93 protein-coding genes, 2 pseudogenes and 2 CRISPR repeat arrays (1 of these 97 running past the window's edge) are annotated in these 115,343 nt (G+C 47.6%); of the genes and pseudogenes, 35 read left to right on the top strand and 60 right to left on the bottom strand.

Features of this window, described 5'->3' with window-relative positions; all coding sequences use genetic code 11:
* A protein-coding gene (locus GWK48_RS10375) for a hypothetical protein (RefSeq protein ID WP_174632054.1) crosses the window boundary here: on the bottom strand, positions 1 to 418 show its 5' portion. 260 nt of this gene lie to the left of the window's left edge; only the first 418 of its 678 coding nucleotides appear in the window; the start codon lies at positions 416 to 418; the stop codon falls past the left edge of the window.
* A 436-nt stretch (positions 419 to 854) separates the two neighbouring features.
* Positions 855 to 1,673 carry an RAMP superfamily CRISPR-associated protein gene (locus tag GWK48_RS10370; RefSeq protein ID WP_174632052.1) on the bottom strand — a complete coding sequence of 273 codons (819 nt, stop codon included), beginning with the start codon at positions 1,671 to 1,673 and terminating at the stop codon, positions 855 to 857.
* 83 nt (positions 1,674 to 1,756) lie between these two features.
* Here GWK48_RS10370 and GWK48_RS10365 point away from each other — a divergent pair, with 83 nt between their 5' ends.
* Positions 1,757 to 2,047, top strand: a complete 291-nt coding sequence (locus GWK48_RS10365; protein WP_174632050.1) for a hypothetical protein — start codon at positions 1,757 to 1,759, stop codon at positions 2,045 to 2,047.
* A gap of 514 nt (positions 2,048 to 2,561) precedes the next feature.
* Positions 2,562 to 3,098: a hypothetical protein gene (locus tag GWK48_RS10360; protein WP_246263808.1), complete on the top strand. Its 537-nt coding sequence runs from the start codon at positions 2,562 to 2,564 to the stop codon at positions 3,096 to 3,098.
* Positions 3,099 to 3,857: 759 nt separating this feature from the next.
* On the opposite strand, the gene GWK48_RS10355 is transcribed toward GWK48_RS10360, so the two are convergent.
* Positions 3,858 to 4,157, bottom strand: a complete 300-nt coding sequence (locus GWK48_RS10355; RefSeq protein WP_217451752.1) for a hypothetical protein — start codon at positions 4,155 to 4,157, stop codon at positions 3,858 to 3,860.
* 1,034 nt (positions 4,158 to 5,191) lie between these two features.
* On the opposite strand from GWK48_RS10355, the gene GWK48_RS10350 reads away from it, so the two are divergent.
* Positions 5,192 to 5,359, top strand: a complete 168-nt coding sequence (locus tag GWK48_RS10350) for a hypothetical protein (protein ID WP_174632046.1) — start codon at positions 5,192 to 5,194, stop codon at positions 5,357 to 5,359.
* Between the two features lie 205 nt (positions 5,360 to 5,564).
* A CRISPR array of direct repeats spans positions 5,565 to 15,714; the repeat unit is 24 nt; unit sequence CTTTCAACTCTATGGAAGATCAAC.
* 714 nt (positions 15,715 to 16,428) lie between these two features.
* Positions 16,429 to 17,127 carry a CRISPR-associated CARF protein Csa3 gene (gene csa3, locus GWK48_RS10345; protein WP_174632044.1) on the top strand — a complete coding sequence of 233 codons (699 nt, stop codon included), beginning with the start codon at positions 16,429 to 16,431 and terminating at the stop codon, positions 17,125 to 17,127.
* Between the two features lie 1,275 nt (positions 17,128 to 18,402).
* Here csa3 (GWK48_RS10345) and GWK48_RS10340 read toward each other — a convergent pair.
* From GWK48_RS10340 to csa3 (GWK48_RS10265), 16 genes are all read right to left on the bottom strand, one after another.
* Complete coding sequence (locus GWK48_RS10340) at positions 18,403 to 18,795, bottom strand: PIN domain-containing protein (RefSeq protein WP_174632042.1); 393 nt, start codon at positions 18,793 to 18,795, stop codon at positions 18,403 to 18,405.
* Positions 18,773 to 19,006 (bottom strand): AbrB/MazE/SpoVT family DNA-binding domain-containing protein, encoded by a 234-nt coding sequence (locus GWK48_RS10335; RefSeq protein WP_174632040.1) that lies wholly within the window; start codon positions 19,004 to 19,006, stop codon positions 18,773 to 18,775. The genes GWK48_RS10340 and GWK48_RS10335 overlap by 23 nt, the downstream gene beginning before the upstream one ends.
* Before the next feature lie 775 nt (positions 19,007 to 19,781).
* On the bottom strand, positions 19,782 to 21,923 hold the full coding sequence (locus GWK48_RS10330) for a serine/threonine-protein kinase (protein ID WP_174632038.1): 2,142 nt from the start codon (positions 21,921 to 21,923) through the stop codon (positions 19,782 to 19,784).
* Between the two features lie 973 nt (positions 21,924 to 22,896).
* A complete protein-coding gene (cas4, locus tag GWK48_RS10325; RefSeq protein WP_174632036.1) occupies positions 22,897 to 23,427 on the bottom strand; it encodes a CRISPR-associated protein Cas4 in 531 nt (176 codons plus the stop codon).
* A 120-nt stretch (positions 23,428 to 23,547) separates the two neighbouring features.
* Positions 23,548 to 23,823, bottom strand: coding sequence for a CRISPR-associated endonuclease Cas2 (cas2, locus tag GWK48_RS10320; RefSeq protein WP_174632034.1), 276 nt, complete (start codon positions 23,821 to 23,823; stop codon positions 23,548 to 23,550).
* Between the two features lie 10 nt (positions 23,824 to 23,833).
* Positions 23,834 to 24,748 carry a CRISPR-associated endonuclease Cas1 gene (cas1, locus tag GWK48_RS10315; RefSeq protein ID WP_174632032.1) on the bottom strand — a complete coding sequence of 305 codons (915 nt, stop codon included), beginning with the start codon at positions 24,746 to 24,748 and terminating at the stop codon, positions 23,834 to 23,836.
* A gap of 474 nt (positions 24,749 to 25,222) precedes the next feature.
* The gene (gene cas4a / locus GWK48_RS10310; protein WP_174632030.1) at positions 25,223 to 26,044 is read right to left on the bottom strand and encodes a type I-A CRISPR-associated protein Cas4/Csa1; all 822 of its coding nucleotides are present in this window, start codon (positions 26,042 to 26,044) and stop codon (positions 25,223 to 25,225) included.
* 588 nt (positions 26,045 to 26,632) lie between these two features.
* A CRISPR array of direct repeats spans positions 26,633 to 33,877; the repeat unit is 24 nt; unit sequence GTTGATCTTCCATAGAGTTGAAAG.
* A gap of 533 nt (positions 33,878 to 34,410) precedes the next feature.
* Complete coding sequence (locus tag GWK48_RS10305; RefSeq protein WP_174632029.1) at positions 34,411 to 35,652, bottom strand: PIN domain-containing protein; 1,242 nt, start codon at positions 35,650 to 35,652, stop codon at positions 34,411 to 34,413.
* A gap of 482 nt (positions 35,653 to 36,134) precedes the next feature.
* Positions 36,135 to 36,431 (bottom strand): hypothetical protein, encoded by a 297-nt coding sequence (locus tag GWK48_RS10300; protein WP_174632027.1) that lies wholly within the window; start codon positions 36,429 to 36,431, stop codon positions 36,135 to 36,137.
* Positions 36,432 to 36,467: 36 nt separating this feature from the next.
* On the bottom strand, positions 36,468 to 37,481 hold the full coding sequence (gene csaX, locus GWK48_RS10295) for a type I-A CRISPR-associated protein CsaX (protein ID WP_246263951.1): 1,014 nt from the start codon (positions 37,479 to 37,481) through the stop codon (positions 36,468 to 36,470).
* A gap of 2 nt (positions 37,482 to 37,483) precedes the next feature.
* Positions 37,484 to 38,218, bottom strand: coding sequence for a CRISPR-associated endonuclease Cas3'' (locus tag GWK48_RS10290; protein ID WP_174632023.1), 735 nt, complete (start codon positions 38,216 to 38,218; stop codon positions 37,484 to 37,486).
* Positions 38,215 to 39,693, bottom strand: coding sequence for a CRISPR-associated helicase Cas3' (gene cas3 / locus GWK48_RS10285; protein WP_246263807.1), 1,479 nt, complete (start codon positions 39,691 to 39,693; stop codon positions 38,215 to 38,217). The genes GWK48_RS10290 and cas3 overlap by 4 nt, the downstream gene beginning before the upstream one ends.
* Entirely contained in the window at positions 39,671 to 40,390 is a 720-nt protein-coding gene (gene cas5a, locus GWK48_RS10280) for a type I-A CRISPR-associated protein Cas5a (protein WP_174632021.1), read from the bottom strand. The genes cas3 and cas5a overlap by 23 nt, the downstream gene beginning before the upstream one ends.
* A gap of 13 nt (positions 40,391 to 40,403) precedes the next feature.
* Entirely contained in the window at positions 40,404 to 41,360 is a 957-nt protein-coding gene (gene cas7a / locus GWK48_RS10275; protein ID WP_174632019.1) for a type I-A CRISPR-associated protein Cas7/Csa2, read from the bottom strand.
* Between the two features lie 4 nt (positions 41,361 to 41,364).
* A complete protein-coding gene (gene csa5, locus GWK48_RS10270; protein ID WP_174632751.1) occupies positions 41,365 to 41,760 on the bottom strand; it encodes a type I-A CRISPR-associated protein Csa5 in 396 nt (131 codons plus the stop codon).
* A 97-nt stretch (positions 41,761 to 41,857) separates the two neighbouring features.
* Entirely contained in the window at positions 41,858 to 42,493 is a 636-nt protein-coding gene (gene csa3, locus GWK48_RS10265) for a CRISPR-associated CARF protein Csa3 (protein ID WP_246263805.1), read from the bottom strand.
* Between the two features lie 80 nt (positions 42,494 to 42,573).
* On the opposite strand from csa3 (GWK48_RS10265), the gene cas6 reads away from it, so the two are divergent.
* The 4 genes from cas6 (at position 42,574) to GWK48_RS10245 (ending at position 46,343) form a co-directional block, all read left to right on the top strand.
* A complete protein-coding gene (gene cas6 / locus GWK48_RS10260) occupies positions 42,574 to 43,419 on the top strand; it encodes a CRISPR system precrRNA processing endoribonuclease RAMP protein Cas6 (protein ID WP_174632017.1) in 846 nt (281 codons plus the stop codon).
* Positions 43,420 to 43,577: 158 nt separating this feature from the next.
* Positions 43,578 to 43,742 (top strand): hypothetical protein, encoded by a 165-nt coding sequence (locus GWK48_RS10255; RefSeq protein ID WP_174632015.1) that lies wholly within the window; start codon positions 43,578 to 43,580, stop codon positions 43,740 to 43,742.
* Between the two features lie 4 nt (positions 43,743 to 43,746).
* Positions 43,747 to 44,748, top strand: a complete 1,002-nt coding sequence (locus tag GWK48_RS10250) for a DNA double-strand break repair nuclease NurA (RefSeq protein ID WP_174632013.1) — start codon at positions 43,747 to 43,749, stop codon at positions 44,746 to 44,748.
* On the top strand, positions 44,748 to 46,343 hold the full coding sequence (locus GWK48_RS10245) for an ATP-binding protein (protein WP_174632011.1): 1,596 nt from the start codon (positions 44,748 to 44,750) through the stop codon (positions 46,341 to 46,343). The genes GWK48_RS10250 and GWK48_RS10245 overlap by 1 nt, the downstream gene beginning before the upstream one ends.
* Before the next feature lie 181 nt (positions 46,344 to 46,524).
* Here the strand turns inward: GWK48_RS10245 and GWK48_RS10240 are convergent, their stop codons facing one another.
* Positions 46,525 to 47,655 (bottom strand): MFS transporter, encoded by a 1,131-nt coding sequence (locus tag GWK48_RS10240; RefSeq protein ID WP_174632008.1) that lies wholly within the window; start codon positions 47,653 to 47,655, stop codon positions 46,525 to 46,527.
* A 980-nt stretch (positions 47,656 to 48,635) separates the two neighbouring features.
* Entirely contained in the window at positions 48,636 to 49,415 is a 780-nt protein-coding gene (locus GWK48_RS10235) for a ParA family protein (RefSeq protein ID WP_174632007.1), read from the bottom strand.
* Positions 49,416 to 49,811: 396 nt separating this feature from the next.
* On the opposite strand from GWK48_RS10235, the gene GWK48_RS10230 reads away from it, so the two are divergent.
* Complete coding sequence (locus GWK48_RS10230; RefSeq protein WP_174632005.1) at positions 49,812 to 50,606, top strand: hypothetical protein; 795 nt, start codon at positions 49,812 to 49,814, stop codon at positions 50,604 to 50,606.
* A 107-nt stretch (positions 50,607 to 50,713) separates the two neighbouring features.
* Here the strand turns inward: GWK48_RS10230 and GWK48_RS10225 are convergent, their stop codons facing one another.
* The 9 genes and pseudogenes from GWK48_RS10225 to GWK48_RS10185 all read right to left on the bottom strand — a co-directional run bounded on the left by GWK48_RS10225 (position 50,714) and on the right by GWK48_RS10185 (position 56,616).
* A complete protein-coding gene (locus GWK48_RS10225; RefSeq protein ID WP_174632003.1) occupies positions 50,714 to 51,100 on the bottom strand; it encodes a hypothetical protein in 387 nt (128 codons plus the stop codon).
* A gap of 735 nt (positions 51,101 to 51,835) precedes the next feature.
* The gene (locus GWK48_RS10220; RefSeq protein ID WP_246263804.1) at positions 51,836 to 52,117 is read right to left on the bottom strand and encodes a hypothetical protein; all 282 of its coding nucleotides are present in this window, start codon (positions 52,115 to 52,117) and stop codon (positions 51,836 to 51,838) included.
* Positions 52,118 to 52,159: 42 nt separating this feature from the next.
* Positions 52,160 to 52,900, bottom strand: coding sequence for a plastocyanin/azurin family copper-binding protein (locus GWK48_RS10215; protein ID WP_174632001.1), 741 nt, complete (start codon positions 52,898 to 52,900; stop codon positions 52,160 to 52,162).
* 368 nt (positions 52,901 to 53,268) lie between these two features.
* Positions 53,269 to 53,418 (bottom strand): annotated as a pseudogene (locus tag GWK48_RS10210) (sulfurtransferase); the annotation flags it as partial.
* A 61-nt stretch (positions 53,419 to 53,479) separates the two neighbouring features.
* Positions 53,480 to 53,551: pseudogene (locus GWK48_RS11790) on the bottom strand (IS200/IS605 family accessory protein TnpB-related protein); the annotation flags it as partial.
* A 63-nt stretch (positions 53,552 to 53,614) separates the two neighbouring features.
* Positions 53,615 to 53,830 carry a hypothetical protein gene (locus GWK48_RS10200; protein WP_174632000.1) on the bottom strand — a complete coding sequence of 72 codons (216 nt, stop codon included), beginning with the start codon at positions 53,828 to 53,830 and terminating at the stop codon, positions 53,615 to 53,617.
* Positions 53,831 to 53,872: 42 nt separating this feature from the next.
* Positions 53,873 to 54,022, bottom strand: a complete 150-nt coding sequence (locus GWK48_RS10195) for a hypothetical protein (protein ID WP_174631998.1) — start codon at positions 54,020 to 54,022, stop codon at positions 53,873 to 53,875.
* Positions 54,023 to 54,238: 216 nt separating this feature from the next.
* The gene (locus GWK48_RS10190) at positions 54,239 to 55,903 is read right to left on the bottom strand and encodes a thiamine pyrophosphate-binding protein (RefSeq protein WP_174631996.1); all 1,665 of its coding nucleotides are present in this window, start codon (positions 55,901 to 55,903) and stop codon (positions 54,239 to 54,241) included.
* Positions 55,904 to 56,325: 422 nt separating this feature from the next.
* Positions 56,326 to 56,616: a transposase gene (locus GWK48_RS10185; RefSeq protein WP_217451751.1), complete on the bottom strand. Its 291-nt coding sequence runs from the start codon at positions 56,614 to 56,616 to the stop codon at positions 56,326 to 56,328.
* A 1,428-nt stretch (positions 56,617 to 58,044) separates the two neighbouring features.
* Between GWK48_RS10185 and GWK48_RS10180 the strand changes: the two genes are divergently transcribed.
* Positions 58,045 to 58,656 carry a DUF981 family protein gene (locus GWK48_RS10180; protein WP_174631992.1) on the top strand — a complete coding sequence of 204 codons (612 nt, stop codon included), beginning with the start codon at positions 58,045 to 58,047 and terminating at the stop codon, positions 58,654 to 58,656.
* A gap of 36 nt (positions 58,657 to 58,692) precedes the next feature.
* Here the strand turns inward: GWK48_RS10180 and GWK48_RS10175 are convergent, their stop codons facing one another.
* The 4 genes from GWK48_RS10175 to GWK48_RS10160 form a co-directional block, all read right to left on the bottom strand.
* On the bottom strand, positions 58,693 to 59,385 hold the full coding sequence (locus tag GWK48_RS10175; RefSeq protein WP_174631990.1) for a class I SAM-dependent methyltransferase: 693 nt from the start codon (positions 59,383 to 59,385) through the stop codon (positions 58,693 to 58,695).
* A gap of 336 nt (positions 59,386 to 59,721) precedes the next feature.
* Positions 59,722 to 60,990 (bottom strand): radical SAM protein, encoded by a 1,269-nt coding sequence (locus GWK48_RS10170; RefSeq protein WP_174631988.1) that lies wholly within the window; start codon positions 60,988 to 60,990, stop codon positions 59,722 to 59,724.
* Between the two features lie 396 nt (positions 60,991 to 61,386).
* The gene (locus tag GWK48_RS10165) at positions 61,387 to 61,773 is read right to left on the bottom strand and encodes a hypothetical protein (RefSeq protein WP_174631986.1); all 387 of its coding nucleotides are present in this window, start codon (positions 61,771 to 61,773) and stop codon (positions 61,387 to 61,389) included.
* A gap of 41 nt (positions 61,774 to 61,814) precedes the next feature.
* Complete coding sequence (locus GWK48_RS10160; protein WP_343044012.1) at positions 61,815 to 63,284, bottom strand: tetratricopeptide repeat protein; 1,470 nt, start codon at positions 63,282 to 63,284, stop codon at positions 61,815 to 61,817.
* Between the two features lie 29 nt (positions 63,285 to 63,313).
* Between GWK48_RS10160 and GWK48_RS11375 the strand changes: the two genes are divergently transcribed.
* Entirely contained in the window at positions 63,314 to 63,472 is a 159-nt protein-coding gene (locus tag GWK48_RS11375) for a hypothetical protein (RefSeq protein ID WP_217451750.1), read from the top strand.
* A gap of 264 nt (positions 63,473 to 63,736) precedes the next feature.
* On the opposite strand, the gene GWK48_RS10155 is transcribed toward GWK48_RS11375, so the two are convergent.
* Together GWK48_RS10155 and GWK48_RS10150 are read right to left on the bottom strand one after the other, a co-directional pair.
* Entirely contained in the window at positions 63,737 to 64,930 is a 1,194-nt protein-coding gene (locus GWK48_RS10155) for an ATP-binding protein (protein ID WP_174631982.1), read from the bottom strand.
* 641 nt (positions 64,931 to 65,571) lie between these two features.
* Positions 65,572 to 66,147 (bottom strand): DUF3800 domain-containing protein, encoded by a 576-nt coding sequence (locus GWK48_RS10150; protein WP_174631980.1) that lies wholly within the window; start codon positions 66,145 to 66,147, stop codon positions 65,572 to 65,574.
* Between the two features lie 397 nt (positions 66,148 to 66,544).
* On the opposite strand from GWK48_RS10150, the gene GWK48_RS11370 reads away from it, so the two are divergent.
* Positions 66,545 to 66,709 (top strand): hypothetical protein, encoded by a 165-nt coding sequence (locus GWK48_RS11370; RefSeq protein ID WP_217451749.1) that lies wholly within the window; start codon positions 66,545 to 66,547, stop codon positions 66,707 to 66,709.
* Positions 66,710 to 66,839: 130 nt separating this feature from the next.
* On the opposite strand, the gene GWK48_RS10145 is transcribed toward GWK48_RS11370, so the two are convergent.
* The 4 genes from GWK48_RS10145 to GWK48_RS10130 form a co-directional block, all read right to left on the bottom strand.
* Positions 66,840 to 67,229: a CBS domain-containing protein gene (locus GWK48_RS10145; RefSeq protein ID WP_174631978.1), complete on the bottom strand. Its 390-nt coding sequence runs from the start codon at positions 67,227 to 67,229 to the stop codon at positions 66,840 to 66,842.
* A 349-nt stretch (positions 67,230 to 67,578) separates the two neighbouring features.
* Positions 67,579 to 67,725, bottom strand: coding sequence for a hypothetical protein (locus GWK48_RS10140; protein ID WP_174631976.1), 147 nt, complete (start codon positions 67,723 to 67,725; stop codon positions 67,579 to 67,581).
* A gap of 30 nt (positions 67,726 to 67,755) precedes the next feature.
* Positions 67,756 to 67,944 carry a hypothetical protein gene (locus GWK48_RS10135; RefSeq protein WP_174631974.1) on the bottom strand — a complete coding sequence of 63 codons (189 nt, stop codon included), beginning with the start codon at positions 67,942 to 67,944 and terminating at the stop codon, positions 67,756 to 67,758.
* 274 nt (positions 67,945 to 68,218) lie between these two features.
* Positions 68,219 to 69,796, bottom strand: a complete 1,578-nt coding sequence (locus GWK48_RS10130; RefSeq protein ID WP_174631972.1) for an APC family permease — start codon at positions 69,794 to 69,796, stop codon at positions 68,219 to 68,221.
* A 355-nt stretch (positions 69,797 to 70,151) separates the two neighbouring features.
* Between GWK48_RS10130 and GWK48_RS10125 the strand changes: the two genes are divergently transcribed.
* From GWK48_RS10125 to GWK48_RS10110, 4 genes are all read left to right on the top strand, one after another.
* Positions 70,152 to 71,276, top strand: coding sequence for an arginine deiminase family protein (locus tag GWK48_RS10125; protein WP_174631970.1), 1,125 nt, complete (start codon positions 70,152 to 70,154; stop codon positions 71,274 to 71,276).
* 295 nt (positions 71,277 to 71,571) lie between these two features.
* Complete coding sequence (locus GWK48_RS10120; RefSeq protein WP_174631968.1) at positions 71,572 to 72,486, top strand: metallophosphoesterase family protein; 915 nt, start codon at positions 71,572 to 71,574, stop codon at positions 72,484 to 72,486.
* A gap of 483 nt (positions 72,487 to 72,969) precedes the next feature.
* Positions 72,970 to 74,073: an aminotransferase-like domain-containing protein gene (locus GWK48_RS10115; RefSeq protein WP_174631966.1), complete on the top strand. Its 1,104-nt coding sequence runs from the start codon at positions 72,970 to 72,972 to the stop codon at positions 74,071 to 74,073.
* Positions 74,074 to 74,375: 302 nt separating this feature from the next.
* Positions 74,376 to 75,341 carry a metallophosphoesterase family protein gene (locus GWK48_RS10110; protein ID WP_174631964.1) on the top strand — a complete coding sequence of 322 codons (966 nt, stop codon included), beginning with the start codon at positions 74,376 to 74,378 and terminating at the stop codon, positions 75,339 to 75,341.
* A gap of 432 nt (positions 75,342 to 75,773) precedes the next feature.
* Here the strand turns inward: GWK48_RS10110 and GWK48_RS10105 are convergent, their stop codons facing one another.
* Positions 75,774 to 75,971: a hypothetical protein gene (locus GWK48_RS10105; RefSeq protein ID WP_174631962.1), complete on the bottom strand. Its 198-nt coding sequence runs from the start codon at positions 75,969 to 75,971 to the stop codon at positions 75,774 to 75,776.
* A gap of 457 nt (positions 75,972 to 76,428) precedes the next feature.
* Between GWK48_RS10105 and GWK48_RS10100 the strand changes: the two genes are divergently transcribed.
* Complete coding sequence (locus GWK48_RS10100; RefSeq protein WP_174631960.1) at positions 76,429 to 77,502, top strand: hypothetical protein; 1,074 nt, start codon at positions 76,429 to 76,431, stop codon at positions 77,500 to 77,502.
* A gap of 280 nt (positions 77,503 to 77,782) precedes the next feature.
* Here GWK48_RS10100 and GWK48_RS10095 read toward each other — a convergent pair whose 3' ends face one another.
* A complete protein-coding gene (locus GWK48_RS10095) occupies positions 77,783 to 78,367 on the bottom strand; it encodes a thiaminase II/PqqC family protein (protein WP_174631959.1) in 585 nt (194 codons plus the stop codon).
* 1,225 nt (positions 78,368 to 79,592) lie between these two features.
* On the opposite strand from GWK48_RS10095, the gene GWK48_RS10090 reads away from it, so the two are divergent.
* Positions 79,593 to 80,423, top strand: a complete 831-nt coding sequence (locus tag GWK48_RS10090; protein ID WP_174631957.1) for a coiled-coil domain-containing protein — start codon at positions 79,593 to 79,595, stop codon at positions 80,421 to 80,423.
* 105 nt (positions 80,424 to 80,528) lie between these two features.
* On the opposite strand, the gene GWK48_RS10085 is transcribed toward GWK48_RS10090, so the two are convergent.
* The 8 genes from GWK48_RS10085 to GWK48_RS10050 form a co-directional block, all read right to left on the bottom strand.
* A complete protein-coding gene (locus GWK48_RS10085; protein WP_174631955.1) occupies positions 80,529 to 81,677 on the bottom strand; it encodes an RNA-guided endonuclease TnpB family protein in 1,149 nt (382 codons plus the stop codon).
* Positions 81,678 to 81,929: 252 nt separating this feature from the next.
* Positions 81,930 to 82,538, bottom strand: a complete 609-nt coding sequence (locus tag GWK48_RS10080) for an urease accessory protein UreD (RefSeq protein WP_174631954.1) — start codon at positions 82,536 to 82,538, stop codon at positions 81,930 to 81,932.
* A complete protein-coding gene (gene ureG, locus GWK48_RS10075) occupies positions 82,516 to 83,139 on the bottom strand; it encodes an urease accessory protein UreG (RefSeq protein WP_174631952.1) in 624 nt (207 codons plus the stop codon). The genes GWK48_RS10080 and ureG overlap by 23 nt, the downstream gene beginning before the upstream one ends.
* Positions 83,136 to 83,732, bottom strand: coding sequence for an urease accessory protein UreF (locus GWK48_RS10070; RefSeq protein ID WP_174631950.1), 597 nt, complete (start codon positions 83,730 to 83,732; stop codon positions 83,136 to 83,138). Before GWK48_RS10070 ends, ureG begins: the two co-directional genes overlap by 4 nt.
* Positions 83,719 to 84,156: an urease accessory protein UreE gene (locus GWK48_RS10065; RefSeq protein ID WP_174631948.1), complete on the bottom strand. Its 438-nt coding sequence runs from the start codon at positions 84,154 to 84,156 to the stop codon at positions 83,719 to 83,721. Before GWK48_RS10065 ends, GWK48_RS10070 begins: the two co-directional genes overlap by 14 nt.
* 10 nt (positions 84,157 to 84,166) lie before the next feature.
* On the bottom strand, positions 84,167 to 85,837 hold the full coding sequence (gene ureC, locus GWK48_RS10060) for an urease subunit alpha (RefSeq protein ID WP_174631947.1): 1,671 nt from the start codon (positions 85,835 to 85,837) through the stop codon (positions 84,167 to 84,169).
* The gene (locus GWK48_RS10055; protein ID WP_174631945.1) at positions 85,834 to 86,484 is read right to left on the bottom strand and encodes an urease subunit gamma; all 651 of its coding nucleotides are present in this window, start codon (positions 86,482 to 86,484) and stop codon (positions 85,834 to 85,836) included. Before GWK48_RS10055 ends, ureC begins: the two co-directional genes overlap by 4 nt.
* A gap of 427 nt (positions 86,485 to 86,911) precedes the next feature.
* Positions 86,912 to 87,361: a hypothetical protein gene (locus GWK48_RS10050; RefSeq protein ID WP_174631943.1), complete on the bottom strand. Its 450-nt coding sequence runs from the start codon at positions 87,359 to 87,361 to the stop codon at positions 86,912 to 86,914.
* A gap of 272 nt (positions 87,362 to 87,633) precedes the next feature.
* Here GWK48_RS10050 and crn1 point away from each other — a divergent pair, with 272 nt between their 5' ends.
* The 4 genes from crn1 to thiC all read left to right on the top strand — a co-directional run bounded on the left by crn1 (position 87,634) and on the right by thiC (position 92,573).
* A complete protein-coding gene (crn1, locus tag GWK48_RS10045; protein ID WP_174631941.1) occupies positions 87,634 to 88,188 on the top strand; it encodes a CRISPR-associated ring nuclease Crn1 in 555 nt (184 codons plus the stop codon).
* A 195-nt stretch (positions 88,189 to 88,383) separates the two neighbouring features.
* Complete coding sequence (uvsE, locus tag GWK48_RS10040; RefSeq protein ID WP_174631940.1) at positions 88,384 to 89,256, top strand: UV DNA damage repair endonuclease UvsE; 873 nt, start codon at positions 88,384 to 88,386, stop codon at positions 89,254 to 89,256.
* A gap of 341 nt (positions 89,257 to 89,597) precedes the next feature.
* Complete coding sequence (locus GWK48_RS10035; RefSeq protein ID WP_174631938.1) at positions 89,598 to 91,031, top strand: MFS transporter; 1,434 nt, start codon at positions 89,598 to 89,600, stop codon at positions 91,029 to 91,031.
* Between the two features lie 237 nt (positions 91,032 to 91,268).
* Positions 91,269 to 92,573 (top strand): phosphomethylpyrimidine synthase ThiC, encoded by a 1,305-nt coding sequence (gene thiC, locus GWK48_RS10030; RefSeq protein WP_174631936.1) that lies wholly within the window; start codon positions 91,269 to 91,271, stop codon positions 92,571 to 92,573.
* Between the two features lie 324 nt (positions 92,574 to 92,897).
* Here thiC and GWK48_RS10025 read toward each other — a convergent pair whose 3' ends face one another.
* Positions 92,898 to 95,264: a plasma-membrane proton-efflux P-type ATPase gene (locus GWK48_RS10025; protein ID WP_174632746.1), complete on the bottom strand. Its 2,367-nt coding sequence runs from the start codon at positions 95,262 to 95,264 to the stop codon at positions 92,898 to 92,900.
* A 142-nt stretch (positions 95,265 to 95,406) separates the two neighbouring features.
* Between GWK48_RS10025 and GWK48_RS10020 the strand changes: the two genes are divergently transcribed.
* Both GWK48_RS10020 and GWK48_RS10015 read left to right on the top strand, forming a co-directional pair.
* Positions 95,407 to 95,721: a Rieske (2Fe-2S) protein gene (locus GWK48_RS10020; RefSeq protein WP_174631934.1), complete on the top strand. Its 315-nt coding sequence runs from the start codon at positions 95,407 to 95,409 to the stop codon at positions 95,719 to 95,721.
* 137 nt (positions 95,722 to 95,858) lie between these two features.
* Positions 95,859 to 96,236 carry a cupin domain-containing protein gene (locus GWK48_RS10015; RefSeq protein ID WP_174631932.1) on the top strand — a complete coding sequence of 126 codons (378 nt, stop codon included), beginning with the start codon at positions 95,859 to 95,861 and terminating at the stop codon, positions 96,234 to 96,236.
* Between the two features lie 71 nt (positions 96,237 to 96,307).
* On the opposite strand, the gene GWK48_RS10010 is transcribed toward GWK48_RS10015, so the two are convergent.
* Positions 96,308 to 97,120 (bottom strand): cation diffusion facilitator family transporter, encoded by an 813-nt coding sequence (locus GWK48_RS10010; RefSeq protein WP_174631930.1) that lies wholly within the window; start codon positions 97,118 to 97,120, stop codon positions 96,308 to 96,310.
* A gap of 157 nt (positions 97,121 to 97,277) precedes the next feature.
* On the bottom strand, positions 97,278 to 97,421 hold the full coding sequence (locus GWK48_RS10005) for a hypothetical protein (protein ID WP_174631928.1): 144 nt from the start codon (positions 97,419 to 97,421) through the stop codon (positions 97,278 to 97,280).
* A 326-nt stretch (positions 97,422 to 97,747) separates the two neighbouring features.
* Between GWK48_RS10005 and GWK48_RS10000 the strand changes: the two genes are divergently transcribed.
* Both GWK48_RS10000 and GWK48_RS09995 read left to right on the top strand, forming a co-directional pair.
* Entirely contained in the window at positions 97,748 to 99,445 is a 1,698-nt protein-coding gene (locus GWK48_RS10000) for an AAA family ATPase (RefSeq protein WP_174631927.1), read from the top strand.
* Positions 99,446 to 99,679: 234 nt separating this feature from the next.
* The gene (locus tag GWK48_RS09995; RefSeq protein ID WP_174631925.1) at positions 99,680 to 100,855 is read left to right on the top strand and encodes a hypothetical protein; all 1,176 of its coding nucleotides are present in this window, start codon (positions 99,680 to 99,682) and stop codon (positions 100,853 to 100,855) included.
* 35 nt (positions 100,856 to 100,890) lie between these two features.
* Here GWK48_RS09995 and GWK48_RS09990 read toward each other — a convergent pair whose 3' ends face one another.
* Complete coding sequence (locus GWK48_RS09990) at positions 100,891 to 101,136, bottom strand: hypothetical protein (RefSeq protein WP_174631923.1); 246 nt, start codon at positions 101,134 to 101,136, stop codon at positions 100,891 to 100,893.
* 193 nt (positions 101,137 to 101,329) lie between these two features.
* A complete protein-coding gene (locus GWK48_RS09985; protein ID WP_174631921.1) occupies positions 101,330 to 102,169 on the bottom strand; it encodes a DMT family transporter in 840 nt (279 codons plus the stop codon).
* A gap of 513 nt (positions 102,170 to 102,682) precedes the next feature.
* Here GWK48_RS09985 and GWK48_RS09980 point away from each other — a divergent pair.
* Positions 102,683 to 103,489, top strand: coding sequence for a hypothetical protein (locus GWK48_RS09980; RefSeq protein ID WP_174631919.1), 807 nt, complete (start codon positions 102,683 to 102,685; stop codon positions 103,487 to 103,489).
* A gap of 238 nt (positions 103,490 to 103,727) precedes the next feature.
* Here GWK48_RS09980 and GWK48_RS09975 read toward each other — a convergent pair whose 3' ends face one another.
* Complete coding sequence (locus GWK48_RS09975) at positions 103,728 to 104,534, bottom strand: Lrp/AsnC family transcriptional regulator (RefSeq protein ID WP_174631917.1); 807 nt, start codon at positions 104,532 to 104,534, stop codon at positions 103,728 to 103,730.
* Between the two features lie 98 nt (positions 104,535 to 104,632).
* On the opposite strand from GWK48_RS09975, the gene GWK48_RS09970 reads away from it, so the two are divergent.
* From GWK48_RS09970 to GWK48_RS09960, 3 genes are all read left to right on the top strand, one after another.
* Positions 104,633 to 105,766, top strand: a complete 1,134-nt coding sequence (locus tag GWK48_RS09970) for an MFS transporter (protein ID WP_174631915.1) — start codon at positions 104,633 to 104,635, stop codon at positions 105,764 to 105,766.
* A 191-nt stretch (positions 105,767 to 105,957) separates the two neighbouring features.
* On the top strand, positions 105,958 to 106,644 hold the full coding sequence (locus GWK48_RS09965) for a hypothetical protein (RefSeq protein ID WP_174631913.1): 687 nt from the start codon (positions 105,958 to 105,960) through the stop codon (positions 106,642 to 106,644).
* 85 nt (positions 106,645 to 106,729) lie between these two features.
* Complete coding sequence (locus tag GWK48_RS09960; protein WP_174631894.1) at positions 106,730 to 107,164, top strand: hemerythrin domain-containing protein; 435 nt, start codon at positions 106,730 to 106,732, stop codon at positions 107,162 to 107,164.
* A 413-nt stretch (positions 107,165 to 107,577) separates the two neighbouring features.
* Here GWK48_RS09960 and GWK48_RS09955 read toward each other — a convergent pair whose 3' ends face one another.
* Both GWK48_RS09955 and GWK48_RS09950 read right to left on the bottom strand, forming a co-directional pair.
* On the bottom strand, positions 107,578 to 108,981 hold the full coding sequence (locus GWK48_RS09955) for a phytoene desaturase family protein (RefSeq protein WP_174631893.1): 1,404 nt from the start codon (positions 108,979 to 108,981) through the stop codon (positions 107,578 to 107,580).
* Positions 108,978 to 109,451 (bottom strand): sterol desaturase family protein, encoded by a 474-nt coding sequence (locus GWK48_RS09950; protein WP_174631891.1) that lies wholly within the window; start codon positions 109,449 to 109,451, stop codon positions 108,978 to 108,980. Before GWK48_RS09950 ends, GWK48_RS09955 begins: the two co-directional genes overlap by 4 nt.
* A gap of 123 nt (positions 109,452 to 109,574) precedes the next feature.
* Between GWK48_RS09950 and GWK48_RS09945 the strand changes: the two genes are divergently transcribed.
* From GWK48_RS09945 to GWK48_RS09935, 3 genes are read left to right on the top strand one after another with little or no spacing between them, the layout of a single operon-like run.
* Complete coding sequence (locus GWK48_RS09945) at positions 109,575 to 110,423, top strand: phytoene/squalene synthase family protein (RefSeq protein WP_174631889.1); 849 nt, start codon at positions 109,575 to 109,577, stop codon at positions 110,421 to 110,423.
* A complete protein-coding gene (locus GWK48_RS09940; protein WP_174631887.1) occupies positions 110,393 to 111,091 on the top strand; it encodes a lycopene cyclase domain-containing protein in 699 nt (232 codons plus the stop codon). Before GWK48_RS09945 ends, GWK48_RS09940 begins: the two co-directional genes overlap by 31 nt.
* Entirely contained in the window at positions 111,076 to 111,960 is an 885-nt protein-coding gene (locus tag GWK48_RS09935; protein ID WP_246263802.1) for a hypothetical protein, read from the top strand. Before GWK48_RS09940 ends, GWK48_RS09935 begins: the two co-directional genes overlap by 16 nt.
* A 65-nt stretch (positions 111,961 to 112,025) precedes the next feature.
* On the opposite strand, the gene GWK48_RS09930 is transcribed toward GWK48_RS09935, so the two are convergent.
* Entirely contained in the window at positions 112,026 to 113,180 is a 1,155-nt protein-coding gene (locus tag GWK48_RS09930; RefSeq protein ID WP_174631885.1) for a radical SAM protein, read from the bottom strand.
* Positions 113,181 to 113,418: 238 nt separating this feature from the next.
* Between GWK48_RS09930 and GWK48_RS09925 the strand changes: the two genes are divergently transcribed.
* Both GWK48_RS09925 and GWK48_RS09920 read left to right on the top strand, forming a co-directional pair.
* A complete protein-coding gene (locus GWK48_RS09925; protein ID WP_174631883.1) occupies positions 113,419 to 114,231 on the top strand; it encodes a DUF1028 domain-containing protein in 813 nt (270 codons plus the stop codon).
* A 295-nt stretch (positions 114,232 to 114,526) separates the two neighbouring features.
* The gene (locus GWK48_RS09920; protein ID WP_174631881.1) at positions 114,527 to 114,799 is read left to right on the top strand and encodes a hypothetical protein; all 273 of its coding nucleotides are present in this window, start codon (positions 114,527 to 114,529) and stop codon (positions 114,797 to 114,799) included.
* Positions 114,800 to 114,921: 122 nt separating this feature from the next.
* Here GWK48_RS09920 and GWK48_RS09915 read toward each other — a convergent pair whose 3' ends face one another.
* Complete coding sequence (locus GWK48_RS09915) at positions 114,922 to 115,320, bottom strand: acyl-CoA thioesterase (protein ID WP_174631879.1); 399 nt, start codon at positions 115,318 to 115,320, stop codon at positions 114,922 to 114,924.
* Positions 115,321 to 115,343 lie beyond the last annotated feature (23 nt).

Genomic DNA, 115,343 nt, shown 5'->3' with positions numbered 1-115,343 from the left:
CACCTATAGGTATTTCATAGATACTAGGCTGGCGTTCACTCGTTCCTTGACTCTGTTGTTGCAGTTTTTGCACCCTCACTACTATACCTCTCACAAAATGACAAGGATCAAAAGTTTGTGCTAATATTATATTATTCTGATTAATATCGACAGCTACTGAAAATAGTGTATAGATATTATATATTTTGTTTACCGATATGTTTCTTCCATTTGTTTTTAGTTCAATTTGAGTAGATATATCATCATTACGCTCTAACAGTTCTCGGTTATTTAGGTTCAGGTAATCATATTTATTTCTATTATCTCGTGAGTCAACATAGACTATTTTATTTATATTATTCTCCGTATCTATTTTAATAGAATATTTATCTAAAATCGGTAGAAAAATATACATTTCGTTAGAATTTGGAGCACTCATATACTTAATCTAGCTTTAGTAATATATAAGCTTTAATTTACACTTAGTATACAACTTATAAAAAATATCTTATTGGTCCTCATAGGCCATGGACTAAAAACGCTCGTGTATCACCTTAATCTATCGTTACATAAACATTCGTCTCTATATCACGTCTAATTTTATACATGTATGGATATTTATAACACTTTCTAATCCCTTATTCATGCTTTCCCATTCTTCGTTATATTTTCGTATAGAATCTCCTGGGGATCATGTACCGCGAATTGAAGTATATTAATGACGAATAAATTTATAACGCAAAATTGTCTCGATCCTGGGAACAATAGCAGGTGTTAAATCACTGTGATCGCTCTTACTGTTTAATAAAGTCTAGATCTTCATAGGGATCCTTCATAAGGATCCGGTTTTCTGTTAGAATTGATAAAAAACAAAGCTATACATTGTTTCTTTGTTCAGAAATTTCCACCTCAATTTTACCGTAACCTTTATTCTTTTTCTGTCCTAGAGCCATATATTTACTTATATAACTGGACAGACAATCTAATAAATTCTTTACAAAAGTATAAACATCATCATTAATCTCCATTTCTTTTAACAGATTTCTTATCAACATTGCTTGGACCGGAGTATAACTTATTATTATATCACCTCTAAAAGTAATATTTCCCGGAATATACTTTATTTCTCTTTCTCTACAGTGTACTCCAGATGAATCGCTATGAGCATCCTTAAAACTTAAAACAGATTTCAGCCCAGTGGTGCCAAATAACCTACATGCCAAGCATAAATCTTGGCTTCGTGCAGGAAGTCTATCTAGAATTTCATTTGATTTGAAGCACGAGATTTTCCTGCACTCTCCGTTATCCTTGCATATTTTTTTAAAATACTCTATACAAGGTAGCGATGAATTTTTATCATTCTTAGTAATATTTTCCATTTTCGTTCTATTCGGCAGATAGTGCATTTTATCCAACGCGAACCTAAATAGACCTTTAATAGAACTTCCAGGTATAGAAATAATTAATTTACCATCGCTTCCAATCTCCCTAAGAACAATTCTATAATGTTTAGAAAACTCATCTCGTAGAGTGGCGGACTGAAAGTATTCGTAAAGTTCAGTTACATAATTATCTCGACTTACTAGGATCAACGGCTCTATTATTGCTTTAGACGTACTTATTTCTTCATAATTCAAACTCGTTTTTATAGTTAACTTAACCCGATGGATTTGCTTAAATGGGATTTGCTCCAAGCTAAGATGAATTGTTAAGAGAGGTATATAAATCATGATGATATATAGAAAAATTTATTTGGACCGAGTTCAGATTTAAAATAATGAAGTCTTATCTGGATTTTCTAAGAGAGGTTGAGAATTCCAAAGATATTGACGAACTTGTCTTCGACAAGGAAAGAGACAAGAATAAGTTAAAGTTACTTTACCTAGTTAATGTAAACACAATAAACCAGCCTGATAATATTTATGTTTCTGCAAATAAAATATCTAGCGAAATAAATATGCCGGATGGCATTCACGATATCGTATGTAAAAGCTCTAAAAATGGATTACTTCATGCACCCGCTGTACTGATAGGTTATATGGAATTTAAAAGAAAAACGAATGGGTAAAGTAAAGAAAATAATTTGTATATTCAGTCATTTTGTTTATGCTCATGGTGTAGATAAGTTTCTACAGTTTTTCATTTGAACTTGTTCCAAATAAATATAACTGACCGTTCAACTTAAAATTCTACCTTGTGCACGCCCTTATACTTTAAAAGACTTTTAATGTTATAGAAACTGGGTATTGACCATAGGTTACAATGAAAGCTATACGTTACAGTGCTTAAAAAATGAGGTAAATACTCGCACGGCGAGGATGAAGAGTATTAAATAAATTTCATCTGTACGCAGAAACTAAAAAGCAGAAGCTTAACTTGTGACTTAGAATTAACAATGTTTAAAAAGGTATTACAAGTAACTACAGTGACGTTAACGGTGCTTCAAAAGTAATGAAACTAGGTAAAAAGGAAATCGTTAACGTATTGAGAAAACTATTTCTTCCTCGTATCGTCAAACGAGGTAGTAAAGGGGAAAACTTTAGACTTAACGGAACCCTTTGGGGCTGGAGGAGGTCAGTCGGTTGACCGTAAGGTTCTCTTACCCTTACGTATTGGACTTGAGAGATATCATTGGTACGGTACAGAGCAATGGCTACACTGTCCCACTCCAAAACTTACCCACCCCTGTCCCAGGGTCTGTCCTAATAGGCAATTTCACGGGGGTCAAGGACAATGTAGTCCTAGAGTTTAACAACAGTTCAGGAGTCATGAGCTTCTCAGCCCCTTCTCTGGACCACGTCGTTAAAGCAGTCGACGACTTCAAGGAGATAACTAAAGAGTTTAGACTAGGGGAAATCGACTTCGTTGAGCTGAGCTCAGAGACCTTGTTGAGGGGCAGACTGAAGCTGGACTGTAAGGTACTCGGTAAGGAGTTAAGCGGTTTTGATGTGACCGACGAGAACTCGTCTATAAGGGTGCTCCCGTACCCCGCGTTAAGGGACGCTTACGTCTTGATCGTCACGTACAAATATAGGAGGATTGAGGAGACGGGGAGGTTTTTGGGAGAGGTCAAGGGAGTGATAGGGTCACTCAAAGGTCTTATGGCCCTAAAAGTCTGACGGGGCTGACGGTCAATGAGACCGTCGTTCTAGTTCTCTGGCCTGCTCCACTCTCTATGGGCTAGTATTCCTTCCCTTTCTAATCTGAGCTCTGACTTAACAGATGAGGCGTTAAACTACCTTCAGTCCTTAGGATTAACACTTTCAAGGGCGTCCGGTAGACAGTAGAGCTAAAGAAAAGGGATACGCTATCCAGGGCACGTGAAAACCGTCAAGACGTAGCTCTGTAGGCTAAGGTTTAACAGGACAGCAAGGGAGAGGGTAAGAGGAAAGCCCACACCACGAGAGACCGTAGTTAGACAGGTCTCTGAACCCCTCCGCGTCATGGAAACCCTCAAGAATAGGTTAGAGGTGGACCACCCAGGGAAGGGCGGGCTAAACAGGTTACGGACGTAGTGCACGGGTCATAAGTGCAACTAGATCTAGCCCTCGGTCTGCGTCAACACTGCCTTGAGCTTTAACCCTCACCATACACAGGTCTGACTTGCCTTCCAAGGACGTCCTGTAGCCATTACTAGGGTAAATAAGACCCTTTATACTACATTTTGAGGATTGGTAAGCTATCCCATAATCTCTATCAGTTCAGCTTACCTACATAACTTAAACCCTAGCTAGGATCCCCCTTAGACCATCATAGAAGGATAATGTATTTCCAATCCCCCTTTCCATCCCCAATATAAAGTCCTTAACAAAGGGTCTAATTTTCCTCCCATTAAAACGCTCAACGCACACCACTCTCACCGGTAAAGGGACTTACGGTTAACCACCCCTTCCCCTCTCCGTTACCCATTCCCACCTAGTGTAGCCCTTACAAAAACTAGTTACGCCACTGTATAGCCAAAATACCTTAATCCCTATCCTCAACGGATAAAGCCCTGTAGTTTGACCACTGCAGACATATTTCCTCAAAGCGTCTAATTCAACGTCAGTTATCACTCCAAATCCACTAACCTTAGCTCCTCTTCGAATATGAGAGATCAGTATATCACTCTCTCTATCCCCGAGGTAAGCTTGAACGTACTTATTAATCACTCGAGCGTTGACACCCTTATTCCTCACGCTCCTACACATATAACCGATCTCCCCTCCAAAGGAGGCTAAACAGTCCACGATCTGTTTTCAACTCCATCCAATGGGTCTGGGTTACCCCGTAAATGGGGCTGAGTAGGATGAAGGAAAACCCACTCGACTCACGTGTCAAGGGTTGAAAATTAATATCAAGTTACATGAGACCGACGAAACCCAAACCCCCATATTGGCGAGGTCCCTGAAATTATACGGTTAGGGTTTAGCTATCCAGACCTTATGGATTATGGGGTACTTACAGGGCTTAGTGTCACTTAACCCCTTATCCTTGCAATAGTGTCCCTGAGGAGCCGCGAGCCACTTAGGAGGGTAAGTTGAACCACTGTCTCAGTGTATGGTGGGTCTCATTCTACGTCCCTTCAACCTTTTTGGTCTGTCATCTCTTAACTAAGGGGTGAGAGGCTTTCCCCCACCTTTTAAACATACTGAGCAGAGGGCCATGTTGGTTCTCATAAATGTAGCCCTAGCGGTCCTCCCTCTAACTCCCCCTCAAGAACAGGGGGTAGAGATGTGCGTTCAAGTCCCATCCGTCTCGGCCTAAAGTGCGGGAGGGTTCTCGCCCTGTGACCAGAAAAAGTCCATTTAGGATCCTCCCCGTATAGGACCGGGCCCTCGACGTAAATCTGTAGCCCATGACTGAGCAATACCACTCCCAGCGCCTATTTACGGTCATTCGCGGTCCAAGAGGAGGTGGCCCTTGTCGGTCTGCCTCCATTCCAGACCCTTTCAATCCGTCTGACGACTTTACCCCGTCACTCCAGGCCCAACTTTCCACAGTTTCCCTCTTCTCCCTGACCCTAGTGGCTTAGGGGACCACACCCACTATGACCGCGGGAGATATCAAGAAGGAGAACTCAAAGCAAACCTGGATGTATGAAGACGGACACTGGCGTATTTCCGAGTGTGAACTCCATTACGGGCTGCCCGTACGGGCTTATGAGTGACCCAGCCACTATGGGCCCCACATTGTCCCGGATGGGCCTCATTTCCGCGTTTGCTCCTGCACTGTGACCGTCCTTTCCCTTGAACTCGAGGCAAGGAGGAGGGTAATCCCGGTCACGTTCATCCAATATGAAGAGCACTACAGGGTGGTGAGGAGTACTGTCATGGGGACTACAGTTAAAAGTAGGAAGGAGTGGAAGATGATCGACAGGGCAGAAGGAGGTTGGACCTGAGTGTGACAACTTTGTTTCCAACCTTCATTGCCAAGTACCTAAGCAGTGACTGGAGGATCAACCTGCGTTTCGTTCACCGGTATTCCCACCAGTACTAGTCGTTTTTCAACTCTATGGAAGATCAACCTCCTGTTCTTTTTTAAACCTCTCCTCAAACAGATCAACTACGTTGACTTCCTCTGATAAACCCTACAAAGTGATGTTTCTTTCAACTCTATGGAAGATCAACGCTCATTAGAATAGTAGAGTTTCCTATTAGGTAATTTGTATAACTTTCAACTCTATGGAAGATCAACAGTAGCTCTGGTAGCAGTATAACTATACAAACGTTCAATGTCTTTCAACTCTATGGAAGATCAACGAAAAAGCCTCCTCAGTATGTTATTTTCAAGTTTACGGAGAAGCTTTCAACTCTATGGAAGATCAACCACCACTAACAAGTTTAGAGAGCTCTCAGAACCATTAATGCTTTCAACTCTATGGAAGATCAACTGCTGTATGGCTGTTGCATAGTGTGCCTGCAGATAAAATCTTTCAACTCTATGGAAGATCAACCTTGTAGAGGGTGTTACGTACAGTGTAGATCAGCTTGTGCTTTCAACTCTATGGAAGATCAACAAGGACTAAATAGACTGGTCATTCAAATAAATGCGATACCAGACTTTCAACTCTATGGAAGATCAACTGGATCTTCATTGGCAGGCACAATACCCTCTTCCAGTCCCTTTCAACTCTATGGAAGATCAACAGAAAATGGAGAATGGGCTCTCTGGGCACCTGCCATTAAACTTTCAACTCTATGGAAGATCAACGGAGGTTCATCGGCATCAATCACAGTCGGGAGTGGAGGAAGCTTTCAACTCTATGGAAGATCAACTGGGCTCATACCGCGTTGTATCATACTCCTCTTGAAAGCTTTCAACTCTATGGAAGATCAACAAAGCAAGTAGTACGATCGCAAACATATTCCATCCCATCTCTTTCAACTCTATGGAAGATCAACGTGATGTTAACATGCAGGGCACCTGCCATTAAACTTTCAACTCTATGGAAGATCAACGGAGGTTCATCGGCATCAATCACAGTCGGGAGTGGAGGAAGCTTTCAACTCTATGGAAGATCAACGGGTTAATATCTACCTAAGGTTGTGGTCTATCTTTCAAGTAAACTTTCAACTCTATGGAAGATCAACTTAGAAGCAGTATTTTCTACAGTAGTTTCAGATATATCAAGCTTTCAACTCTATGGAAGATCAACCTGGATGACTTTCTGAAAAGCATGGAGAGAAGAATCAGAAAGCCTTTCAACTCTATGGAAGATCAACATGACTTTCTTAAGAATGTAGAGAGAAGATTAAAGAGACCTTTCAACTCTATGGAAGATCAACCTACTTCATGACAAATACGTAGTACACTACATACATTCGCTTTCAACTCTATGGAAGATCAACGATTATAGAAGACCACCCTATCCTCCAGTCTATTCGGGCCTTTCAACTCTATGGAAGATCAACCTAAGGAAGACTGGATGGACAATAATTGTAATGAAAAACTTTCAACTCTATGGAAGATCAACCACTCGTGTAAGGTGTTTACCCCCACCTCAGGGGTTTGTCTTTCAACTCTATGGAAGATCAACGTGGGTCGGACTGTTGCTGATATTGATTGGAGCTTATATCTTTCAACTCTATGGAAGATCAACTCCCGGTGAATAACGTAATTATCACTAGTCCTTTAGACGCTAACTTTCAACTCTATGGAAGATCAACATCGGAAACATTACAGAGACAGCAAATGGAGGAGCTGGCTTTCAACTCTATGGAAGATCAACAGGATTTTTATGACATTGGTTTTGATAAAATAAAAAACTTTCAACTCTATGGAAGATCAACTGGATCAAATAGTGCATCTATTACGTTATTCGCTGTTGTATCCTTTCAACTCTATGGAAGATCAACTCGTGGTTGAGGAAACTGCAGCTGGTGGGACAGCAGCAGGCTTTCAACTCTATGGAAGATCAACAGAGGACATCCGCATTACTTACGGTATCACATTCGTGGACTTTCAACTCTATGGAAGATCAACTACTTCAACTCTATAAGACAGACAAGAATTAAAAGGAAACTTTCAACTCTATGGAAGATCAACAGAGTTTGAATAAGTCAGGGTTAATAGATGAGGTGGAGTTCTTTCAACTCTATGGAAGATCAACTACATCACCAAGGATCCGTTTAACAAGGACGTGGACATACCGCTTTCAACTCTATGGAAGATCAACAAGGGCTTGTACAGGCTGAAGGGCATCGTAGAAAACGAGGACTTTCAACTCTATGGAAGATCAACACTAGGAACAGGACTAGGAAGGTAAAGTGATATGAGAAATCTTTCAACTCTATGGAAGATCAACTTAGGACATTTGAGAGAGGAGTTGGTAAAAGTTGAAACTTGCTTTCAACTCTATGGAAGATCAACAGTTCAGTAACGATTGGTAACATAACACAAACCGCGAACTTTCAACTCTATGGAAGATCAACAGTTATGATAGCCTTCACGTTAAACTTGTTCTTGAACTTTCAACTCTATGGAAGATCAACTTTTCATGCAGAAGATTATTATAATACCAGTTTTAATAGACCTTTCAACTCTATGGAAGATCAACAACTTGTCGAATATTTCCATGACGTTAGCGAAACCCAAGCTTTCAACTCTATGGAAGATCAACTGGTCTCTTGACAGAGAGACTTGAAGAACATCACCCTAAACTTTCAACTCTATGGAAGATCAACAAATGGGACGTATAATTTCTATGAGTGGGTGAACTGGCAGAACTTTCAACTCTATGGAAGATCAACTAAAAATCTTTCCGTGGTGAAAGAGATGTATTGGGATGCTTTCAACTCTATGGAAGATCAACCGAGGGGGCAGAAGTTGGGCCATGGAGTGGGGGCTACTCTTTCAACTCTATGGAAGATCAACCCAACAGATCAATGAACTCAGGATTCCCCCAACAGAGGCTCTTTCAACTCTATGGAAGATCAACATCTCTTTCTCATCCTTTTAAGTCTTTTAGCCAAGATAACTTTCAACTCTATGGAAGATCAACACCTGGGTCGCGTTGGGCATGTCAACGAGCCAGGCAATCTTTCAACTCTATGGAAGATCAACGTGGTGCTCATGCCCCCACTGGCCTCCACGATCTGTGTCATGTTCTTTCAACTCTATGGAAGATCAACGAATTGCATATACAGGTAATACAAATACATGGTATGGTTTCAACTTTCAACTCTATGGAAGATCAACATCCTCTCTAGTGCGCTCCATCACTTGCGCATCAGACGCTCTTTCAACTCTATGGAAGATCAACGGTATTCTTGTGGACGTTGGAAAGAGAGCCTGAGGCGTTCTTTCAACTCTATGGAAGATCAACACGTTACCGTCCGTTGCATATTGCCTCAAATTGGTAACCACTTTCAACTCTATGGAAGATCAACGGATTTCATCAGCGTCCATCTGCATTCGCCTCCTTATAATAGCTTTCAACTCTATGGAAGATCAACTGGAGCTTGGGTGTCCGTAGTTACTCCCTCACGGGCTTCTTTCAACTCTATGGAAGATCAACTTAGATGATGCCCGTTATAATGCTCCAGCCGAAGGTCAAACTTTCAACTCTATGGAAGATCAACGATCCTTGTCGATGGAAAGAGCTGACAGGACTTTTCGAGGCTTTCAACTCTATGGAAGATCAACGCTTCTAGGCGATCAGAAAGCAAAACAAGCATTGATAAGCTTTCAACTCTATGGAAGATCAACATTACAATAGGTTCAACGACTATTTCCGCAGGTGGCGGTAGCTTTCAACTCTATGGAAGATCAACCTTCGGTCTCATCGCTCTACCATCTTGTCCTTCACCTTTCTTTCAACTCTATGGAAGATCAACCAATTCGTTACCAGACTTTGTTAAATATGCACTTACTATATCTTTCAACTCTATGGAAGATCAACAAACTCTTCAGATTCAGAAAGATAAGGCAGGTAAAAAGACTTTCAACTCTATGGAAGATCAACAGTGATAGATTTTTGTTAAATACAGAAGTTCCTGAGACAGCTTTCAACTCTATGGAAGATCAACTTGGTTTGGTTGTGATACATTATTATATGAACTATAACCTTTCAACTCTATGGAAGATCAACGTGGCATCTCTGCCCTCTTCTTCTTCTCTGTTCCTTCACCCTTTCAACTCTATGGAAGATCAACGAGTGGGACGAGGAGGAAGAAGACCCAGAAGCTGTCGAGGCTTTCAACTCTATGGAAGATCAACACAATGGTATGGCAGACTGGACACATTTACTTAACTCAATGCTTTCAACTCTATGGAAGATCAACCTTGTACATTGAGACCTCGTAGTAGATCCAGATGCCTGCTTTCAACTCTATGGAAGATCAACGCTGGAACCTCTCTGAATACAAATAAATGGACTAATCAAGCTTTCAACTCTATGGAAGATCAACTTAACATTTTGAACTAGAATTTGTGTTCCTGCTGAAATCTTTCAACTCTATGGAAGATCAACGGAATAAAGAGGACTTACGTGTTAAAGGACGACGAGGAAGTCCTTTCAACTCTATGGAAGATCAACGCTGGGCAGATCCCAGCTGTAGCAGTTAAGGCGACGGGGGTCTTTCAACTCTATGGAAGATCAACTAGGTGCCTAGTTCTCTGTAATATTTTTGGGTTTTATCTGTCTTTCAACTCTATGGAAGATCAACTTCTTTTTCTCTCTTGTCACGTAGAAGAAATCCGTCAGCTTTCAACTCTATGGAAGATCAACCTTCTCTTTAGAGGTGAGCCTCGACCTCTTGATGAGGGGTCTTTCAACTCTATGGAAGATCAACTGAGATCTATCGATGTTAGATTTACCATCTTCCCTGCCAGCTCTTTCAACTCTATGGAAGATCAACGATACTAATGCGCGGTTTGAGCAATGTTTGAAGGAGGTAGCTTTCAACTCTATGGAAGATCAACTGCTGCTAGGGACGATCGCGGGCGCCTTTATCCTCAGTTTCTTTCAACTCTATGGAAGATCAACGAGGAGCAGGAGGTACCAGCATAATGTTTGGAGCAGGACTCTTTCAACTCTATGGAAGATCAACTGGTCGACTGAAGACGTGTTCAGATATCTAAAAGACGAGCTTTCAACTCTATGGAAGATCAACAGGGCAAAATTGCTGAATTCTTTGATTGGTGTACACAAAAAAGCTTTCAACTCTATGGAAGATCAACGGGACCAGTACTTAGCCTTGAAGTCTATTTCGGTCATTGCTCTTTCAACTCTATGGAAGATCAACACCTCTTATCCCTACATATGCAATCTGAGACCAAGGGAACTTTCAACTCTATGGAAGATCAACTTTAATGACTAGAGAAAAGATAAAACGAAAATTACATTTAATTACTTTCAACTCTATGGAAGATCAACGGAAGATTAAACTTTGCTCTTATATAATCGAGCTTATTGAACTTTCAACTCTATGGAAGATCAACCTGAGGAGGAGCAGAGGGAGGCGGTCGAAAATAAGGTAACTTTCAACTCTATGGAAGATCAACACGTGCAGCAAAGCGCTTTTCTCAGGAAGATAGTGACTTTCAACTCTATGGAAGATCAACTGATAAAGAGGGACAGCTACGGCGTCATCGAGATATCTGCCTTTCAACTCTATGGAAGATCAACCCCAGATAGCAATGCTGGTTGCAGGGTACCTGAACAATCCTTTCAACTCTATGGAAGATCAACCGTAAGTATCATAGAATCATTTATCATTTTGCAATATAACTTTCAACTCTATGGAAGATCAACTCCCAAGTACGTAGCGTATTGTACTAATGTAGATAGGTCTTTCAACTCTATGGAAGATCAACTCCTCATATGCCTCCCTCACCACCTCGGCGAGGGCTTTTACTTTCAACTCTATGGAAGATCAACCTACGCTACATCTTATCGAAGCTTTCTGACGAAGAGAAACTTTCAACTCTATGGAAGATCAACTTTATATATTACCTTATAATAAACATGGATCTTATATCTTTCAACTCTATGGAAGATCAACATGATGTTAGGGTTGTAGCAGTAGGTTGACCACTAGTCAGCTTTCAACTCTATGGAAGATCAACATGCCAAAACTTATTGGGAATTTGAATGGCGCCGATTTCATCTTTCAACTCTATGGAAGATCAACTTTGATTTGTAGCGAAGATTATACAGTATGCATAGCGGAACTTTCAACTCTATGGAAGATCAACAGGATCCCGGGCGATCAACAGTAATAAGAGTCTCTTCTCCTTTCAACTCTATGGAAGATCAACTCGGGATTTATTGAGTAGCTATATCTTCGAGCAAACGGGTCTTTCAACTCTATGGAAGATCAACCAACGGGGAATTTTTGCTTTTCAAGTACGATGAGTTGCTCTTTCAACTCTATGGAAGATCAACTAAGAAATACATGAGCGGACTAGGAAACGGATTACTAGAACTTTCAACTCTATGGAAGATCAACTGGATCAAGTACTATACCTGTAACGTTATTCGCAGTTGTATCCTTTCAACTCTATGGAAGATCAACAAGCCGTGTTGCCGATGATGGAGGATCCACAACGCTCTATCTTTCAACTCTATGGAAGATCAACGTTAAAAACGCAATTTTCTTGTGCTTGTGCCATATTATCTGTCCTTTCAACTCTATGGAAGATCAACAAATGGTCAAAACGGAGGAACGGGTTGCGGCGGTGGTGGCTTTCAACTCTATGGAAGATCAACGTGGTGAACAAAACGGCACGAGTGGAGGGGAAGGACAGCTAGGCTTTCAACTCTATGGAAGATCAACGATGTGGTGAGAATAATGTTGAAGGATCCGAAAAGTAAAATCTTTCAACTCTATGGAAGATCAACTAGAAAAGTGCTGAGAACTGTGCAATGTCAGGTGAATAGTACTTTCAACTCTATGGAAGATCAACTTCTTCTATTTATGCAAAAACTTCTTGATTGTAAAGCAATCTTTCAACTCTATGGAAGATCAACACTTACTGGATGAGGATGGGGTCTTTCTCGGCTTCAGCGACTCCTTTCAACTCTATGGAAGATCAACGTGATTTTTTCTCTCTCGTTATACTCAGTCCTGGATAAGACCTTTCAACTCTATGGAAGATCAACCGCAAAATTACAGCAGGACGGCTATCTCGGCGTAGAGAAAGCTTTCAACTCTATGGAAGATCAACACTGTTGCCCCTCCTCCACCACCACCACGAGCTTTCTTGAACTTTCAACTCTATGGAAGATCAACGGAAACGAGGTCGGAGGTAATTTAACAAACGTAGTTTCAACGACAGCTTTCAACTCTATGGAAGATCAACTTGGTCAAAGTTTATACTTAATCCTGTACAACTTTTTGAGTCTTTCAACTCTATGGAAGATCAACAAGTTGCAATTAGCAAAGTTTTTAAGGATACCGTATGAAACTTTCAACTCTATGGAAGATCAACCAACTAGATGGTGAGAATCTTGGAATTTGGACAATTAGAGGCTTTCAACTCTATGGAAGATCAACACAGATATTTTTTGTATTCCTGATAGAGTAACTTTTAAGACTTTCAACTCTATGGAAGATCAACGGCTTATGGCTGACTACTTTTACGTGAGGTACATGGAGTTCCTTTCAACTCTATGGAAGATCAACCTAAATCGCACTAATAAATTTATCATCAACTTAACCATGACTTTCAACTCTATGGAAGATCAACATTATTCGATTTGGTGACAATTGAGTACAACAGTGAGGGAACTTTCAACTCTATGGAAGATCAACGATATACTTCCCTGTCTGCCCCAACACCTTACTATATTCACTTTCAACTCTATGGAAGATCAACTATCGCAGAGTTGGCTATCAAGAGGGAACAAGCGCTGCAGCTTTCAACTCTATGGAAGATCAACTCGACCTGGAAGCTATGGGTTTCGTGAAGATCAATGAAGAGCTTTCAACTCTATGGAAGATCAACAATTATTCAAGACCTCAGGAGGTGAATGGTGATGAGGAAAACTTTCAACTCTATGGAAGATCAACACCTAAGTTGAGTATCGGGCAGGGCTTTCTCTTCTTGCTCTTTCAACTCTATGGAAGATCAACTTCGCCTGTAGAAGGTAGTGAGTACTATTACCTCACTTTCAACTCTATGGAAGATCAACCCAGAACTCTGGAGTGACCTCAGGTCGCTCATGAGGAGGGAGCTTTCAACTCTATGGAAGATCAACAAGAGATCAAGAAGCTATTAGACCAGATCGAGGAGGAGGTCTTTCAACTCTATGGAAGATCAACGTCCCCCGTTTCCACCACCTTGGTTACAAGACCTGGGTCTCTTTCAACTCTATGGAAGATCAACTGGGGAATCAATTTATCATCTACAACATATCCAGGGAATAGCTTTCAACTCTATGGAAGATCAACCACTCTTTTCATGACCCAAATAAGCATGACTTGGAACATACTTTCAACTCTATGGAAGATCAACTAGGTAACGCGACAGGGTTAATCGTGAGGGGTGCGTCAATCTTTCAACTCTATGGAAGATCAACTGTAATAGTATTGCAAAGCCATGTTTCACTTCACTTTACTTTCAACTCTATGGAAGATCAACGAAGGTAGCAAAACTGAGGTTGATGATCTGCTAGAGAAGAAAACTTTCAACTCTATGGAAGATCAACACTTAGGAAAGACCTCCCTTCTAATCGCTGGAGTATGCGGGGTCTTTCAACTCTATGGAAGATCAACGCGCACTATCGCTACAACGACCCCATGGGCAACGGCCTAGCTTTCAACTCTATGGAAGATCAACAAATGAACAGATGACCCTGACTGAGATAGCTGAACGTATCTTTCAACTCTATGGAAGATCAACACGAAAGAAATAGTTTTCTAAACGTTCTACAAAAGTGTAGAACTTTCAACTCTATGGAAGATCAACAACATCCTGTAGGAAGGAGGGAAATATCCCCTTCCCTTAACTTTCAACTCTATGGAAGATCAACTCATGTGAGAGAGGCTCTACTCAAGTGGGGATTCTCCACCTTTCAACTCTATGGAAGATCAACCCAAAGCGAAAAAGAAGCTGTTCATCACGACCCACAACGAACTTTCAACTCTATGGAAGATCAACTTGTTGGTGGAGTTTAAGGACAAGATCGAGTTTATGATGCTTTCAACTCTATGGAAGATCAACGATGGGGTAAGTGAGTACTACGTCGTCCCTAGTAAGTATCTTTCAACTCTATGGAAGATCAACGTTTCCCCGAGGGGGAAATGTTGAATTGATCGTAGAAGGGGCTTTCAACTCTATGGAAGATCAACAAGTATAATGACGTTAAGAGAGAACAAGAGTGCGTTGGTCTTTCAACTCTATGGAAGATCAACAGTCGTTAGTTCATGTGTGGCTAGCCTATCAGTTGCCGATCTTTCAACTCTATGGAAGATCAACAGGTCGAACAACCTCGACTTAGCGATGTCCCTTATCTTGCTTTCAACTCTATGGAAGATCAACTGGGCTCATAGAGCCTGAAAACAAGCGTCCACGTCGCATCTTTCAACTCTATGGAAGATCAACTACCTGCCTCTCGCAAATAAGTACGATGTCCTAATAAGGACTTTCAACTCTATGGAAGATCAACTGTAAATTGTGTTTATACCTGTAACGATGCTCTGTCCAACTTTCAACTCTATGGAAGATCAACTCGTATACTGAATTACTAGTCTAGCTTGCAGACAGCCCGGTACTTTCAACTCTATGGAAGATCAACAAACAGAAGAAGACACACACTCGAAAGCGCGCGGGACCCGCTTTCAACTCTATGGAAGATCAACTTAGATTCTAACAGACGTATAAGTCCAACCGTGCAATTCTTTCAACTCTATGGAAGATCAACTAAACTGGTCCCTCTCACCCGCCTGCCTTATGTTGATGCCTTTCAACTCTATGGAAGATCAACAAGCATAACTGCTCATCCTCTGCTGTTTTAGCTTTAATGAAGTTCTTTCAACTCTATGGAAGATCAACATACAGAATCATACATGTTACCATAAAACTCTAATACTACCTTTCAACTCTATGGAAGATCAACCTTTCTTTCCCTCTTCATTACTAAAAATATACTCAATCTTCTTTCAACTCTATGGAAGATCAACAGACGCTCGCTGAACAGCTCAACTGCGTTGCCTACGGGACTCTTTCAACTCTATGGAAGATCAACTCTATGATGTAGTGAAGACTAAGGATGGAGAAATATATCTTTCAACTCTATGGAAGATCAACTGAATGTTTATATACCTCCTGATTATCTTATACACTTTATCCATAATAAATTTTTCCTTATTTCATATCTTGCCAATAGACGTCAAGCGAACAAACTACAGAGACATACTTACCTAGCTCAACTACGTCCCGCTCCTATTTTCTCGGCTTCCTGGTCCCCAAGGAAAAGGAGGTCTGTGTTGCCCCCATTTGTCAAGGTCCTGCCCTGGGCCTTCTTGGCACAGTCCGTGATTAACGTGCTCCCACTGAAACACTATGAGGGGGAGCTAGCTAGGTTCTCAGTCCCTAATTAACGTCTCTCGTGCTGGAGTCAGAGGTCTTCACGTCACGGGATCCGACTGAACTTCTAAGGAATCTGCAGGACTCGTGCTGGAGTCAGAGGTCTTCTTCAGACACGCGAACATCTCCTTAGTCCTTGAGTAACGTATCTCTGTCTCTTCTCTAGACTACGACACCTTACTAACTACCTTGAGGAATCCGTGATTAACGTATCTCTTTCTCAACCCCATCCCTGGTCCCAGCCCTACCCGTTTGTCTCCACCGCTTCTCAACTAAAGTTGGGAATACAACGTTATTTTAATGTAGAGAATGGAAGACCCCTGAAAGGTGGGCCCAACCTTGTCCACCTCAGACGTTCCTCCACGGGAATAGTTAGGGACATGCCAACACCTTTTTCAACAAAAAGTTTATATCTCCAGTCCCTATAATTCAGGCATGACCGAAAGTAAGACCTACCTCAGCACTATGGGCTTCCACGAGTCGTTCATGCTAAGGCTCCTCGCTAGGACTAACGCCTCTAAGGAAGACGAGCTGGTCATAGTAGTGCCTAGGCCCGTTGTAGGTGGGGTAGCCGACGCAATAGAGGGCTTGAGGGCTACGTGCTACCGCATGCGCTACCCAGAGCCCAAAGTTGAGGAGATAGAGGTCGGGGACTTCCCCAAGACCCTTTCCCAGGTCGCCATGATAGTGGGCAGGAGCAAGGGGTTCGTGTACACCAACCTCAGCCTAGGACTGCGCCTGATGGACACAGTGATACTGCTCTCACTTATATCCACGAGGAGGCCCTTCGTCGCGTATTTCTTCAACGAGACCGGGGAGGGGAGCGAGGTCGTGGTCAGGGGGGAGGAGGTCTACAGCCTACTCGAGGACTACACCGCTGAGGACATGAGGTTGCTCATGACTGTGGGGAAGGGCGAAGGGGTCGCCCTCAGCGACCTGGCTAAGGGGCTGGGGAAGAGCGAGAAGACGGTGGTGAACAGGGTGTCAGAGCTCAAGAAGAGGGGCCTCCTGAACTTGAGGGGGAAGGACAGGGGGGTGGAGCTGACGGAGCTCGGTAGGGCCCTGTTAGTCGTCAAGTTGGGAGGGGAATACAAAAAGCCTGGGGGAAGTCCCGGAGGGGAAGGGAAGGGGTAGGGCTGTCAGTGGGTCGCCTCGCTGGGTGTGCGTGCCTGCGCGTGAGACCTCTAGGGGCATCCATCTACACCCGGGGACGTTGTGGAAACCCCTAGCTTGGAGGAAACCTAGTATTTCTGGACTAGATAGCGAGGTGGTACTCGAAATACAGTTAAGTTTTAGACTTACCGCCTTACCCACTAGACACGACCGTGGTATGGGGTGGAGAGGAGGGGTACACCAATACGGGGTCACGTCGTACTCCTCTCACCGCATCGTATGGAGGACTTCCTAGTTAACTGGCGCCGTTGAATGCAAGCTCTACGAGTAGGTCATAAAGGTGTCTCTAGTTGTGGAGTACGACACCCCTACTCTACTCTCTTCACGAGGTCGTAGTTGCGAGGAAGCCTAGGGAGTCGTCGACTGCCCTTTAGGTCATAAGCTCCACAGGACGTTAATGTAGCTTCAAACACAATGAAATTATGAATGGAACTGGGGACCAGGAGAGGTGTGGTCAAGTTAAAAACCTGTTTCCTACCTCGTCTCCTCTAACGGAGTAACTCCGTAAAGGGGAAAACGCCTCAGACCTCAGCGGGACCCTCGCAGGGCGGGGAGGAGGTGAGACAACTCCATCCAAATTTTTAGATGATGCCAGATGTGGGTATGCGTCACAAAAGGCTGGGATATGGACAGCCCAAGATGTGCGGGTTCCCCCCGCTTAGACGGTACCCTCTGTATGGTCTAGTTACCACGCTAATGGGAGGAGGGTGGAGTCGAAAATTCACTTGACTCCGGAGCCCAAACATAAGTATCAAGTTATGTGAAATCCTAGGAACCCAGAACCCCAGAGCTGACGAAAACTCCTATAGTCTACGCTGGACACGTGACGATACGGACTGGCGATATCTGGTCCCTCCTATATTGTTGATCTCCTCAGTCTTTAGTCTGTAGCCAGTCGCGTCTTACCTGTTAAAGACCCCGCGATAAAAATACTGGTCCGTTCCTAAACGACTACCTTACACTTTACGTAAGTGCTTCTACCCCACAGCTCTGGGCCCACTACCTCTTACGTTGTAAGCTTAAGCTACTGAACAGGAGATAAAAGTCTCAAGCCCGACTTGCTCCTCTTTGGTGAGACTACTGTTCGTGCTGTAGACGTGCCTCCACCTCAGAGCGTTTTAACCAATTGATAGGGAGGAGGGTGAAATTTGAGGCTAGTGTTTGGGGTCAAAGTTGAGCCAGTACTAACACATATGGAGTACTTAACCTCAGTAGTACGCTCCTTTAGGGTCAGTCCTATACGCTGGTTATACCGTATTTCTTGGCTAGACTGGAGAGCCTCTTATCAAAGGTAGCGAGTGGTAATCTTTTAAGTATAGCGTGGGCGAGTATAACCACGTCGTTGTATCTAGAGAGTGATAGCCTCTCTCTGGTCATTATCTCAAATGTCTTCCTTATTACTTCATAATCATCACAGACGACCTCAGCCTTTGGGTCCTCTAAGTAGGCAGATACGTGTTCTAAGTCCTCAATGTTGTTAGCCCTCAAGAACCATACCAGTTCGTGGATAACTATAGAGGGTATTACCCAAGTATCTGCCGTGTCTAGTAGCTCCTCAGCCTCCCTGTGGAACTGTGAGTCCTCTATGAGGTCAAAAATGATAACGTTAGTGTCCACTAAGACTTTCATGCATACCTCTCTCTACGCTCTCCTCTATATACTCCAAGGTTACGGGTCTATTGAGCCTTATCCTAGGTCTCTTAGACTTGACCTTCTTTATCACTATCCTATCGCCCTCGACGTAGACCTCTAAGATGTCTCCCTCTTTTATCCCTAAAGCCTCCCTTACAGTAGAGGGGATAGTCATCTGGTAGTTCCTAGTTACCTTGACCCTCTCCATATTCTACTATTTAATTTACTAATATATAAATGCTACTAGTAATAAGTCGTGCAAGCCACAACGGTGAACTGTAAAACTCTTCAACCAATCTCTGCGCGAGAATAATGCGATGCAGACCCCACTTAACGCTGATAAAATAAAAAGGACGGCTTACCTAGACTAAGTGTGCTAAAGGGCCCTTCTATTTCCTCTTAATGTCAGAAGGAGCAACAGAGGGCAGTAACCCTTTAAACCTCGGCAAGACCCTTTAGGGCAGGGACCTGGGGGCCTTAACCCCCCTCTCATTCTTCTACTTAAGGGAGAGGGGTCGAAGAGGGTGATCAGGTCTCACTAATTTTAAGACGTGGTTTCTCTACTTTTCTCTTTTTAATTTTCACCACGCCATCTGTAGTATAATGAAGAAATGATTTTTTCGGTCACGGTCCGCTATCATGCTAAGCAAAGATGTCGACCTAGAATATATCAATTCTTTTTCAGGTACATGGACTTTTACGGGGCCTGAGTCCTTGGATACTATAGACTTGTGTGAGAGGTTCATGAGGTAACTCCCTTTCTCTTCGCTGGCTATGCTTACTTATAAACTAGTTCAGCAACTCTTGTCCAAGCGTGAGCTTATTCCTCTAACAGTTCTCTGTCTAGAAAGAAAGTCTTTCGTCATTTTCTGATTTATTTCATCTCCCACGTCACCGGCTCCGTAAGGTCGTTGAGCGTCATTTATTTTGTAGAAGTCGTCATGTACCTAATATGAAATTAGTTAATCACTCCATAAAAGTATTTAAAGTAGGCTTATGATATAGCCCATCCTAGGCCTCTTATTAGGGTCTGGGTCAGTGGCGAGCAAAATGACCTCTCTTAAATTATCTGGGTAACTAGAGAGAGATGTCCTCAACTCACCGTTATAATATCTCGCGTACTTCTCCTCAGCCTCCCTCAAGATACTCAAGAAACTGCTCCCCTTTCTCGCATAGTCATCTACAGCATCGTCCATCAACTTGACCAGCTCTTGAGGGTTAAAATACCTCCTAGTCAACGCAGTGTAAAGGGAGGCCCCAAAAGAGTACACGTCCATCGACGGGTCAGCCTTACCGAGGACCATAGCCTTGACTTGGTCAACAGGGCAGTACTGAGCAGTGTACTGCGTTACCCTCTCCCCAGCCCTCCTAGCGGAGCCCAAGTCCCCTAACTTGACCTCAGCGTGACCTTTAACCAGACTGTCGTAGACCTCCTCACCGGTCCCACCCAAAGGCCTACTAAAGAAAATGTTTTGAGGTTTTACGTCCAAGTGGACGTAACCACTCTTGTGGAGGTAGTCCAGGGCCTTACCCACCTTCAGGAACACGGTCCTAAGGACATCGACCCAACGGGTGGAGAAGAACACCGTATCCTCGTTGACTAGAGTACTTAAACTCCCACCGCCCATGTACTCCATCACAATAGCAGGGGGGTTAGACAAATAATACGCGACCTCACCCCTCTCGACCCTTTTCAACAAGTTCATGTCAAGGAACATACCAAATATCCTAACAACGTTACCATGCTCTGACAACCTCTGTAAGTTTGAGGACTCCTTATAAATGTCCTGGAAGGTCAGGCTACTTACCTTCGTAGCTTGCGTAGGCGAATAAGAGAGTATGGGTACCTTTATCGCGTACTGCTCATCACCAGTCTTAGCTAACAGGACGTAAGAAGTCCCGCCCACCCCTAAAACCCTCTCGATAGTATAGCCATAGACCTCCTTCCCGACCCACAGGTTAGGGTCCCACCTGTCGAGAGTAGGCATGGTAGAACCAGGTTTAGGCTGAGGAGATGCAGGAGGATTGCCTCTTTGGATTACTGAGTGCTTGACCAGTATTTCCTCGGCCTTATCCCTTCTGCTGTCGCTTAAGTTAGTATTATAATAAATGAACTTGGCTAACCTTAACGCGTTTTCCACGCTGGTCTTGTCCAAGGACTCTAGAAGGCTGACTACACTCTTGGGGACTCTTCGAGCCTCGACTATGCAGTCGACTACACTAGAATCTTTTAATTTTCCAAAGTCTAGAGTGTAGTTGTCCATCACCCATATTGCCCCCCTACACTCTCCATCGTTGACCAGTTGGTCCAATATGTCCTCTATTGCGAACCCGTCAGCCTGCAACTCAGAGATGTACATCCTAGCCTCAGCGCTATCCCCATTACGCAGCGCTCCAACCAGAGCGTCATAGTCGTTATAGTTTTGGGTCGTGCTAGGTGGGACGTACTGCTGCGCCCCGGACGAGTGCGTCTGAGCCCCGTTAAACGCGTCAGAGATCAGCCAACCGAAGCCTAATATATTCAATAAGGAAAAGAAGGGGAAGGAGACCAGTATAGCCTTGACCTTGTTCTCTCTGTAGAGCTCAGTACCTGCTATGACTTGCCCGACAACGAAAAGTAAAGCTTCAGACATTGAAAAAAGCGAATAAAAGGGAGGGTCAGAGGAGATTCTCGAGGTGATGAACGCTTGTATAATACTATTGCTTATTAACGAAATTGATGATATAAGGACTCCCTTAGACCTCCTATAAAAGTAAGCAAATATCCCCCCAGAGATCAGGTTGACTAACCCTCCTCCGAAGAGTAGAGTACCTCCTCCTGGGACGTGTGGCAATCCTAAAATAGCTAGGTTTAATACGCTCACTGGGTTTTCGAACACAGCGTAGACAATTAGGCTGAGCTTAACAACCCCATTACTGTCAACTACAGTACTAGAATATATGATCGGGCTATTTTTACTGTTCACGACGCTAAGGACGCTGTTGAAAAGGTCACCCCTAGTCAAACCGTTAGCTATTGCTGGTAAAAGGCCCGAAACAAGGTAATAGAGGGTAGTAAAGATGAAACTGAACACTGCTATGAAAGCTACAAGTCTTTTTCCCTTGTCACTTGAACTGCTTGACATCTCAATTTTTTGTGAATAACATTTAAAAAGAGTTTCGGTCACCAATAGAAATGGCGTTAAAAAGGGTTTCGGAGAAGTAAAGATTCATTAAATAATACAAATTCGGGCAGGCCCCGTCTGGATCCGACATTAAAATCGTAATAACTACTTGACGGAGGTCTAAACATGTTAGTACCATCTGTACTTAGCCTTGGACGTTTGGCTTCCCTCACTTTTATCTACACTTGTGGGTTAGAGGGCTAGTGAAAATGGACGGTGAGGGATGGGGTGCTGGCTTAAGGTCCCCACCGACCTCGACTGTTTTGCGTAAAGCTAGGATAAGAGGTCTAGATCGCTTATCTTTACCTCACTACTCACCTTATCGTTGTACTAAACATGGCAGTGGAGTTGGGGTGAACGGTTCCAAGTATTTTCATCGTCCTAGTTGTGATTATGAGGTTGGGTGTCCCTTAAGTTGTTCAGTATAGCCCTCTGGGCTCCTCGACAAATGGGACAGGTGGGGATGGGGGTCATGAATTTTACTAGAATAGGCTACCACTCTTCCATTTAGAGGAGGTGGAAAGGGTCTAGTCGTCACGTCTGGGTATTTCACACTATCTGAAATGTGGGGTAGGCCCTCAAACAACCCTGAAACTAAAGTGGAAAGGGCAGGTCTATTACAACGTAATCTATATGTGTGGTCAAGGACTGTGAAAGTTGGAAGTAACTACCTTAAAGTCCTAAAACGGTTAATTTTTAAAAAAAAAAAGCTAAAGTCTTACAAATTATATTAAACGCAAACCGCTACCTTGAAAGCTTTACGTAGTTAGATAAAGAGGCATGTCTCCCTTGGGAGGGTATTAGGGACACCGACTGGCCATGACGTCAACCCTAGAGACTAAGCAGACCAGAGCAAGCTTCTCGGGGAGGCGTATTAAGGTATTAACATGTACTGACCTCCAGCGGCTTCACCCTAGCTCCACCACGAAGCCCTTCAATAATATGGTGTGGACAGGCACACCCTCTTGTACTGACACACTTCACACAACCTCTTGGAGGGGTACACTACGGGGGGCTTGTCAAGAGACAGTTCTTCCCTTATCTTCTTGGTCAAGTCCCTCACGTAACCCAAGTGGTTCTCGTTGACCTCGATCCTTAGCCTCTCCTCACCGTTCATCAGTAGCACTGCTTCCCTTATTTTATACCCGTTCCTGTTGGCTAGGTACGCGTAAGCCAAGAGCTGGAGCCTGAAGTGGCCCACCTTACCCCTCGTGAACCTCTTGAACTCGTAGACCCTGTCCTCAGTTATGGCGTCGACAACTCCCACCAACGCCGTGGCAGGGTCCCACAGGAGGACCTCGTACTTCGCCCCCTCCAACCTAGGTACCTCTCCCTCCTTCCCCATGGCCACGCTGTAGGTGATCGGCTCCCTCCACCCTAGCCTCCTCCTGATCCACGGGATAGCCTTGCAGAGGTAGAAGTCCTTTAGGTCAGTCACGGTGACATTGACGCCAGGTCCCTCCACGGTCTATTTCACCTCCGTAAGGGAATTCCACGCCTCATGAAGGTCAAGGTGGGGACAACTCCCACCGGGTGGACCGGGTGAGTGGGGTCTCCCACTGGTCCAGATCCCTCGCACGCCACCCTATACCACCGTCGCGGGGCCGTCATTCCGTCCCCCTTCATCCCCTATGACCACCCTCATCTCCCAGTTCCTCGGGTCCAGCGGAACTAGGTGCACCACGTCAGTCTGGTCCACCTCCCTCCTTATCAGCCTGATCAGGTCCTTCACCCTCTGGCTGTCCACCTCCCCCTTAAAGGCGCTCCTCTGTATCCTGGACATTCCGTACCTCTTCAGGGAGTTCGCCAACCTTGTCCTCTTCCCGTTATCGCTCACGTCGTATATGACCAAGAGCATCAATACCTTCACCCTAGAGCTTCGCCCTGAAGCCCCTGTAGCCCCTCCTCTCTCTGAGGGCGCTGGCTAACCTCACGGCGTGGGACTTAATTGCCTGGTTCAAGGTCTTAGTGTGGTCGTCGTGTTTCTCCTTGACCTTCTCCTCAAGCGCGTTTATTACCAGGCTCGCTAGCTTCGCCCTACTCTCCCCGTCCAGCAGGCCCTTGGTCAGTGACACCCTGAAACCCTGCCTGAACGCCTTCACTAGGGAGAAGTCTATGAGGGGCTTGAACATCTCTGAAAAGTCGTAGACAAGGCTCTCGTTACCCGACCTCTCCTTGTGGACGAAGCCTAGGTAGGGGTCCAGGCCCACGAGGGTCAGGTACCTCATGACCCTGTTGTATAGGATGGCGTAGGAGTAGTTAAGGGAGACGTTGAACTGGTCCTGGGAGTCGTGGTCCCTTCCCTGGAACTTCAAGTCCCTGGGGACTACGGTGGCCAGATCCTGCCAGTATAGCCTCGCGGCTGTCGCCTCGTTGTACTGGTCGAGAACCTTGTGGGAAGTCCTGTAGCCCTGTCTCGACCAGTGGAGTAGGTGGGACGCCTGGTTCTCTACCTTGGCTGAGATGATCTCCCTCCCGTACTCCTCCCCTCTTCCCTGGACCACGGCCTCGTACTGGGACCTCCTGGTGTCCACGGTCATGGTAGTTGAGCTGGACATGACCTTACCCCACACGTCCTCCCTGGAGTTCATGAAAAAGATGTCGATGGCGTGGGTCAGGGCCAACTGTATTGCCCTCGCTGAGATGGTCGCTGTGGATATGAGCAGGATCTCGTCTACCTCCGCGGGGGAGACCTCGAACTTGGAGTTGTCCTTCCCCTTGACCAGGAAGAGCCCCTTGTTCACCGTGACGTAGGAGCCGTGCTGAGAGACCACGAGGACCTTCAACTGGAAACACCCTCCTCTGACCTAGGGCACGTCCCTCTTTTGGGGTCTAGAGGTGAGCGGAGCTGCCCGTCCACGGTCCCCAGTCGTGCAGGGGTAACACCTACTTGATAGCCCTGTGAAGAACGGGGAGGCCTTATCCACCCCCTGGAGGCCCCGTTTAACCCGTGAGGGCCCAGGGTCATGCAGCCTTGACTTCTTAGGAATTTTTGCAGCCCTCCAAGGACATCCTGAAAGTACCGAGTCGTGCAGCGGTGAGCGATAGCCCTGGGGGAGTGCCGAGAGAGGCCGTTGTAGGTCGGATATGCGTGGGTGAGTACCAGATCCAGGAGAGGAAGGGACGCGTCAGGCCCTGGACACGTTGACATATCCGGCCAGGTCAGCTCCACTTTCTCAAGCGGAAAGGGTACGTCACCCCCTAAGCCCGACCAAGGGCCTCGAATCTTAAACCCGTGAGACGTTGACCTCACCTCACCATCACTTCTTACAGTAAGAGTAAAAAGGGCACCCTGTGGAGCAACTACTGGAGAGCCCGGGGTCCTTCTCCTCGATGACCATCTCTATGACCTCGTCCCTGGCGTCCAGGAACTCCTTCCTTAAGTCCGTGGAGATGTAATACACCTCCGTCCTGATGTCTGGGAACCTGTTGTTGAGCCCGTTCACGTAGATGAGAGCGCCGAAGTCGATGGGTAGCTCTAGGGCGCTCTCGAGGGCGAGGGCGTACCCCGAGAGGGCTAACCTGTGGAAGTCCTGTGGATTCCCGACCTTGATCTCCACCACCATGGACAGCTGGGCTACAGCGTCAGCCGAAAGCCACCTGCTCAGCCCTAAGGGGGACCCGTCCACCCTGAACTCGGAGATCATGGGTATGAACTCGGAGGAGTCGGAAGCGTCGGAAAGGAGGAAGAAGGAGAACGCCTTCTTGACCTTCTCGCAGTAGGGGGATGAGCAGTTCCCGTACCTCCTCCTCCCGACGACCTCTAGGACCTCGTAAGGGGGTAGCCCTTGGGCCAAGAGCCGGGAGATGTCCCTGGAGGAAGAGGCGATAATCTCGTGGACCTGTTGTCCCAGGGAGAGCAGGGGTGTCTGCTCACCCTTTACCTTTATGACCTTCCTGAGGTAGACGTCCCTCTTAGTCTCGCAGTACCGGTAGGCGACGTCCCCTATGGACAGGGACAGGTAGCTCCTGGGCTTAACTGGCGGGGTGTGGTAGTTCCAGCCCCTCAGGTCCTCGTCCACCGGGTCTGAGGCCCTGTAGGAGTGTAACCTTCGGAGCTGTCGAGTTATCTGAGACCTCATGTGTTTGTATAATACAGTGTTGTCTTTAAACTTGGACTAGGCGGACCGTGAAGTTTTCCCAGGTCTAATTAGGAGGAGGTGTTGACAGCGTCCCTACAATCTCAGTGGGAGAAGGGCGACGTTAAGGTAGAGGGGGTCCACGTGAGCGACAGAGACTATTCTATATGTAGGAAAGACGTAAGTTTCCCGGTTTTTGTCGGGAAGAGTTGGGACCCTAGGGGATGGAGGCGGGGATCAAGGGTGAGATGAGGTAAGGTTAACACGTGAGATTGAAAGCTCGCGGGTATATCTTTCATGGAAAGGGACGGGCAAATCGCCTTCTACCGCTTAATCAAGGACCTGTTCAGGGAAAGGTCGACCAGGCATTTTTCCGTGCTCCTCGTCATAACTGCTGGATAAAGGGCTAACTCGTCTCTACTTACCTTCAAGTAACAGATACGTTCTAAAAACATTCTTCAATGAGATCAGCCACTGCTTACGGAAATGATAAGACTGATAGGTATTCCAGTAAAAATTCGTCAGTGAGTTGAGGAAAAAGCTTATTATTAGGGAGTAAATTGAAGTAAATTAAGGATATATAAATGTTCAGTTGATCTTCCATAGAGTTGAAAGATGTTTTTTTCTAAGTTAATCCTTTTCCTTCCACTCCGACGTTGATCTTCCATAGAGTTGAAAGATTACAGCAAATTCAGCATATAGAACGTTAGTCGAGTTAGGTTGATCTTCCATAGAGTTGAAAGAAAGAAGGGAGGAAGGAGGTGGCCAGGGTGTTCTTGGAAGTATGTTGATCTTCCATAGAGTTGAAAGCCATACACTCCTGCGGAGTGTAGGAAGTCGAGTACATCCCTTGTTGATCTTCCATAGAGTTGAAAGACCCCCTTCTCGGTGTAACTTCTCTTATCTCTCTTAAGTTGATCTTCCATAGAGTTGAAAGGTTCAGTCTCGTGATTGCAGGCGTGTTGGCGGCGATAAGGTTGATCTTCCATAGAGTTGAAAGTTATCTTTGCCCTTCCAGTCCTCATATCCGCCGTTCTTCTGTTGATCTTCCATAGAGTTGAAAGATGTTTCATTGCATAACGATCGAGCAGCTCCACTAGCTCGTTGATCTTCCATAGAGTTGAAAGATTGGAAAGTGAAGAAAGAGCTTCATGATGCGGTGGTAGTGTTGATCTTCCATAGAGTTGAAAGATAACTTGCTTTCCCCCCTTCCATCCTTTTCTCGACCCCAGTTGATCTTCCATAGAGTTGAAAGAGCTCCAAGCAGACGCGTTGATAAAGTATGCTTTTGACCCACGTGTTGATCTTCCATAGAGTTGAAAGTTTTCTCCTATGTCTGAAGAGCAACGCCAAGAGCTAGAGAAGTTGATCTTCCATAGAGTTGAAAGTACCAAGTCTTACAGAGACCACTCAAGATATTTAACTGGGTTGATCTTCCATAGAGTTGAAAGTCTTTTTCTCTAGTAAGTCATCAACCTCAGTTTTTGATCCGTTGATCTTCCATAGAGTTGAAAGCGAGGAGGATGCTCCAGCGTATATTAAGGAGGTAGGGGTCATGTTGATCTTCCATAGAGTTGAAAGATTTCTATTTATTACATTAATGATAAGAGATAAATAGAAGTTGATCTTCCATAGAGTTGAAAGCTCACTACGAAGTACGCCAACTATGTGAAGAAGGTGATAGAGGTTGATCTTCCATAGAGTTGAAAGGACCTACGCTCTGCGCTGGTAGGGTCTTTGTCAGCTCGTTCTGTTGATCTTCCATAGAGTTGAAAGCAGCAATGATCTCACCCTTTACTTGGCTTCTGAACTTTTCGTTGATCTTCCATAGAGTTGAAAGTTTTTCAACCACCTAATATTAGCTAGTATTAGCAAGTAGTTGATCTTCCATAGAGTTGAAAGTCTTCTTAATCTAATCTTTCCCATGGCCTAGCTCCTCCCCGTTGATCTTCCATAGAGTTGAAAGGTATTCCTAGACCGGGGATTACAGGTATAATGGCAGTCCTGTTGATCTTCCATAGAGTTGAAAGAGCAGACAATACGTAAGCCTCATGACGCTCACCCCTAAAGTTGATCTTCCATAGAGTTGAAAGATAGAGCAAGCATATATAATGAGAATTTACGACAGTAAGGTTGATCTTCCATAGAGTTGAAAGTTCGCAGGGGTTATCGGTATATGCGCCGAGATGGTATTTGTTGATCTTCCATAGAGTTGAAAGGACATATCCCCTTAGACGCTTTCCCAGAAGGGCCCATTTGGTTGATCTTCCATAGAGTTGAAAGTTCTAGGATAATGCAATAATTTAATCTCTGGAAATTCATCTTGTTGATCTTCCATAGAGTTGAAAGATAAAGACTCCATAGATACGCTCTTTATTCGTTTTGAGCAGTTGATCTTCCATAGAGTTGAAAGTGGTAACCGTGGGGCTGTGGGTAACCTTCAATTATGTGTTGATCTTCCATAGAGTTGAAAGCTTTACGGCGTCGTGTAGTCTCTTGTTGGGTATATTCAGTTGATCTTCCATAGAGTTGAAAGAAAAAGCAGAAAGAGAGAAAGGGAAAAAAGGGTTATTCTTCGTTGATCTTCCATAGAGTTGAAAGCTTGGGATTGAAAATGTTGTTCCAACAAAATAGGCACTGCGTTGATCTTCCATAGAGTTGAAAGATCATCTCATCGTGACCCCAACCGCAACGAATTGGGGTATGTTGATCTTCCATAGAGTTGAAAGTCGTCAACTTAGCTTTAGTTACGTCTAAGAATAACTCAAAGTTGATCTTCCATAGAGTTGAAAGTTACAGAGGAAAGATTCGGAAGAGTTTGCACACAGCCCTTAGTTGATCTTCCATAGAGTTGAAAGAACCTTTCTCACGAAACGGCGTTTTGTGGGCCCGGCCAGGGTTGATCTTCCATAGAGTTGAAAGTGTAGAGACCGGCGACCCCCTGACCGTTGTGGGTGCCTTGGTTGATCTTCCATAGAGTTGAAAGTTCCTCATACGCGGAAGAAAGAGGGAGGATTAAAAAAGGGGTTGATCTTCCATAGAGTTGAAAGGTTATCCACGAGGAGCTTGAGCCTGCTTAAGATACTCAAGTTGATCTTCCATAGAGTTGAAAGATTAGAGATACGTCTTGTTGGGTAAACGGAGAAGTAGTTGTTGATCTTCCATAGAGTTGAAAGAAGGAATAGATATGCGTAATTTCTTTCGTAGGCGTCAGACTCGTTGATCTTCCATAGAGTTGAAAGTAATAGTTGTCGATATTAATCAACGGGTACTTATTACTCGGTTGATCTTCCATAGAGTTGAAAGGAAAAACCCAGACCCGACTTTCCGAGACCTTTACAACATCGTGTTGATCTTCCATAGAGTTGAAAGCTCGAGACTCAACAAGAGAGGCCTTATCTACAGACGTTGGCGTTGATCTTCCATAGAGTTGAAAGCTCTGAAGTCCCCTTTCCCCTCTTCCTCTTCAGGCTCCCTTGAGTTGATCTTCCATAGAGTTGAAAGAGGAAGCCTGAAGACAAGCTAGTCCCCGTTCAAGCGAACATTGTTGATCTTCCATAGAGTTGAAAGATGTCAAGGATACTGATGACGAGACCATTATACGCGTGAAGTCGTTGATCTTCCATAGAGTTGAAAGTCAAACCTTACCCGTCAAATTTGCCACAGGCGGCCTACTGGTTGATCTTCCATAGAGTTGAAAGGTATGGTTATGAGTCAGCTGAAGAGTTACAACAAGCGGTTGATCTTCCATAGAGTTGAAAGGGAGCTAATCAAAATGCTGTTCCTGCATTTCCTCCAGTTAGTTGATCTTCCATAGAGTTGAAAGGTGCATCTTACCGTAAAGATGTGAAGTGGGTCAACACGAGTTGATCTTCCATAGAGTTGAAAGGTCTGGCCCACTTTTGGATCCGATCCATTCATTCAGCTCGTTGATCTTCCATAGAGTTGAAAGTGAGACTTTAACGTTCAACTGTACTAGGGCGACGTTTACACGTTGATCTTCCATAGAGTTGAAAGATACATCTGCCTCAACAGGACTTGTAGAATATATCGTACGTTGATCTTCCATAGAGTTGAAAGTTAATTCCTCAATCTTAGAACCAAGCGAACTCTCATTCATGTTGATCTTCCATAGAGTTGAAAGAGATAGACGACAACGGCAACGTTACTTTTTATGAGGTTGATCTTCCATAGAGTTGAAAGTAATTTTTGCTTCGTGATTCTCCATGTACACGTTGACCTTACTGAGTTGATCTTCCATAGAGTTGAAAGCCACCACCACCAAAGTCAACTAGGGCGCAGTTGCTGCAGGAAGCGTTGATCTTCCATAGAGTTGAAAGTTTAGCGCATTTATGATATGTGCGTTTGAAACGTTGGAAGGTTGATCTTCCATAGAGTTGAAAGAGTGTTATTCGTGAGTAACTCCCTGGACAGCCCAAAGAGTTGATCTTCCATAGAGTTGAAAGTCAGCAGCACGGAGTTGACGAGCACTAGCAAGCCGGACGTAGTTGATCTTCCATAGAGTTGAAAGACTATGAACACAACCGTATCAGCGTACGAACGTAATGCTGTTGATCTTCCATAGAGTTGAAAGCCTGCGACTTGATACACCAAAGCAAAAATCATTACTAGAGTTGATCTTCCATAGAGTTGAAAGGTATCCATCGATTGTCCTAGAAGTTCGTAATCCTCGTATTTCGTTGATCTTCCATAGAGTTGAAAGTAGTGGATCCCGAAAGGTGAGTAAGAGAGAGTGTTATAGTTGATCTTCCATAGAGTTGAAAGGACGACAACCCGAGAACATACCCCCCCGCGTGACCCGCAAGTTGATCTTCCATAGAGTTGAAAGTGGTTATTACGTTGTTCCTAGCGACCACGCCCACTACATCTGGTTGATCTTCCATAGAGTTGAAAGTCTCGTTAGCTTGTTGACTGACGTTAAGGCAATTACAGGTGTTGATCTTCCATAGAGTTGAAAGGTGATATCAGCTAGCTCGTTATTCAGCACGTCGCAATTAGTTGATCTTCCATAGAGTTGAAAGTGTTAATGTTATTCTGCGATCCAGCCACGCCTCTGGGTGGTGTTGATCTTCCATAGAGTTGAAAGCTCGAAGATCTGATGATATAGTCTATCTCTTCATCTGAGGTTGATCTTCCATAGAGTTGAAAGTTCGTTACTCCATTCATAGAACCTAAGAGAACTGAACCATTGTTGATCTTCCATAGAGTTGAAAGAAATAAAGAACGTGAGATGCCAAATATTCATAGATGATGAGTTGATCTTCCATAGAGTTGAAAGCAATAGCTCTGCTATCTTATGAGCTCAGCTCAGGTTCAGTTGATCTTCCATAGAGTTGAAAGATTTATCGCTCCGAAGTAGTTTATCTGAATCGGGTTTCCCGTTGATCTTCCATAGAGTTGAAAGTCCCTTTACCTTCGATGCAAGTATCTCAGGCTTGTCAACCATGTTGATCTTCCATAGAGTTGAAAGAAAAACGCTACATGCCCGGTATCAGCGTCCTATTCGATAGTTGATCTTCCATAGAGTTGAAAGGATTAACAAACTCAAGAGTATCATAGTGATAAACATATTCAAGTTGATCTTCCATAGAGTTGAAAGATACGTACGCTTGTCAAAGTCAAACACCCCGTCACCGTACGTTGATCTTCCATAGAGTTGAAAGATTATCATTAATGAACTTTAGCACTTCTTCCCTATAACTGTTGATCTTCCATAGAGTTGAAAGATCAGGTCAGGCGTGTAGCCCTCAATTGCGAGGGCTTGCGCGTTGATCTTCCATAGAGTTGAAAGATTAATAGGAATGCGTCTATGATTGGCCACAGCCATGAGAAGGTTGATCTTCCATAGAGTTGAAAGCGTAAAAAAGGAGGGGAGGGGGTATAGGATCCTTGAGGGGTTGATCTTCCATAGAGTTGAAAGCTTGTGCGGCGTCGGTTGTGCTCCCTTTCACCATTTTTCTCACGTTGATCTTCCATAGAGTTGAAAGTTTTGACGCCCTCGCTCAACGGGCCATTTCGCATCTCAGTTGATCTTCCATAGAGTTGAAAGTTTCGACCCTGGCCCGCGGCACTGTCTCATTACTTATGGTTGATCTTCCATAGAGTTGAAAGTGTTCTCACCTATAAGCTAATTAATCCCTTTTTCCAGAGGTTGATCTTCCATAGAGTTGAAAGTCGCAAACGGGGTCACGTATGAAGTGCCGGTTTCGCATGTTGATCTTCCATAGAGTTGAAAGACCACGAACGCGGGCTTGTTCCCCCCGGGCAGGGGGTTTTGTTGATCTTCCATAGAGTTGAAAGCAACATCCAGTTCTAAATACTGTTCAACACTATACTCAAGTTGATCTTCCATAGAGTTGAAAGATCCCTTTCCTTTTGAGGTTCATACCTCACCTTTATCAGTGTTGATCTTCCATAGAGTTGAAAGCAAAATCCCCAACAATAGTCATCCCTACCAACCTTCCATTAGTTGATCTTCCATAGAGTTGAAAGTATCAACTTAATGACCTCCCATACAAGGACGAAATTAAGTTGATCTTCCATAGAGTTGAAAGACAACTACAGGGAGTACAACAACCACAGAACGGGATGAGGTTGATCTTCCATAGAGTTGAAAGACCCCCTCACATTTTCGCTTTCAATTCCGCCAGCCACGTTGATCTTCCATAGAGTTGAAAGATAAATATGTATGGCCTCGTTGAATACGTAGAAGATAAGTTGATCTTCCATAGAGTTGAAAGGCGAGTACAAACAGAGAGTGAAGATATTCTCGATAAAGGTAGTTGATCTTCCATAGAGTTGAAAGGTACCCCTTCCTTCACAAACCTTTTATCTCCATCTGTCGTTGATCTTCCATAGAGTTGAAAGGTGTTATAAGACTCATTAAAGCAGTTTGACCTAGTCTTGTTGATCTTCCATAGAGTTGAAAGATTTAACTCCATTAACCTAGGAGCCTGTTGAACCTCTTCGTTGATCTTCCATAGAGTTGAAAGAGATAAGATCCTGGTGAAGAGTGCTAGGTTGGAAGCGGAGTTGATCTTCCATAGAGTTGAAAGGTAGCCTGCTTGAGTTGAATAGTTGTAAACTAGAATTGTTGATCTTCCATAGAGTTGAAAGACCACTATCAGCGTACTGTTGCAACTTCAATAGTAATGTGGTTGATCTTCCATAGAGTTGAAAGCTAAGAAGGTTCTGTACCTGACTCTGTAGCTGTTGAGCCTGTTGATCTTCCATAGAGTTGAAAGTATTACCTCAAGCTTTACGGTGACCTTAACGTCACCGACCTGTTGATCTTCCATAGAGTTGAAAGCTATACAGCACCACTTCCGTTTTTGTATCGCCAGAATATATGTTGATCTTCCATAGAGTTGAAAGCTGTAAGCTGCACTTGTATCCTCGTTGTCACGTAGCCCGTCGTTGATCTTCCATAGAGTTGAAAGTTGGCACAAAGGGCGAATTAGGTAGCAGCTTTCCATACGGGTTGATCTTCCATAGAGCCGAAAGCGTTCTGTTCAGTGAGCGGAAGTGAGAAAAAGTCAGAGTTGATCTTCCATGGAGTGGAAAGACGGTATTTCCACCTCCAATTTCTCCACCGCCGAGTGCAAGTTGATCTTCCATAGAGATGAAAGTTCATATGAGGGTTTCCCCTTAGGATTTTGTGAAGAGTTGATCTTCCATAGAGATGAAAGCTTTTGCTACCTCTTTTTCTTTAAGAATGAAATTGACAAGGTTGATCTTCCACAGAGTTGAAATCTTTCGAAACTGCATAGAAAGGCCTCCCCACGGAGGTCAGTTGATCTTCCATAGAGTGGAAAGAAGGACTAGAGACGTCTCAGAGGGCTCACTCAGAAATAGTAAGTGGGTCGCCGATCCGACTATTTCTTTTAACGTCTCATCATCGTTCTTGAGCGCTTAAAAACCTCATAATGGGGGCCTTGACTTCGGAGATACACTTTCAATGCAGTGCACATGCGTCGGGAGTACCTAGACTTACAGGCAGAGGTGCAGGAGAAAGCTTTGAATGCAGTACACATGCGTCCGGTTGGCAGGGAAGCAGGCAAAACGCCGAGAGCCGTGTACCTGGGCCTAGACGCCCCTCTAAACATCTTAAGCATGAGAGAGATTGAGAGTTCACTTGTAGGCACTTCCGTTACCTACGCGTCACGAGAGCGACCCTAAGGTCGTGCGGTCATGGACCTGTTGGTAGTTATCTGCCCCCGGCCACCCCTTACATGAGGGGCGTAAGCCCGGACCAGTGAGGGCTTCACATGAAGGACAAGGCCCGTCCAGCAGCCCCTATCCCCTGACCCATGGACAGTCCCTGGACTCCAGCAGCCCCTTTACCTCCTCTACTCCCGTATGAACTTCTCGGCCATCTCTATGGCCCATGCATACCTGAGTTGGTCGTAGACCTCGACTTCGTCCCCTGCCCTCACCTGCTTCTTCAACCTGGCAACGGTTCTGTCCTCGACCAGGACTTCCACGTCCTTGCCAAAGAGGGACAGACACTGGAGGAACTCCCCCACACCTTCTGGGCTCCCCCTAACGACCTTGTTCAAGAACACGACGTCGATCCCCTTGGCCTGGGCTGACCTGGTCACCCCCGCGTCACCGGTGATTAGGACCACGTGGGGTAGGGTACCCTTGAGGGACGTGACCTCGTTGAGGAGCGGGATATCACCGCTACCCTTAGACTGTGAAGTGTAAGGGGGCGCGTGGAGAGATAGGAAGGAGTAAGAGGCCAACTGGAATAGCTTGAGGGACGGATCGTTCTTCTGCGTCGTGTTGGTGTGGCTCTCTATCTCGTTGTACACCGACCTACTGGGCAGGAGCCTCCTTCCGAACTCCCTGCTCCAAGTGATCTCCCCTAACCTCCTCCCCAGGTTCACGTAGGCGTTGGTGTCTGCGATAAAGAAGGTGTTCTGGTCCACCTTCCTCCTCACCTCAGCCTCCTCCTTGAAGATGAGCAGACCGGACCTGATAGCGCAGGTCTTCACGTCGTCCGTCTCCATTGCGTATTCGGGCAGTTCCTGCAGGGAGAGTTCGTCCCCTCCGATACTGACCTTCACCTCCCCCAGTAGGGAGTATACGTTGAGGAGGGCCCTGAGCCCGTCTTGGGACAGGGTGAAGGAGGTCCTGCCCCCCTTGTTTACCTTAGGCGGGGAGAAGGGGATCTCCTTCCCTCCCCTGACGTCAACGACCTTGATCTCGTTAAAGGGGACGTAACCGAATACCCTGTACCCCTGTCCCTCGTTCTTAAGGTAGACGTACCTGACCTCGTTCGCCCTGGAGTAGGCGTAGACCGAGACGGCCATGTACTTCCTACCTGGGGTGACATCAGCCACGTCCACGTCCAGCGTGGAGACCTTCTGCCTCCACTTCTCTACGCCCTCCCCGATAACTTCCTGCCTTACAGGGATTTCCACGTCTGAGAACAGGCTGAGGATGTCCCCGAGCTTGGTCAGGTCTTTAGTGCCCTGCGATTCGGAGAGCACTACGACTTCACTAGGGATGGTCCCTGTGAAGACCTCGGAGAGCAACGCGTTTGTTGTGGTCACGAGCTTGTCCGACCCGAGTACGGCTAACTTCATAGGGTACATAGACGATCAGGCTTTAAAAGTCTTACAGATCAGGGTTCGCTAGGTCTTGGGTCCTGAAAGGAGGGGGGAGATCAGGCTGTGGCCCTCCTTGGGGTCTTGGCGCCCATACCTCCGCTCGCGTGCCCAGCTCTAAGCCTTGCGCTTACCCGTCCTGGGTGAGCATCCTGGTCGAGGTAGACTACAGACCGTCGCGAGTGGAACCCCTCATTACCTTGGCTCTCACAAGGAAGTAGAAGAGGTCTTGGTACCTAGGTCGCTCCCGAGACGTGTGATAATCGACGGCAGAGGTTTACGTTAGTCGCCCAGATAGACCAGACGTGGACCCAACCCCTCAGACTACACCCAGCCGTCTCTGTCACCAGGTCAGCCCAGGTGACGTCATGTCCTTGGACCTGGTCGTTAGGGGTCTAGACAGCAGTTCTCAGTGCATTACCAGAGTTAACCCTGGACCTGTCCGACCAGACCTACTAGCTCTACTCCTCCAGCAGGTTCGAGAACAGTTTGTAGAGGAAACGGTTGTTCATTACCATCATTGCCTTAAAGCAGCAGTACTCAGTCGTCAGGGTCTTCACCAGAGTCCCGAGGTCGCGCTCCTCCACAACTGCTCCCTTGGTCAGGCTAATTGGGAACAGGGACAGGTATATGAACACGTCTGAGCCGTCCCTCTTAGACCTTGCCCTGTAGCAGAGGGACAAGGTGTCCTTTACCAGCTCCCTGGATATGCCCACGTACACTTTCCTGAAGGTTATACTACCCTTTAGCTCTCCCAAGACTTACCACCTCCTTCTTTAAAGTTACCCAAAAAATCAGACTTCTGCTACCTTGTTTGCTATGGATGAAGCTGACTTGTAATAGTCTAAGCACTCCTTCTTTTTATCATCGTCACTATTTCTCCAGCTCATGTACTCCCTGTTGGCGAAGTAGGTCAGTTCGACCTCCCTCCTACTGCCAGTCAATACTTCGAACAGGAGGTTGGAGAACCTTACGCTGAAGCCTCCCTTATCGCACTCCCATGGGTCTGGGCTTAACGCTCTACGGGCGATTATCTCAGCGGTCTTGTGGACATCACTGAACTTCTTGTGTTTGACTAACCTCTCCACGCTCACTATCTGCCCGCTGGTCACTCTGGCAGGGCTCTGCCCCCCTGGCTCAGACATGAAGTAGAGCATGACCTGGTCAACTATTGCCTTTGACTCCAGCATCTTCGAGGCCAACCATATGGAGAGGGCAGTCGCAGGTTCGGTACCCGGTATCATCCCGTTGCCCAGGCTCTTCAACAATGAGGGGATGGTGCTGAACTTCCTGTCTATGTCGATGGGGAACGCGTAGACCCCCACGTACTCCCTATTTGCGACGGGGGCCCTCCCCAGTCGGCTCAGGACCCAACCGGCTACGCTCAGCATGACGTAGGTGGGGGACACCTCGATACCAGTCTTCCTCCCTCCGTAGAACCCAGGGGTCCTTGCGTACTCGTAGAACTCGGGTTTAAGCATGGAGAGAGAGCTCACCTCCTCACAGCTGGGCTGGGGGGAGAGGGAGTTCGCTACCTTCTCTAGGGCCGTGGAGACTGGAGTACCTTCGGGTATATTGAAGCACTTGAGGGACGCTGAAAAGGACCTCTTGTCGTTTCCGCTCCTGGGGAAGTCGAACTTGCCTGCCCCTTCCCTGGCCTTAGCAACTTCAGAGGCGGTAAGGAGGGCGTCCCTGAGCTCCCTCTCGTCGAACTCGACTGAGTCCAGGGTCCTCCTAGCGTTACTCGTGAGGGAGGCAAGGGTGATCACGAAATTGTCCCCAAATATGTCGTAGAGAGGTACTGTCACGGTCAACTCGACTTCACCTCCGTTTCAATGGCAGTGATGAACCTGCTCTTGGACTTGTAGGACTGGTCCTTTTTCCTTTGGGAGGAGCTGTCCAGGTTGTCCCCTACAATGATAGGGGTCAGCAGGAGCACGTAGTACTTTAACTCCAACTTTGAACTGGCGAAACTGCTGAGCTGGCTCACCATGTCCTGGACCTCATACTTTTCGTAGTCCCTCACCTCGTAGGTGGTCATGAACGGGTTCCTCACTTTGGTCTGGTCGATAACCTGGGACAGGAAGGCCGAGCCGTACCTCCCCAGCTTCAGGTGTCCAGGTTTAACCTTGCTTTCGTTCAAGTTGTGTAGTCCCCTTATGGCGTTTAGGTGGTTTAGAACGGACATGACGGACATCACCTTGAGGAACTCATCCTCCCATCGGTTGTACCAGAGGAAGAGCGCACCCCCTACCTCGTGGTACACGAAGGAGGTCTTTTCTCCCTTGGCCCTGCAGGCGTCGTCAAACTGTACTTGGTACTCCTCGGCTGCTTTACCGATGTCGTGGAAGGCTGTCAGGAACTTGACCAGTTCCTTTACCTGCTGAGGATCCAAGTCCAGGTTGCTGCCTAGCTTCCTGAGGTAATGGTTCAGTTTCCTGTGCAGGACCGTGAAGTAATGGTCGTCAAAGAACGTGAGCATTTGGTCCACGCTCCCCTTCGCGTGGGAGGTCAACTCCTGTTCGTGGAAAGCGCACGGCTTCATATTATCCCACCCACCTCTGGGTCGTAACCCTTGATCACGACACCCTCTATCCCGTTCTTCAAGAGCTCAACGGGGAGGCACTGGGAGTGTGGTTGAAAGTCCTCTTCGTCCCCTTCGTAGGGGACAACTTTCCCAGGGAGTAGACGCCTGGCCTCGTACTCGGTGAGGGGTATGGCCTGCTGCGCGTCTCTAGTACGTGGGGGGAAGCCTGGGATCAGGGAGACCTCCCTGGTCAGGGAGCACATCTCCATCATGAGGTCAGATGCCGTTCTAGCGCTGAACATGACGTTCGAGTCTATAATCTCTAGGGATTTCTCAAGGGCCATGTCCCTCTCGACACCCCTCTTCAACACGGAGAGTATGGCCGGGTCTATCCCCCTCCTCTCCGCCTCTCTCATGGTCCTCTCCACCTCCTCCTTGTCGTACACTTTCCCGCTGAAGGGGAAGATCTTAACGACCCCATCTCCTCCGTACCTGGCTACCCTACCTGCCCTCTGTAAAAGGGAGTCTGCGGGACAGGCCTCAGTGATGAGGACGTCAAAGGACACGTCAATCCCAGCCTCCACGACCTGGGTGGTCACGGCTACGTCATACTCACTCTTGTCCGCGCTCATCTTCTGCAGCTCCTCCACCTTCTTCTTCCTGTCCTGGGTGTTGAACTTACTGTGTATCAGGAGGGGTCTGTGACCTCTCCGCTTCAGCTCCACGTACGCTTTAATGGCCCCTTCCCTCGTGTTGAAGACCATCAGGTTCTTCTTCCCCTTCTCCACAGCCTCGACAGGGTCAGACACGAACTCCGTTCTCAAGCGCCTGTCCACGTGGAAGTCGGTAGCATGGACGTGTTTGAAACCCATAGCCAGGAGCTCGTCCTTCATCTGTGTAGTTAACGTAGCCGTCATGATCACCACGGGCACCATGGCGTTCTTCAACGCCCTTATGGCGCTGAGGGTGGAGCTGAGGGCCCTTCCCTCCTCGGCGAACAGGTGGAACTCGTCGAAGATCACCACTGAAGAGTATATCATACCCCTGGGCACCTCAAAGTGTGAACCGTTGCCCTTTATCACCCTCTTGAACTCGTCCACTGGGACCTTAAACAGGTTGAGGATGAAAGAGTCCAAAGTGGTCACGTTCACCTTCTTCAGGTAGTACGGCGCGTCGTGGTAGTCCATGTCTTGTGCCCCGACGCTCTTGATCCCCAGCTTGTTCTTCTCATCACGTAATTTACTGTACAGGTCCTGGACTATGCCCCTGAAGGGGAGGACGTGGATCACTCGGTCAAACAGTTGGTTCCCCTTGGAGGAGGCAACTCCCAGGACCTTGGTAAGGGTAGTCTTCCCGTACCCAGTCGGTGCAGTGAACACCACATCACTACCGTTCTCCAGGAGGGCTAGGGTGTCCTCTATCCCCTGCCTCGGGGAATATTTCAGCTCCTTGTTTACCTCCCAGTAGTAGTCAAGCAACGACGACGTACTCACCACCGACCTCGTAGGCTTTCCTACTGTTCACCGTCACCTCGATGGACTTCATGGGGAACCTCTGGAGCGGGACGGCGTACCTTACGCGCTTCCCTTCCTTACCGTACTCAAAGCCCCCCTCCCAGAACTCGGCGTACACGAGTTTCGGCGTGTGGGACTCCTCCACGGCTGCTGTTGCAGGGAAATAGTACTTAGTGCTCACCTTACCGCTCACCGCCTTAGCCTCCCCAGTCTCCACTTCCTCCACGCTCACCAGGCCCTCCTTGGACCCTAACCTCATGATCGACCAGCCCATGTCCTCCAACTCCTTCTTAGTGAACTTATTAGTCACGAATACTGAGACTATTTCCCCTGCGGGGGAGAGAACCTTTCCCGTGGGAACTATGTTGAACCAGTACGTCCTATCCTCCCTCCTTTCCGGTCTCTGGAAGAGGAGGACAACGTTCCTCACAACGTCCTCGCTGTAGCTCGCCACGGTGTCGTCCGAGAACCTAGCGAAGGCCAGGACGTCCTCAAATTCGCTCGCTGGCGACCTACCTCCCACAGTGTCCACCCCCCTATACTTAGAGAAGGAGAGGGCTCCCTTGAGTGTTGAAGGGGGAGGGAGGAAGAAGGACGGCTTGGCCTTGGCGGCCAAGGGGACGCTGACGGAAAAACCCCAGTGTAGCTTTAACCTGACCTTGGCGTAATACTCCAATTCGTGCACCCTGTTACTTCGCTAGTTTGAGGAGCTCAGTTATCAGGTCCTCAGGGTAGCTCAGTACCTTGGCATTCCCTGCGTCAAGGCCCTCGTTGTTCACCGCCATGACCACGTAGTTCTGGGAGCCACGTAGGGACGCTGTCCTGCTTATCCTCTCTGCGGTGTCCTTGATGTAGTTGGGGGAGTGTCCGGGCTCTGGCATGAACGGGAACTCTGACATTGTGACCACAGCAGACTGCAGCTTCGCTGATGGGAGGAACCTGGACCTCTTTCCTCCGAAGCTGACGTTCATTATCACGGAGAGCGCCTTTATAGCAGCCTCTACCCTGGACTTCCTCTGCTGGGCTAGCGTGCTCTCCCCTTGGACCTGGTTCCCAGCGTTTGACGGGGTAGCGATAGTCTTCTCGTCTAGGGCGAAACTCACAGTGTAAAGTGCTGAACCCATCTCAACGTTGAATATGGCGTGCTGTTGAGTGGACTGGGAGTAGCGTACGTGGAACTGGGCCTCTAGCTGCGAGGGGATCTCCTCCCCTTGGAGTGTCGGTATCATGTACCCTACGTAGAACCTGGAGGACCTCCTGACGGGGTTCTTACCCGCGAACAGGAAGCCACCCACGTCTGCTACAACGTCAGTTAACATGACGTCGACCTCAAACCTCCTAGCGTCGTTGGCGTCCTTTGGCGGGGTCACGCCTGCAAGGAAATCGTCGCTTGCGAACTTGACGAACTCTCCAGACAGGGACAGGTTTGTGACTGGTAGATTCCCAGCCTTTGCTAACTGCGCCAGTTCAAACTGGTAGGTGTGGGCTATGGACTCCCCTGAGATCGCGGGAACGTACCTCATCACGTAACCGTTACTCGTCCTGAACACGACTGGGACGCTCCTGTGCCTCACTAGGTTGCCCACAGACTCGACCCCGTTGAGGGCCTCAACGTTGATAAGTAACCTAACGCTTCCTGCTATCATGGTCTCACCCTTGCTTGTTAACGGCTGCCATAGCTAGGGCCCCCACTTTCCTAGCTAGGTATATGTCCTTCTCCACGTAGTTCAAGAACTTCTCCACGTCTTGTTCGCTCGGTAAATAGCCGAAGACCTTGCCCTTTACGTTCTTGCCTTTATCACTCGTCTCGACCACAGAAATCCAAGGACCTGAGTGCTCTCCCTGTTCCCTCGTCTCCATGATTTCTCCACGGTCCTTGCCGACCTTCACTATCCTCTCGGCATCGTAGATGGACCTCAACACGGACTCTTTATTCAGGGCGTTAGCCATCCTGTCCGTGAAAGTGGGCGTATCGGCGTAAATGGTGGCAACCGCGAGCAGGTTTGCCACCCTCCTAAGAACAAGCTCTTTGTCTTCTTGACTCATATTCATCACTATTCTCTACGTCAAAGCCCTATATAAGTCTTCATGGCATTTAGGTACTGAAAGCTTTTTCAGATAAGTGAAAAAACTTTCACAGTTTCTAAGATGAGGCGTCGTAGATCTCCGTGGAGATCCTACCCTTTACGGTTAGCCTTAGGAGGTCCTTTTCGTCCTTCTCTAGGTAGCCCTCCTCTATTAGCCTGTTGACCTTCCTCCACACTGTGGCGATTGGGGCCCCCACTTCCCTCGCCACTTCAGAGACCGTGTTGATACCCTTTTTGACGGCCTTCAGTATCTCCACGTCTCCCTTGACGTCGATCCTGCCCTTTACCATGTCCTTCAAGCTCCAGGTCACTACTCCCTCCTGGTTCTCCATTTCGACCTCGAGCTCAGCGTTTATGTCCAAGAGTAGGAACGCCGTGAGGACCTCCAGTCCCAGGATCCTCATACCGCTGGAGAGGTTTATAATGAAGGAGGTAGACCTCGAGTTCATCAGCTCCCTAGCTATTTTCGAGACCGCGGAAGTGAAGTCCTTGGGGTCGACCTCTAGGACATTCAGGGGGACCTCCACCTGTTTTAACAGTTCTGAAAAAGAGTTGAGTGCTTTTTCAGACTTTTCATTCCTATCGGAGGGCTTGATCAGGAGGACCTCCTTTATCTCCTTGTTGCCTCTCCTCCAAAACGCCCTTACCAGGAACTTTTCGTCGAAGCCAATGGGGGATACTAAGAGGGACACGAGTATAAGTAACACGCGTTAGTTAAAAGTTTGAGTCGTAGATCACCACGCTTTTATACTAAACGAGTTCTATGTATGGCATGACGTTTTTGATATCAGCCACCTACTCCGTGGTCCCGGAGAGGGACGTGATACTGCCTCCCCTCACGTCCAAGGTCCTCAAGTACGTACTTGAGGGTCATCCCAAGATAGGGAGTCTCGTCAAGAGCGCTAAAAAGTACAAGGAGATCTCCATCTTCCCACTCTTTCTAAGGGGGAGGTACCTGTATTCCACTGGACCGGGGGTTATGACGTTGAGGGCTAAGGAGAGGGCGTCCTTCACCTTCAGCTTGGCCTCGGAGGAGGTGGACCCCGAGGTCTTCGAGAAGATACCCAACGAGGTCAGTACCCCCTACGGGGACTTTGTGATGATCCTCGAAGAGATAAGGATGACCGAGTTAGGTGAAGTAAGGGCAGAGCTCGGCCATAAGGTGAACGTGAGGTTCGAGACGCCCACCCTGCTCTCCAACAAGTACATGGTACCCCCTAACGTGAAGGCTAGGAAATTGAGGCAAATGAACAGGTTGCTCCCCCAGCCGTCCCTCCTGATCTCCTCCCTTGCGAGGATCTGGAACTCCATAGCTACACCTAAGGAGGTGATAGTCCTGGGGGACTCGGACTGGACCCCCTACAAGCTTGGGAGGATAGCTGACGTCATGTTCGCCGAGGTAGGTTACTCCCTTACACCAGTGACCGTGGTGGTCGGGAAGGACAAGAACGGGAACCTGAGGAAGACGAGGGGGTTTAATGGATGGGTAAAGTACGAGGTAGTAGAGGCGAAGCGGTATACGGAGTCCATGGAGAAGCTCCTAGGCCTGGCGAACTTCCTTGGAGTTGGTAGGTCGAGGGGGATCGGGTTTGGTAAAGTGAAGGTCGAGAGGGTGTAGGGACGCCCAGGTTGATAGACGGTGGGTTTTACCGGTGTGAATCCAGTTTGGTAACCTGACGGATGATTTTCATTTTTCTGAAAGGCTTTTCAATCCCTTGCAACGAAAAATTTCTTCATTGGAAAGGTTTTTATAGCTGAGTAGATAGATTATGTAGTATGGGGTTTCCGGAAGTATTTTATGAGCTGAACCTCACCCCTAATGGGGGTACTGTGGGTCTAGCCAGTCACCCACAGGCCTTAGGGGTTCAAACTACAGTTCAGGTTACTCTCTTTACTCAGGGACTGGCTGAACTACTTTACTATTACGGTGGAGGTAGGTGAGACCTTGGAGTTCCAGGACGCAGTTAAGGACCTGATGAACCTACTCTCAGCCCTGGTCAAGAGCAGGCCCTTCCTGGGGGAGATCACCTCTGCCGAGGTGGAAGCGGGGACGGTAGAGGAGGTCGGGAACCTGGAGGACTGCGATCCATTCAAGTCCTTCTCCTACCTGGACTCGTCATCCAGGACCTTGACCGTTAGGGGGGCTAACATACATATGGCGTCCCTCTACGCCTACAACCAGGGGACGCACGTCATGATCCCTCCCCAGACCTCAGTGCCCTTCATAGCAGTAAAGGCGTCGGATGAAGTCCTCAAGGCCATCGAGTCGAGACTACCGAACGTGGTGTCTGTGAGGAACCCGGATGGCGTGCTCTACACCCCAGAGTACAAGGACGACAACATCCTGGACGAGCTGAGGGTGAACCTGGAGAACTACGTCATAAACCAGGGGAACGTCACGATCGCTGACGGACCGGTGTTCCCAGGGCCTTTCCTACCCACCGTGGGGGAACCGTACAGGTCAGCCTACGAGACCTTGATCAAGGCCAGGAAGACAGATAAGCTCGTGGGTGTAGTCAAGAGGTTGTCCATGACCAGGAAGCTGAGCAGAGTCATGAACTCGAAGGCGTCCATAAACGCTACCGACGACGTGGTGATGTTGGAGCTGGGTAGGGGGAAGGAGGTGTACCTATCTCCAGTCCTGAAGGAGGACCACCCCCTCTCCGACAGGGTACTGACCAGGTACATGGTGTACGTCAAGGTGAGGGACTCAGTGTTCCGAGTAGAGAGCTCCGATCCCTCCCTCCTGTGCCCAGGGGTCAAGACCTCCCTCAAGAGCGTGTCGGTCAGGGGCATACCAACCTTCATAGAGGTCTCAGACAAGCTGTCCAGGAGGTTGAGCGCCTCAGCCCTCCTCCTCTCCTTCGGTCTTGCGAAGGAGATGGTGGGGGTCAACTACGAGGACTGGAACAGGGTGAACCAGGCGAACCTGGAGTTGATGGAGTGATGTCGCTGGAGGACATGATAGAGGGAGCAAAGGAGAGGGCGAGGCAGAACGGGGAGGTAGTGGGCCTTATATCCAGGGTGACCCCCATCTCCCACGGGTATGAGGAGAAGGAGGTGAGAGCTGAAGTCCCCTACGAGGTCTACCTACAGAGGAGGTTCCTAGTGGGGAGCTACCTGGGCATATCCCTACCCGTCGCAGGTACGCTTATGCTCAGCAGGGTGAAGACTGTAGAGAGGGCAGACATCCTGGCAGTGTCCAAGGTCCCTGTCCTCTCCCCGACTGAAGACAGCTCAGGACTGACGACTCCCCTCACCCTTACCCTTGAGCTCCTCTCCGAGATGAAGGACGAAGAGGTGGTCCAACCGAGCTCACCTGTGGACCCGCAGAGCCCCATCTTTGTCCCCAAGGCGGAGTTCCTCAAGACGATGCTCGGGTTGCCAGACGAAGGTATAGGGATAGGGTACGTAATGGAGGGTTACAGGAAGCTCGACGTGGAGCTCAGGTTAACGGAGGAGGTACTGAGGCATCACGTACTGGTCGTGGGTACAACGGGGGCTGGAAAGACCAACCTACTGAAGACAATGATAAAGAAGTCCAAGACCCCCCTGATGGTGTTTGACATCCAGGGGGACTACGTGAGGATGATAGCTAAGGAAGGGGGGACTGTGGTGATACCTGTACCGAGGAAGTACTCGCAATCGGTGGTGAAGTTCGTGTGGGAGTTCCTGAGGAGGAGCAACCTACCCGACCACGAGATCAAGAAGGTGGACGGGAACCTACTGGAGCTTGGGTCAGGTCAGGGTAGCTTCAGGGTAGTGCTGATGGGGTTTGAATTCAGCAAGACGTACAAGATATTCGCCGAGGTCTCGCCGTTCTTCTCACCCCAGGGGAGGCAATTCTTTAAGATTATCACGGAAGGATGCGAACCCCCCATAGACAACTGGGAGGAGGAGTGCTCAGGGATCATGGAGGATATCTCCCCCCACAAGTTCACCAAGGAGAATATCCTGAGGTCTGTGTTCCTCCTAAGGGAGTCTGGGATCATTGACGTAAAGATGAAGGGCAACAATGAGATAACGTTGGGAGAACCTGAGTACGAGGACCTGCTCTCTCAGAAGAGCGTGTTGGACCTGAGGTGGGCCACTGAGGTCAGCACTAGCTCAGCCACAATGTCGGCGTTCGTTGTCGTGGACAGGATTTTCCAGATCGTTGACAAGAGGTACAGGGAACAGGGGGTATCCACGCCATACCTGTTGGTCTTTGACGAGGCCCACGAGTACTTCCCTCAAGGGGGGAAGGAGGAGGGGGAGAAGGAGTCCCTGGAGAGGTTGATAAACAGGGTCCTGAGGCTTGGGAGGGTAAGGGGGCTTGGCACCGTGTTGGCTACGCACAGGCCCACTGACCTCAACGACCTGATACTCACTCTCACCAACTCCAAGATAGCGTTGAGGGCTGACCAGGAGGCGCTGAAGAGGATAGACATGGAGGAGTACTCCAAGATGCTACAGGCGTCCCCCGCGGGCTACGGTATCCTGAGGACTTTCTCCCTCAAGGTCAACGACCTAGTGTTCAGGTCAGACAAGGTAGAGTCCTAGGAATTCCACCGCATCTTCCCCCTAGGGGTTTCGTCAATCATGGAGTTACCCTTGCCCTCTGGGGTCAGGTCCCACTTTTTGCATGAGAGGAGCTTACGTCCCTCGGCTAACGTGCGTTAGCCACGTCCCAGTACCCCTTCTTATCTAGACCCGGAGGAGGTCATTTGAGTTGGACACCACGTCATCTAAGCTTAAGCCTCCTCAGGACCAGGAAGTAGGACAGGGCAGAGGAGAAACCGAAGAGCGATATTACCCCCCACAGGTCTAACGGGGAGTATAGATAGTAGCTCATGAGCTCACTTGAGATTGAAGACCCAGCGACCCTTCCCAGACCTGTGACCATGCTGTAGACTCCCATCTGTTTACCCCTAGAGCCCGGGTCGGCGAGGGTGCTCGCGAGTGCCTGTGAGATGGGCGTCACTATCATCTCAGCTAACGTTATGAACACCACGTCAAGGGCTGCCGTGAGGAGGTCACTCACCAGGGCGACGCACAGGTAAGCTAACCCGTACATTGCAGCGCCCAAGGTGATCAGCCTCAGCCTACCCTCTATGAACTTCCCAATTAGGTCCTGCATTGCCACGATCAAGACACCGTTTATGGTGAAAAGGGCCCCGACCTCGAACTCCGTGAAGTGCAAAACTGAATTGTAATATGTTAAGAGGGGGAACCCCAACTGGCCCACTATCACGAAAGTCAGGAATGTAGGTACTAAGAAGGTGATGAACTCCTTACTCAACTTGAAGTCGGTGAGTCCACTACTACCCCTGAAGTCAGGTAGTAGCCTCACTAGGGGGATTATGGTCAAGACGACCAAGGAGGAGACTAGCAACAAAACCCTGAAGCCGTAAAAGTTAAACACGTATCCGCCTATGAGGGGACCAAGGGCCCACCCAGCGTTAATGCCGACCCTCTGCCTGCTGTAAGCCTTGACTAGGTCTCCCGTCCCCTTGTAGAGGTCTCCCACAATCGTCGTGGACGAGACGTTGTATACCGTGTTTAGGAAGGTCTGAACCAAGGTGAACGCCATAACGTAAATGGGTAAATTTAGGACGTAGGCTAGCAACAGGGCGAGGGATGAGAACGAGATCGAGATGGTCATACTCCTCTTCCTTCCTAGGTAGTCCGTGATCACTCCCCCTGAGATCGACGCGATCACACTTATCACCCCCTGTACCAAGTAGAACAACGATACTAGGGTAAGGGGAAACCCGTAGACCTTGTAAAGGGCGAAACCAATAAAAGGCCAGATTATGGATCCGCTGAAGGCCCTGAAACCACCGATCAAGGCTACCTTGTTTATGTGATCCATTGCTTTTCCTGTTCTACATTTGTAATAAAGTTGCTTACCTCGAATGGGTCTTTTTGGGTTATAAGAGCCTTATTAACCCTTATCGTCTGTGCTCCACGTGCGTTCACGAAGAACTCGTCACATCCCCCGTCCCATTTGCCTGGTGACCCACCTAGAAGGAGGATTGCCCAGGTATGGTGATGAACGTCTTAACCTAGATGTTCAGGCAAGCGTTAAACTGTGTACCTGGTCTAAATCTACATCTCGGGCACGTGATGGTCTTCTAGCCTTTCTGGATGAGGACCTGAGGAAAGGGCTTGAGGTAGGGAGGGGGTTGACCTAAACCACGTGAGGATCATGAAGGGTAGCCTTACGCTTGAGCACGTGATGAAGATTTCCAGATGGTCCTGGTGTTTCAGACAGCGGGTCTTTAGAACCACAACGTTTCCAGCTACCTTAGTACTTCAAGGGGTAAGTGGAAAGTGGTGTGAGCTCAAGGACGCGTTAACGAACTTGTGTACGGAGTCCGTAACCTTGCACCCTCTGTGGGTACACTCCCTAAGATCTAGTCAATGCACCTACATGTAGGAGTTCCTTAAGCCGCGAGTGTCCTCCACAAGCAAATCTTATCTTTCCGCCGTGTTTAAGTCCGAACGTTTAGACCCTAGCGATCTGCTTAACCGTTCCTTATCTCAGTGATCTACATTTAACCCCTTGGTTCCCTATGCACTTCTTCGCTGGTAGAGTTTTCACTTTTCTACGACTCCCTCTCTCATCTGCCGCTGTCAGTAATTTTACTGGCTCACGGAGCTTGCATAACTTCATATAAGGTTAAATACGCTACCAAGACCTAAGGAGGTCCACGAGGTCAGCGTTCCTACGCTACGACCGGAACTACATCAAGGGTAAGATAGCTCCATTGGAGGAGAGCTACAGGTGAGGGTTCAGGAGCATGTCGAAAGGTTCGGTCGTGGTTAATAAGGGGAGGGCAGTGCATTGCGCTAAGCTCTCCCAGCTCCCACTTCCTGCACAGCCCTCAATTTCACTAACCTTCTTGAGAACTCCTCTATCTCCCTCGGTACCTTTACGTTGGGAGAGCTCAGCTGGAAGAGCTCCTCAATGAAGGGTAAAATGAACCCGTCCCTCAATTCAAGTTCAGATATCACTGAGTCAAGGTGTTTCTTGCTGGCCTTTATACTATCTTCAAAGGGAGGTACCAGGTTTATTATAAACGCGTATGGTTCCCCTGCTGGCTTTAAGCTCTCCAGCTTCTTGAAGTAGTCCTCAGTTACTCGCAGACTATACTCAGAGGGATCGCTTATGTAAACTCTGAGCACCTTCTCCTTTGGTCTTAGCCTGAGGAACGTGTTGAACTCTAGGCTGACCAACGGTTCCTGGGGCATAACAAAAGAGGCGTTGTCCACGATAAAGAACGAGTAGTCCCCAGAAAGGACCTCCTCACACTTCCGCTGCATTTTAAGGCTTAACTCAGGAGTCTTCATAACGGTCTCGAGGTCTAGTAGGTATCTAGGTCCCTGACCGAAGCACTTAACCACTGTAATGTTACCCGAGCTCAAGGTGAAGCCTGTAGGTTCCCTCCCTTGAGCGAGGCTCTCCACTAAGCCCTCCCTACGCGCTCCCAAGAGCATAGATATGGAGGCTACTGGGTCCCTATCCATGATCATGACCCTTTCACCGAGCTCAGCTAAGGACTTGGCTAGGAGTAGGGAAATGGTGGACTTACCCACACCCCCTTTGGCGCTGAGGATTGATAGTCTCATGAGACGACTTAAGACTTCAAATATTTAAACTGAAGTTAAAAAGGGTTTATGTGGTGTAGGGAACACGTATTCCTTAAGAAGATATAAAATCATTAAAGTAAAAAGTTTTGACCCAATCGAGGGAAAATTATAACAAGGATAAGGGAATCGAGGTGTATCGAGGCCTGGAAAATGTCTAGACTCCAGGGAACCTGCATACGTATTATCTATGTCCTGCATTCCTGACCTCCTCACCCTGCGAGGCTTGCCGTTGCCCCAGATCTTTAAGGGATTAAGGCAAGCGATTGGGGAAATTCTTATACCACTCTTGCAACTGAAGTTCCACACCGGTTCCGAACCGGGTAGAACGAGGACGGACATGAGAAGAGATTTTATCTGTCCCGGTTACTTCCCGGTATGAGGTGCAGGTCTGAACAGTGTAGGGAGATCAGCTCCTTCCTTGAGAGGAGGGATGGGACTCTAGATGTGGTCTACGAGGCTCCCAGGTCAAACCCTAGTTTCAGGAGGTATGTTAGGAAAATAATAACCGACCAGGAGGGTCTCCTGAAGGGGGTGGTGTTGGGTGAGGACATTTCAAACTCCATGTGGACCGGGTACAAGAACGCCACCCTAGGCTTCTTAAGGTCAGCGGAGGAGAGCAACAGGTTCATCATAGAGAGGGCATGCCTCTCCGTCCTAGTCTCAGAGACCTCAGAGAAATACCTCGAGCTCCTCAAGACCAGGAGATGGCACGTAATGGTGGACTCGGGGTACACCATCAGGAATGAGCGGGATGCCTTAAGGAGTGTCAGGAGATTTCTAGGGAGGGAGGTTAGACTGGACAGGTTCACCATTTACCTGGCTGGGGAACCGACCTGTGAGAGACATCTCATGTTTCCTAGGTACTCAATAAGCGTTAAGGAGTTGGAGAGTTCACTGCACCTCAAGGTTAGGGCAAAGTGTAGGAAGTGTTCTAGGGACGCCAAGTACTTCACGCTGGCAATGCCCAAGGCGAGCGCACTTATGGGTCTGGCTACCCACATTAGGGGTATGAAGGGGGATGTGTTGAAGACGACCTACTCCAACATCTCCAGGATAATCCACCCCTATGGGTTTAACGACCTGGAGAAGGACAGGGTGTTCACCTTATGGGCTAGGGACCTCCTCACAGTCCTGAGGGAGGTTAACAGACTCCTTGTACTTGGTGGTTAAAGGGAACATAGTCACCGTCATGGATACCCTGGAGAACGTGAGGCACAGGATCCTGACGGTATACAAAGGTTCAAAAAGGTTAACTTTGGGGAAAAGAGGTCAACGGCTTACTTCCTATCTACTCTCCACAGCAACAGCGACACTATCACTAGGATTACGTCCAAGACCAACGAGATGTCTACGTAGGGGTTGAAGGGGAGCCTCTTCCCTATGAGCAGAGCTGGGGCTGTCCTAGTCTCGACCAGGAGACCCAGGTCTATAACGTAAAAAAGTGCTGCGGGGAGGTACAGGGACCTGAGTCCTTGAATGAAAGCAGCTGCTGCAACTAAGGCTAAAGAGGCGACGAAACCGAAAAATATCCTGTAGACTAGCGTTGCCGTAGGGTTGGGAAGGACTGCGGTGGTCAGGTCTAGGTGTACCCCTGCCCAGAGGGCTGATAACAACATTGCGACCCATCTTAAACTGGTTTTTCCGAACCCGAGTTTCTCCGACATTGAAGTAAACCATGAGGGAATAGTAAAAAAATATTTTCCCAAATTTACTTTAGTTAAGGAAAGTTAGCTAAACCTCCCTAAATTCGGTTAGATGACCTCCTCGCCATAAAGGGTGGTTTTATGGTCCATAGGTTTATGGTTCGCAACACTCACTTTCGCAGATAGTGGGCGATGACAGACCAAACTACGTTCGTCCGGTAGATTAACGGCTTGGTCTTCAGCCACTTTACCCCTGTTCCTCGGATGGAGTCCCCGGGTCTAAGGGATATGTACTGAGAAGGAGGGACACTTTTCAATTTTGCTCATTTTTAGGCTTCCTTCCATGAACAGTGGTTTGGTATCAGAAGGACCTTTTCTCTGCTCTAAGGGACTAGGCTGCTCTTTCTCTTAGTCAGCGTGACGGTGTTGAAATTGTCTAGGGCACGTCTCGCTCCGTGTAGAAGGGAAAGGATGAACTCTCAACATCTACAGAAGTGTGTAGAGATGAAAACTCGACTAAAACCTAGTCTAGACCCAATGTGACGGAACCCTCCTGACGGGAGAACGACGAACCTTATAACTTAGGGGGACAGGTCGTTATTCTTTACACTCAGTCCTTACCTACTCTCCGGTCTTACACGGAAACGCAAGACCTTCTCCCAGCTCTAGAGGAAGTTACGTTGAGGCCTAGGGCGTTACAACTCACGGGAGTCTCCTTGACTGGAAATCGGTCAATAACCGGAACTCTTTGAGGCATCATTTACGAGAGAGAGCCAGAATCCCTCCTACCAACAGGAGGACAAATGAAATCCCGAAGAAGCCAAAGAACAAGGGCAGAGAAAACAAGGCCGCTAGAATAAGGAGGACGCCCCCTGCTACTCTATCCCCGATCAGGGAACCAATTATTCCCATAACCATTGGGACGAAGAAGAAGACCGGGAAGAAGAACCCTGGCCCCATCATCCCGCCCATCATTCCGAATCCCATATGAAAATAGTAAACCCCGAACCCAAAGGCCATCACTGCGGGGATTATCAAGAGTATTGACCCGATCAGCCCAAGCGTCTGATAGGTCTCCGTTTAGACCACCTCTATCTCCCCATACATCCCCATCTGTGCGTGTCCCGGATACTCGCAGATGTAGTAATAGGTCCCAGGGGTCTGGAAAACTGTGGAGAAGGAGAACTCGTACGCCATACCTACACCGTAGTTCGCTGGAGGTAACATGGGGGTCATACCCAGGACGTCCATCCTAACGTCCATCATGGAGTAGTAGGGATAAGGTGGGGGCACAGGAGTTATAGCCAAGTTGTGGTAGTCCCCCTCGTCCAAATTGATCAAGGTTATGTGGACCTCTGAACCAACTGGGACAATAATAGTCGGGTTGACCAGCCCATAGGTAACGAAGACGTTGTCCTGAGCGTGCGCTCCTCCAGCGTAATGGGTGAGGTTGAATGCCCTCCCATGCCCCATGCTCAGGATAACGAGGTTAACGTTATTCCCCGTGAGTACTACGGTATCATTGGCACGGAAAACCTCCGCTGATGGACTGCTAAAGTTAACGTAGACCTCAGCTTGTTGTATTGGGATTCTCTGGGCGTAAGCCGTAGCGTAACCGTTATAGCTACCCATTCCGTACCCACCCATCATTCCGCCCATCATCCCTGACCCTCCGTAATACCCCATCATGCCCAACTGCTGGTTGTAGTAGTCCACCGACTGCTGGGCGTAATACCTAGGGATGTAAATCTGGGTGTAGGAATAGGTAACTACCAAGCCCAAGGCCACAACTAGGATAAGCATTAGGAGAATTTTATTCATGAGGTTCTCTCGCCTTTCTAGTTTATAAGTATGGTATGTCCCTTCGCGTTTTCTTTTGTTTAATTGTATTTAATTGTAGTTGTTTAGCTGAGTTAATGGAATTCAGACAGGAGATTCTAATGATTAGCTATTTTTATATAAAATTAATAAAAAATAGGTCTTCCCTTCCTCCACGACGTGAAAATTATGGATCTCCGCGAGTCCCCTCAAAACTAGGACCCAGTCACAGTCGTCCAACTTGACCCTTACCCCCTCACATCTACCCAGTCCCTGCACGTCATTTAGGATTGTCCTTACGGGGTTGGAGCTACATATCTCTGCCTTTTTGAACTCACGTTCCCTGATTACATTTATGCTGCGAGCATTAGTCAAGGTTCTTGTCCTCTCTTGACTGGGATACCTACCACGTCGTTCCATTCTGCTGACGTCCCATCGTGTACTCTGACTGCTGGATACCCCAGGAGATACTTGAACACGAACCAGGTGTGGGCTGCCCTTTCCCCAATCCTGCAATAGGTTGTGTGGGTCAACATACACTACCTTGAGACCATGTTTTCTAGCTTGCCATTCAATCCAGTACTGGAGCCTACGGTACTGTATCAAGTAGAGTCTATCCCTAAACTGTACTGATAGCTTCTTCACCCTCTTAATGAGGTTCTTGAGGTCTTCTAGGAATATGACTGAGGCGTTTAGAGAACTAGCTATATCGACTACCTACTTCCCAACCTTCCTAGCTGAGTCCTCCAAGACGTTCCTAGCCTTCCTGTGGTATGACCTTACCCCGTTAAAGGTCCTGTGGTTCTCCTTCCACCTCTTTTCGTGTTTCTTCTGTAGGGACTCAGCTAGCGACCTGTAGTGGTGTGCGTCCTCGAGACGGGTGGGTATCCTGACGAACTGTTTATCGTCTTTACCTACTACGACCTCAGCCATGTTAACGTCAACAGCGACACCGTCCGTGATATCTTGTCCCTTTCATTCCTTGAGGAAAGAGACCTTTAGGTACGCTTTACCTTCCCTGAGCAATAACCTAGCCTCCCTCAGCTCCCAGTCCTTATACTCTGGCAGGTTCCTAGAGTGCCCCGAGATCGGTAGCTCACCGACCCCTGTTATCCTCACTGTCATCTTGTTGAAGTCGATGGATTATGACTGTGTTGGAGTCAACCGGACTGACACGTTGCGTACCCTAGGGTAGGTTTAGGGGAAAGAAATTTGAGAACCATTATTTATATCTCAATGGTTTCCCTAATTAAGACTCGAGATAGACTGTCGTTGGGTGTCCAGAGGTTGGGCGAAAGTGCCTGAGGGTAGGTACCCAAAGTTGGTGTGAGACTCAGTGTCCTAGCCCAGATAGATCCCGTCCTTGATGTCCCTCCACTCTGGAACAGGGGGGACTACCTTGTCTTCGCTCCTAATCAAAACTTCCACAAATTTAGGTAAGTCATCCTTGAAAGTCCTCCCTAAAACCTCCTCTATATCCCCGGTCCTCTCTATCCTGTCATACTCCATATTAAAGGACTTAGCTATCTTGGAGAAGTCGACTTCACCCATACTAGTCCCGTCCAGGACCCTACCATATTTGCTCACCATGGCAGCCCTTATCCAACCGAAAGACTTGTTATTGAACATGAAGACCTTCACGTTAGCCTTCACCCTGCTCAGGGTCTCCAACTCCCCCATCTCGAAGAAGAGATTTCCGTCGGTGGCTAAGGTAATCACTCTCCCGCCTGTGGCGAAGTAGGTACCAATCGAGGCTGGGATGGCATACCCTAGACCGCCAAGAGAATAGTTGTACATTATCCTTCTCCCGTGGAACTTAAGCTTGAGGTAGGCAGAGCTGTAAATGGCCCCGGTCCCTGGTTCCGCTACTACATAAGTCCTCTCGTCCAACGTCCTTGAGAGTAACTGCATAAATTTCACGGGGTTTACCAGGTCTGTCTCAACGGAGCCCAATGAGCTGACGTGGTTCTCATAGTCAGCTTTCCCCTGAACTTCCCTCCATCTCCTGGCCCCCTTAACCATGTCTATCATTCTCCTCAGAGTCAGCTTTGCGTCCCCAAGGAGTGGGTAGACCTTGTAGTTGTTCCCAAGTTCCCTCTCGCTAACGTCCAACTGTATGACCGTGGATGTTGAGCTTGGGAGCCTCCAGTCCCAGGTGTTGGCAGAATCCGTGTTAGTCCCGATGAGGAAAACCACGTCAGCCTCCGCCACGACTCTGTTGGAGAACTTGGTACCACCCCTAGCCCCAATGACCCCTATGGAGAGGGGATGGGTCTCGGGAAACGCCCCTTTCCCCGTTATTGTGGTACCGACAGGGATTCCAAGGATCTCGGCGAGCCTTAAGACCTCATCCTCAGCGTGGGAGAGGAGGACCCCCTGACCGCACACCATCACTGGGTTTGTGGCGTTCTCAAGCATCTTGAGGGCTTGGGAGATCCTTTCGTCTTCAGGTGCGAACCTTAAGGAAGGATAGCTCGAGAACTCCGGTTGGACGTAGACCTCTCCCTCTTCCACTTCTCCGTCCAGTACGTCAGACGGGATCCTCACCGTGACCGGTCCTGTCCTTCCCGTCGTCGCTGTCCTGAAGGCCCTCCTCACCAGCCTAGGTAACGCCGTGGGGCTCATGACGTTCAAGTTCTCCTTTGAGACTGATGCTAAGTAACCCTTGTCGTGCTCAGTAAGGACGTTTCTCTTCTCACTCTGGACGGGGATATCACTCACGAACGTTATGATCGGTATTCCAGATACGTTTGCCTCAGCTAACCCTGGTAATGCATAGGGAGCGCCGACTCCCGGTATTTCGGCTACACCGGGTCTTCCTGAAAACCTAGCGTAGGCGTCAGCCATGATGACGACGTTCCTCTCATCCCTTCCGTGAACATGGTGAATTTGCGGGAAGTCAGAGAACGCCTCGTATAGGGGTAATGAAGTTTCACCGACAAGCCCAAAGACGTGTTTCACCCCATAGCCTTCCAGCATTTTAAGGAGGGCTTCAGAGGCCTTCATATGATAAGGGTGAACTCATACGTTATAAGCCTTCCCTTACCCTGTCCGTGACTACACGCTCTGTCCCCCGTCACTCCTTTGGACGTATTTAATCTCGACAAAGTGAGGACAGGCCTTGCCCTTTAGGGCTAGGAGGAGGTCAGTTCACTAGTCCGTGACTAGTAACGACCTTTCCGTGAGAGGTGTATTTCCTCACTTTAACTACCGACCTAACTAGTCTGTAACAGGCGAGACTGCATGACCTACTCCCCAGTCAAGGGATTAATAGGGGCTCGGACCTTAGCCCTGTAGAGTCCAGTTCCACGTCTTTAGTCTCCTCTACAACGCTAATTCCCCATACTTCTTTCCAGCTAAGGGCGCTTTATCTAACACTATTCAGGGTAAACCTACATATTGTCCTGACAGCTGACCTCCTCCCTGCCTTAAAGGGTGGGGGTTCTGCTGAGGTCTTGGGCGTTACTCCCATTTACGGGATTTATTCCGTTCGACGTTACGAGGGAGTAAAGGAGCTTCTTTAGTGCGTTTGCGGTTTTCTTTACCCCTAGTTTCATAATGTTGAGAGCACCGTTAACGTCGCTGTGGAGTCTGTGACCTATTGGGCTGTTGATGACTCCCATAGGTCCCCTCTCAACGACGTTATAGGGCGCAGACCCTTGAAGCATGTACTCTACAACGAGGAATACCTTTATACCGTACTCGTAGAGGTTGAACATGATCACCTGAATTAACCTGCGGTAAGACCAGGCGTTTGTAGTGGACTTGTTACCCTAGTTCCTAGAGATGAAGTAGGTGTGTAGCCTAAGTAAACTCTTGAGACACCTACCTCACAACGTCTTAGATAGGTGGGAGGATGAAGCCCTGTAGTAGTGGAGGGCCTAGGTAGAGCTTGGGGAAGAGCCTCTCCCTTTCCTTCAGGACCTCTTCCCTAGCCTCAGTTTTTGGACCTTCTCTGCCTCAGCTTTTAGTCTGTCTAGTTCACTATCTTCTTTTCTCTAGTTCACTATCTTCTTTCGGAAGTAGAAGTCACCCTTAACGAGAGAGCTACGGTAGGACAGCACGTTACCCTCGTCTAAGGTAACTGATGCTGACGTGTTGATGCCTAACTCAGTTGAGGCTACCCTGTTACCTTTAGGTGAGGCCAGCTGTACCTCGTCCCTCTCACAGTGGACGATAGGGGCCCTTTATCGGTCTTTCCCTCCTTTAGGGGTAGTCCTACCTACGTCAACAGGGACGTGAGAGTAGGACTTGTTGCCAACGTTTACCTCTAACCTGCCTTGATACCGGACCACTTAAGTCTATTTTTAAAGAGTATCTCCGTCTTCCAGTCCTCAAGAATTAGCACGTACCTTCCCCCGCAACATCATAGCGGTACTGCCTGACCGCTAGGGTTAGCTCACTCTTCCCCCTCCTGTCTTTCCTGTGGCCCGGTGGTGAGACGTGCTGAACAATTTGCGGCAGGCTGCCCTTATCCTCCAGAGAAGAAGACGACCAAGTCACGTTATCATTAAGCAGTACAGCTTGAGCATTGACCCCAAGCACCTCCCTGTACTTCACGTAGTGCTTGTCCCAAGTGACCTTGAAGACTACTCCCTCCTGTTGGAAGGACTGTCTTCACTCGTAATCGGCCTCGTTGTAAAGCCCTGCAGAGATATGAACTCCATTACTTTCCTCCGTTGGTAACTAGGGAATAGTATAACGGCGACTGTGCGGACGTTCTGGTATTGATAGAGATCGGCTCCCGCTCCTCATGTTGTTCAACTCGACAAGAGAGTAGTGCCATAGGGAAAAGTGGGAAAAGGAGTCTAAAACCTTATACCCCACCTTAAAAGGTGAGGCTTGCTGTCCTTTTTATTAATGGCCTACATGACCATTTTTGAACTTATTTGCACGACGATTTTCACAGGACTGGGGAGGGTTAAACTCAATGAGAGAGAGCTTTTTTGAAACTTAATTATATAACGATTCATGGGATATCTGAATTTTAATGATAAAAGTTGAAAGATCTCCCTTGAGCCACAGAAATAAAAGTGCACAAAGATTGACAAAAAAACCTTGTTAAAGTAGTATTCCGTTAATTGTCTTTCGTTGTGGACATTCCATTTTTATTTTATAATTACCAAATAATTAGATGGTGAATGAAAATGACACTGTTCGTAGATGTATTAACCAATCAGTTGATAGTCATGTCGGTCGTCTTCTTGGCGTTAGCTTACGGTCTTCTCAGGATGTACAGGGTTCACAGCACGGCGATGGACTATAGGAACGCCCTTCAGGTCGTTTACGTTCCCCTTCTTCTCTTCGGTAGTCTAATAGCCCTCACGGGGATTTACGGTCTCCTGGTGTGGCCCCTTGTGAGCAGTTACAATATCCTGTTTTACGACCTCTATCCTGTCTTGGGGATTGGAATCGTTGGAATAGCTGTCGCCGTAAAATACGGATATAAGCTGGAGGGCTTAGGGTTCACGTCACTTCTCTTCGGTTTGGTTACCATATATTACGGAGTCCAGGGTTACCTTCACAACATGACTAATGAACCTCTGGCATTGCTGGGGTTGTACTCCCTAGTTGGACTTTCCTCCATATTCTTCTACCCTGTAACCCAGATCCTTGACAACGGTAAAGGGTGGAGGATATTCCTGGTGATCGACGCAGTGCTCTTGATACTCGCAGCCCTGTTGGCAGGTTACATAGGACTGTTAGCAGTACCTGAGCACTTGGTAGGTTTCTCAAAGTGGGTTCCTCCTGCCATCTAACTTTTGGCAGGGAATTTTTTAAGATCCGTTTTGTATTCATCTCCCTAAATCTCTTTTTGTCCCTACACAAATATAAACTGATCCTAGAGCCTTAACCTCAAAGAGCTTTAGTTCTACGTACTTCTCGAAAGTTTTCTTCACCTGAGAATTCACGGGTATTCTCCTATATATATAATATATGTATCTGTAGTCTTCCGGCTTTGCACCAACTAGTTTAGCTAAGTACGGCTGGATGAACCTAAGGTAGATCCCCACGTAGCTCCTCAGGATAGGGTTATCATCCTTTCCCATGGCTATGACCCCTATAACCCCCCTGCTTACCCTAGCCATTTCCCTCACTACCTCCTCAATATCGTCCGCTGCGTGAAGGGCGAAGCTACTGACAACCGCATCGAAAGCTCCGTCCCTAAAGGGGAGGTTATAAAAGGATGCCAAGACCCTTTCCCCCTCAACGAAGGAACTCTTAAGCATGTTGAGGGCGTAATCCAACATGATCGTATCCTTATCCATCAGTTTTTTCACAATGAACGAGAGCTCACCTTTTCCTGACGCTACGTCCAGGACTGACCTAGGTTTCGGTACGTAACTCCTCACGGTAGCTACCAGTTCAGTCCTCCACTTAACGTCCTGAAAGAAGGAGATCAAAGCGTTGGCCCTGTCGTAGAAGCTGGGTATGTCGTTGTAGATCCTCTGCAACTCCTCGTCTGTAGCCCTCGTTAAGTCTCCCATGGAAAGGATTGGGAAGTCCTTTTTAAAAAAATCTCTGATTTAGCCATCCTCTACCAAGCAACGTTTAGGTCTTGAAGTGGATTAGTTTCTGGATTGAGGCCTATCCTTAAAGTGCAGCTCCGAGACCTGCCTTTTCAGTCGTATCAGTTCACTGGTGAAATTGAAATGAGCTCCCTGACTTCCTCCCTATCCTAGCGAAGCTTTGGTAGTGGAAAGTCAATGTAGAGGGGTCAAATCACCGCCTGAATAGGGATTTCACGGTAGAACAGCACTAGTCAGCCAAGAGAGGTTAGGTCACTCTTCAACGAGTGGAACGTTACCGTCCCATCGGCGATGTCAGGGTTCTACGTCCATGAACCCTGAGGCAGGTACCTTAGACGTTCCAGGACCGGCCTCCCCCAGCCCCTGCGGCCAGGGCAGACCATATTCCCTCTTGAGGTCTCTGTAGGACCGGTACAGCTCTAGGTAGTACTCCAATGGTGGTGCCCTGACGTTGTGGATACCAAACCAGGACCTGGGTTCCAACCCCCACGTGTCGAACTTAGGGGTAACGTCCCTGGACATGAGGAACTCCACCCCTTCTGATGTGGACTTCACTGCGTCCTCAACCTTCCTAAAACCGTACGGGAAGTCCTCCGAGTAGGCCATCTCGATTCCAGCCACGAAGTTGGGACTTACGTTTCCGACTCCAAATACCTTTACCGCCTCCAACGTCCTTTTGAGCCACTCTTCTCTCCCTATGTTCCTCTCCTTACCCGGTGAGATGAGCCTGAAGAGGGTTGGGTCCCAGACCTCCAGGTTAGGGTGGTAGTAGTCCACTCCTGCCTCGTAAAACTTCCCCAGGACGTCCACTGGGAGGGCCTGTGTGTTTAACCTGGCTGGGACGTTCCTGCTCAACTTTTCCTCCACCTCCTTCATGTAGCCTAGATAAAATTCAACCTCCTTCCTCCCTTCCTTTATAGCGCCTCCAGTTATTAGGTACCTTTTGGTACTTGAGTACCTGGACGCAACTTCCACCCCTTCAGCGACTAGCTCTTTTGGGACTACAGCCCCAATCCCCTGCCTTAAGTGCCCCCAGGACTTGAAGTTCTCGTTGATATCGCAGAACTTACATTCCTCCCTGGAGTTCCAGTACTCACAGATCCTGTAGACCGTCACATCAACTGTCTCACCCCAATAGATCGCCGGCGCGACTTCCTCAACGTTTAGCCCGTTACTTAACTTGTTCCCATAATACCCGGGCTTGGGTACAAATTCAACCTGGGCAAAAGGTACTCCGTCCCTCTTGAGCGTAAGCTCACCGTCAACCACGTCAATCATATAGGGAGAAGAGTGGGAATGCCTAACTTGGACCACTGTGGGTCTAAGCTGGAGTGGGCCGCCTCTGAACCTTATCTCTTGGGGGACTACCTTTCGTCTAGATTTCACTAAGTTCGGGTCGTCGGGGTCGAAGGTGAAGAGGAAGTAAGCCTTCTCCTGGTACTCCAGTTCCAACGCCCTATCTGAGAAGTTCAACCCCCTAAGTAGTATGTCCTCTTTTACAACTACCTCCCTAGGGAGGTCTGGATACGAGTCTATAAAGTCCTGGAGGATAGTTTTCCGCATGGTAACTACTTTGGGGCATTTTCCTTATAAAGATTACTGGGTTAACAACTTAGTTATGTTACAGACGAAGAACTCCATTACATGACTGGGAGTAAATCGCTAAATGTTAAACGTCAGTGGAGGACGTAATTGTGGAGAGTAATCACTAACCTCAGCGTTCTGAGAGTTTCCACCTCGGACAAGGGCTTGGTTATCTTCAAGGACATGTGTAGGTAGGTCTATTGCCCTAGTCTACCTCCCCATCCACCCTAAAGGTGAGTTTTTCCCCATTTGTTCACAGCCAGATCCCTATTTTCCAAACTGGACGTTCCATTTACCACTGAGACCCAGGAAAGACTTAGCTGTCCCAAGCTGTCTGAGGACCAAGTCGGTTTCCTTTTAGCACGCTCCATTTCGTCAGTCCTGGTCTGGGTACCCATGCCTAGTCCTGGCCTTTGATCTCCGGACCTCGTTGTGTGCATTAATGTATCTTTGGATAGCCTTCGTCCTTGCAGCCTCAACCCTCTTCATAGTCCTCTCGAAGTTCCTGAGTTCCTCCTCTGCGTACTCTACGCCGAGATCCCTAATGATAGAGAGGTCTTCTTGGGTCAGGGCCAACCTTAGGACCATTCCGTGAAGGGCCGCCCTCTGACTAAGGTAGGAAGCAGTCCCGAACGGTGTTGAAACTATCCACTTCACCTCAGAACCGAACTTTACCTCAACCTTTGTGCCCCCTCTTTGGAGGGTTCTCGGAGCAACTCTCTCAAACCCCACAGCCAAAAGGGCCTGGAAGAGGGAGACCATGCAATAAATACATTCTTACACGTATTAAATTTTACCCACGATTAAGATTTAACCTCTCCTCTCCCCAATAAGCTGTCCCTAGTCCTTAGGTACCTCCTATCTCCAGGCCTGACCTTCAGGGCTCGGTCCAACTCCTTCAGGGCCTCCCCAGTCCTCCCAAGCTTCGTGAGACAAAGGGCCTTATTGTAATGGTAGTCCGGTTCGTCAGGTCTCAGTCTAATAGCCTCCTGCAAAACGGCTAGGGCCTCGAGGAAGTTGCCCATCTGATAGAGGGAGACGGCCCTGTTGTTCAGGTACACAGGGTTCTTTGGGTCAAGCCTTGAGGCGGTACGAAACTCCGCCTCAGCCTCAGCGAACCTCCCCATGTTTGCTAGGGCTAAACCCAACTGGAAGTGGTATTTAGGCACGTCTGGGGAAACACGTATGGCCTCCCTAAATTCAGATACGGCCTCCCCGTACCTCCTTGCTTTAGCTAGCTCCATTCCCCTATTGAACCTGACCTCTGGGTCTTCCCTTGAGACGGCCAGAGACTTCATCATGTTCCTATACGTCTCTTCCTCTGGATTGAGGTTAACGGCAACCTCGATTTCCTTCAGGGCCTCGGTAGTCCTCCTTAGTTTCTCTAGGCAAAGTGCCTTATGGTAATGATAGAGCGCTTCCCTCGTCGCCAGCTCTATGGCCTTTTCGAACTCCCCCAAGGCCTCCTCCAAGCGGTTCTGATCCATGTAGATTAGCCCCTTGAGGTCGTGGGCTGAAGCTGATTTTGGGTTCAACTCTAAGGCCGTATTAACCTCCTTCAAGGCGTTTCTGTAATCCCCTAGGGCATAGAGGGACCTAGCCTTGTTCATGTGGAATATAGGTTCCTTGACGTCAAGGGCTATAGCAAAGTCATAGGCCTTTACGGCCTCCTCATGTCTCTCCAGTCCGCTTAAGGCGTTACCTTTTCCGTTATAGTATTCAGCGACCCTTGAGTTGGTAGCTATGGCCTTATCGAACTCCTCCACGGCTTTCTCTGGCCTTTTCATGGCGAGGAACACCATACCTCTTAAGTAGTGGTAGTTGGACTCATCCCTTGATATCTCAAAGGCAATGTTCAGGTCCCTGAGGGCTTCCTCGAACCTATTCAGGTATAGGTAGGTTATCGCCCTGTTCACGTGGTATGTTGGGTTATCTGGGTTCAGGTCTATTGCCCTACTGTACTCTGCAATGGACTCTGAATACCTCTCTGTTAGGTAGAGCATGAGCCCTCTCATGTTGTGGTACTCGGGGTTAGAGGGGTCGAGACTCATGGCCTTGTTTATATAGTAGAGCCCCTCCTCGTACCTGTTTAGGGAGTACAGAGTCAAGGCGATGTAGTACAGGAGCTCAGAGTTCTTAGGGTTCCCGCCCAACTCCCTCATGAACACCTGGAGGGCAGTCTCATAGTCTCCAGAGTCGTAGAGATCTATACCCCTTGAGAGGTTGTCCTTGACCATAGGGAATATTTGGAGAAATAATTTATAAAAGAATATGGCACTACTTTCTGGTCAAATTCGAAGCCATGCGGAGCGGGAGCCGGTCTTCCTCAATACCGGATGGGAGCGTCCGCACAATCGCTGTTTGGCTCTCTCCTAATGGGGCACAACAGAGAAAAATAAGGGAGTCAGCAGACGCTTCAGCGAGGCTATACAACGTGGTCAACTACGAGAGGAGGCAATAGTCCTTATAACAAAGGAGAGTAAACTTCAAGGTCACTTGGGACAAGTACTACGAGAAGTACAAGGGGGTATTAGACCATGTTAATCCGCTAGCCGTTCTATAGAAGGACAATGAGGCTTGGTCGTCTTTCTCCTTGGTACTGAAGCAAAAGACAGACTCTTTCCTCCTCCCTAAAGGGCGAGGCTTGCCGTTGTTTTGTCACACTTGAGCTAAGCTAGTTGAAGTTTTATCGGCATCTTCACGAGAAGAACTAGACCTTCCTTCCTCAGCTGAGTCTAAGTAGAAAAGACGGGGCGTCCTCCTCTGAGATTATGGTGACCCCTCTAGGGTAGCCCCTGTGCGCCCTTCTGCCCTTGACTTCTACCCTGTAATCCCCGGAGACCACATCTACCTCGTAGGAGTCCTTAAGGAAGTAAACTTCCCCAAACTTCCTAAACAGGTGCTCCTGGATTATGTTCTCAAGGAGGGCACTCTCGTCAAACTCCCTCCCCACCCACTCCGAGATGGAGTGCAATATGAAGGGGTCCCTGAAAAATACCTTCTTCTCCCTCCTCGTTACCACTCTCTCTCCTTCCTTCAAGTAAGCTATACCCACAACAAGTAAATCGGAGAGGAACTCAAGGTACTCCCTCACGGTGTTGTGTGAGATACCCAACTCGCTAGCTACCGAGTTGTAGGATAACGCTGAGGTTATTTTTCCCATTAACGAGTACAAGATGTCTTGTACAAGTCTAGGGCTCCTTCCGTGTTTGTATATCTCAGATAAGACTCCGTCTATGAGGGCTTCTCTCGCGTCCCTGTTCTCATTTATTGACTTCGGGAATCCCCCTTTTGCCTTATACTCTTCAAAGGTGGCTTGGGCTTTAGCGCTATCGTAAAGCAAGTCCTCCTTCTTGGAACCTGTAACCTCTACAAACTCAGGGAAGGACAGGGGGAGTACCTTGACCTCCTTACCTTTACCCCTCCTCCCGGGGGACCTTTCAGGTGTCTTGACTAGGCCTATAGTTGAAGAACCGCTGACCACTATGACGTCGTCCTTGAACTCTCCTCTGTCTATAAAGAACTTCAACACCTTCCACCAATCGTCAATTGAAGTGACCTCGTCTATCACGAGTAAGTTCCTTTTTTCGCGCCTCCTCTCCCTCTCTTTTATAACGCCCTCAAGGATCCTCCTGAACTCTGCAAGTGATGTCACAAAGTCTAGATCCATGTAGTAGGTACCCATGGGTGAGGAATTACCGCCCTGTATCGCTCCCTTTATTAAGAGCTTCAGTCCAGTAGTTTTTCCTGATTGTCTAGTGCCGTAAACGAAGTTTAAGCTGAAGGGTTCAAGGGATATTTCCCTTATCCATTTAGGTACCCATCTGTACTTCTGGGAGCTCCAATCAGCCAGGTGCTTGTCCTTGGTCTCCCAGTTGTCGTAGAACCACCACGGGTTCACTCTATTTAAAGCTTCCATATTTGTCAGTGAACTGACAATACATTTATAAACTTTTGTCAGCGAAAAGACAAGATTGACGTGGAATTAAACTTATTATTTGAGGTGTTATTACACTTGTGACGCTCTTTAATGAAAAGAAAACGGTCGCCGAACCACCCCACGCCCTGGAGTACAGCGGTTCCTTCTGTAGGAAGACAACGTTTAAGAGGGGTTCGGGTTTCATCGGGTCTCATACTTGATATCAACCCTCAACCCTTGTCACGGGAGTCAGGTGGGTGATTCGCTCTCATCCCCTCCGCCCCAAGGGAGACCTCGACCCATCTAGGGTGAGGGAACTTGCAGACCTTGGACTGTTTATATGTCTTGCAGGTCTTTGGGGGTACAGGCACACACCTGGGGCAAGACTTCTTTGAGGTGTATAAAGCCGTAAACAACCCAGATTGTGTAGACAGAACGGTCTCGTGGAAACTGTTTTATTAAAGCCTAATATGTGAACTGAGAAGGGGCTTTAAAGCTTAACAACAATGTTCTAATTAAGTGTTATTTTGGGCATCTGCCCACCTATAGATAGGGGATCTCTTTCGGTATCCTGACCCCTCGACAAGGTGTTTCCAACAAATTACTGAAAAAGGTTGTTACGACAATAAAAACCAGGCCAGTTATTTCTTTTCAATTTCTTTTATAGTTATCTTGTTTGCAATAATGTCGAAGTACTCCTTGAACTTCCCCCTCTCGTAATAGCTCCAAGTCATTGAGGCCAGATAATCCGCTACTTCCAAACCTGCCAGGGACTTTTTAAAACTTACTTTGACTGGAATGCCCTTTACTTTAGCAGAGATGATTTTAGCAGAGGATCTCTTTAACTCTTCTTCAGTATTTCTTCTCAACTTTTGATTTGTTAAATAGTCGTCGACGTATATATGGAGGGTACCTTTCGAAGGAATTTCAACGTTTTTTATCAGTTCCTCAAAGCACTCTTTCCGGCTTATCCTTCGGAACTTCTTTATGACAAGTAATGTAACTTTTATGTCCATCTCCTTTATAACACCTATAAACTCCCTTTTCACCAGATCATTATCGTCCCTAAAATGGAACTTTCTAACAGGTTTATACTTAGATCCTACGAGTTCAATTGCTTCATCTCTTTTCCTTGAAATATCACTATTATTTCTCGACAAGACACCAGCCATCACGAAATAAGCCGTCTCGTCTGCTAAATCCCCGGCTTCGTCCACATAAAGGTATGACACAGTACCTTTATTAACATTAGGTACGAATTATTATTGTTACTCCTAAAAGTCGTTTAGTCAACAAGAATATTTCTGGAGTCATGACGGCCGGGCTCCCCTCGGCCGCTCGTCCAACACTCACTCGGATTTAAATAAGTATAGGATTGCATATTATTTAAACTTTACTGCGCCAAACTGACTCCCCCAAGGGAGATCTACCCACCAATCTAGGTATTCGTGTCTCATTTGAGAGGGGCTTGGGTTTCATCGGGTCTCATACTTGATATCAACCCTCAACCCTTGTCACGGGAGTCAGGTGGGTGATTCGCTCTCATCCCCTCCGCCCCAAGGGAGACCTCGACCCATCTAGGGTGAGGGAACTTGCAGACCTTGGGCTGTTTATGTGTCTTGCAAGCCTTTGGGGGTTACAGGCACACACCTGGGGCAAGACTTCTTTGAGGTGTATAAAGCCGTAAACAACCCAGATTGTGTAGACAGAACGGTCTCGTGGAAACTGTTGACTACGGCGTTTTATGTCCTAGAACCTTTACCAAGCCTTGAAAAGTGAGGTTTACTGTTTCTATTAAACTTGAAATCGACACTAACACGTGACCCAGGTCGAGAACAGTTTTCTACTCGTAAAGATTTCCAGGTCTTGGGAGCCATTGGACTGGTAGGGCTCGTCCCTTCCGTTGTGTTCAGTAGGACGTTTCAGATACCATCATGAGGGAAAGGGTGTTGGCGACCTCCCTTATGGAGACCACACCAACCGGCTTCCCTCTGTCCGTGACCAGGAGATGCCTTATCTTCTTTTCACCCATTAACTCTAGAGCCTCAATCAGTGGTCTGTTCTTTTCTATGGAGATTACAGGTCCTTTACCCAACTTCTTAGCTGGTGTTGAGTAGTCCAGTCCCTCGGCGACTGCCCTAGTGACGTCCCTTTCAGTCACAATGGTTACCTCTCCTCCTTCCCCTAGTAGGATCACTGAACTAACGTCGTTGTCCCTCATGGCTTTAGCTACATCCCTCATGGTTGAGGAAGAGGGAAGACTTACCAAATCTTTACTTATTAATTGACCAACATTCATATTATAATATAATAACCTAGAAAGTTAAAAGGATATCCCACATCGAGCTTATAAAAGGAGGGCAGACCTCGCCTTTTAATGTCGCGTTTTATGCCTTGACGTAACAATGGTTTATGGCACTCCCATTTGGTCAACCTAAAGACCATGAGGAGCGGGAGCCAATTTCTCCCGCAATACGTGAGGGGAGAGTACTTACCGTCATCGTGGGCTATTTTCAAATGGAGCACAATAGAAAAAGCTGGAACTTGTCGTTGATGTGTACCTATAGTCTGCCTTGAGTATCATACCAACTAAGTCTATCTGTAAGGGATATTTCCATCTTCCAGTCCTTAAGGATTAGCGAGCGTCTTTACTCATCAACTTCGTAGCGGTCTTGCTTAACTACTAGGCTTAGCTTCCTCTTCCCCCTCTCATATTTCCAGTAACCTGGTGACGATCGTGAAAAATGAAGGGTTGTAGGTCTTCCCTTCGCTTTAGTGACTAGAAAAAAGACCATGATTCATCGTTATTTTGTACAGCTTGTGAATCAACTCCAATCTCCTTGATACTCCTCATAGTACTTGTCCCAAGTACCCTTGGAGTCTGCTCCCTTCTGTTGGAAGAACCTTCTTCTCTCGTAGTTGACCTCGTTGTATAGCCTGGTATCTACAAACTTCCTCATCCATATACCGGTTGACGTAGGTAGAATTGCAACAAAGAAGTCCGGTAAGCCCATGAAGGAATCCCTCATAGTTCACGGTGAGAGGGACAAGGTACAGCTAGCCTCACCTAAAGGGGACAAGGTAGCATAAATTGACATGGGCATTAGCATGTTAGCAACAGTTATAGGCACGTTGGAAAAAACCTCTTTCCTTTTTAGTCTCTTCTAATCGAGTAACTCCCTTAAAGGAGAGTGACACCCAGGACCTCGGTGGAACCCTCCTTTAGGACGGCAGGAGGTTAGCTGAAGTGGGACAACCACCTTAACTTTACCATGACCAAGGAGAGTATTACTCCGGGGGTATCTCCTTGAAGGAGTACTTTATGTCTACTCCCTCTTTCCTTAACCTGTACCACCGCATTACGTAATATATTACTATTCCAGCTATGAAGGGGGATGCAACAATTAGCCAAGTTATGGGGTTCATCGTTATTCCCAGATAAACTGTAGAGTTACCAAACCAATAATATCCGTAAAGGCTCATAACGATCAGGTCTGCAACCGAGACCCCTAAGATTAAGTACTTATTTCCCGGTAGCTCGTTCCCTCTACTCAGATTGGCAAAGACTGAAGCTAGGATCACAACCACGAACCCAAACAACAGTGCCATCGCGTCTGCAGTGTCCATACCGTAGAAGAACGCCGAGCTCAGCGGAGTCACAGTTATGACGGTCAGACTACCTATGGTAATCACCTCGTCTATGAGGTGTGCCACTACCGGAGAGTGGAACCTCTCGCTTACGTAGGACACAACGGTGGGAAGCGCCTTATCAAAGGCCACAGCCATGAAGTACCTGGAGACGAATAGAGCCACAGCAAACATTATAGCTAAGTACCAGAAGTATGAACCTACAACCAATAGTAAGTCTAGTGGAAGACTTCTAAATGAGACAACCACATCGAAGACAGGGTTTAGGAGGTTGGAATACCCCTTCACTCCAGCTCCTACAAAGAAGGCTGAGGACAGGGAGCTCACGGAGGACCAAATGAAGAAGGTTATTAGAACTCCAGATACCACCAACGCAGCTAGGACTCCAAGCTTGAAGGATCTACTGCCGCCCCTGATCTCCCCAGCGACAGATGTAGCCCCATTAACGAACGGAAGGAAACTCGCAGTGAACACCATTAGACCTATTGTCGCCAAGACCGTATTAGTGAACAGAGGAGTCGCCGAGGAGCTGGCGCTCACAACGGAAGCGTAACTGACCCCTGATGAGGTGATGGAGGAGGGAGTAACAAAGTGCATAAGAACTCCCGTGATAACAAACGTTAGTAAGGCGACTACAGTAATTCCTCCCATTATCTGATTGGTGTACTTGGGAAGAAAGATATTTATCAATATGACAACGGTAAAAGTCAAGGCCCCTATGGTTAGAACAGAGATGGGATCAGATAAGAACGAGGCTAATGACGAGAACACGCCTCCGAAGTTCACTGCCATTCCAGCGAATCCGGTCTGTAACTGCCCTACTCCATCGTACACGATGGCAGCGTCAAATATCATCTGAGATATACCAAATACAAGACCCGTTCCAACCCCAACTGCAGGGTGGAGGACTCTGCTAGCGAAGACGTAATCGGCGGCTGTCCTCTGATACTTCTCGCTTATCTTAGTCCAGAGGTAACCGTGGGGGAGCAAAACTATCCAGCTGAGCAGAGCCCCTATGACAACCAACCCGTTTGGGGATATGGAGAGTCCAGACAGGTAGGATATTGGTAAGACGTAGAACGCTATGAAACCCATGCTAATGAACATAGCCGTTATCCAATTGATCTCCCTCACGAGGCCTGATGACTCCCTGGCAAAAAGAGGGGAGGACGGAAAACCGATCTGGTTTTTTCCGGTTTTACCTTTATCTTTAGCCATGGACGTTTGTGCACGGAGGTTTCATAAATGTTTTATCATAATTATCATCTTAACTTTCCAATTCTTAAAGTAAGAAAATAAACACTCATATCAAGAGCAGGGAATTTCCCTAATTAGAACATTAAAACCTTTTAATGATACCTCAGACCCTCCCCTTTTCAACCCGGATCAGACCTAGATTTGATCAAGAATATCTAATTATAAAATGCCCTGAAATACGTTGATAATTATCTAGAACTTTACGTTAAGAAATAATTATTATCTAAGATAAATGGTCCTCATAGACTAGAAAATTATGTAATTATTCAAACACTTAATCAGAATTTATATTAGGGAAGGTACTGAGTGACAATCCATGCTAAACGTAAAAGCGGAGTACAGTCCGCTCAGAAAAGTAGCTGTGGCTACTCCTGGGAAAGAAAAAAGTAGGTTATCACCGAAAACCCTATACCAACTTCAGTACTCTGAGATTCCGGACCCTGTGGAACTGAAGGATGAGCACGACAAGTTCGTCAGTAAGCTTAAGGAGGTTGGGACTGAAGTGGTAAACCTAAGGGAAGAAGTCATGAAGCTTGGAAGGGAAGACCTAGAAGATATGGTCATGAAATACAGCGAATGTTCCATAGACTTGGAGTCCCTAAGCAAGGAAACCTTAGCGGACATTTTAATATCAGGTCTTACCGCCTCGGAGGCCAAGAGTATTGGCACAGTATTACTCCCAGAGGACGAGGAGTTCTGTTTGAAGCCGTTGGTGAACATTATGTTCACAAGGGATCCTGGGATGGTCATTGGCAAGACATACGTGAAGGGAAGGATGAGGTGGGAGTCCAGGAAGATGGAACCGGAAGTCTTCTCTAAGATCCTGAGACCTGAGAACGTTTTGGAAGTTAAGGCTGGATTCTTCGAAGGAGGGGACTTCTTCCCATTGGAGGGAAGACTACTAATGGGCTTTGGTACTAGGAGTAGCGCTATTGGATTGAGTTATGCCCTACCGAAATTGAGGGAAATAGGTGAGATAGATGAGGCCATCCTAGTAAAGCTGGAAACCCCAGAGTTAAGTCCCAATAAGGGCATAGGACATCTGGATACGGTCATGGGTATTCCAGATAAGGATGTGATCATCTATTATAAGTCTCTCCTGGACAGGTCGAAGGTTTACATCTACAAGGGGAGAGAAGTCGAGAAGGATCCCAGACCCCTGAAGGAAGTGTTAAGGGAGTACTTGACCCCTGACCTCAGGGTGGTAAACATAGGGAACGGTGAGTACTACGACGAGGAGAGGGAACACTGGCTTCTCGCAAGTAACGTCATAGTTGTGGACAAGGGCAAGATAATAGCCTACGACCACAACAGGATTACTAACTCTTTAGTGGAAGAAGCAGGGATCAAGGTTATAACCTTCAAGGGGAACGAAATAATAAAGGAAGGAGGAGAGAGGAGCGGACCTAGGTGTATGACCCTGCCCCTGATCAAAAGCTGAGATAAGTTATAACTATTTCAAGTGATGGGCTAGCGTCCCAAGTGCACTTTTTACAAAGTGAGGTAAGCCTCGCCATTTATGGCGTGAGGGAGTCCGCAGCTGAGAATTAGCTTGAAGGTCAAATGCGTGAGCACAATTAGCTTTGATCTTCACCGTACGATTATCCACTATTTTAATAACAACCCCCTATTTTGATAAATATTTATCAGTACCCCCAGATATTCTCCATTATATTTTCAATTTTTTTAAGGGAATGCTCAGAAAGCTTATATACATGTTGAATAATTCTGAGATTATGCCCCACGAAATCAAGATACTGTTTACCTCAGATATCCACGGATCTGAAAGAGTTTTCAAGAAGGCATTTAACGCTGCAAAAATGTTCAACGTGGACCACTTAATATTCGGGGGGGACATGTTCTCAAAGGACTTCCTAATTATCTTTAGGAGGAACGAGACCGGTAAATATTTCCTTGAGAACAAGGAGGTTAACTGGAAGACAATCGAAGAGGAGTCCCTTATTAGCGGAAAGTTACCGATTGTGGTAGAGCAAAGAGAGGCTGAGGAACTTGGAAACAGGGAGGTTATGAAAAAGATCATCCTTGAACGAATAGAGTGGCAAGCTGAGAGGTGGCTCAAGATTCAGGAGGAGAAGCTTAGGGATGCCCAATTAAAGGTTCATTGGAATTTAGGTAATGATGATCCCTTGGAGATAGATCCGTGGCTAAGGGAAAGGGGTATTGATCTCACTGAAGGAAAGGTCGTAGAGATCGACGACATCAACCTGGTGAGTACAGGTTACGTGAATCCCACACCCTTCAACACCTACAGGGAGTCACCAGAATCCACTATTTACATGAGGCTAGAAGGTCTTCTAGAGAAGGTAAACCCTAGGGAGACTATCCTAAACGTACATGCCCCACCAATCAATACGAAGTTAGATATGGCCAAAACTAAAAGGGGTAGGGAGCACGTTGGTTCTGCCTCGGTAAGGGAGCTCATTGAGAAGTTCAGTCCACTGGTGGGACTCCACGGCCACGTCCACGAGTCCTGGGGGATTGACAAGATTGGAGATACTAAACTGATTAACCCTGGAAGTCAATATTACGAGGGTGTGTTTAGGGGTGCCTTGCTTGTGTTGGAGAGACAATTGGAGAAAGGGCTTATCAAGACATACAAGGTAAGGACATTGGATCTAATTACTGGGTAAAGTTGTTTTCCTTAGACGTATTTCACATTGAGGTTCGCTTCAACCCCAGAAGACCCTATGGGGGTAATCGACCCGCAAGAAGTTCATTCTAAGCTCGGAATGTACCGTTGCAGCTAAGCTAAACTTAACGTTGGACTGCACATGTAGTTATTGAGGTTGAACTTTACCGTAGGAATAATTTAATTAGCACCCTCCCAAAGAAACTTATTGAGGATACATATTCTCTTGGCGACTGACCTCCTCCCTGCCCTAAAGGGCGAGGTTTGACGTTCTTTTTATCATCCTTCAAGTTTGATCAGTAAATAAGGGGAGAAGCCTAGAGCTATGAAAATTGTTCATATTTACCCACATCCCGAAAAGAAATCTAGATAAACCAAGAAACATTTTGACTCTTCTATGTGGAACGATAAAAAGTAATGAAAATTTAAAGGTATCATTCCTAGGAGTATAAAAGAACTTAAACAGAATTCTATTAAATCATATATGCCAATAAACCTCGCTTCGGGCTCTCCTGATCCCAGGACGGTTCCCCTAGAAGATATGGGGAGGCTTGTCGACGAAATTCTCGTCAGGAGAGGGAGAGAGGCCCTCGACTATTCTGAGACCTCAGGAGATTCAGATGTGAGAGGGAGGATAGCTCAATTTCTCATGGAGAGAGGGATAAAGGCTGAATACGATGACGTTCTCCTTACCAATGGTGCAAAGGAAGCCATATTCCTAGTTTCTGAACTCTTCTCTCCCAATACGGTCTCCTCTGAAGAGCCAACATTCCAGGGGTTCATATCTACCTTAAGTTATAGGGGAATTAGGGCGTATCCCATCCCTTGGGACGAGCAAGGACCGATGCTTCACATAATGGAAAGGAGACTGAAGGCACTGAAGATGTGGGCGGACCCAGTGAAGTACTTTTACGTTATACCCGTCCACAATCCCACTGGGTGGGTCATGAGCCTAGAGAGAAAGAAGTACCTCATGGAGCTGGCGCAGGATTTCGACTTTAAGATAGTCGAGGATGACATTTATGGGGTGTTTACCTACGATAGCCCACCACAATCGACCCTGAAGTCCCTGGACTCCGAGGAGAGAGTAATATACATTTCTAGCTTCAGCAAAATCTTGTCTCCTGGACTAAGAGTAGGTTTCATAGCTTACGAGGGAGAGGAGATAGAAAAGTTCAGGAGGCTGAAGAGAGAGGTAAACCATCAGGTTTCTACCTTGGATCAGCTTATAGTAGGGGAGATGCTGAAGAAGGGGATAATTGAGCAATTACTTGAGAGTTCTAGGTCGCTCTACAGGAGGAAGAGGGACTTAATGATGCAAAGTATTGAAGAGTTTTTCCCATCCTCAGTGGGGTGCACTTTCTCCAGGGGAGGGTTTTTCACCCTATGTAGGGGAGAGGGAATTATCTCCAACGCACTTGTGACAGAGTCAGCCAAGAGGGGGGTTAGGGTAATGCCTGGAGAGCTTTTCTTTTACTCGGAGGAAAGTGGAAGAAACTCCTTCAGACTGAGTTTTAGTTACTCCAGTGAACAGGAGGTTAAGGAAGGTGTAAAGATACTTGGACAATTGCTTAGGGAGAGGAGATAGGATTAGCACCTTAACATGGAGATTTGATCTCCGACCCTATACTTGAAAGGGAAATTTCCGCCTCATTTTGTCATATCCTCATGTCTTCAGCTGATCTCCTCCCAGCACTAAAGGGCGAGATTTGCCGTTCTTCTATCAATTGTCTAGGGTTTTGGGATACGGAGAGTTTCTATAACCTTTTTAGTTATAGACCGTAATAGATTAAAATACTTCAAAACTATACTGGTATCTTCACGTAATATTAGCTAATTTTTTAAAAAGAAAAAGAGAATATTTAAAAGCCATATACAGCTTCATATGCTATGGGACTCTTCAGAAGGAGGAACAACAACGAAAGCGTAGGGGGAAGGAAAACCAAAATCCTCTTCACCTCAGATATACATGGGTCAGAGACAGCCTTTAGAAAATTCTTGAACGCTGGCCAAATGTACGGTGTGGATGCACTGATTATAGGTGGCGACATTGCGGGGAAGAACCTTGTACCCATAGTCCATAGGGGAGAGACATATCTCTTGAACGGGAAGGAAATACATAACTTAAACAGGGCTATCGAGGAGTTTAGGAAGTCCGGTACCTATTACTCAGTGATGTCCCAAAAGGAATATGAGGAAGTAGCCTCTGACAAGAGAAAACAGAGGGCCCTCTTCGATGAGCTCATGAAGGATTCCTTAAGGAGGTGGAGCGAAATAGCTGAAGAAAAGCTCGGGAAAAAGATACCGCTCTACGTCAACCTTGGAAACGACGATCCTGAGTTCCTCTTCCAAGTAATGGGAGAGACGGAGACCATGAGGAGGTGTGAGGGAAACATAATAGAGTTAGGGGGAAGCGAGATGATTTCCTTAGGATACGTTAACCCCACACCGTGGAAGACACCGAGGGAACTAACTGAGGAACAGATTGAGAGTACCCTAGTAAAGGAGGTAGAAAAATTAGGGAACGTGGAGAGGGCAATATTCAACCTTCATGCTCCTCCCTATGGAACCTCATTGGATAACGCACCGATGTTGAACGGTGAGCTTAAGCCTGTGGTTAAAGGAATGGACGTGGTCCTGACCCATGTCGGATCAAGTGCCGTGAGGAGAGTAATTCACAGGTATCAACCCATGTTAGGACTCCATGGCCACATTCATGAGTCTAGGGGATTTGATAAGGTAGGGAGAACCGTGATCATAAACCCTGGTAGTGAGTTCAGTCGGGGGATATTGCACGCTGCCCTTATTTTACTTGAGGAGAGTAAGGTATCGGGGTACCAGCTCATTACCGGTTGATATTCTGTACCCCAGAGGAAGAGTTTATATTTCTAAACTTCCGATGGCTACATGTTCATATGGTACAGTGATAAAGGTGTGAGTTCTGGGAGCAGTAGCGCCTAATACATGGTCGCATAGTTAAGCGTATCTAAACCTCCGTAGCTGAAGCGATCGTGTCCTAGTTTGAATCCTTAGTTTACCATTAGCTTGTCTAGGGACGAGGCTTACGTCTGCAACTTCTATATTTCCTCCTATTCCTATAAAGGGTTTGGGTTTCATCGGATTTCATTCTGTTTGATATCAACTCTCGATACTTGGGCTTTACGGTAATCATGGGGACTCCCTCTCTCGTCTCCGCCCCTTTAGTGGAGTGACCCGGACCCATCTACTAGGTGTGGAAATCGACATATCTCTGGTCTAAGCTTACCCCTCTGAGAATATGAACCCAAATTAAGACAGGTCTCTACGCCTAGGTCTTATCAAGGCGGAGAAGAAGGTTAGAATGTTCTTCACTAGTCCCACTTGGTCTAGGGATAGTTCACTGAGGCTATTCATGCTTGATGCCTTGGCCACATAGACTGGGTAGAGGATTGAGGTGAACATGGTTGGGGCGGAGATCAGGACCGTAGTCTCGATTGTAGAAAACATGTTAACGGTCTTCAAGACGGCGCCAGGTAGACAATTAGGGTGAAGAAACAAAGAGGGAGAACCGAAACCTCTTCCGGCTTAACCTATCGCATAGACAGAATAAGTCCTGAGACCAGGACAAGCAGGGGAACAAAAGTCCCTGGATAGATGCCGGAGAACTAAATGAAAACGGAGGAAGTACCAAAGGGAAACCAATTAAAACCTGGGGGAACTCCTTCCGCCGTCTTGAACCATCGAGGTGAGAATCCTCTCGCAAGGGAAGCCCTATTGGTTAACACGAATTAAGGGATGGCACGTTTACTCACGTAAGTACCTTCCTCTATGGATGCTGGGTCTTTAGGACTTAGGAGCCCTATCGCCGTCAGACCTAGACCTGAGGATTGGTTCGACCACGGAACGTAGCCCTGTACTTTCGGCTGCCAGTAACCTATTTAATTACGCCCTCAATATTTCAGTTATGGCAATTGACGAGAATACGGTTAGAGAGATAGTCAGAAAGGAGCTGGAGTCCCTCCTAATAAGCTCCTTGACCTCAGCTGTTAGAGAGCTACAACTATTGATAGGCGACGTCAAAGAAAGACAAAAGGCTTACGAGCAGTGGGTGGAAGAACAGAAAAGGGAAATCAGTGAGCTGAGAGAAGTCACGGCGAAGCTAGTTGAGGGTTTTGCGTCACTCTCGAGTGTAACTACCGAGAACACTAACGCAATCACGGAGTTGAGGAAAGTTATGGAGGTTCTGGTGAAGCAGACGGAGGAGAACACTAAGGCGATAACGGAGTTGAGGAAGCAGACGGAGGAGAACACTAAGGCGATAACGGAGTTGAGGAAGCAGACGGAGGAGAACACTAAGGCGATAACGGAGTTGAGGAAGCAGACGGAGGAGAACACTAAGGCGATAACGGAGTTGAGGAAGCAGACGGAGGAGAACACTAAGGCGATAACGGAGTTGAGGAAGCAGACGGAGGAGAACACTAAGGCGATAACGGAGTTGAGGAAGCAGACGGAGGAGAACACTAAGGCGATAACGGAGTTGAGGAAAATGGTGGAGGCGCTAGCGAAGCAGACGGAGGAGAACACGAAAGCAATAGCTGAGCTAAGGAGGATAGTCGCAAAGTTGGTGAAGGCAGTTGAGGGGCTTAACAGGAGGGTGGGCGGGCTAGAGAACACCTTTGGCCTGATCGTAGAGGACTACATAAGGAAGGACTTGATCCTCTGGTTCCAGTCTAAGGGAACGGAGGTGAAGGACGTGAGACCAAAAACGGTGAAGGTTGGCAGCGAGGTCATGGAGTTTGATGCCTACATTGAGGTGGGGAACATGGTATACGTGGGTGAAATCAAGGCAACATTGAGGAAGAGGGACATGTTCAAGCTTAAGACTAAGGTGGACATCCTAAGGAACTACCTGAAAGACAAGGAAGTAGTCCCCTTCATCGTCTACAGGCTCAAGAGGGGCAAACCGGAGGAGCTCGGCAAGATGCTAAACATCACGGTGGTAAAGTACATGAAGGGAGGTTACTTCGAGGAGAGGTGAACTGCGTCCTCTTCACAACAAGAACGTGAGGAGACTATATAATTAAGTAGATGGAGAAATAGGAGATGGGCGTGGAGGAACCAATACCTGTTAATCCCTTATTTTTCAATCCTTGTATAAACTTAAGTTCTTTAGATGCCTCTTTTCCTCAAACTTAGGCAATACACGTTGAGTGTACTTGGAAAGAAACAGACTGAAAAATCTAAAACTCCTAAAATCTAGTTGTTCTACACAGTGTACTTACTATCGGCTCTAAAGTCCATATCTTGGTTCAGGCCCACTACTCTTTCTCTTGGAGTAGACTGTCCCAGAACGCAAGTTCGTAAGCCTGTATTGTCCTCGCTATCTCCATGTACTGCCCCTGATACCTAGAGATGATCCTCTCGGCTAGTCCCTCGTCCACCTCTACGCCCGCGAACAGCTCCAAGAACTTTGTGTCTAACTTGCCCTTAAACGCCTTGGCTAACCTCCTACAGTTTTCGCTCCACACGGGCAAGTTAACGACCAAGGCTAGGACCTGTTCTCCTGGGTTCGCGTAGTTTGCCAACCAAGACATGTAGTGAGTGTAGACCACGGCACTGGGTATAGGCTTTACGTCTTTCCTTGCTACAACGTTTAGGATCCTAAGCCCTTGGTAGTCACCCTGTATTACCCCAAAAAAGAAGTCGAGCTCGTCGGGCTCCCTCGCCCTACTCAACATCAACGCTAAAGACCTGACGTCGTAGTTGACTATGTACCACTGTTGGGAATAGAAGAGCTCCATCCTTTCCATCGGAAGCTTCCCCTCCTCCGCTAGTTTCACAAACTCATGGTTTAGAACCCTCACGTTGACATCCCTGAGCTCTTTCCTTATCTCAGAGAGCATATGATAACTAGGTTGGGGGAATTATAAAACAAGATAGAAAAACGTGTTGAGGAGAGCGTCGCATGTGCCTCTCGGTAGCCGGACTACTCCCAAATCTACAAGCCTATTGTAGCCAAGTTATGCCTCATGAACCTGATGCGTATGCCCCTTCCTGCTGCCACTGAGCGCATAGCCCTATATGTATGCAACAACTAGAGGGCTTCCATAAGTCTCCTTCCTCCTCCACCCTGGTAATCTCCTCATTCACTGAGGAGGATACTGGCCCAGTAAGTCACCTCCCATCTACGACCACCCTAAGTATTTTCATCTCTGTCAGGACTCTTATTATCTTGTTTTCCTCAGTCTACAGTGCACAGCTGAAGCAGTTTTCCCTCATCCATGGCATCCTCAGTGAAAAACCCCTTGTTACGTTGCTGAGTTTTTATTGACAGACCTCTCCTTGATAAAATACTAAGATATACTCAAAAAATTTCGCCTCTAACCTTACCTATGGTTTACCCTAGGGCCTTACCTAATGCAATCTGACCCCTCCCTGCCCTAAAGGGCGAGGTTTGCTGTTCCTTTTATAAATCTAACTCGTTGAAAGGGAAAATCATTCTAGGGTTTCCATGCCCGAGATGACTCTGCCAGGGAATTAATCCCTCGTCGTCCAGTTAAGGAACAGCGTAAGAAGGGTAGAGTCCCACAGTTAAATGAGATATGGTTCGAATTGACTCTCTACTACTCTCCTGGTCTCTCATCTGTAGAAGGAGCGACTAACTCTCCTATACCTCAGATTATGGAGCCTCTCCTACGGGTTCAATGCAGGAGGGGATTGAGTTTCGTCGGATTTCATGATGTTTGATATCAATCCCCAACCCTGGGGCTTCAAGGGGATCAAGCTAATCCTTCGCTCTCACCCTCTCCGTCTCAAGGGATGACCCAGATTCAACTGGACGATGGGGAACCCGCACACCTTGAAGTGTCTATATGTCTTACCAGCCTTTCGGGATACACACCACGCCTGGGGCAAGACTTCCTTGCGGTGCATAAAGTCCTCAACAGTCCAGATTGTATAAACTTAATGGTCTCACGGAAACTGCTGACTATGGCTGTGAGGAAATTTAGCCCCGGTTACTCTTATTTCATCTCTGCCCTAAAGGGCAGGGTTTTCATTTTCAATTTATAAACGAGTATGGGCTAAATAGGGAAAAGTATAAAACCCTTATTACCGACTAAACGTTATATGGCTAGCGAAAGCGACGAGATAACTAAAAAACTACTAGAAGACCCAAAATTTATTTCAGTATTAGCTGATAAAATTTATGATAAACTTAAGGATGAGGTTGTGATTAAGAAATTAGAGGAAAATACAGAAGCTATTAGAAAATTACAAGGAGAGGTTAAGGGACTGCAGGAGGCAGTGAAGCAACAAGGGGACTCGATTAAGGCACTCCAGGAGGCAGTGAAGCAACAGGGAGAAATACTGAAAGAGCACAGCGAGGCGGTTAAGGGACTGCAGGAGGCAGTGAAGCAACAAGGGGACTCGATTAAGGCACTCCAGGAGGCAGTGAAGCAACAGGGAGAAATACTGAAAGAGCACAGCGAGGCGGTTAAGGGACTGCAGGAGGCAGTAAAGCAGCTGACCAGTGAGGTAAAAGAGCTTGACAAGCTTATGATCAAGCTCTCGACGGAGGTCGGCAGTTTTACCAATAGGGCTGGTAAGGGTCTAGAGAAGACCATCATGATGATCTATAAGGAGGCTTTAGAGCTACACGGGGTGGACCCAGACAAGGTTAAACACGGTAACATTATAGATACCCTAGGGATAATAGACAAGGGTAGGATATTCGAAGTGGACTTCTATGAAACCAACGACTACGTCTACGTTTTCGAGATAAAGAACTTTGCAGATGAGGGAGCACTGGAACAGATGGTGGTGAGGAAGAAGTTGATCCCGCAGCTCTTCAATAAACCTGTTAAACTTTTCCTGGTGGCGAACTACATTGACATGAAAGTAAAGAAAGAGCTAGAGAAAGAGGGTGTCACAATAATTTCGTCCATGACAGTGGAGTAAAGTCCAATTTTAAACACTTTTCAGTAACACAGTTCTTGTATTAGAGTAATAAAAATTACAACTCCTAACTGACTTCCTCCCCGCCCTAAAGGGCGAGGGTTCCCCTCATCGATTCGTGTTTACATCTCTCATATGAGGGACAGTCGAGAGGCTCAGAGAACCCCTCCCATAAATATTCATAATTGCGATAACATCACGGTCGTTCTCATAACCGCAGTTTATGCAACGAAAATACCTACGTCCCACTTCCTCCATCTTACTACCGCACTTAGGACATGAAGTAGAGGAGTAGTGTGGATCTACATACACTACCTTTAACCCATGCTTCTTAGCTTGCCATTCAATCCAGTACTGGAGCCTACGATACTGCATCAAATACAATTTATCCCTAAACTGTCCCGGTAGCTTCTTCACCCTCTTGATAAGGTTGTTTAAGTCCTCTAAGAAGATGGCAGAGACGTTCAATAAGTTAGCAACTTCGACTATCCACTTACCCACTTTCCTAGCCGAGTCCTCTAAGATATTCCTAGCCTTTCTGTGGTACGACCTTATCCTGTTAAGGACCCTTTTATTCTCCTTCCACCTCTTCTCGTACTTCTTCTGTAGTGACTCAGCTAGTGACTTGTAATGGTGGGCGTCATCTAATCTGGTCGTTATCCTAACGTACTTTTCATCGTCTTTACCTACAACGAGTTCAGCCATGTTGATGTCGACTGCGACACCGTCCTTAACTTCTGGTTCCTTCCAGTCCTTCAGAAGAGTGACCTTTAGGTACGCCTTACCGTCCTTTAATACCAGCCTAGCTTCCTTTACTTCCCAATCCTTGTACTCAGGCAAGTCCCTTGGATAACCTTCTATTAGTAACTCACCGACTCCAGCTATCCTCACGACCATTTTATCGAAATCAATGGAGTAGGACAGTCCTGGCGTTAACCAGACAGAGACGTTGCGTACAGTAGGGTACCTACCGCGTTCAGGGTTGTTTAACCACGACTTGTACTTTGCTATGGCGTCCCTATAACAGTCTTGAGCGACTTTAGACGGTAGATAAAACTTCTCTCTTAGAGTCTCGTAAGTCCCCTTGTGTGTGTCTTTTAAGAATTTTTTTGGTTTATTCTCTCTCAACCATTCAAGGACGAAGCGTAGACCTTTTTCATAGTTTGAGACAAGGGAAAGCAGAGGGGCGGTGGGGGAAATCCTCATAGAGAGTGTAGCTCTGATTTCTTTCCCACTCTTTTTAGCCCCTCTGCCCATAATAAAGAGGTAGAGAAAAGTGTTTAAAAACCTTTCACATCCCCGCCCTGAAGGGCGAGGCTTTCCTCATCTTGTAAAATATTATAAAAAGAGGACGTCTCGCCCTTTAGGAGGGACAGGCGACCATAATTTCGCTTCCTCGATAATGGAGTTAGCGTTCCTTAAATTAAGTTAAACACATTTAATAATATAATTTCTATGGATGACCAAGACGTTGCTTCACTAAATCTCCCCTACTGGAAACGAAGAATGCTAAAACCAGAGTCCTGTAATTTCTGACCACCTCCTAAATACGCCCCTATGATCAATTAACTCCCTGCTCACCTGGTGTTCGCTGTCCTCAACCTGGAAAAAGGATACCAAGCATTTATTTCCCATGACGTTTGGGTTGAGATAGTCGTCGTCCTTGACCTTGAAAACGTCGTAAACTATCAACTTTCCTCTACTATATATCCTGGTTACAGCCTTCACGTCTCCCCTAACGAAGTTCTCGCCCATTCCTCTCCTACCTGGGACGAACACCTCCATAATTTCAGCCTTATCAACCACGTGGAACTCTCCCTCAATGGTAATACCAGCACCATTGTAGAGAATGATAGGGTGAGGCAGATATTTGGAGTTCTCTAAGGTCGCCCTTATGACCACATGTACCCTTGAGTTGGTGAGGACCTTGTTATACGCCTGATCCGTCACGACCTTATTCTTCACAGCTATCTCGTAATGGAAATTGTCGTAGTTGGCCATGACCTCCGAGGGATTTGTAAATATAACCGTGTTGTCAATTAAGATAGCGTTGAGGGATCCCTCCCTTTCCACTAAAATCCCTCCCTCTATATCCCTAACCCTTAGGAGATGTCTCAAGCCCCAACTCCTCATTCAATACCTTTAGCAGGTCATCAATTCCCTCACCGCTCTTCAAGCTCACGAAAATCGTGGGTTTCCCCTTTCTGACCTTCATAGAGCCCTTCCTCATCTTTTCAAGGTCGGCGTTCACGTAAGGTGCTAGGTCTACCTTGTTTATGACCAGTAGATCGCTCTCGCTTATCCCAAGCCCTCCCTTTTCAGGGTACTTATCTCCTGCAGAGGTGTCAAGGACGAATATTGTGTAGTCAGCCAGTGCAGTACTGAAGGTGGACATGACGTTGTCGCCCCCACTCTCTATGAAGACTAAGTCAGGTTTGACCCTAGCCTCTAGGGTTTCCAGGGCCCTCAGGTTTAGGGATGGGTCTTCTCTGATTGCAGTGTGAGGACATCCTCCTGTGACTATACCCAGCAGATTATCCTTTGGTAATATACCGTCCTTCCTAACCAAGTTCTCGTAAATCCTCATTGCGTCATAGGAGGAGACCACGTCATTAGTCAAGATTGCTACCCTAAATTTCTTGGCGTAATATCTTGTGAGGAACTCTATTAGGCTAGTCTTTCCTGAGCCTACAGGACCCAAAACTCCTACCCTAATCATGACATGAACACCTTGGGCTCTCTCCTCTCATGATTAATGGAGAGAACATCAAGTACTGGACAGAAAGGCTCAAAATCTTCGCTCAAACTAACGTCGCTTATGGTCTCCTCGATTAGGTTTTGCCCCTCCACGAAGTTTATGGCTCCTAACCTAACCGCTGAGTACACCATCTGAGAGAGCTCAGAGTACAAGAGCCCTGCTAAGCACACCTCCTCATCAATTCTCATGGAGACACAACATCTAGCCACAACCACAGGATAGGCGCCTTGACTGAGCCCGTCCCTAACTCTAGTTACAAAGGTATCTTTACACAGTCCAAGCTTAGCTAGGGACCTACCCATGTTCAGGCTAGATTCACGGAGCTCCTTGGTAACCTTAGAGGCTATCGCCAGCTCATTGGCCCTTTCCGGATCCTTGAATGCCATCCTCGCCAAGGGTACGTCTCCCCTCTCCACGACGTTCCTGATCACAGTTCTTATGAAACCCTTCACGTCATACCCTTGATAGTAAGCCTCCTCAATTCCAAACGAATAGTTGAACGAACCTAAGGGAAGGGAACTGTCGAAGAGGTGAAAGGCCTTAATGATCCACAAAGTCTATTACCTCCCCCCTTATTGGTATTTCCAGGTTTGGGAAGAACTTAGTCTCCACAACTTCAGGTTTAAAGTCCGAGAAGGCTTCCTGCAGGACCTTGTTCTCTTCTATGGAAAGGTAAACGAAGTTGTCCTGAACCATGACTCTTTGATGTAAGTTTCCGATGGCGAATCCTAACTTGAAGGCCTCCCAAGAGTCCTTTAATGTGAACTTAAGGACTCTCTCTTTACTTTGCATTAACCGATAAACTGAGTTCCTCCACATGAAGTAGTCCCCGTCCCTTAACCCACGGAGGTTTAGGACGTGTTCACCGTCCTCGCACCTAATCCTCACCCTTCCCTTGCTTAGGGAGATCCTATCCACCTCGAGATCTTTGACTTGTGCCCCTACTGGAGCTACATCTAGTCTTTTTACGTTCTCCATCGGCACCGCCTCAGAACATGAAGAATAGGTTAGTCAAAGGTAGCCTCTCTGAAGGGGGTACTCTTGGAACTACTCCGTTGACCTTGACCTCATATTTATCAGGATCTACCTCGATCTTTGGTAGGGAATCGTTTCTTCTCATATTTGACTTACCCAAACCCCTAGTGTTCTTAACCGGAACCACCTTTCTCTTTACCTCCTTCTCCGCCCTTTCAACACCGTCCAGGGAAGAAAATAGAAGAGACAGGGAACGATCGGCGTATCCAAACATTGGTTTGTAGACTACTGGCTGTGCGTAGGCTATGGATGCATTTGTGTCCCCCATCAATGCCCAGGCTACCGCACCGCCTTTTATTACCATGTAGGGCTTAGCTGGGAAGAACCTAGGGTCCCAGAGCACTACGTCAGCTAGCAAACCTGGAGTAAGGGAACCTACGTAATCCGATATTCCATGGGTTATGGCAGGGTTTATAGTTATCTTAGCTAGGTAGCGCAGTGCCCTCTCGTTGTCTCCCATGGGGACTAGGTTTAGGGACTTCATCTTATGGGCCAATTGAAAGGTTCTAATCCCAGTCTCACCAACTCTCCCCATGGCTTGGGAATCTGAGGACATCATACTGATAGCCCCTATGTCGTGTAGGTAATCCTCTGCGGCCATGGTCTCCTCCCTTATCCTGGACTCAGCGTAGGACACGTCCTCAGGCACCTTGGGGTTGAGATGGTGCACCGCCATAAGCATATCCAAGTGCTCCTCATACGTGTGAACTGTATATGGCTTTGTTGGGTTGGTGGATGACGGTAAAACGTTGGGTTCACCAGCAATTCTTATGATATCGGGAGCATGTCCGCCTCCAGCTCCTTCCACGTGATAAGCGTGTATGGTTCTCCCGTCTATGGCCCTTAACGTGTCCTCAAAGAAACCGCTCTCGTTTGAGGTATCAGTGTGTATAGTAACCTGCACGTCACGGAGGTCCGCTAAGGTCAAGGTCTCGTCCACTACTCTAGGCATGGCTCCCCAGTCCTCGTGGATCTTGAAACCGCACGCTCCCTGATCCAATACCTGCTCCATCGCCAATGAGGAGGAAGATCCTTTTGCTGTTAAACCATAGTTAATTGGGTAGAGGTCTAAAGCCCTAAACATCATTCTAAGGTTCCATGACCCTGGGGTGACTGTGGTAGCCTTTGTTCCCTCTGCCGGACCTGTCCCCCCTCCTATCAAGGTGGTGAAACCTGCCGATAATGCGTCCATTACTTGCTGTGGGGATATCCAGTGGATATGTGTGTCCACGAATCCTGGAGTGGCTATCAATCCCTCAGCCGAAACTACCTCAGTGGAGGAGCCAAGAACGAAGTCTACCCCATCCATGGTGAAGGGATTTCCCCCATGTCCAATACTCACGATTACCCCGTCCTTAATCCCTATATCAGCCTTAACCACTCCTAAAACTGGATCGAACACTACAGCGTTTGTTATAATTAAGTCCATGACGTTCTCCTCTCTGGAGTTGGGCAGGAGTCCGAGCCCGTCCCTAGCTGTCTTTCCTGCACCGAATACCAGTTCCTCGCCTTTAGCTATCATGTCCCTCTCCACAGTCAACCAAAGGTCGGTATCACCCAACCTAACCGAATCTCCCTCTGTGGGACCGTAAAGCTCCACGTAACGTTCTCTTTCAATTTTCATATAAATTTCTCCTCCTTAGCTCTTCTCATAGCCTCGTCCTTACCAACGTTTAGGGAGCCCTCAGTCAACCCGTTAAGTCCCGTAACTCTCCTTAAACCACCCATGCTTCTGAGCTTCACAGTCCTTGTCTGCCCAGGCTCAAATCTGACGGACGTTCCTGAGGGTATCGAAAGCCGCATCCCGAACGCCTTCTCTCTGTCGAACTTAAGCGCCCTATTGACCTCAAAGAAATGGTAGTGAGACCCTACCTGGATTGGCCTGTCTCCTGTATTGGTGACCTCTATCTCGATCTCCTCCGGAACCTCTACCCATCCCTCCTGGACCTTGACATGATTAACGCGCTCAGCCTTTATTGGGTTCCTAACAGTGACTAGCTTTGTCCCGTCTGGAAAGGTCGCCTCAACTTGGACCACATCTAGCATGGAGGGAACCATCTCCATAACGTCATCCGCAGTGAGCAGTTCCTGAGCCTCTTTCACTATTCTTGAAATTGGCTTACCCTCCCTGGCGCTTTCGATAATGAAGTCCGTAATTATGGCCACTGTCTCAGGGTAATTTAACTTAAGTCCCTTCTCCCTTCTCCTCCTAGCCACATCCGCAGCAACTGATATGAGCAGTTTTTCCTGCTCCTTTGGAGTTAGAAACATAGTTTCACTGATTTAGGGAATCTCATTTACTTAAAATAAATTTTTAGACTAATTTTTAAAAACTTGTTAATCTAAGATGCCATTTCTTAAACGCTATAAAGAGTGCATCTAGGGTTAAACAAAGGGAAAGTTGTTCATCTTTTAGACATTGGGTAACTCACATCCTCAGAGCCCTAAGAGGTTTGCTGTTCTTTTTACCACCTACTTCCCGTATAACTTCTCAGCCCCTCAACTTGGAGGGAATAGTTATCCCATACCTTTTATTACCGTACTTATCTGTACCGTATCTCGGCGTAACTTCTTAGATTGGGTTAAAACACTAGGGAATGCGTAGACCCTAGATCGAAGAGGCCCCCTTTAACCCTGAGCTAGACGCACGTATAGGTGACGGACGGGTCATCTTCACTTAACCAACCCATCGAAACCTCTAGACTGGGTCGGGTTTCCTGATTATCCCTAACACAGCTAGGACACCTCCAATTATCATCAGGGCTGTCCCTAACAGGGAAAAGACCCCGTAAAGGACGGTCTGAGATGTGTCAGCCACCTCTAACGTTAGGTCCACAGGGAAGGTGTTGTTATTGACTATGACCAACTCTTCATCCCTACCACTCACTAGGAGTATAAATCTCCCTTGAAACACGAGGCTAGTCAGGACCGAGCCGCCCTTCACGGAAATATCAACTGGGACGCTAGTCTTGTCGGTGTAAAGGATAGCCGCTTGAGGAAAGTTAAAGCTTAATGTCGTCACTCCACCTGATGGGATCACCCCGTTCCCGGTGATGGTGCCCAGGGAGGACCCAAGGTTGCCCGCTGCGAAGAGAACGACCCCGGCTAGAAGGATGTACAGACCTGCCAGAACGTAGTTCCTTTTCATTGTATATAAAAGGGTTTATTCTTATTAAAGCTAATTCGTAGGAAAAAAGAGACATAACTTTGTAAAAAGTCAGATTGCCTTCACAGCCACCTTGGACTCCTTCCTCCTGCTCTGTATCTTCCTCTCTTCTGCTATTCTTACCTTTTCGTAGCACATAGCAATAATTAATTTATTTTCCAAGGTTATAAACTTTTGTTATAATATTCTGGAGTGGTATTACTTCGAGTCTATGGGTCAGAAATCCTTAAAAACCTGATATGGCCCCTTTACCTATGGCAAAACTGATAGCTACCCTGGGGACCTCTCCAGGAGGTGTGTTTGAGACATACGTGAATTTAACGTCTGGAAACTACGAAGGAGAAAATGCGGTGCCCGCTGACATAACCGAAGTGTACGTAATAAGAACCACAGATAAGTCAGTAGAGTTCGCGTGGAAGCTGGTTAAAGCCATCTTTGCGTGCTGTAAAGGGGAGGGAGTTAACCTGGCTGACATTCCCATACCTATCCAGGATATCAACAGTACGCAGGACTTCAAGGTGTTTAAGAGTGGCGTCTTATCCAGGATATCCGTTGGAGATTACGTTGATTTTACTGGGGGAAGGAAAGCCATGGGCGTAGCCGCTGCGCTCTCAGCGAGGGAGAGGGGTGCCCACGTATTGACCACAATAATCCCTCAAGGTGAGTACAATAGGATATCAGAGGAAATAAAGGGTCTTACTTCTAAGGAGAACCTAGTGGAGATGGCAGGTAAAGGTAACTGCAGTGAAGTGAAGGACGTTATTTGCAGGTTGGTGTCAAAGAACGCAAGGACTGTATTACTCTATTAAATGAGGAGAATAGGGCATGTGAAAGAATGGAGACATCTACCTCTCTCGAAGGGAGATATGCCCCAAGGTCGATAGTTCGGTCACAGGCTTCGGAGGAACCCCTATGGACTTGAAGGGTCTGGTAGAATTTCAGAGTACCCTGAAGGTAAAGGTTTCCTTACAAACACTTTTTATCACATCCGGAGCAACACCATCGTGAAAGTAGGATACGTCTCGACTAACTACTCCATAGGTTGCGACGCTGACAAGACCTTGAGGTTAAGCTCCCTCCTTCCAGATAAAGTCCTTAAGGTTTCCTTGTCCAACCTTGAGTGTCTAAGGAAGATACTGGCATGGAACCTTGAACATGGAATAACCTTTTTCCGGATCAGCTCCAACACTGTACCCTTCGCGTCCCATCCCAAGTTAAACCTGGACTGGAGGAGAGAACTTCAGCACGTCCTAGGGGAAATAGGTGATTTCGTGAGGGAGCATTCAATGAGGATATCCATGCACCCTGGTCAGTTCGTGGTCATAAACTCCCATAGGGATGACGTGGTGAGATCGAGCTTGGAGGAACTTATGTACCACGCAGACCTCCTTGACTTAATGGGATTAAGGGACGCCCACGTACAGATACACGTCGGGAGCTCTAAGGGAGGGAAGGCCCAGTCGTTGGACAGGTTTATACACACTTACCAACAACTACCCGAAAACGTCAAGTCCAAGTTAGTGATAGAGAACGATGACAGGATATTTAACGTCAAAGACTGTCTTGAGCTCAGCTCGAGGATTAAGATCCCAGTAGTCCTGGACAATCTCCACCATTCCCTCAACAATAGTGGTGAGAGCTTTATTGAGGCATTCGAGAAGGTTAGGCTGACCTGGACGGAGAGGCCGATGTTGGACTACAGCGAACAGGAGAGGGGTGCTAAGCCTGGGGTACATGCGTCGACCTTAAGTGAGGACAACTTTGCAAAGTTCGCTGAGGGACTAGACGGTGTTGACGTAATGTTAGAGGTAAAGGATAAAGAGAAGAGTGCCTTAAAGGCTGTGAGGATATTAAGGGAAATGGGTAAACTTGAGTAAAGAAGACGTCCATGGTCAAAATCCTCCCTTTTCTAGTTAGCATTTATCCTGGACTGGAGAGCTAAGCTCTTACTCAAACTGACCCAGTCGTCCTGAAGGACGAGGATCCCCATAAGACATTCCACAGATTTATGGACTGGTCATAGGACCTCACAGCATTTAGTCATCAACTAATCCTTTCCCTTTCCTACTGTCAGTCCCTGGAACGGTTCACAAATCCAAATAGACCTCAAGGACGAGTAACCACGCGTCGGCCACAACCAGCCTAAGCAGATCCCGTGAGCAGAGCAAGCTAATAGATATATCGAAAATAATTTAAGTGTAGCCATTCTATATACCCCATGGACAGAAAGGCAAGGGAAACCCTTCTAATACTCATCTCTGTGTCCCTCCTCATAAACTACGTTGAGACTATGGTCGTCCCAGCAGTCCCCAAGATACAGCAAGACTTCAGCACCACCGAGACCCTAGTGGCTTGGGTGACCTCGGCTTTCACCATCGTGGGGGCCGTAGTTTCCCCAGTCTTCGGCAAGTTGGGGGACATCTTCGGAAAGAGGAGAGTCTACCTTCTATCCATGACCTTTTACAGCATAGCAGTAGTGATGGCTGGCTTTTCGCCCAACATCTACTTCCTCATAGGGGCTAGGGCAGTACAGGGCCTAGGCTTCGCCGCCTTCCCTCTCTCCTTGGCCATAATTACAGACATTCTACCTCCAGAGATGATAGCCACGGCCCAGGGGATAATAAGCGGGACCATGGGTATAGGGACTGCCCTCGGTCTTGTGGTAGGTGCGTATATTGACCAGGACCTTGGGTGGCAGTACGCCTTCCACATAGCCTTCGTTATATCACTCCTGCTCCTGATCCTGGCGTTTAAGCTCGTCCCTGAGACAGGCGTAAGGAAGAAGACGACCATTGACTACATAGGACTTGGGAGCTTAAGCGCTGGAGTTACCTTAATCCTAGTGTACCTAACCCAGGAGTCCAGCTGGGGATGGTTATCCGCCAGTTCCCTCTCGCTGTTAGTCCCAGGGTTAGCCTTCATCGCTTTCTTTGCCTGGTACGAGCAGAGGGCTAAGAGCCCAGTCATAGAGTTAAAGCTGATGAAGATAAGGAACGTCATGGTAGCCAACGTAGCTGGTCTAATATCTGGGATAATGATCCTCGCCCTATTTTACGGGGTGATATATTACACCCAACTCCCACATCCCTTTGGGCTCGACCTTGACGTGATCTCAGCGGGGCTGACCTTAGCTCCAGCGACTCTAGTAATGTTCGTGGTAGGGCCGGTCCTAGGGAGGTTGATAAATAGGACAGGGCCTAAGCCGATCCTAGCGTTAGGCTCCCTAGTGATGATGTTGGGTTTCTACATGATGATAATAAATAGGTCTACTCCCTTAGACGTAACCGTTGATACAGTGGTCGGGATGGTAGGGCTCCTGTGCTTGATGATACCCATTGTCAACATGATATCTGTCTCCCTTCCTCCAGAGGACAGGGGTGTTGGAATAGGCATGAACACCTTGATCAGGAACATAGGTAGCTCCGTTGGCCCAGTCATTACCACGTCCATAATGTCGTCATACCAAGGAGCGTATGTGTTACCCTTCGACGGGACCTACATGGTGGAGATCCTCCCTAGTTCCACAGCCTTCGACCTAATCTTCACTGTAGGGATATTTATGGCTGTCCTAAACTTGATCCTCTCCGTGACGGTGAAAAACTACAGGTTCAGCGCAAAACCTAAGAAAGAGGTAATTGTGGAGTCAAAGTGAAGGTTAAACCTCTGGTGGTTTTTCCCCTTCCCTAGCCACTCAGCGAACTCCTTAAAATGTCCTTCAGCGGTAATTAGTTCAAGCTAACAGTAAAAATTTTGGAGTCTTCATAGAGGCTTGGGCTGTTTTATCTTCGTACGTTCCTCGGCTTACTAGGACATCTAGGCATTTTTGCGAAAGGATACACAGATGCTCTGAAACGTTATCCTTATAACTAGATATATAACTAAGTTATATATGACTCAAATCTCGAGTGCAAGGATGGGCCAAGTCACCGAGGAAATCAAAAGAATATCTGAGGTTGAGGGCACGTTACCGGAGAAAATTAGGGACGGAGTAGCGAGTGGGAGAGTCGTGATCCTCAAGAATGAGGGGAGATCCCTAAGGAGGTACACCGCCTTAGGGGAGGGGCTCCTCACTAAGGTGAACGTGAACCTGGGGGCGTCCACTGACCACTACAACGTAGAGGATGAGATGAGGAAGGTAGAAGTAGCCAATAGGTATGGAGCGGACGCAGTTATGGATCTGACTGACGGAGGTGACATAGACCTGGTCAGGAGGCAGGTCTTGGAGAGGGCCGACATGCCAGTAGGGACTGTACCCATATATCAAGTGTACTATGAAATGGTCGCTAGGAAGAAGTATGTCATAGACTTCTCAGAGGACGACCTGTTCAATGTGATCAGGAAACACCTTAAAGACGGTGTTGACTTCATTACAGTCCACACTGGTATTACCTTGGATCTGGCTAGGAAGCTCTCCGAGAGGAGGAGGGTTGCGGGTGTGGTGAGTAGGGGCGGGACTATCATGGCAGCCTGGTCGCTACACAACCAGAAGGAGAACCCGCTCTTCTCAGAGTTTGATTACCTTCTAGAGATAGCGAAGGAGTTTGACGTAACTTTGAGCCTAGGGGATGCCCTCCGCCCAGGGGGGATAGCTGATGCCCACGACGAGTTTCAAGTGGCCGAGCTAATAAACAACGCTAGGCTTGCTAAAAGGGCAAACGAATCCGGAGTCCAAGTGATGATTGAGGGACCAGGCCACATGCCCTTGGATCAGATAGAGATGGACGTGAAGTTGGAGAAGGAGCTTACTGGGGGTAAACCCTACTACGTCTTAGGGATACTTCCGACAGACATAGCAGCGGGTTACGACCACATCGCTGGAGCCATCGGGGGAGCCGTTGCTGCCTCGGCTGGAGCTGACATGTTGTGTTACCTCACGCCGGCCGAACACCTATCCCTCCCGACCCCTGACCAGGTTAAGGAGGGGTTAATCGCTTTCAAGATAGCTGCCCACGTAGGGGACTTAGTAAAGCTAGGTGAGAAGGTGAGGTCTGTGGATAGGGAAATGAGCGAAGCGAGGTCATCGTTAAACTGGATGAAGATGTTTTCCCTCACGTTTGACAGGGAGAGGGCAATCCAAATCTACTCACAGTACAAGGATAGGCCATTGGGGTCTTGCACCATGTGCGGAGACCTTTGCGTCTACCTTGTCCTGCCTAGAGTTACTGAGAAATTGAGAGGACGGGATAAAACTTGATTAACTTTCCAGGTTTTTAACCCTTGTTTAAGTAGAGTACTTCCACGAGAATAACTCTGTCCCTAACATGTGGCGTTGTAGTTCAATACACCGAGTGCCCAAATCTACCGCTATAGGTCTCGGGTAATAGGGAAGTTTTTCAAGACTGACACCCTTGGAATTCATCTCAAGGAAGAGTTTAACAGGGTTAGACAAACAAGGGGAATCTCAGGAAGGGAGAACAAGGTCTGTACCCGACGTTTCTCAAAAGAGTGACACAGAAACTCTGGACAGAGAGCCTTGCTTCATTAAGTCTAGGCCAGCCACGACGTGGACTTTAACCAACTAAATCTTCACTGCCTTAAACGTTACGTTTTTTATGACGTCTACCACCAATGAGAAGACCAACGTAATCAGTAGCACCTCAACTATGTAAAGGGGAGGCAATGGAGTAACCAGTATCCCAAACCAGGAAATTAAAATGACGAAAAGTAGGTCTAACCCACTGGCCAAGAGGAGGAACTTGCTTGGAAGGGAAGACCACATATGTCTCCTCTCCCTGACCACGTATACTGTGAACTGCCCGCTCATGACTAACATGTCGAAGACGAGGGTGTGTATCTCACCCTGGCTTAACCCCTGTCTTAAGCCTATCCAGAGCACTAGGAACGACTCGATCAGGATCAGGGAGGCGAGGACAAGTGACGCTGTGACGAGCTTCCGCACGTTCCATCTCTCCGGGCTCTTGGAATACCTCACGTTATCAGTGGCTATTGACATGGTCACGAAATCATTCAGGAAGAGGAGGAGGACTATATCGAAGGGCGTCGTCACAAAGAACCTCACCGCGAAGAAGGAGATGGTCAGAAAGAGCACAACTTGGAGCGTCTTTATGACTTTATTCATGGTGTAGGTCAACATCCTTTGGTAGATCCTCCTCCCACTCTTTATTGCCTCCACCACGTCTATGAGACCCTCATGGGTGAGGACCATGCTAGCTGAAGCCTTAGCTACGTCAGTCGCGTTTGCTACAGCTATCCCTACCTCGGCCTGCTTGAGCGCAGGGGCGTCATTGACTCCGTCCCCTGTCATACCCACGTAATGTCCAGCCTCCTGTAGACTCTTGACGATGAAGTACTTATCCTCAGGGTAAACCTCTGAGAAGACATCGCATTCCTCTATCCTGCTTCCTCCCTTCTCCTTGACCTCCCTAATGTCGCAAATAACTTGGCCTATGTTGACTTCCCTCGCGATCTCCTTTGCTATCAACCTGTTGTCCCCTGTGACCATCTTTGGTTTAACTCCCAGGGACTTTATCTCCTCAACGAACGCCCTGCTGTCAGGTCTGGGTCTGTCGTAGAGTGGTAAGATCCCGACTACCCTCAACTTCTCCTCGCCCACTGCTACCGATATCGTCCGAAACCCCCTTGAGGAGAGGTCCTCCAGAGTCTTGTTGTAGCTTTCCAGGTCGTCCACCTGAGCTATGGAGGCTATAACTTGAGGGGCCCCCTTGAGTACCCTAAGGATCCTACCTTGGTGTCTGACCTGAGCCTCAGTCCTCTTGGTGGATGGATCGAAGGGCTTGAAGTTCAGCCTCTCAAACCCCTCCATGGATATCCCTCTCTCACTCAAGCAGGAGATCACGGCGTTGTCTATGGGATCTTGGCTGGCCTCGTCAGACGCCATGTAAGCGTACCTGACTACGTCGTCCTTCTGGAATCCGTTTAGGGGGACTGGGTCCCCAACCCTCATCCTGTTCTCCGTAATAGTCCCAGTCTTATCTAGGTTGAGGACGTCCATGGAGGCCGCGTCCTCGACTGCCGTTAGCCGAGTTACCAGGACTCCCCTTTTGGATAGCTCAAGGGTCTCGAGTGCCATGGCTATTGTAAAGGTCGCAGGTAATGCGGCAGGCACAGAGGCAATTAGGACAATCAAGGCAAAGGGGAGCACGTCGGAGAGGCTTACTTTTGATGCTACTGAGAACAGTCCTAGGGCAACGACTAGGGCAACGTCTACCACCACGAGATATTTCACGATGTTAAGTATTAACTTCTCTAGGTGGGACTCCGCCCGCGCTGCGCTCACCAGTTCAGTGGTCTTTCCGTAATACGTCCTCCCTCCTGTGAGTACCACAATCCCCGTGGCTTCTCCCCTTCTTATCACTGAACCGGAATACAAAACGGAACCCACCCCCCTTTCAACTGGCATTGACTCCCCGGTTAAAGCTGACTGGTCAACAGATAGTTCCCCCTCAAACAACTTGATGTCTGCAGGTACGATGTCACCCATCCTAACGTGAACCACGTCCCCTGGAACTAGGAATTTAGCTGGAATAAGCTTCCATTTACCGTCCCTCAGAACCCTGGACTGCACGTTGAGCCTGCTCTTGAGCATCTCCACAGCGTTTTCTGCCCTGTTCTCCTGGATGAACCCGACCACGGAGTTGAAAACCAGTAGGAAAGCTATGATGTACATGTCCAGGTACTTACCTAGGACGAAAGTGAGCACTACAGCAACCTCCAGCATCCAGGGGACTGGAGCCCAAAACTTCCTCAGGAACTTGAGGACTGGACTCTCCTTCCTTTCTCTTATCTCGTTGAGGCCGTACTGCTGGAGTCTCCTTGTGGCCTCTTCCTCCGAGAGCCCTGACTTCTGGGTGGACAACTGTCTAAGGACTTCATCAACTGTGGCTTTTTCGTATTCCATGTCTATGAATCGGTTTCTTACTTTATATTTTCGGAGCGGAGGCTGTCCTCATATCCGCAGAGGGGATATAAGTGGATGCAAGACCGAGTTAGACAACACATGACAAAACCGACGACAACCTTTTTACGCCCTCCCCATAACTTGACCCATGTCCCTGGGAGTCCTCGAAGTTGACGGTTACCCTGTGATGGTATACAGGAAGGGAGGAATTGAATATATGTGGCTGGCAGGATGTCCACACAAGAAAAGGCCTATCTTAGCTGACGGACATAAGATCTTTGACGACAAGATAGAGTGTCCTTTCCATAGGGCGGTGTTTAGCCTAGTGACGGGGGAGATGGTTATCCCTCCAGACTCGAAGACCCCCTGTAGCATGTGCAGGCTCATCAAGGTGGAGCTAAAGGAAGGGAGGGCAACCTACTACGGAGAGCCCTTTTTCCCCGAGTTGCCGAAGGGGAAGTAAGATATGGCTGTATGGATACAACTCTATCCGAGGCCTCGATGAAAGGGGAGTTAGAAGTAAGGTCTCCGCGGAGTGGATCCCAGTCTAACCTAGGTTTCAAAGGTCAAGTTTTTATGTTAAACTTCCTCATATCTAACATGGATTATTACATATCTAACGTGTCTAAAGTCGAGAAGAAGGAGGTCCAGATTAACGGGTCTAGGGGAGCGTACATACAGTGGTTGGTGACAAAGGACCACGGGGCAAACTACGCTGTCAGGAAGTTCACCCTGGAACCTAAGGGGGTGATCCCAATGCATGTGCACAAGTACCAGGAGACCGTGGTCATCACAAAGGGGGAGTGTAAGGTGTGCGTGGGGGATCAGTCGAGGGTGCTTAAGGAAGGGGACTTCATATTCATAGACTCAGATGTGAAGCATGCGATAGTGAACGGTGAGTCTAAACTGGAGTTCTTCTGCATCATAGACCTGCCAGAGGACATGAGCATAAAGGCCTTGGGAGAGGGCTGCGAGTGAACTAGTTGACAGTACCCCCCAGCCATCACGGACCTGAAGGAGGTCCATCTCTGGTGGGTCGTTATAGCTTTTCACGAGTCAGACTCCCTTCTCTTGGTCTCAAACTGGATGGTGACGTGCGTTATTGAGAACTTCTCCCTGAGCACTCTCTCAGCCTCCTCCCTCTTCCTATCCATCTCCTCCAACGTGATTTCAGGGTTATCCTCAGCGTGCAAAGTCGCCACCCTCATGTGGGGGCAAATGCTCCATACGTGGACGTGGTGGACGTTTCCTAGGACCGGCTGGAGTGAGGATTCGACTTCCCCTACATTGACCGGTGACCTCTCCATAAGCGTGTAAACGCTCTCCCTTAAGTTGGGCTCACTCAATAACGCAACAATCGCCAGCATTAATAGTGACGACAGTGGATCCAGCTGGAAGACATGAGTTAAGGCAACAGCAATACCCACGAGAGATCCTCCTAGGTATACTGCGGAGTCCAGAAGTGCGTGCACCCTGACTCCCCTCTCAAGTTCCCCCTTCACCTCTTCTGTAGAAGCGAAGAGCGAGAGAAGAAAGGCAAGTAGGGAAGAGATGATGAGGAGCTCAGGGTTATCCTCCACGTTCAGGAGTAGGAATATCACTGATGTAAAAGCACCTACCACTACACCCACGACTACGACCAATACGTTGAGGAGGGAGTATAGGACTTCCAGTCTATGCATACCGTAAGTGTAGAGGGAGTCCCTCCTGTTCAACCTCTTGGAGGCACTTATGGTCAGGTATACCACTATGAGGTCAAAGAACGCGTGGATGGACTCTGAAGCCAATGTGGCGCTCCTGGACAGGACACTAAAGGTTAGCAGAAGGACGAAAGCTGAGAGGAAGCCCAGAAAAGCCCTCATTAACTTTATTTCGTCTTCTAGAATAAATCCTTTCGTTAAGTTTCTAGGACTGAAAGGATGCGATCCCCTTACACTTGGTAGGGACTGGAAAGCGGATGCGCGGAAAGGGTTCCCTCCTAGCTAGGTACTCAAGCTTAAGTCCATGCCCCCTTCGTCGTCAGTCCTTCACAGTTGTGCTGCCCTCTTCATTGTCGTTACTCTCCTGGTTAAATCTACCTGCTTCAAGCGGCACCTCTTTCAAGACCTTGCTCGCAATTTCGTCCGGTATAATGATTAGCACGCCGTTACCCTTTATGATCATGTGTATAAGCCCAGGTTTGAAGAACAGGGACTCCTCCGAAGATTTGTCGTGGTCCGGGGAAACGGAACCATGAGTATCTCCCGTTAAACGCTGTACATCAGACCTGATAGACCCTCCAGGACTTTCCTGCTCCCGTGACGCTCAAGAGTTAACGGTCCATAACATGTACTAAAAACCCATGGAGCGGGGACTTACACTGTCCCGAACTATGACAATAGCACCCAGAGGGAAGTAGCCTTAACTTTTAGGAAAGACCATTCCTGCTTGACTAGCGTACCTCTCTCCAACCCATAAAGATTTATTAGTAATTGGTTAAAAATCTCACCATGTACTCAAATTGGCTTTATCTTCGGGATTCCTTTAAGTTCTTAGAGGAGCCTGAGGCGATAAGAAAGTACGTTGAGGGAAATATGATGTACCCCTGCGTCTTTAGGGGCAGCCTTGAGTCCCCTTTCCACCTCAACGGCGCCATCCTATACTCGATAGTAGGAGAAACTGGTTACACCCTCTGGGGGGACAATAGAGGGTCGATAAGACTTAAGGAGGAACCTGTAGGTTACCCGTTCCCCGCCCTTTTTAGGAGGTACTTTGAGTCCTACCTTGCAGTGTCTGATTCAAAGGTGGAGATGAGACCTCAACCTAACAAAGTCCTAATAGGTTTCCTCTACGCACCAGGTGTCAAGTACGTTGGGGCTGGAGTTGTAACTGACCTGGACATCGATGCCACTAGGAACTTTAAGTTCTGGAAGGAAGACCAGAGGTATTGGATCCTAAGGTTTAGGCTCAAGGTTATCTGGCTGTCCAACTCCCTCAGAAAGAGGATAGAAGAACGTAAAGAGGAGATATTGAAGTGGGCTAAGGAAGGAGGAGATCCACCGAACGTTTTAGAAGGTGTCCAAGGCGAGGACATACCTGGGGTTGATCCACAACAGGCAAATAACTGTTACGAGAACCAAGAGTACCTGGAGGGGGCTAAAACGTTCCTCCAGAAGAAGTTCGACGGGGAAGTAAAGGAGACGCTAGAGTTTTACGAGCAGATAAACATGTGGCATGGATCCCAAGGTAAGATCTCCCTGCGGAGGGCCACCTGTAGGCCCTTAGATGAGGCTCTGAAGCTGGCTGAAGGAAGGATCAAGGAGGAAGTATACTTGCCAGAACCCAAGACATTAAACCTCATACTAAGCTCGCTAAGGACTGGGAACATCCTCCTTGTGGGTCCACCTGGGGTAGGGAAGACCGAGATAGCTACCATACTCGCCGACTCCCTGTGCGACGATAACGAAAAAGCTACAGCCAACGCCCTCTGGACCAGGAGGGATCTCATTGGAGGAGAGAGCATAAGGAACGGGAACGTTGTCTGGAAGATGGGTATACTAATGCGCGCATATCTTAAGACCTCTGACTCCCTATTCCCTGTTGTACTGGAGGAGATAAATAGGGCGGACATAGACAAAGCCTTTGGGGAGTTCTTCACGATGTTCTCCTCTGCAGACCCGATGAAGTGGAGGGTGCCCCAATCACTAATTGAGGAGATCAGGTCCTACTCGTCAGTTCAGGGGGAGCTCAAGGAACTCCTGAACGCCTTGGAGAGGGATAGTCAGGAGAGACGTCTTAGTAGGATGAGGATAATTGCTACAATGAACTTGAAAGACGTTAGAAACCTGTACCAAATAGGGGACGCCTTGACCAGGAGGTTCTCCACCTTTTTCCTGGACTGTCCAAAGGGGGACGGAGATGTAGACTTCCTAGTCCAGAGGATGAAGATGAATGGAACTCAACTACCCGATGGTACCATCAAGGTGCTCAAGGAGACTGTTTCGTCCATTAGGGAAAGGCTAGGGAAAAGGTTCTGTCTGTCCACGGCTACAGTCTCCAAGGTCTTGAACCAGTTGGCCTTAGGGACTGCGAAGGAAGGAGATATAGATGAACTCATAAAGATTTACTTAGGGACTGTAGATCGCACTGTACACAAGAAAATAAGCGAGCTATCAAGGAGAGGCAAATCCCCTGGAGTGCGGAGCTGAACGCCATGGAACTGACCTCCTAAAGGGCCATGGTTGTAACCATTCCGTCAGGCTGGGTTCCAGTCCTAGAGGGATCTCGGTAAAGACTGAACCCCTCGCCATTTACAGTGGCTTTCCCTGGACACCCAGCTGATCCCTCAGGGGGAACCTAGAAAGAGAGGGCCCAATAACAGGAGGAACTGGATTTCGCCCACGGATAAAAAGGTTTTTTACTGGATTTTCTAACTTTATATGTTGAAGGCCCTTAAGCTAAGCGACAGGGACCGAGCCCTGATACTTAAGACTTCACGCTACTACCTCCAATATAGGAGGGCTAACACAATATCCAAGTTGAAATCCCTCCTTGACGAGGTGGAGAAGGTTAACCTTGAAAACGCTCAGGGGACTCTGTCGTCCTACCTCTCCTATTCAGCTACTAAGACGATAAACCAGTCCATAAAGACAGCCCTGAGAGACATGTGGGTAAAAAGGGAATTCGTACCTGAACTGGGTGAGGACACCTCAGGGGTCCTTGACGTGGGGAGGACAATTCCATTTTACCCCTTCTATTACTACTCCCTATTACCTAACATCAGGACGGATGAGCTCTCCACACTGTCTTGGATAGCGAGGAGGACTCTTAAGCTCTCTGAGGAGAGGGTAGAGGAATCAAGACATGCCCCTTTTCCTTTCTTCAAGGAGATGAAGAGGGAGATGAAAAAGCTCAGACAAAACTTGAGGTTCCTTCCATCACCTTCCCCTGGGTGGGTGGAGAACTCATCGCCTCAGTGGCTTAAGGACTCCTTCCTAGCTTATACCATAGCCAAGAGGGCAACGGCTGGGGTCAGGTCCCCAGGGAGGAAAGTCAATGTCAAGTTAGTCCTTAGCAAGCTGTACGAGCTCTTCGTGTATATGGTCATCGTCACCGCGTTGGAGAGAATGGGTCTCTCGGTTAGGGGCAAGGAGGGGGTAGTTGACGTGGACCAGAGGGGACTTGTAATTTTATTCAACGTCCCTGCGACCAAGACTGACCTAATAGAGAGGGTGGACGACCTCAGTGAGGACTTCAACAGGAAAGTTATGGGAAGACCGGACATCTCCATATTTTACGATCGCTCAGACTTGGTACTAGTAGAGTGCAAGTACTCTGATAGCCCAGGTTACATCACCGAGGGGAGGTTCAAAGCCATGGCTTACACATACGAGTTCAACTCCAAAGCGACCCTCCTAGTCTTCCCTAAGATGAAGACGAGGAAGAGAGGCTCAGAGGAAGAAGGTACCCTTGAACTCTATCGGAATATGGGAGAGAGGGGATGGATTGACATAAGGCTCAGGGACGGCAGGAAGGTCTACATGGTTAAGATGGACCCTGTAGAGCAGTTCGAGACCCTTGTTGAGAGAGTGAAACCCATAATGGCGGAACTTATCTGATCCCCTCCCCTACTCAAAGGGGGAGGTCGTTAGTCCTATGGAAAGTTGAGAGATAAAATTGCAAGGGAAACCTCAAGGGATATACCTATCTCCGCCATGGAGCAGCCTAGGACCAAGGGTAAGACCATGGTCACGGAACTTATGAATATTCTCGCTCTTTTAAGTGACAACGCGACCAACAGCAGCAACAACTGCGATATTAGCGTAGTAAGGTCAATCTCGTGAAGAGCAATCCCCTCAAGTAACAAGACCGGTAATGTGATCAATAGGAAACTTTTCATGTCTGGAAATACCATTGGGATATTAATTGGTTTCTGTATAGAAACTCTATAATATATATAGATTAAAGTAGGCTAAGGGAGAGCCATATGCAAAGACATTCCGATCGTTAGGAATAAATGAGAAAATAACGTGAGTTAACATACCTAGCTGACCTCCTCCCCGCCCTAAAGGTCGAGGCTTGTCCTTCCCTTGTCACCCTCTAACTCCCATTGTACCCTTAAAAATGTCCCTGAATCTGGAGATTAGTATACCTAATAACATCACCAAGATCCCGACTACCTGGAAAGGATAAACTGGGTCTCCGCTCAGTGCGTCTACTAAGGTAGCGAGCATTGGAACGGAGAAGCTGAGGACAGTTATCCTACTCACCTTCTCCAGTTTAACCATCATGTTCCAGAGCAGGAAGCTCAAGGCTCCTCCCAGGATTGAAGTATAACCTAGGTCCTCAAGTAGAGAGGAGTTCAAGCTAATCCTTGGATTCAAGGGTAACAGGGCCAAAAGTATGACTGACCCTAGGGCGAACTGACTGGCGTTCACTAAGACGGGGTCTAGGTCCTTAAGCTTCCTATAATAGATCGAGAAAAGTGCCCAAAATACGGCATTAAGGACGGTTAATGCTCCACCGAACAAGCTAAAGTGGTGCAATAATGCAAACCCATATAACGTCACTCCAGCAAACCCTATCAGTACTCCGGCTACCTCCAACAATGTGGGCCTCTCAGAGATGACTAACATGGCTAAGGGTATTGAGAAGAGGGGCATGGTATAACTCAACACAGCAGATTCAGATGGAGAGACGAACTCCAAACCCAAAGCCCAAAGAACGGAGCTGGTCACTGTGAAGATGGAGAGTAGGAGTATGTCTTTGCTCACTACTATCTTCCTCGCCAATAACACGAAGATTGACGTAGAGATTAGATATCTCACCAAGTTAAATGAAATGGGAGAAGCGTAGCTCATAGCGTCCTTAGCAAAGTGATACTGAAATGTGCCTATAATCACGTAGGGGACTATGAACTTTAGAACCTTCACAGTTTCGTTGAAGATTTTCAAAATTTAAATTTATTTAACGTCTCCTGATTAAGTACTTGTTCTTTAACTGTCACCCGAATGGTTCAGTTAAACGGGACACAGCCAACTCTAAGTCTAGAATGAGGGTGAACCGTATCTCTTTTTAAAGAAAGCGGGTAGGGGTCTCCATAGTGATTGGTCAGGAAATAGAACGGTAGAGCTCCTCTATGGGAACCCAAAGACCTAGCAGTGCTTTCGAAAGACGCGATCTTCTGTCAGCCCATCGGGAACTTTAGGATTAAATTTTAAACTTATCCAGCTAGATCTATACACTATTTAGTTTTTACCATTAAATACTTTTGGTCCTAATCTTGGATACGAATAGTAGAAGAAACTTGATAAATATCAAACCTTAGTAACTAAACAGTTTGTAACTATTATTAATGACAATATAGAAGATTTGGGGTAAATCTTCGATAAACTGATTTTAAGAAAAGAATATAAATTCTTACAAATTATACCTATTGATAAGGTTTGATAGAACAGCACCAAGAGGAGAGGATTTTCAAGACAAGTAAGTCGGCGATATTCTCTGCGCTTTCTGATCCATACATATTCGCAGGAATGTCAGGGCACATAGCTTTATACAAGGTCTTTGATGAGGGCAAGGGAGATTACGTCCCTCAAGGATCTGCAATAAAACCTACCAATAAGTTCAAGGCCGCCCTACTTTTCCAAGATCCTGACGGAGACCTACATACTGTTGACGGTTATTTGGACGGTCCTAAGATATTGCCCAACAGTGTGAGTTACGTAGGGCAGAGCGACGATGGGAAGATGAGAGGGGAGTTCGACTTTGTGGTGAAGGAGGTTAGCGAAGGCGTGTCTGTGAACGCGTCAGTTAGGTTAGATTACGAGAGCGGTTTCTTTTCAGTGTTCTCTAGAGGATATAACAAGAAGGCTAAGTGGTACGGAAATATGGCTGAGCACTTTATAAAACAACACTTCTTCTTCTATTTGGACGGGATAGGTCCTAAGATCGACTTCGAACTTAAGGAAGTGAGCAGGGTGTCTGGGGATATGAGAGAAATGATAATGAGGCTCAGGGAACTGCCTAAAATAGCTTCAGGTTACCTGTTACTCAGAGGAGAGAACTTTAACTTGGTTGGAAAGGTAGTGAACGGTATGTTGGTTTCCCCGGAGCTGAACTTGGGAAATACTAAGCTGGTGGAGTCGGAGGCTTTAGCTAGACTGTTCCTGCTTAACGGTAACGCCGAGCTAACCATTTACGTAGCTGATGTGGATCAGGTTGTCCTTGAAAAATTAAAGAAAACCCGATAATTTTTTGCTCACATGGATATATTGTCTGTGTACCATAAATCGTATTCACGCTCCGAAGCGAGTGGAGATAAATACACTCTCGTACTTAAGGGTTCCCTTGGGGACCTCATGGGTTTATGGTTTACAGGTTTATCCAAGTTACACGTAATAAAATAATGGCCTGTTAACGTAAACCACACTTTACCCCTGGTTCCCCTTGAGCCGTTTCCTGAGACGTCACGTCAGAAAGGAGGTAGGGTCAGCCCACGCGAACTTGTTCCAAGTTTCTTACGTCACTCTTAATCCAGTAGTCGTATACCAACATAACCTGAGCCTCTGGATCCGTCCCCCTGACCACGTCAGTTATAGACTTAGCGGTCCTAATTGAGCCGACAAAACTTACGTCTATACCTGAGCCTTGGCCTGGGATAGAGATTATCGAGAACTTCCCGGTAACCCTCTTGACCTCCTCCAGTCTCCTCGTGAATATCGCCAATAGAATTGAGTCTGCCTTGATCAAGTCCACCTCAGGCAACACAGCGAAGCCCCGTAACTCTGTAATCTCGTTGACCAACTTCCTCACCTTTGAGACCTTATAGTTCAACCTGTGTGCTATATCTCCTAAGTCAGCCCTTGGGTTTTCCATCAAGACCTTGAGAAGAAGCAGGTAATGCGTCTTGAGCATGGTCGGACTTTGCGCAGGCACGTACTCCATTACTGGATCCCCCAATTCTGACGCAATTCCCTTTACTATCCTACTAATCTCCTCGAGGGAGTTCCCTTGAAATCCGTACACGTTGAAGTCCTCAAGGCAGTTGAACTTAACGAACATCCCTTCGGAGTACACGTCCTTGGTGTTGGCAAAGGCATAATACGCGAAGTACTTATTCAAGTAGTTGGGGTTCATCAGGACCTTAAAACCCCTAATCACCCCCTCCTCCAACAACTTTCTGAACCTTAGGTTCAGTGATGGAGGAGTCAAGTTCAGCCTTTTGGCGAGCATGTGTTGTGACATCCTTCCGTCCTTCAGTAGGTTGAAGATGATCTGACGATCAATATCGTCCATATATGAAATAGGCGGTGAGGAGTTTAAAATCCGACTCTACCTTTCGCGTTAGGTGAAAACTAAAATGAAGTTATATTATAACCCTATTAACTTCGGCCATGGGAAAAGTATTAACGACCTTAGCCTTGACAGCTTTCCTTGATTCAGTGGGTTTCGGGATCATAATACCGGTCCTACCGTACTACACGCTCAAACTCGGTGCTACCCCCTTCCAGTTCAGCCTTCTCACTGTAGCCTACTCAGTAGCTCAACTGCTCTTCTCTCCCTATGTTAGCGGGTTGTCCGATGTGAGGGGTAGGAAGAACATACTACGTCTAGGGATAGGGTCGGAAGTCCTAGGCTACTTGATCATAGGTCTTTCCCCGTCCTTTTACCCTCTCCTTTTGGCGAGGTTCCTGACAGGAGCGCTTACTAGCAACCTCCCTATACTACTCTCCTACGTTACTGAGATGGACCAGGAGGAGAGGTCAAGGAACATAGGCATGCTATCAGGTTTCTACGGTGTAGGGTTCGTTGCGGGACCAGTTCTAGGAGGTGTCTTCTCTCCCCTGGGGTATAGGAACACCTTCTTGATAGTAGCTGGGCTGGCCTTACTCAACTTCCTCCTAGTCTCAGTCAATATCAGGGAGGACGTAGAGAAAGTGAAGGTATCTAGGCCGTCCCTGTTGGAGACCCTGAGAGGTGCAGGACCCCAATTCGCCTTAATCCTAGCCCTGAGCCTGAGCTTTGCAATACTTCAGGGGACCTTAGCGTTTTACGGTGACCGTTTTTACCGATGGGGTCCTGAGCAGATTGGGGTTTCCTTGGGGGTTGTGGGGGTTGTACAGGCTATCGCACAGTTCACCCTGGTATACAGGATAGTAAAGAAAGTCGGGGAGAAGGCTTCTGCCCTCCTTGGTCTGTCCCTTTCATTGATCTCTTACCTTCTTCTATCTTTCCCGACAGGACAAGTTGAGGCATACGGTTCCCTGGTGCTATTGGCTTTGGGGTACGGCGTAGCGCAAAACTCAGTTCTGACCCTCTTGAGTAAGACTGTACCTAAAGGTGGACTAGGGGGAGCTTTCGGCTTTGCACAGTCGTCAACCGCCTTGGGATCTCTGATCGGCTTCCCTGTGGGAGACTCGATGTTTCAGTATGTGTCCCCTACCTCAGAGTACCTCCTGTCGTCCTTCGTCGTCTTGGGGAGTATTGCCTACCTCGCGTTTGGGATCAGGGAATTTAAGACGTCATAGAGATACAAGCTTAACTTATCACGGCGGAAGGGGGTAAGCCCACCACAGTCCGATCAGTCTGAGACCAAGTTGAGGAACTGCCATGGAAACTCTTAAACAACTTAGACTCTAAACCCTCTGTTAATCCTCTTAGATTTGCTGTAATTTTGAAATATGAAAATATTTAAATATTACTCTAGGTATCAATTATTATGGCTCATTACGCTCCCTACACTCTGAAGCCCGGGATGACACCCTGGCAAATAGTCTTGGGGTATTTCATAGCGGCTGGAGTCGTAGCTGTCATCCTTCTTGTTAGAAAGAGGGATAAGTTGACGGCTCTGGACCTAGTTTACTCAGCCATAGGTGGAGCCCTAGTGGCCGTGGCTGACCACGTAGTGGGGGACTTGATCTTCCTACCTTCGCCCATTTTCCCTATCGTAAATCCTCCTGTTTGGTTCAGGATACTAGCTTTCTTCTTGACTATAGGCTTAGTCAGGAAGGTCGGGTCTGGGATGTTCACTATGGCCGTGTTTGACCTAGTTGGAGACCTCCTCCACTTTGACTTCGCCGGGGAACCTCTGTGGCTCGTGGAGGACGTGCTAACATACGGTCTATTCGCTGACCTAACCATTTTTCTTACTAGAAATAAGATATTTGGGATAGGGAGCTCGAGGTTTAACTTCCTCTTGGCTGTAGCGGAAGGGGCGTTATTGGGCTTCGTTTTCTCGTTTGTCCACCCCTTCTTCACGTACGGTTTTATTGCACCGTTTGTCTTTGGGTTCGCCCCTAATGACGCAAGGGTAATTTACCTCCTCCTAACGTATATCCCTGGGGATATAGTCATAGGTGTTGTTTCAGCTATTTTGGCTAATAGGGTTAGCAGGGTAGTCCTCTGACGCGGAAATTTCAGGGAAAGATGTGACGCTTAGATCCAGTCTATTGGAGGGAGAGAGTTATTAGTCACCAATTACAAGTTAACCTATGTGGATTCGTGACCCCATAGACCTCCTCCTTTTCGAACATTGCGTACTCAGGGTCCGGTACTCAATTTCGCTCTCGCTCTTGGAAAGTTGCGAGGAGAAGGCGTTGGAGCTATTGAAGGAGACCCACGAGTTCGTGGTCCACTGGCACGCTAGGATTGAGGATAAATACGTGTTCCCCATGTACGGAGAGAAGGCAAAGGCCATGAGCAACGATCATCTCCTCATAGAGAAGTACGGATACTCAGCCATTAACCAGAGGAGGAAGGACTGGATCTCTAGGTACGTGAAGATAGTCCTAGACCACAACCTCAGTGAGGAGGAGACATTGTTCAAGGATAGGGTAGCCACTGGAGGTGATGTAATGAGGTCAATACTGGACGAAATGGTCAAGTTCAGTGGGTACTTTAACGTGACGGGACTTAGGGTGACCTAATCCAGGACACGTGAATATTACCCAGGAACTAAGTGATATGGATTAGTAGAGGGCGTCATCACGGTCTCTGTCTCATAGCCGTGAGGTGCAGTATTATGGTGGAAGGGCCTAGACTTAACAGCAAACTTTGGAAGACCTTAACTTGTTCTGGGTCAGAGGAGCTTCTCATCACTCCCTAATCCCGTTCTGTCTTGGCGTAAGATAGGTCAGAGAACCCTATCTGATAGTGACATAACGGTTTTATCAAATGCTCTATCTAGACTTCTCACTTTTTAGTAATTTGGAGTTCCTAAGTCATACTATACCATACAATTGACGTAGGCCTAATCCACTGGGGTGGGTAATAGTTCAAACTAGTTACTATGACGCTGTTAAGATGACCGTGACGTCCTTTCTTCGCTTTTGTGTCCAGTTCATTTTCTCAGCGAGCCCAAGACCTTCTCAGACACCAGCATTGATGAGATGGTAACCATAGGAACCCCTATCCCCGGTTGCGTGTACTGGCCTACGAAAAACAGGTTATCGAGCTTCCGGTGTCTCATCGGTAACCTGAAAGGTCCCGTCTGGTCTAGGGTGTGGGATATGCCGAATGCAGTGCCTTTGAATGCGTTGTAGTCCCTCTTGAAGTCAGAAGGTCCATACATCCTTTCATACTTAATCGTGAATTTGCTCCCAGTTTTCGCCTTAAAGTCGCTTACAACAGCGTCAATGTACTTCTTTAGGTTCAGGCTCTCAAGACCTGCCGAAACGGGTATCAAGAACACTAGGTCTTGCCCCCTTAATGAGTCGTCTGAGGCTTTCCTGTAGCTAACGTAGTATGATAGGTTCTCCAGGTCTGGCTCGTTTCCCTTGGTGATGGAGTCAAAGTGGTACCTCCAGTCCCCGTTCACAAAAATGGAGTGGTGTGGGACCTTCACCTCCCCCTCCACCCCAAGGTACCCCAACACAGCTGAGGGGGAGAGCTTCTTCTTTTTCCAATAAGATTCTCCCAAGGAGTAGTCGTAGGGTAGCATGGAATCTGCACGCTCATAGTCCATGTTGAACACGAAGACGTCGCCCTCTACCCTCTCTCTTCCCCACACAGCGACTACCTTATCCCTAACCTCGACCTTGTTCACCTCCTCGTTGAACCTGAACTCCACACCTGCCCTCTTGCAAAGGTCGTACAACCTGTTCACTAGACCTTGAAAACCTCCCTTAGGGTAGTACACTCCCCCTCCCAGGATGGCGTAGTTGACCATAGCGTAGATAGCAGGAGTATTGAATGGAGAGCCCCCTAGAAACACGGAGGAGAACCCCAGGGACTTTAGCGAGAAGTCTTCCGAGAAGTACCTCCTGTTAAAGGAGTCTAAACTGGTGAATAGAGGGAACCTGCCCAAGTTCTTAATTATTGTAGGGTCAAGGAAATCATAGACCCTCATCTCCTTGAACAGGAACCTCTCCATCGCCATCTTGTACATGAACTCCGTGTCCTGCAGGTACCCCTCGAGGTCTCCTCTCACCGGGTACTCGTCCTTCCAGAAGGTCCTCGACGTCCCTTCCTTACCCATGTCCCCGACGTATAGGGAGAAAAGGGGGTCAACCTCCTTCACCTCCGGAGTTCCTTCCCCCAATTCCCTGTAGAACCTCTGGAAGACCTCCGGCATCAGGTACCAGGACGGGCCCATGTCAAAGGAGTAGACTGCATCCGAAAAACCCCTTGCCCTACCTCCCGGGACGTCCAGTTTCTCGAGCACTGTTACTTCCAATCCTTTCTTCTGGAGTAGGAGAGCGGTGGACAGACCCCCTATGCCAGCCCCTACCACTACCGCCCTCATGACCTATACCTCGCCTCTTCCGGGACCTTGTCCAGTCCTCTAATTATGAAGAGAAAGCCCCAGTTACCTTCCCCTTCCTGGTGGTGCACATCGTGAACTAGGATCAGTTCCCTGAAGGGGCTGTGTCTCATCCCCCAGGCCCTCAAGTGGAGGTGTCTATCGTGGATTATCATGTCGTGGACGAAAGCGTATGCGATCCCGTAACCTGTCATGCCCATGGCTATAGCCAGGAGGATCGGGTCACCTCCCCTCAACCACTCTATGACTAAGAAAATAGCTACCCCGGCGAACAGGGCACCGAAAGCGTCGTTCTTTTCCACTTCTCCGTGTTTTTCCCTATGATGGTCACTGTGTACTGACCACAGGACTCCATGCATCACGTACTTGTGCATCAACCTTGCCAAGAACTCCATCCCTACGAAGACTCCTACCCCTATAGCGACCAACTGTATTATCAAGTAAACTGCCATGGGAGTCACTCTCTGGAGGATTTAAAAGATTCTATTAGTGTAGTTTTAATGGCAGTATAAAAAAGGTCTGAAGAATTTAATTTACACAATTACTTTTGCTAAACCTAGCTGAAAAACATAGTTATGAAAAGTTCCATTAACGCCCTTGAATCAATCTTTAGAAAGGGTAGCACAACGTATTATAATAGTACTCTACTCTTCCCTAGGGCGGTCAGGGAAGATGTAACTAGACTTTACGCTTTCGTTAGGGTCTTCGATGACTTAGTCGACAGCGTCCCACAAAGGGCAAAGGAGTTTTACGAGATGAGGGACAAGTTCGAGTTGACCCTTGACGGGAAGTCCACTGACGACGTGGTGTTGACCAACTTCGTGGGTCTCATGAGGGAGAGGGAGTTTAAGAAGGAGTGGGTTGACGCTTTTCTGGACGCAATGGAGAGCGACCTTAAGAAGAAGGTATACTATACCATTGATGAGACCCTAAGTTACATGTACGGGTCAGCCGAGGTGGTAGGTCTCATGATGATGAAGGTACTACACCTGCGGGAGGAGTCAGCGCACTACGCCAGGATGCTGGGTAGGGCAATGCAGTACCTAAACTTCATTAGGGACTTAAGGGAGGACTTAAACATGGGGAGGCAGTACCTACCAGTAAACGAGATGGAGGAGTTCGGTCTGAAGGACTTTGAGGAATGTAACGACAGGTTCAGGGAGTTCATGAGGTTCCAGTTGGACAGGTTCATGTCATACCAGAGGGAGGCTGAAAAGGGGTACAGAATGATCCCCTCAAGGTACTTGATACCCATAAAGACTGCAGCGGACATGTACAAGTGGACAGGTATGAGGATCTTTCTAGACCCCTGCGTCGTGAACAAGGTGAAGGTGAAGCCCAAGAGGAGGAGGATACTCGCTAGGGGTCTATTCAACTTTATCGGTGTGCCTATATGGAGTTTAGTCTCTTCCTACCGCATCTAGCCTACCTGGAGATAGACTCCATGATATTCTTCCCGACCTTGGTTATATCCCTTGCGTTTCACGTCAAAAGGATGTATAAGTCATTAATCACTGCAATAGGGACGATCTCTCCCATTTACATAGTGTGGGATTTCCTGGCTACGCTCAAGGGTTCTTGGGGGTTCAACCCTAAGTGGGTCTTGGGAATTTACGTGGTGAACCTCCCGGTGGAGGAGGTCCTCTTCTTCGTGGTGACTCCTTTCGCTACGCTTTTGATCTACGACTTCCTCTTCAACAAGTTTAGGGACAAGGAACTCCGGTTCGTGACGAGCAGAAAGGTAGTGGGCACAGCGTTGGTCATCCTTTTATTGGACTTCCTGTTCTTGAGTTACTCTTACACTTTTGTGGACTTGGTCTACCTCTCTGCCTCCCTGTTGACTGCCCAATTCTTAGACGGGGAAATGCTGAGGTCTAGGAACTATTGGGTTTTCGTATTGCTCACCTTCATACCGTTCCTGGTGTTCGACTACTTCCTCACGTCCTTACCAGTCGTAGTGTACGGAACGCACTCTATCCTCGGGATACGGATCCTCACGATCCCAGTTGAGGACGCTATTTACTCCCTCTCAATGATGAACTTTTACACTTCCATATATAGGGTAGGTGCCAAGGTTTGGAGCTCCACATAGAGGAACTATTCTCCAGTCAGGACCCCGTTCAGGTGGAGAGGCTCTACTCCCTAGGCAGGGAAAGGATACTGGACTGGATGAAGGGGAGACCGAGGGCTGACTTGAGGATAGTGGAGGTGGAGGGGGATCAGGAGGTCGTCGTGGTAATACCAACAGCCGACTCCAAGGGAAGGAGGTCGAGGGAAGCGTCAAGGATATTTCACCCGCTCCACGTTGTCCTGGTTGAGAGCTCTGGTAACTTTTTCAACTACGCTAGTAGCGTAAATGCAGGGATAAGGAGGGCTATGGACCTCTCTCCGAGGTGGGTGGTGGTGTCCAACGATGACGTGCATAAGGTGGATGGAGTGAAGACACTTGTAGACGAGTTGAGCGTCGCTACGAGGGGATTGGTCATGGCCTCCCCCTCTTCTTACCACAGCTATAGGGTCAGCCTAGTCAAGATGAGCCCCTCGTTCTTAAGGGGAATGAACGTGTTCGGGAAGGTCATGAGGTTACCCCCTGCCGAGGTCTACAGCTACCTTACCCTGAAGTACGGAGCCCAACTTGGCGTCAAGACCCTTGTGGTCATAGACTCGATGCTAGGCCCCATGAAGAGGGTAGCTGGGGAAGTAAAGGACTCGTTCATAAACGCTGGGAGCTTCATGGTCCTCAACAGGAGAATCCTCCACGAGAGAGTCCTCGACGAGACCTTCATAAACGGATACGAAGACGTCTTACTCTCCATGAAGATGAGAGGGGACAGCGAGTTCATAAAGTTCAGGATCGCTGAGGAGAGAGGGGGAAGCCTGGGTTTCGGTGAGCTTAGGTTCCTTAAGTCTTACGTGAATGAGGTTTACCTTAACTACCTGTTGTGGGGTTCTCGAACCTGACCGCTAGGTTGAAATGGGCCTATTCCGAGTAATCCAGATGATAAACGGACAGTAAACCTAGCCCTTTAGGGCAAGGGGGAGGTCAGCTCGTTCACTAGGTAACCCAGGACGATGAGGAGGAGGTTGACCAGGTGAATCCCCCTCAACTTCAGCCTCCTGATGTACTCTCCATTTGTAACAGCGTTCTTGTAAAGGACGTAGTCTAAAATCCGTCCGAGTCTCAGGTTAGCGACTCTCCTGTTGTGTACCCAGCTCCTGTACAGGACCTCGTAGTACCTCTGAGAGGTAGGGAGGGGGATGATAATACTCTTGAACTGGGCGAACTCGGGAACCCTCTCCTCATGTACGTAGACCATGGGGTATATGAAGTTCCTATTGAGCTCTCCCATGACCTTCATGTCCAACTCCCCTATCGTGCACGACCCTTTACCCTCGGAGAGGACTGGGGACCTCCAGTCCTTAGGGTTTAGGCCTAGAACCTCCCTTACCTTCCCCAGGTCGACCTCTGACGAGGACTGAAGAGTTATCTGTGAGAACAGTACCTTCCCATACTTCTTACCAAGGGACAGTAAAGGGATTAGCCCCTCACCGTAAGAGAAAAGGTCATCGGAAATGAGGTTGACCATCCCCTGCGTCGACTGGACCTTCATTTCCTCCTCGACCACCTCAAGGGGTACCTTCCTGTCCTTTCGCTTAACCTCCACTTCAGCCATCGCCGAAGGTGCCTTAATTGGAAAGAACTTATGGGTCTTCTCCCCGAAGAAGACTCCTCTAGACTCTTCCGTCAATATCTTAGGTAACGTTAACTCAGCCTCTCCGACCAAAAGAACGTCTATCCAGTCTGGCGAATTAAGCGATAGCTCCCAACTCCCTGGACCTCCAACCACCACCTTCAAGTTAAACCTCCCCTTTAACGTCCTGACCTTTTCCGAGAACTCCCGGAATGAGGCGACGTGTCCAGGGGGTTCCCCGAATACGGTCTCTAAACCTTTAGATACCTCAGACATCCCAAGAGGGTCGTTGGCGTAAACCCCTAGGAGGGTTCCGTCCTTTACGTGTAACTCCAGTTTTTCTGGAGGGATTATGATACCTCCAGTCAGACTTTCTATCTTCCTCAATCCGTAGGGAGGGTACTTCCTCCCCTTCACGAAGTTGGGCAACAGCCTCTTGGGTAAAGGAGGTAAGGAGTGGAACGTGGAAGGGTCTGAGGTTAAGATCACCTGATCTAGTCTGAAATGTTGGTTAAAACTGTTTTTCAGACGTACCCCTGGAGCGAGATCATGGGTAAGACTCAAGACATACCCGATCAGGTCGTAAAGGCCGTGATAAGCAGTTTCAGTGAGAGAATTAGGTTTACATAACTCCATAAGGAAACCGGGTGGTCAACTTCTAACCGAGAAGTCCAAATTCTGGACAACGTATATTTTCCCCATTCACAACATTAACGTGGGGAAATAATTGACATTTTCGGTAGTAGTATATGATCCGGAGGAGGAAGCCTGGGGAGTAGGAGTAGCTAGTAAGTTTCTGGCCGTGGGGGCTTTCGTCCCATGGCTTAGACCCGGTGCAGGGGCTTTGGCCACTCAAGCTCTGGCTAACCTAGAGTACGGGCCCAAGGGACTGGAGCTCCTTGAGAGGGGCACTAGCGCTAGCGACGTAGTTAGGATCTTGACTGGGTCTGACCCCATGCGCGAAAGGAGACAGTTGGGGGTTGTGGACTCTAAGGGAAACTCCCACTCTTTCACTGGGAGAGAGTGCTACCCATACGCAGGGCACATAGTTGGATCAAACTTCGCCGTGCAAGGGAACATCCTAACAGGTGAAGATGTCCTGGAAGCTATGGCTAAGGAGGTTGAGGGAAAGGGTAAGATATACGAAAGGATAATGAGGGCATTAAAAGCTGGTGAGAGGAAAGGAGGGGATAGGAGGGGCAAGCAAAGCGCTGCCATCACTGTTGTCAAGAAGGAAGAAAGGGGCGAGGGAGAAATAGACCCTAGGACCGTGGGAAAGTACGTTGACTTAAGGGTAGATGATAGTCTGGAACCGTTGAAAGAACTGGAGAGGGTTTTGGAGCTCTGGGCCGCCACCTTTATGGAGGAGGAAATGGTGAGAGTGGAGGATTTCCCGGAGGTAGAACAGGCCCTAAGGAAGTTGGGATACCAAGACCTGAAGACGTGGGTCGAGGTCAACAACTTCGAGGCTAAGTTCACAGGGGACAGGTTAGGGAAGAGTGTAGTTAAGATTCTGCTGAGGCAGGCAGGTCTAAGCTAGGTGAGGTTAAGGTAAAAAGTTGATGGAGAATAACGGGGGCTTCATAGACTGAAAACCGACGGAGACCCTCCCGCTCAGAGAATATGGGTCTTAAGAACTCGGTGTAGATCCTCTAAAGAAGCCAGCTAAACTTGAGCTTGTTACAGGGTGGAGCGAAACCTTGTCCTTCAGGGCTGGGAGGAAGTAGGGATCCTAGTATTGACCTTTTTAGCCACCTCTTTTCTCCTGACCCTCATCCTTTAACCTTAGCGTTTGCTCAGTAAAGTTTTAAGGCTATGGTGTGAATATTATTATAATGAGACTGAAAGTAAAAGTCGAGGGCGATAAGTTAGTAATCGAGAACACTGCTGACGAACCGGTATTCCTACTACAGTTGGAAGTCAAGTATAGGTTACACGTCTCGTCCATAGAGGACGGTACTGTGATCAAGTATGTATCCCATAGCATCCCAGTTAACGAGGAAGTCGTAGCTAGGAAAGAAATTCCACTAGACGTCCCTGACGTCTCGGAAGTGACCGTCACGTATAGGCTTGGAAATGAAAAGTTTCAAGAGACTCACGAGACCTGATGGAGACCTACCCAGCAAGATCCTACGGTTATTCCTGGTCTCAGGTTTGACTTCGGGACCTGACCACTCCTCAAGTCACGACCGGAGCTGAGATGGCTCTACTAAAAGAGTTGAATCCCAGCTCATAGGGTTACCCTGTCTGTTATAGTCTTGGGGATCTCCACTGACTTCCACACCTTTGGGTTAATCGCTACTTGGACAAGGTATCCTTCAGTGGTAGTATCTCCATCCCTCAGTATCTTCAGTTTGAACTTTAGAACCTTCTCAGATACCTTCTCAGGTTCCATTAAAACCGTTAACCTCTCTCCTAGCCTCACAGGCTTCAGGTATTTAGCCTCAGATTCCACGATCACGAACCAAAGGTTCTCGTCAACAATCGGATAAGGGACACCTACTCTCTCTTGAAAGAACTTTTCTATGGTATTGGTGAAAAACCTATAATACGCTGCGTAGTGGGCTATACCCTGGGCGTCAGTGTCATAAACCCTGACTATATCTTGGAAAACGTATTGGGAGACCATGAAAACCCTTCGTGTTTTAAATC

Origin of the sequence: Metallosphaera tengchongensis (genome assembly GCF_013343295.1) — an archaeon.
GTDB lineage: Archaea > Thermoproteota > Thermoprotei_A > Sulfolobales > Sulfolobaceae > Metallosphaera > Metallosphaera tengchongensis.
Note: the sequence above shows the minus strand (reverse complement) of the source record. Positions and strands in the feature narration are given on the sequence as shown.

Coding starts and splice junctions, on each gene's coding strand:
- GWK48_RS10365 (WP_174632050.1), top strand. CDS start 1,757: ATGAAGTCTTATCTGGATTTTCTAAGAGAGGTTGAGAATTCCAAAGAT.
- csa3 (WP_174632044.1), top strand. CDS start 16,429: ATGACCGAAAGTAAGACCTACCTCAGCACTATGGGCTTCCACGAGTCG.
- GWK48_RS10340 (WP_174632042.1), bottom strand. CDS start 18,795: ATGAAAGTCTTAGTGGACACTAACGTTATCATTTTTGACCTCATAGAG.
- GWK48_RS10335 (WP_174632040.1), bottom strand. CDS start 19,006: ATGGAGAGGGTCAAGGTAACTAGGAACTACCAGATGACTATCCCCTCT.
- GWK48_RS10330 (WP_174632038.1), bottom strand. CDS start 21,923: ATGTCAAGCAGTTCAAGTGACAAGGGAAAAAGACTTGTAGCTTTCATA.
- cas4a (WP_174632030.1), bottom strand. CDS start 26,044: ATGAGGTCTCAGATAACTCGACAGCTCCGAAGGTTACACTCCTACAGG.
- GWK48_RS10305 (WP_174632029.1), bottom strand. CDS start 35,652: ATGAAGTTAGCCGTACTCGGGTCGGACAAGCTCGTGACCACAACAAAC.
- GWK48_RS10290 (WP_174632023.1), bottom strand. CDS start 38,218: ATGAAGCCGTGCGCTTTCCACGAACAGGAGTTGACCTCCCACGCGAAG.
- cas7a (WP_174632019.1), bottom strand. CDS start 41,360: ATGATAGCAGGAAGCGTTAGGTTACTTATCAACGTTGAGGCCCTCAAC.
- csa5 (WP_174632751.1), bottom strand. CDS start 41,760: ATGAGTCAAGAAGACAAAGAGCTTGTTCTTAGGAGGGTGGCAAACCTG.
- cas6 (WP_174632017.1), top strand. CDS start 42,574: ATGACGTTTTTGATATCAGCCACCTACTCCGTGGTCCCGGAGAGGGAC.
- GWK48_RS10255 (WP_174632015.1), top strand. CDS start 43,578: ATGGGGTTTCCGGAAGTATTTTATGAGCTGAACCTCACCCCTAATGGG.
- GWK48_RS10245 (WP_174632011.1), top strand. CDS start 44,748: ATGTCGCTGGAGGACATGATAGAGGGAGCAAAGGAGAGGGCGAGGCAG.
- GWK48_RS10240 (WP_174632008.1), bottom strand. CDS start 47,655: ATGGATCACATAAACAAGGTAGCCTTGATCGGTGGTTTCAGGGCCTTC.
- GWK48_RS10235 (WP_174632007.1), bottom strand. CDS start 49,415: ATGAGACTATCAATCCTCAGCGCCAAAGGGGGTGTGGGTAAGTCCACC.
- GWK48_RS10230 (WP_174632005.1), top strand. CDS start 49,812: ATGAGGTGCAGGTCTGAACAGTGTAGGGAGATCAGCTCCTTCCTTGAG.
- GWK48_RS10225 (WP_174632003.1), bottom strand. CDS start 51,100: ATGTCGGAGAAACTCGGGTTCGGAAAAACCAGTTTAAGATGGGTCGCA.
- GWK48_RS10215 (WP_174632001.1), bottom strand. CDS start 52,900: ATGAATAAAATTCTCCTAATGCTTATCCTAGTTGTGGCCTTGGGCTTG.
- GWK48_RS10200 (WP_174632000.1), bottom strand. CDS start 53,830: ATGGCTGAGGTCGTAGTAGGTAAAGACGATAAACAGTTCGTCAGGATA.
- GWK48_RS10195 (WP_174631998.1), bottom strand. CDS start 54,022: ATGACAGTGAGGATAACAGGGGTCGGTGAGCTACCGATCTCGGGGCAC.
- GWK48_RS10190 (WP_174631996.1), bottom strand. CDS start 55,903: ATGAAGGCCTCTGAAGCCCTCCTTAAAATGCTGGAAGGCTATGGGGTG.
- GWK48_RS10185 (WP_217451751.1), bottom strand. CDS start 56,616: ATGTTCAACCTCTACGAGTACGGTATAAAGGTATTCCTCGTTGTAGAG.
- GWK48_RS10180 (WP_174631992.1), top strand. CDS start 58,045: ATGACACTGTTCGTAGATGTATTAACCAATCAGTTGATAGTCATGTCG.
- GWK48_RS10175 (WP_174631990.1), bottom strand. CDS start 59,385: ATGGGAGACTTAACGAGGGCTACAGACGAGGAGTTGCAGAGGATCTAC.
- GWK48_RS10170 (WP_174631988.1), bottom strand. CDS start 60,990: ATGCGGAAAACTATCCTCCAGGACTTTATAGACTCGTATCCAGACCTC.
- GWK48_RS10165 (WP_174631986.1), bottom strand. CDS start 61,773: ATGGTCTCCCTCTTCCAGGCCCTTTTGGCTGTGGGGTTTGAGAGAGTT.
- GWK48_RS11375 (WP_217451750.1), top strand. CDS start 63,314: ATGCGGAGCGGGAGCCGGTCTTCCTCAATACCGGATGGGAGCGTCCGC.
- GWK48_RS10155 (WP_174631982.1), bottom strand. CDS start 64,930: ATGGAAGCTTTAAATAGAGTGAACCCGTGGTGGTTCTACGACAACTGG.
- GWK48_RS10145 (WP_174631978.1), bottom strand. CDS start 67,229: ATGAATGTTGGTCAATTAATAAGTAAAGATTTGGTAAGTCTTCCCTCT.
- GWK48_RS10140 (WP_174631976.1), bottom strand. CDS start 67,725: ATGGTCTTTTTTCTAGTCACTAAAGCGAAGGGAAGACCTACAACCCTT.
- GWK48_RS10135 (WP_174631974.1), bottom strand. CDS start 67,944: ATGGGCTTACCGGACTTCTTTGTTGCAATTCTACCTACGTCAACCGGT.
- GWK48_RS10130 (WP_174631972.1), bottom strand. CDS start 69,796: ATGGCTAAAGATAAAGGTAAAACCGGAAAAAACCAGATCGGTTTTCCG.
- GWK48_RS10125 (WP_174631970.1), top strand. CDS start 70,152: ATGCTAAACGTAAAAGCGGAGTACAGTCCGCTCAGAAAAGTAGCTGTG.
- GWK48_RS10120 (WP_174631968.1), top strand. CDS start 71,572: ATGCCCCACGAAATCAAGATACTGTTTACCTCAGATATCCACGGATCT.
- GWK48_RS10115 (WP_174631966.1), top strand. CDS start 72,970: ATGCCAATAAACCTCGCTTCGGGCTCTCCTGATCCCAGGACGGTTCCC.
- GWK48_RS10110 (WP_174631964.1), top strand. CDS start 74,376: ATGGGACTCTTCAGAAGGAGGAACAACAACGAAAGCGTAGGGGGAAGG.
- GWK48_RS10105 (WP_174631962.1), bottom strand. CDS start 75,971: ATGTTTTCTACAATCGAGACTACGGTCCTGATCTCCGCCCCAACCATG.
- GWK48_RS10100 (WP_174631960.1), top strand. CDS start 76,429: ATGGCAATTGACGAGAATACGGTTAGAGAGATAGTCAGAAAGGAGCTG.
- GWK48_RS10095 (WP_174631959.1), bottom strand. CDS start 78,367: ATGCTCTCTGAGATAAGGAAAGAGCTCAGGGATGTCAACGTGAGGGTT.
- GWK48_RS10090 (WP_174631957.1), top strand. CDS start 79,593: ATGGCTAGCGAAAGCGACGAGATAACTAAAAAACTACTAGAAGACCCA.
- GWK48_RS10085 (WP_174631955.1), bottom strand. CDS start 81,677: ATGGGCAGAGGGGCTAAAAAGAGTGGGAAAGAAATCAGAGCTACACTC.
- ureG (WP_174631952.1), bottom strand. CDS start 83,139: ATGATTAGGGTAGGAGTTTTGGGTCCTGTAGGCTCAGGAAAGACTAGC.
- GWK48_RS10065 (WP_174631948.1), bottom strand. CDS start 84,156: ATGGAGAACGTAAAAAGACTAGATGTAGCTCCAGTAGGGGCACAAGTC.
- ureC (WP_174631947.1), bottom strand. CDS start 85,837: ATGAAAATTGAAAGAGAACGTTACGTGGAGCTTTACGGTCCCACAGAG.
- GWK48_RS10055 (WP_174631945.1), bottom strand. CDS start 86,484: ATGTTTCTAACTCCAAAGGAGCAGGAAAAACTGCTCATATCAGTTGCT.
- GWK48_RS10050 (WP_174631943.1), bottom strand. CDS start 87,361: ATGAAAAGGAACTACGTTCTGGCAGGTCTGTACATCCTTCTAGCCGGG.
- crn1 (WP_174631941.1), top strand. CDS start 87,634: ATGGCAAAACTGATAGCTACCCTGGGGACCTCTCCAGGAGGTGTGTTT.
- GWK48_RS10035 (WP_174631938.1), top strand. CDS start 89,598: ATGGACAGAAAGGCAAGGGAAACCCTTCTAATACTCATCTCTGTGTCC.
- thiC (WP_174631936.1), top strand. CDS start 91,269: ATGACTCAAATCTCGAGTGCAAGGATGGGCCAAGTCACCGAGGAAATC.
- GWK48_RS10020 (WP_174631934.1), top strand. CDS start 95,407: ATGTCCCTGGGAGTCCTCGAAGTTGACGGTTACCCTGTGATGGTATAC.
- GWK48_RS10015 (WP_174631932.1), top strand. CDS start 95,859: ATGGATTATTACATATCTAACGTGTCTAAAGTCGAGAAGAAGGAGGTC.
- GWK48_RS10010 (WP_174631930.1), bottom strand. CDS start 97,120: ATGAGGGCTTTTCTGGGCTTCCTCTCAGCTTTCGTCCTTCTGCTAACC.
- GWK48_RS10005 (WP_174631928.1), bottom strand. CDS start 97,421: ATGATCATAAAGGGTAACGGCGTGCTAATCATTATACCGGACGAAATT.
- GWK48_RS10000 (WP_174631927.1), top strand. CDS start 97,748: ATGTACTCAAATTGGCTTTATCTTCGGGATTCCTTTAAGTTCTTAGAG.
- GWK48_RS09990 (WP_174631923.1), bottom strand. CDS start 101,136: ATGAAAAGTTTCCTATTGATCACATTACCGGTCTTGTTACTTGAGGGG.
- GWK48_RS09975 (WP_174631917.1), bottom strand. CDS start 104,534: ATGGACGATATTGATCGTCAGATCATCTTCAACCTACTGAAGGACGGA.
- GWK48_RS09970 (WP_174631915.1), top strand. CDS start 104,633: ATGGGAAAAGTATTAACGACCTTAGCCTTGACAGCTTTCCTTGATTCA.
- GWK48_RS09965 (WP_174631913.1), top strand. CDS start 105,958: ATGGCTCATTACGCTCCCTACACTCTGAAGCCCGGGATGACACCCTGG.
- GWK48_RS09960 (WP_174631894.1), top strand. CDS start 106,730: ATGTGGATTCGTGACCCCATAGACCTCCTCCTTTTCGAACATTGCGTA.
- GWK48_RS09955 (WP_174631893.1), bottom strand. CDS start 108,981: ATGAGGGCGGTAGTGGTAGGGGCTGGCATAGGGGGTCTGTCCACCGCT.
- GWK48_RS09950 (WP_174631891.1), bottom strand. CDS start 109,451: ATGGCAGTTTACTTGATAATACAGTTGGTCGCTATAGGGGTAGGAGTC.
- GWK48_RS09945 (WP_174631889.1), top strand. CDS start 109,575: ATGAAAAGTTCCATTAACGCCCTTGAATCAATCTTTAGAAAGGGTAGC.
- GWK48_RS09940 (WP_174631887.1), top strand. CDS start 110,393: ATGGAGTTTAGTCTCTTCCTACCGCATCTAGCCTACCTGGAGATAGAC.
- GWK48_RS09920 (WP_174631881.1), top strand. CDS start 114,527: ATGAGACTGAAAGTAAAAGTCGAGGGCGATAAGTTAGTAATCGAGAAC.
- GWK48_RS09915 (WP_174631879.1), bottom strand. CDS start 115,320: ATGGTCTCCCAATACGTTTTCCAAGATATAGTCAGGGTTTATGACACT.